We start from the raw sequence: 115,343 nt of genomic DNA on the forward strand, positions 1-115,343 counted from the left end.
TGAAGGCTGGCAGGATGCGACTCTGCCGCTGATGGAGCAGGTGTATCAGGCTTCAACGCTGGATCCAGTTCTTGAACGTGAACGACTCACCGGCGCACTGGAAGAAGCCGCGAATGAATTCCGCCGTTACAGTAAGCGTTTCACCGCCGGGGCGCAGAAAGAAACGGCGGCAATCTTCGATCTTTACTCGCACCTGCTTTCCGATACCCGCCTGCGCCGTGAGCTGTTTGCCGAAGTGGATAACGGCTCGGTGGCCGAGTGGGCGGTTAAAACGATCATCGAGAAGTTTGCCGAACAGTTTGCCGCGCTGAGCGATAACTATCTCAAAGAGCGGGCCGGGGATTTACGTGCGCTCGGCCAGCGTCTGCTGTTCCATCTTGATGACTCTGTTCAGGGGCCGAATGCATGGCCGGAACGCTTCGTGCTGGTAGCGGATGAGCTTTCCGCGACAACTCTGGCCGAACTTCCACAGGATAGACTGGTTGGCGTGGTGGTCAGAGACGGTGCCGCCAACTCCCATGCGGCGATTATGGTGCGCGCGCTGGGCATTCCAACCGTGATGGGCGCCGATATTCAGCCGTCGATATTACACCGTCGCACGCTGGTGGTGGACGGTTATCGCGGCGAGGTACTGGTCGATCCTGAACCGGTATTGATCCAGGAATATCAGCGTCTCATCAGTGAAGAGATTGAACTGAGCCGTCTGGCGGAAGATGACGTCAACCAGCCTGCTCAGTTGAAAAGCGGCGAGCGCGTGAAGGTGATGCTCAACGCTGGGCTGAGTCCAGAACATGAAGAGAAACTGGGGAGCCGCATCGACGGCATCGGTCTGTACCGCACCGAAATCCCGTTTATGCTGCAAAGCGGCTTTCCGTCGGAAGAAGAACAGGTTGCCCAGTATCAGGGCATGCTGCAGATGTTTAACGACAAGCCGGTAACCCTGCGTACGCTTGATGTCGGGGCTGATAAACAACTGCCTTACATGCCAATCAGCGAAGAGAATCCGTGTCTTGGCTGGCGTGGGATCCGCATTACGCTCGATCAGCCGGAGATCTTTTTGATCCAGGTTCGCGCGATGCTGCGTGCCAATGCGGCGACCGGCAACCTGAGCATTTTGCTGCCGATGGTCACCAGTATTGATGAAGTGGACGAAGCGCGACGCTTAATTGAGCGCGCCGGACGCGAAGTGGAAGAGATGATCGGCTACGCGATCCCGAAACCGCGCATCGGTATCATGCTAGAAGTCCCGTCGATGGTGTTTATGCTGCCGCATCTGGCGAACAGGGTTGATTTTATCTCGGTCGGGACCAACGACCTGACCCAGTATATTCTGGCGGTCGATCGTAACAACACGCGGGTAGCCAGCATCTATGACAGCCTGCATCCGGGGATGTTACGCGCGTTGGCGATGATTGCCCAGGAAGCCGAGAGAAGCGGCATCGATTTACGCTTGTGCGGCGAAATGGCGGGCGACCCAATGTGTGTGACCATTTTAATTGGCCTGGGTTTTCGCCATTTGTCGATGAACGGTCGTTCCGTCGCGCGGGTGAAATACCTGCTGCGCCACATCGATTTTGACGAAGCGCAAACGCTGGCGCAGCGCAGCCTGGAAGCACAACTGGCGACAGAAGTGCGCCATCAGGTGGCGGCGTTTATGGAACGACGCGGTATGGGCGGTTTGATTCGAGGGGGATTGTAGATCTGTATCGACTGATAAGCATCGCGCCATCAGGCATGCCTGGGGATGTCATGGCTTACCTATACAGATCTTTTACATCTTCCCGGCATCCGCTGTGATCCCCTTGTGCTATCATTCGCACCTTCGGAGCGCCTGTATTATACAGGCGCGCTTATCAATTGCTGTCTGACTTCAGCGAAATAACAAGAACTTGTGGTGACAGATGACCAGTAGCTATCTGCATTTTCCGGAATTCGATCCGGTCATTTTCTCAATTGGACCCGTCGCGCTTCACTGGTACGGCCTGATGTATCTGGTGGGCTTTATTTTCGCGATGTGGCTGGCAACGCGCCGTGCTAATCGCCCGGGCAGTGGCTGGACCAAAAACGAAGTAGAGAACTTACTGTATGCAGGCTTCCTCGGGGTGTTCCTTGGCGGGCGTATTGGCTACGTACTGTTCTACAACTTCTCACTGTTCCTTGAGAACCCACTGTATCTGTTCCGCGTCTGGGATGGCGGAATGTCCTTCCACGGTGGGCTTATCGGCGTGATTCTGGTGATGATTATCTTCGCCAAACGCACCAAGCGTTCGTTCTTCCAGGTGTCGGACTTTATTGCCCCGCTGATTCCGTTTGGTCTGGGCGCTGGGCGTCTGGGCAACTTTATCAACGGTGAACTGTGGGGACGCGTGGATCCGAATTTCTCGTACTCCATGCTGTTCCCGGGCTCCCGCACCGAAGATATCTTACTGCTGCAAACCAACCCGCAGTGGCAGTCTATTTTCGATACCTACGGCTCGTTGCCCCGTCACGCATCCCAGCTTTATGAAATGGCGCTGGAAGGCGTTGTGCTGTTTATCATTCTTAACCTGTTCATTCGTAAACCGCGCCCGATGGGATCGGTCTCCGGGCTGTTCCTGATTGGCTACGGCGCGTTTCGTATCATCGTTGAATTTTTCCGCCAGCCGGATCAGCAGTTTACCGGCGAATGGGTACAGTACATCAGTATGGGGCAGATATTGTCTATCCCGATGATTGTCGCTGGTATCATTATGATGGTTTGGGCGTACCGCCGCAGCCCACAGCAACACGCTTCCTGAGGAACCATGAAACAGTATTTAGAACTGATGCAAAAAGTGCTCGATGAAGGCACACAGAAAAACGATCGTACCGGAACCGGAACGCTTTCCATTTTTGGACATCAGATGCGTTTTAATCTGCAGGAAGGGTTCCCGCTGGTTACGACTAAACGCTGCCATTTGCGCTCTATTATTCACGAACTGCTGTGGTTTTTGCAGGGCGACACTAACGTGGCCTACCTGCATGAAAATAACGTCTCTATCTGGGATGAATGGGCAGATGAAAATGGCAATCTTGGCCCGGTTTACGGTAAACAGTGGCGCGCGTGGCCAACGCCAGATGGTCGCCATATTGATCAGATAACCACGGTACTCAACCAGCTGAAAAATGACCCGGACTCTCGCCGTATCATCGTTTCCGCATGGAACGTAGGTGAGCTGGATAAGATGGCGCTGGCACCGTGCCACGCGTTCTTCCAGTTCTATGTGGCAGACGGCAAGCTCTCCTGTCAGCTGTACCAGCGTTCGTGCGATGTGTTCCTCGGCCTGCCGTTCAACATTGCCAGCTACGCCTTACTGGTACACATGATGGCACAGCAGTGCGAGCTTGAAGTCGGTGATTTTGTCTGGACCGGCGGCGACACGCACTTGTACAGTAATCATATGGATCAAACGCATCTGCAGCTCAGCCGCGAACCTCGCGCGTTGCCGAAGTTGGTCATCAAGCGTAAGCCTGACTCAATCTTCGACTATCGTTTCGACGATTTCGAGATTGAAGGCTACGATCCGCACCCAGGCATTAAAGCGCCGGTTGCTATCTAACCGTACGCTACCCTGCCATGACCGACGCCATCGCGCGTCGGTTTTTTTTGCCCAAAATTCAGTTCCTCGACGCTGATTCCTGAAATTTTGCAAGGCGCTGCAACGGCATAAATATTCCCCAAAGCTTGCCGAACAACTTGAATTTCCCACTCGTCATTCTTTTCCTCCTCGCCATACTGGTGACATGAAAAAACAACAAGGCTATACGCTCATTGAAACACTGGTGGCAATGCTCATTGTTGTCGCTCTCAGCGCATCAGGACTTTACGGCTGGCAACGTTGGCAGCAACAGCAACGGTTGTGGCAAACCGCTAGTCAGGTGCGGGACTATCTGCTGCAACTGCGTGAGGATGCCAACTGGCATAACCGCGACCATGTCATCAGCGTTATCAGAGAGGGAACCTCATGGTGTCTGGTTAGTTCTGTCGCTGCTCAGAATACGTGCAAGCCCGTTTCGCCGTTGGTGTTAACTCCGCGCTGGGACGACGTCGAGATGGCAGACATGACGCCATCGCTGACCTTTTTTGGCCTGCGCAACACCGCATGGGCCGGGCATATTGGCCTGAAAAATGCGGCGGGTGAATGGTGGGTGGTGGTATCGGGCTGGGGACGAATCCGTCTTTGCGGGCGTGATGAGGCAAATGTATGTCGGTAAATGAGCATGGTTTTTCACTACTGGAGGTGCTGATAGCGATGGTCATAAGCAGCGTTTTACTGCTGGGGGCAGCACGCTTTTTGCCGGCGCTTCAGCGTGATATTTTGCTTAACACGCGCCAGTTAGCCCTTGAGGATGAACTTTGGCAGCGGGTTTATACGGTGGCGAAACATCTCCAGCGAGCGGGGTATTGTCGCGGAAACTGTGGCGGCGAGGGGCTGGTGATATCGGGTCACGGTGATTGCGTCATTGCGCGTTGGGACGCTAACGGTAACGGCGTTTGGGAAACCACCCCGGCAAAAGACGCAGACCAGGTAGGCTTTCGTTTACAAGACAAGGTACTGGAAACCTTACGTGGTGCGACATCCTGCGGCGGAAAGGGCTGGGATAAAATGACCGATCCTGACGCTGTACTGATTGAGACATTTCAGGTTGAACGCCAGAATATAAGCGGATTTGCGCCCGTCCTGACTCTGCGTTTGCGCGGAGCCAGCAAAATTGAGCCACAAAAAGCCATTGATGCGCGCTATAGCGTCACGGGATTTAACCTGTGAACCGGGAACGCGGCATATCGTCTCTGGCGATGGTACTTTTGCTTTTGTTGCTCGGCGGCCTGTTACTCCAGGGACTGAGTCAACAGGAAGCCAGTTTTGCTTCCCGCATTGCTGCGGAAAGCCAGTCTTTGCAACGCCAGGCCGTGGTGCAATCCGTCATGGAATGGGGACGTATGCAGCCCTGGCTGCTGCAACCCACCGTGCAGTGTCGGCGAGATTCAACAGTGAATGCAGCCGTTTGCCTGCGATTGCATGACGATAATAACGTGTTGCTTATTGCACACTATGAAGGGATGTCACTATGGCGGCAGGGCGAGATTATCGACGACCATATCGTGTTTTCTGCACATGGCTGGAGCGATTTCTGCCCACTAAGGGAGGGAGCACTATGTCAGCTACCCTGAACCAGCAACGCGGTTTTAGCCTGCCTGAAGTGATGTTGGCATTGGTACTTATGATTATGATTGTGACTGCGTTGTCGGGGTATCAACGGGTGTTAATGAACAGTTTTCTCATCAGAAGTCAGTACCAGCAGCTTTGGCGACATGCGTGGATGCAAACCCAGATGACTGTATTTTCGCCGCCGTTAAACTGGCAGGTAAACCGAATGCAGACAACGCGGGCGGGATGTGTCAGCATCAACGCCAAACTTTCTTCCCCCCTGGGCAGGCAAGGTCAAATGACACGTCTGCACTGCCCGAACAGTCAGTAGTCAGGAGTCGCTATGTTAAGGGTCTACCACTCCAATCGCCTGGATGTGCTGGAAGCGTTAATGGAATATATCGTTGAGCGCGAGCGGCTGGACGATCCCTTTGAACCTGAAATGATCCTGGTCCAAAGTACCGGCATGGCGCAGTGGCTACAAATGACTCTGGCACAGAAGTTTGGTATTGCCGCCAATATTGAATTCCCGTTACCCGCGAGTTTTATCTGGGATATGTTTGTCCGCGTACTGCCTGACATCCCGAAAGAGAGCGCATTCAGCAAGCAAAGTATGAGCTGGAAGCTGATGACGCTGTTGCCGCAGTTGCTGGGCAACGAAGCGTTCACGCTGCTGCGCCACTATCTGACCGACGATACCGACAAGCGCAAGCTGTTTCAGCTCTCCTCACGTGCGGCTGACCTGTTTGACCAGTACTTAGTCTACCGTCCTGACTGGCTGACGCAGTGGGAAGCGGGGAAGCAGGTTGAAGGATTGGGTGAGTCTCAGGTCTGGCAGGCGCCGTTGTGGAAAGCGCTGGTGGAATACACCGCAGAGCTTGGGCAAGAGCGCTGGCACCGTGCCAATTTGTATCAGCGGTTTATTCAGACTCTGGAAAATGCTCCGGACTGCCCGCAAGGACTGCCCGCGCGCGTCTTTATTTGCGGTATTTCCGCGCTGCCGCCCGTATATCTTCAGGCATTGCAGGCGTTGGGTAAGCACATTGAAATTCATCTGCTGTTTACCAATCCTTGTCGTTACTACTGGGGCGATATTAAAGATCCTGCGTATCTGGCGAAGCTGCTGACGCGCCAGCGTCGGCACAGCTTTGAAGAACGCCATCTGCCGCTGTTTCGTGATAGCCAGAATGCCGAAGGCTTGTTTAACAGCGAGGGTGAGCAGGATGTCAGTAACCCCTTGCTGGCCTCGTGGGGAAAACTGGGGCGCGACTATATTTACCTGCTTTCCGAGCTGGAAAACAGCCAGGAACTGGATGCGTTTGTGGATATCACGCCCGATAATCTTTTGCATAATATTCAGTCGGATATCCTGGAGCTGGAAAGTCGGGCCGTAGCGGGCGTGACGCTGAAGGAGTATTCGCGCAGCGATAATAAACGCTTGCTTGAGCCGAATGATGCCAGCGTGACGTTTCATGTCTGCCATAGCCCGCAGCGTGAGGTGGAGATTCTTCATGACCGACTGCTGGCGATGCTTGCGGCGGACCCAACGCTGACGCCGCGCGATATCATCGTCATGGTGGCGGATATCGACAGCTACAGCCCATTCATTCAGTCGGTCTTCGGCAGTGCGCCAGCCGATCGCTACTTACCGTATGCCATTTCAGATCGTCGCGCGCGCCAGTCTCACCCCGTGTTACAAGCCTTTATTAGCCTGCTGTCGCTGCCGGACAGTCGCTTCGTCTCAGAGGATGTGCTGGCATTGCTGGATGTTCCCGTGCTGGCGGCGCGCTTCAACATCAACGAAGAAGGGCTGCGCTATCTCCGCTTGTGGGTTAATGAATCGGGAATTCGCTGGGGCATCGACGACGACAACGTGCGTGAACTGGAACTGCCGCCGACCGGCCAGCATACCTGGCAATTTGGGTTAACGCGTATGCTGCTGGGCTATGCGATGGAAAGTGCGCAGGGGGAGTGGCAATCCGTACTGCCGTATGATGAATCCAGCGGTTTGATCGCCGAACTGGTGGGACATCTGGCTTCGTTATTGATGAAACTGAACCTCTGGCGTCGTGGCCTGGCGCAGGAGCGTCCACTGGAAGAATGGCTGCCAGTTTGCAGTGACATGCTCAATGATTTCTTCTTGCCGGATGTGGATACCGAAGCGGCAATGACGCTGATTAAAGATCAGTGGCAGGCCATTATCGCTGAAGGGCTGGGGGCAAAATATGGTGAGGCTGTGCCGCTTTCGCTATTACGCGATGAGCTGGCGCAGCGGCTCGATCAGGAACGCATCAGTCAACGCTTCCTCGCGGGTCCGGTAAATATTTGTACTCTGATGCCGATGCGCTCGATTCCATTCAAGGTGGTGTGCCTGCTGGGTATGAACGATGGCGTTTATCCGCGCCAGCTTGCGCCGTTGGGTTTTGATCTGATGAGCCAAAAACCGATGCGTGGCGACCGAAGCCGCCGCGATGATGACCGCTATCTGTTTCTGGAAGCCTTAATCTCGGCGCAGCAAACGCTCTATATCAGCTACATTGGCCGCTCAATTCAGGATAACAGCGAGCGCTTTCCGTCGGTGCTGGTGCAGGAGCTGCTGGACTACATCGGGCAAAGCCACTATTTACCGGGTGATGAAGCGCTTACCTGTGATGAAAGCGAAGCCAGGGTCAAAGCACATATCACCCGTTTGCATACCCGCATGCCTTTTGACGCGCAAAACTATCTGCCGGGTGAACAGCAAAGTTATGCCCGCGAGTGGCTGCCTGCGGCGAGCCTGGCAGGAAAAGCGCACGCTGATTTTGTGCAACCACTGCCGTATGTCATGCCTGAAACCCTGACGCTGGAAACGCTGCAGCGATTTTGGGCGCACCCGGTGCGGGCTTTTTTCCAGATGCGGCTACAGGTGAACTTCCGCTCTGAAGACAGTGAGATCCCAGAAACAGAACCCTTTATCCTCGAGGGGCTAACCCGCTATCAGCTTAATCAGCAGCTGCTTAACACGCTGGTTGAAGAGAATGATGCAGAGCGTTTGTTCCGCCACTTCCGTGCGGCAGGCTCGTTACCTTATGGGGCATTTGGCGAAATCCTGTGGGATGCCCAGCGCCAGGAGATGCAGTCGCTTGCTGAGCGCATTATCGCCTGCCGCCAGCCGGGTCAGAGCATGGAAATCGATCTAAACTGCAGCGGTGTGCAAATCACCGGATGGCTACCGCAAGTTCAGCAGGACGGTTTGTTGCGCTGGCGCCCATCTCTGATAAGCGTTTCGCAAGGCGTGCAACTTTGGCTGGAACATCTTGTCTATTGTGCCAGTGGCGGAACGGGGGAGAGCCGACTGTTTCTGCGTAAAGATGCAGAGTGGCGTTTTCCTCCGCTGGATACTGAGCAGGCAATGCTCTATCTGGCGCAGCTTATTGACGGATATCGCGAGGGCATGTCATCGCCGTTGTTGGTACTGCCTGAAAGCGGCGGCGCGTGGATAAAAACCTGTTATGACGCCACAAATGATGCCATGTTAGAGGATGACGATACGCGGCAAAAAGCGCGTAGCAAGTTTTTGCAGGCATATGAAGGCAACATGATAGTACGCGGTGAGGGTGATGATATCTGGTATCAGCGCCTGTGGCGTCAACTGGAGCCGGATACGCTGGAGGCCATTATTTCGCAGTCTCAGCGCTACCTTTTACCGCTATTTCGCTTTAATCAGTCATGATGATTGTATAAAAATTGCGCAATCAGATAGCTTCCTCTATGATGCGCTTTCTGTCACGGACTGATTCTTACACATAAGATGCTGACTCGTTCAGCACAAAGTCTTGCCCTGTTCAGACCGCGCACTTATGCGTCGTTTGCTGTGAACAGGTGAATACGTTAATGATGAGGTTTGTGAATGCCCCGCAGCACCTGGTTCAGCGCAATACTGTTGTTTGTCGCCCTTTGGGCGCCCGTAAGTCAGGCAGATACCGGTTGGCAGCCCTTAGCTGAAACCATCCGTAAAAGCGATAAAGATACCCGCCAGTATCAGGCCGTGCGGCTGGATAATGGCATGGTCGTCTTGCTGGTATCCGATCCTCAGGCTGTGAAATCCCTTTCCGCACTGGTGGTGCCCGTTGGGTCTCTGGAAGATCCCGACGATCATCAGGGGCTGGCGCATTATCTCGAACACATGTGCCTGATGGGCTCGAAAAAATACCCGCAGCCGGACAGCTTGTCTGAGTTCCTGAAAATGCACGGCGGCAGTCACAATGCCAGCACGGCGCCATATCGCACGGCTTTCTATCTCGAAGTTGAAAACGACGCGCTGGTCGGGGCGGTGGATCGTCTGGCGGACGCTATTGCCGATCCATTGCTGGATAAAAAATATGCCGATCGTGAGCGTAACGCCGTTAACTCTGAGCTGACGCTGGCGCGTACCCGTGACGGTATGCGTATGGCGCAGGTGAGTGCAGAAACTATCAACCCGGCGCACCCGGGTTCGCGCTTCTCCGGCGGAAATCTGCAAACACTGAGCGACAAGCCGGGTAATCCCGTGTTGCAGGCTTTACAGACGTTTCATGAAAAGTACTACTCCGCAAACCTGATGAAGGCGGTGATTTACAGCAATAAGCCGCTGCCCGAACTGGCACGGATAGCCGCTGACACCTTTGGGCGGGTGCCGAACAAAAATATCGAAAAACCGGAAATCACCGTCCCGGTCGTCACCGATGCGCAAAAGGGTATCATTATCCATTATGTCCCGGCGATGCCGCGTAAAGTGCTGCGCATCGAGTTTCGTATTGATAACAACAGCGCACAGTTTCGTAGTAAAACCGATGAGCTGGTGACTTACCTGATTGGCAATCGCAGTCCTGGAACCTTGTCTGACTGGCTGCAAAAGCAGGGGTTGGTGGAAGGCATCCGCGCGGACTCCGACCCGGTGGTCAACGGCAACAGCGGCGTATTAGCCATTTCCGCGACCTTAACTGACAAAGGCCTGGCGAATCGCGATGAAGTGGTCGCCGCCATCTTTAGCTATCTCAACCTGTTACGCGAAAAAGGCGTCGATAAACGTTATTTCGACGAACTGGCGCACGTGCTGGATCTCGACTTCCGCTATCCTTCTATCACCCGTGATATGGACTATGTGGAATGGCTGGCTGACACCATGATCCGCGTTCCGGTGGAGCATACGCTGGATGCGGTGAATATTGCCGACCAGTACGATGCGAAAGCCGTTGGACAACGTCTGGCGATGATGACGCCGCAAAACGCGCGTATCTGGTACATCAGCCCGAAAGAGCCGCACAACAAAACCGCTTACTTTGTCGATGCGCCTTATCAGGTCGATAAAATCAGCGAAAAAACCTTCGCCGACTGGCAGCAAAAAGCGCAGGGTATCGCGCTGTCCCTGCCTGAACTGAACCCGTATATTCCGGACGATTTCACGCTGATTAAGGCGGATAAAAAATATGCGCGCCCGGATCTGATCGTCGATGAGCCGGATTTACGCGTGGTGTATGCGCCGAGCCAGTATTTTGCCAGTGAGCCAAAGGCTGACGTCAGCGTGATACTGCGTAACCCGAAGGCGATGGACAGCGCCAAAAACCAGGTGTTATTCGCACTTAACGATTACCTTGCCGGCATTGCGCTCGACCAGTTAAGTAATCAGGCTGCGGTGGGCGGCATTGGCTTCTCAACCAACGCCAACAACGGCTTGATGCTCAACGCCAATGGTTATACGCAACGTTTACCGCAGCTTTTCCAGGCACTGCTGAGCGGTTATTTCAGCTATACCTCTACGGACGAACAGCTGGAGCAGGCGAAATCCTGGTACGCGCAGATGATGGACTCCGCGGAGAAAGGCAAAGCCTACGACCAGGCGATTATGCCGGTACAGATGCTTTCTCAGGTGCCGTACTTCTCACGTGATGAACGGCGTAAACTGCTGCCTTCTATCACCCTGAAAGAGGTGATGACCTACCGTGACACGTTAAAAGCCGGGGCGCGCCCTGAATTCCTCGTGATTGGCAATATGAGTGAGGCCCAGGCGAAGACCATGGCGCGGGATATCCAGAAGCAACTGGGTGCCAACGGCTCTGAGTGGTGTCGTAATAAAGACGTGGTGGTGGACAAAAAGCAGTCCGTTATCTTTGAAAAAGCGGGCAGCAGCACGGACTCCGCGCTGGCGGCGGTATTTGTGCCAACCGGCTACGACGAATATACCAGTTCAGCCTACAGCGCCATGTTAGGGCAGATTGTGCAGCCGTGGTTCTACAATCAACTGCGTACTGAAGAGCAGTTGGGCTACGCCGTATTTGCTTTCCCGATGAGCGTGGGCCGCCAGTGGGGGATGGGCTTCCTGCTGCAAAGCAGTGACAAGCAGCCGTCTTATCTGTGGGAACGCTACAAGGCATTCTTCCCCACGGCGGAAGCGAAGCTGCGGGCGATGAAACCCGATGAGTTTGCGCAAATTCAGCAGGCCATCATTGCGCAAATGCTGCAGGCACCGCAAACGCTGGGGGCAGAGGCCTCGCAATTAAGCAAAGATTTTGATCGAGGTAATATGCGCTTCGATTCACGTGATAAAATCGTGGCTCAGATTAAACTGCTGACGCCGCAAAAGCTTGCCGACTTCTTCCATCAGGCGGTGGTTGAGCCGCAAGGCATGGCGATACTGTCACAGGTTTCCGGCAGTCAGAACGGGAAAGCAGAATATGTGCGCCCGGAAGGCTGGAAAGTGTGGCAGACCGTCAGCGCGTTGCAGCAAACCTTACCCCTGATGAGTGAAAAGAATGAATGATGCCGCTGAGTCCCTTGATCCTCTCCGCTTGCCCCTGACGGGCGAGCGCCTGATTGAAGCCTCCGCAGGCACCGGTAAAACCTTTACCATCGCCGCCCTGTATTTACGTTTACTGCTTGGACTGGGCGGCTCTGCCGCCTTTCCCCGTCCGCTGACCGTCGAAGAACTGTTAGTGGTCACCTTTACGGAGGCGGCCACTGAAGAGCTGCGCGGGCGTATTCGTAGCAACATCCATGAACTGCGTATTGCCTGCCTTCGTGAAACCACCGATAACCCGCTGTACGCCCGTCTGTTAGATGAAATTGCCGATAAAAAACAGGCCGCGCAGTGGCTGTTGCTGGCGGAAAGACAGATGGATGAAGCGGCGGTTTTTACCATTCACGGCTTTTGTCAGCGTATGCTCAGTCTCAATGCTTTTGAGTCCGGCATGCTGTTTGAACAACAGTTGATCGAAGATGAATCACTGCTGCGTTATCAGGCCTGCGCGGACTTCTGGCGTCGGCATTGCTACCCGCTGTCTCGCGACATTGCGCAGGTGATTTTTGAAACGTGGAAAGGGCCGCAGGCGCTGCTCAGGGATATCGATCGCTATCTGCAAGGGGAAGCGCCGGTCATTAAAGCACCTCCGTCGGCAGACGAAACGCTGGCCTCCCGGCACGAAAAAATCCTCGCGCGCATCAACCAGATCAAGCAGCAATGGCGTGATTCCGTTGAAGAGCTGGATGGCCTGTTTGAAGCCTCCGGGATCGACCGACGTAAATTTAACCGGGGTAATCAGGGCAAGTGGATCGAGAAGATCAGCGCCTGGGCGCAGGAAGAAACACAAAGCTATCAGCTGCCTGACGCGCTGGAGAAATTCTCCCAGCGCTTTTTAGAAGAGCGTACTAAAGCGGGCGGCATAACGCCGCAACACCCGTTATTTTCCGCCATTGATGAACTGCTTGCCGAGCCGCTGACCATTCGCGATCTGGTGATCACCCGGGCGCTGGCGGAGATCCGCGAGACAGTAGCCGAAGAAAAACGCCGACGCGGCGAGCTGGGTTTTGACGATATGCTCAGTCGTCTGGATGCGGCGTTACGCAGTGAAAGCGGCGACGCGCTGGCAACGGCCATCCGCACCCGTTTTCCGGTGGCGATGATCGATGAATTCCAGGATACCGATCCGCAGCAGTACCGCATTTTCCGCCGTATCTGGCAGCATCAGCCGGATACCGCACTACTGCTGATTGGCGACCCCAAACAGGCGATTTACGCGTTTCGCGGCGCGGATATTTTTACCTATATGAAAGCGCGCAGCGAAGTTAGCGCGCACTATACGCTCGACACTAACTGGCGCTCGGCCCCTGGCATGGTTAATGGTGTGAATACGCTGTTCAGCCAGATGAACGACGCTTTTATGTTCCGCGAAATCCCCTTTAGCCCGGTGAAGTCCGCAGAAAAAAACCAGTCGCTGCGCTTTGTCCTGCACGGTGAAACGCAGCCGGCAATCAACATGTGGCTGATGGAAGGGGAAAGTTGCGGTATAGGTGACTACCAGAGCTACATGGCCCGGGTTTGCGCGACGCAAATTCGTGACTGGCTTAAAGCCGGGCATGCGGGCGATGCTCTCCTGATGAGCGCTAACACATCGCGCCCGGTACGCGCGTCGGATATCAGCGTGCTGGTGCGCAGCCGCCAGGAGGCGGCGTTAATCCGCGATGCGCTGACGCAACTGGCGATTCCGTCAGTCTATCTTTCCAACCGTGACAGCGTCTTTGATACCCTCGAAGCGCAGGAACTGCTGTGGGTATTACAGGCGGTGATGACGCCGGAGCGTGAAAATACGCTGCGTAGCGCACTGGCAACCTCCATGATGGGGCTGAATGCGCAGGATATTGAAACACTCAATAATGATGAGCAAGCATGGGATGCGGTGGTCGAAGAGTTCGACGGTTATCGCCAACTCTGGCGCAAACGCGGCGTGATGCCGATGCTGCGCGCGCTGATGTCGGCGCGTCAGATTGCGGAAAACCTGCTGGCGACGGCGGGAGGCGAACGTCGGCTGACCGATATTTTGCACATCAGCGAGCTGTTACAGGAAGCCGGTTCGCAACTGGAAAGCGAGCATGCGCTGGTACGCTGGCTATCTCAGCATATCCTCGAGCCAGACAGCAATGCGTCCAGCCAGCAGCTCAGGCTGGAAAGTGATAAGCACCTGGTTAAAATCGTCACTATCCACAAATCGAAAGGGCTGGAATATCCGCTGGTCTGGTTGCCTTTCATCACGCATTTTCGCGTTCAGGATCAGGCTTTTTATCACGATCGCCGCTCGTTTGAAGCGGTACTGGATCTCAGCCAGGCTGATGAGAGCGTCGAGCTGGCCGAGGTTGAGCGTCTGGCGGAAGACCTGCGCCTGCTCTACGTTGCACTGACCCGTTCGGTATGGCACTGCAGCCTCGGCGTAGCGCCGCTGGTGCGTCGTCGGGGGGATAAAAAAGGCGACACCGATGTGCATCAAAGCGCGCTGGGTCGCCTGTTGCAAAAAGGCGAGCCGATGGATACTGCCGGGCTGCGTGCCGCAATTGACGCGCTTTGTGGTGACGATATTGCCTGTCGGATCCCTGATGAACCCGATACAGAACGCTGGCTTTCTGTCGAAGAGCGCCAGGAACAGCTGAGCGTGCGGACGTTGCCGCGCCTGCCTGGCGACAACTGGCGCGTCACCAGTTATTCCGGTCTGCAACAGCGCGGTCACGGTATTGCGCAGGATCTGATCCCGCGGCTGGACATTGATGCGGCAGGCGTCGGTGAAGCTATCGTGGAGTCCGGGCTCACGCCGCACCAGTTCCCGCGCGGGGCGTCGCCGGGAACATTTTTGCATAGCTTGTTTGAAGATCTTGATTTTACCCAGCCGGTAGACCCGCTTTGGGTGCAGGAGAAACTCGCACTCGGCGGCTATGACGCCCACTGGGAGCCGGTTCTGACCCAGTGGCTGGACGCCATTTTACAGGCGCCGCTCAACGAAACAGGCGTCAGCCTGAGCGCGCTTTCAGCGCATGAAAAACAGGTGGAGATGGAGTTTTATCTGCCGATTTCGCAGCCGCTGATGGCCAGTAAACTGGATGCGTTGATCCGCCAACATGATCCGCTCTCTGCGGGCTGCCCTGAGCTGGACTTTATGCAGGTGCGCGGCATGCTGAAAGGGTTTATCGATCTGGTGTTCCGTCATCAGGGGCGCTATTACCTGCTCGACTACAAGTCTAACTGGCTGGGCGAAGACAGCGCCGCTTACACCCAGCAGGCGATGGCTGCTGCGATGCAGGCGCATCGCTATGACCTGCAATATCAGCTTTATACCCTGGCGCTGCACCGCTATTTACGTCACCGCATTGCGGACTACGACTATGAGCGTCATTTTGGCGGCGTTATTTATCTCTTCCTGCGCGGCGTTGACAGCGAAAATCCACAACAGGGAATTTACGCGACCCGTCCGGATGGAGAGCTGATCGCGCTGATGGACGAGATGTTTGCCGGTGCAGCGCTGGAGGAGATGCAATGACAATCCATACGCGATTACTGGAAGCTGTAGAACAAAAGCAGCTCCGGGCACTGGATGCCCAGTTTGCGCTGGCGGTGGCCGGCAATGATAACCCTGCCGTCACGCTGGCGGCGGCGCTACTCAGCCGTGAAGCGGGTGAGGGGCACGTCTGTCTACCGCTTTCCCGTTTATCCTTACGCGAAGATGCCCACCCTTTGCTGAGCGCCTGGCTGAGTGAAGTGGGCGAGCCTGAAGACTGGGCCGAATGCCTGCTGGCTTCCGTGGCGGTGAGCCGTGGCGAGCGCCCCACACCGCTGGTCCTGTTCGGCGATCGCCTGTACCTGAACCGGATGTGGAATAACGAACGTACGGTAGCCCGCTTTTTCAGCGAGGTGAACCAGGCCCTCAACGTTGATGAGCCGCGGTTGGCCCAGACGCTGGAGGCGCTTTTTCCGCGAACAGAAGAGGGCATTAACTGGCAAAAAGTGGCGGCAGCCGTAGCGCTGACCCGCCGTATATCAGTGATCTCCGGCGGACCGGGAACCGGGAAAACCACCACGGTTGCGAGGCTGCTGGCAGCATTGATTCAGATGACAGACGGTGAGCGTTGCCGTATTCGTCTGGCAGCGCCGACGGGAAAAGCGGCGGCGCGTCTGACCGCCTCGCTGGGCGCGGCGCTGCGCGAGCTGCCGCTGACCGATGAGCAAAAGAAACGTATTCCTGATGATGCCAGTACGTTGCACCGATTGTTGGGCGCACAGCCCGGCAGCCAGCGTCTGCGTCATCATGCTGGCAACCCGCTGCATCTTGATGTGCTGGTGGTGGATGAAGCCTCGATGATTGATTTACCCATGATGTCACGCCTGATTGATGCGCTACCGCCGCACGGGCGGGTGATTTTTCTTGGCGATCGCGATCAGCTTGCTTCCGTTGAGGCGGGTGCGGTGCTGGGGGATATCTGTGCCTTTGTGAATGCCGGGTTTACCCCTGAGCGCGCAAAACAGCTGAGTCGACTGACCGGCAGCACAATTCCGGCGGGCGTCGGAACTCAGGCAGCCTCTTTGCGTGACAGTCTCTGTTTGCTGCAAAAGAGCTACCGTTTTGGCAGTGATTCCGGAATCGGCCAGCTGGCGTCGGCGATTAATCGCGGTGATAAGGTCGCGCTAAAAACAGTCTTCCAGCAGGGATTTAACGATATCGAAAAACGCACATTGCACAGCGGTGAAGACTATGCAGCCATGCTTGATGAGGCGTTAGCCGGATATGGTCGCTACCTGGATTTGCTGCGCGAAGGCGCAGAGCCGGATGCTGTCATTCAGGCATTCAATGAATACCAGCTGCTGTGCGCACTGCGCGAGGGGCCGTTCGGCGTAAGCGGACTGAATGAACGCATTGAACAGTTGATGGTGCAAAAACGTAAAATCCATCGTTCCGCGCATACCCGTTGGTACGAGGGGCGACCGGTGATGATTGCGCGTAATGACAGTTCGCTGGGATTGTTTAACGGTGATATCGGGATTGCGCTCGATCGCGGTCAGGGCCTGAGAGTCTGGTTCGCACTGCCGGATGGGGCCATCAAATCGGTGCAGCCCAGCCGTTTGCCGGAACATGAAACCACCTGGGCGATGACGGTGCATAAATCGCAAGGGTCTGAGTTCGATCATGCCGCGTTGATTTTACCCAACCAGCACTCGCCCGTTGTCACCCGCGAACTGGTTTATACCGCGATTACCCGCGCGCGTCGTCGTCTGTCGCTGTACGCCGATGAGCGGATATTAAATGCAGCAGTCGCCATTCGTACCGAACGCCGTAGCGGGTTGTCGGCGTTGTTTAATGACGGTCTGTAGGACAATGTGCCGGATAAGCGAAGCTATCCGGCAACCACTACCCCAAATCTGCCATCAGAACTTTTGACCGCCGCTGGTAGTTGTACATTTCTTTTTTGCTTTCCGGCAGCAGGTCGATGTCAACCGGGGTGAAGCCACGCTCCTGGAACCAGTGAATGCTGCGTGTGGTCAGCACGAACAGCTTACTAAGCCCCATTTGCCGGGCCTGTACGGCGATCCGTTCCAGCAACACTTCGCCACGCGATGAGCTACGATAGTCTGGGTGTACTGCCACGCAGGCCATTTCGCCAATTCTTTCTTCCGGGAAAGGGTACAGGGCGGCACAGGCGATGGTCAGGTTATCGCGCTGAATAATGGTGAACTTGTCGATCTCCATTTCCAGCTGCTCGCGGGAGCGGCGAACCAGAATGCCTTGCTGCTCCAGCGGGCGGATTAGCTCCAGAATACCGCCGATATCATTAATGGTGGCGCGACGGATCTGTTCGGCACTCTCCATCACGATTTGCGTCCCTATCCCATCACGCGAGAACAGCTCCTGCAACAGCGCACCGTCTTCCTGATAGCTAATCAGGTGGCAGCGGCGTACTCCACTGCGACAGGCTTTGACCGCGCCACGCAGGAAGCGCACGGTGCCGGAGCTGTAGTCGCCAATCTCTTCCTGGGCCTCAACGCGCGCCTGGGCCTCGTTGGGGAACAGTTCGGAAATAATATCGCCATCACCGTTGGTGACCCCCTGGGAAGAGCAAAAGCCGATCATTTTTTCCGCTTTCAGTTTGATCGCCAATTGGGTGGCGACCTCTTCTGAAGTCAGGTTAAAGCTCTCGCCTGTCACGGAAACGGCGACCGGTCCCATCAGAACAATCGCACCGCTGTCTAACTGGCGATGAATGGCATCTTCATCAATACGACGAATGCGCCCGCTGTGACAGTAATCGACGCCATCATCTACGCCCAAAGGCTGAGAGATAATAAAATTACCGCTGACCACGTTGATGTGCGCGCCCTGCAATGGTGTATTGTTCAGGCTCATCGACAGACGGGCGGTAATATCAAGCTGGAGCAAACCCGCCGCCTGCTTGACCAGTTCCAGCGTTTTGGCGTCGGTAACGCGCGTATTTTTGTGGTACACCGGCTCATGGTGATGCGCAGCCAGGTTGGCATCAATCTGTGGCCGTGCGCCATACACCACGACCAGGCGAATGCCGAGGCTATGAAGGAGCCCAATGTCATTGACGATACTGGAAAAGTTTTCATGCTCGATGGCTTCGCCGCCCAGCATAATGACAAACGTTTTTCCCCGATGGGTATTGATATAGGGAACAGAATGGCGGAATCCCTGTACCAGTTCGGTTCTACGCTCCTTCACCACGGCACACCTCTGTTGCATGATTATTCGTAATTTGTGTATTTTTATTCTGTTTTTGCATTGCACGCAAGCGTAATTTTTACTCCTGTTAAAGATTTTTCTCAGTAATGCCGTGAATATAAAAAGAATGTTTACCCTTTTGTAGATGACAGATTATGCGTCATTCGTTAAAGTTTCCGGTCAATTCGGACGTTTTACGTATTACTCAATAAAGATTTCTTTTGCTCGGGAGAAGCATGTCGGGATCCAATTCAGCAATCAGTCGCCGCCGTTTACTGAAAGGTGCGGGTGCTATGTGGCTTTTGAGCGTCAGCCAGGTTGGTCTGGCTGCCGTCAGTCAGGTCGTTGCAGTGCGTATCTGGCCTGCGTCCAGCTACACCCGCGTCACGGTAGAATCCAACCGTCTGCTGAAATACAAACAGTTTGCCCTGAGTAATCCTGAGCGTGTAGTTGTGGATATTGAAGGCGTAAATCTAAACTCGGTACTCAAGGGTATTGGGACGCAGATCCGCCCTGACGATCCGTATATCAAGTCGGCACGAGTCGGGCAGTTTGACCCTCAGACCGTGCGGATGGTGTTTGAGTTGAAGCAAAATGTGAAGCCACAGCTTTTTGCGCTAGCGCCGGTGGCGGGCTTTAAAGAACGTCTGGTGATGGATCTCTATCCGGCCAATGCCCAGGATGTACAGGATCCTCTGCTGGCGTTGCTTGAAGATTACAACAAGGGCGATTTGGATAAACAGGTGCCGCCTGCGCAAAGTGGTCCGCAGCCGGGTAAAGCGGGGCGCGATCGTCCGATTGTCATTATGCTTGATCCTGGGCACGGAGGAGAAGACTCCGGTGCCGTGGGGAAATACAAGACGCGTGAAAAAGATGTGGTGCTACAGATTGCCCGTCGCCTGCGCGCGCTGATCGAGAAAGAAGGCAATATGAAGGTCTTTATGACGCGTAATGAAGATATCTTCATTCCGCTGAAGGTGCGCGTGGCTAAAGCCCAGAAACAGCGTGCCGACCTCTTTGTCTCTATTCACGCCGATGCGTTTACCAGCCGACAGCCCAGCGGTTCGTCGGTATTCGCACTTTCCACCAAAGGCGCAACCAGTACCGCCGCAAAATTTTTGGCGCAAACTCAGAACGCCTCGGATTTAATCGGTGGCGTCAGCAAGAGTGGTGATCGCTACGTCGATCACACCATGTTCGATATGGTGCAGTCACTGACTATCGCCGACAGCCTGAAGTTTGGTAAAGCGGTGCTGAATAAGCTCGGTAAAATCAACAATCTGCATAAGAATCAGGTAGAACAGGCAGGATTTGCGGTGCTGAAAGCGCCGGATATTCCCTCTATCCTCGTGGAAACGGCGTTTATCAGTAACGTTGAAGAAGAGCGGAAACTGAAAACGGCGACGTTCCAGCAGGAAGTGGCAGAGTCTATTCTGGCAGGGATCAAAGCGTACTTTGCTGATGGGGCGACGCTGGCGAGAAGGGGATAACAAAAAAGCGCTGAGAAGCGCTTTTTTTACGGATCGCAGAAACAAAAAAACACCCGTTAAGGTGTTTAATGTATTGGTTGCGGGGGCCGGATTTGAACCGACGACCTTCGGGTTATGAGCCCGACGAGCTACCAGGCTGCTCCACCCCGCGTCCGTCTTTACTCTTCATCGAGTAAACTTGCATCAGATTGTATTGGTTGCGGGGGCCGGATTTGAACCGACGACCTTCGGGTTATGAGCCCGACGAGCTACCAGGCTGCTCCACCCCGCGTCCGTCTTTCTGCTGTGCATTTCAAATCACATGTGCGTTGGCTTTCCTCGTTCACCTCAGTCACTTACTGATGTAAGTTCCTAAGGATTCACTGCGTCGCCGCCTTCTTGTGATCCGAACTGCTTTGCAGAAACGTTACTGCTTCTGATTTTAATTGGTTGCGGGGGCCAGATTTGAACTGACGACCTTCGGGTTATGAGCCCGACGAGCTACCAGGCTGCTCCACCCCGCGTCCGTGGATGCGCACTATACTCTGCTAACGATTTCATGCAACCCTTTTTTTACGTGGATCACTGTTTTAGGATGAAAGTGAACAAAAACAACGCATTCAGCCTATTTTTTGTTCAAAATTTGCCTTGAGGCATGTATTCGCATTTCATTAGGTTCAGGGGTTTGTTATCTTCATCTCGCATTCAGGCAACTTAAGACGAGAATAATGAAAGGACGTTGGGCAAAATATCTTCTGGCGGGGGCGGTAGTCGTGATGCTCGCCGCATGTTCTTCTAAACCCACCGATCGTGGGCAGCAGTATAAAGACGGGAAATTGACCCAGCCTTTCTCACTGGTGAATCAGCCTGATGCGGTTGGCGCACCCATCAATGCCGGTGATTTTGCCGAGCAGATAAACCAGATCCGCAGTTCCTCACCACGTTTATATGGCAATCAGAGCAACGTCTACAACGCTATCCAGGAATGGTTACGCGCGGGCGGTGATACGCGCAGCATGCGCCAGTTTGGTATTGATGCCTGGCAAATGGAGGGGGCGGATAACTATGGTAACGTCCAGTTCACTGGCTATTACACACCGGTCATCCAGGCGCGCCATACGCGTCAGGGGGAGTTTCAGTACCCTATCTATCGCATGCCGCCAAAACGAGGACGTTTACCTTCCCGCGCGGAAATCTACGCGGGTGCGCTGAGTGACAGCTATATACTGGCATACAGCAATTCCCTGATGGATAACTTTATTATGGATGTCCAGGGCAGCGGTTATATCGATTTCGGCGATGGCAGCCCGCTTAACTTCTTTAGCTATGCCGGGAAAAACGGTCATGCCTACCGCAGTATTGGTAAAGTCTTGATCGACCGTGGTGAAGTAAAGAAAGAAGATATGTCGATGCAGGCGATCCGCCACTGGGGCGAAACGCACAGCGAAGCCGAAGTGCGTGAGCTGTTGGAGCAAAACCCGTCGTTCGTCTTCTTTAAGCCGCAATCTTATGCCCCGGTTAAAGGTGCCAGCGCAGTGCCGCTGATTGGCCGCGCATCGGTTGCCTCTGACCGCAGCATTATTCCTGCTGGTACGACGTTACTGGCAGAAGTCCCGTTGTTGGATAATAACGGCAAGTTTACCGGTCAGTATGAACTGCGCCTGATGGTGGCATTGGATGTCGGTGGGGCTATCAAAGGCCAGCACTTTGATATCTATCAGGGCATTGGTGCCGACGCCGGACATCGTGCTGGTTGGTATAATCACTATGGCCGCGTGTGGGTGCTGAAAAGCGCGCCGGGTGCGGGTAACGTGTTCAGTGGTTAATTGCCTGATGGCGGCTACAAATTATCGGGTAGGCCGGATAAGCCCAGCGGCATCCGGCACTTACTGCTCTTATTGTTTCTATTCTGAGGTCGTATGTCTGTTGTGATAAGTGATGCCTGGCGTCAGCGTTTTGGCGGCACCGCTCGTCTGTATGGCGAAAATGCGCTGCAGCTGTTTGCCGAGTCGCACGTTTGCGTGGTCGGAATTGGCGGTGTGGGGTCGTGGGCGGCGGAAGCGCTGGCGCGTACCGGTATCGGCGCCATTACGCTCATCGATATGGATGATGTGTGCGTCACCAATACTAACCGTCAAATCCATGCCCTGCGAGATACCGTCGGGCTGGCAAAAGCTGACGTGATGGCTGAGCGTATTCGCCAGATTAATCCGGAGTGTCGGGTTAATGTTGTCGACGACTTTGTCACGCCGGATAACGTTGCAGAGTATATGAACGCGGGCTTTTCGTATGTCATTGATGCGATTGATAGCGTGCGCCCAAAAGCGGCGCTGATTGCTTACTGTCGGCGCAATAAAATTCCGCTGGTCACCACCGGTGGCGCGGGTGGACAGATCGACCCGACGCAGATTCAGGTCGTTGATTTGGCAAAAACCATCCAGGATCCGCTGGCGGCGAAGCTGCGTGAGCGGCTGAAAAGCGATTTTGGCGTGGTGAAGAACAGTAAAGGCAAGCTGGGCGTGGACTGCGTGTTCTCGACCGAGGCGCTGGTATATCCACAGGCAGACGGCTCCGTATGTGCCATGAAGGCGACGGCGGAAGGGCCGAAGCGTATGGATTGCGCATCCGGTTTTGGCGCAGCCACGATGGTGACTGCGACCTTTGGTTTTGTTGCTGTCTCCCACGCGCTGAAGAAGATGATGGCGAAGGCCGCGCGCCAGGCCTGAATTTATTGTGCCGGATCTGGCGAAGCCACCATCCGGCAAAAGCCTTTATCCAACCTGCCGGGCAGCCTGAAGGATCGCCTCGTTAAGCGCATTCAGCCCCTGGCTGCGGGAAGCGCTAAGCTGCGCACGTAAACCCAATTCATCAAAAAACGCCATTGGCGAACGTGTCTGTAATTCGGCGGCAGTTTTGCCTTCGACGGCGGTGAGCAATACCGCCAGCAGCCCACGCACTATGCGACCTTCGCTGTCGCCGAAGAAATGCAGAGTGCCATTTTCATGTCGCGTATACCCCAACCAGACGCGGTTTTCGCATCCGGCTATTTCTTTTGCCTGCGCCTTCAGCACATCCGGCAGGGCCGGGAGCTGCTTACCCAGCAATATCAGCTGGCGATATTTATCTTCCCACTGTCTGAGCGGGATAAAGGTATTGCGTAACGTCTCTTCGGTTACGGTTGTACCAAACGGGTGTCCGGCGAGCAGAGGAGTTGTCATTAATCCACCAATATTTCCAGCGCGCGGTCAACGGCCGTGACCAACGCATCCACATCACTTTGGCTATTATAAGGTGCAAATGAGGCGCGCAGCGTGCCTGATACGCCAAGTTCTGCCAACAGCGGCTGTGCGCAGTGCTGCCCTGCGCGCAATGCGATGCCATATTCAGCCAGCAACGTGACCATATCGCTGTGATGCACCCCGGCGAAGTCAAAGGCTAACAGGCTGGAGTCCTGGCAGCGGAAGGAACGGAATCCCGGTCGCTTTGCCAGCGCATCTTCAGCCAGCGTTGCCAGGCCACGGCTCCAGCTTTCGGCCTGTACGATGTCGATATCCGCCAGCCATTCCAGCGCCGCACTCAGGCCGATGACCCCAGCGACGTTAGGCGTTCCCGCTTCCAGCTTCCAGGGTGCTGGCTGCGTGGTGAACCCCTCAAAACTGACTTCGCTAATCATCTTGCCGCCGCCGAGCCACGGCGACATGGCTTCCAGCAGTTCTGGTTTGCCATACAGCACGCCAATACCGGTTGGGCCGTACAGCTTGTGGCCTGAGAAGGCGTAGAAATCAATATCTAACTGCTGCACGTCGGCGGGGAAATGCACCACGCCCTGGGCGCCATCCACCATCACGACCATACCTGCCGCGTGGGCAAGCGTAATGGCGCGTGCTAAATCCGGGCAGCCGCCGGTGACGTTGGACATTTGCCCCAACGCCAGTACGCGACTGCGCGGGGTGATGAGTTCGGGTAAACGCTCAACGTCAGGAAGTAACTGGGCATTGAGTGGCAGCCTGACGACCTTCGCACCCGTTTGCTCCGCCACCATCAGCCAGGGAACGAGGTTAGCATGATGTTCTGCCACGCTAACGATAATCTCATCGCCCGGCTGTAAGCGCGGACGCGCGTAGCTTTGCGCCACCATGTTGATTGCTTCCGTCGTGCCGCGGGTCCAGACGATGGTTTTGTCATCCGGGGCGTTGATCAAACGGGCGGCCTTTTCCCGCGCCGCTTCATAGCGGGCGGTCAGGCGTTGGGCTTCAGCAAACTGGCTGCGATGGACGTTCCCGGCGCTCAGGCTATAAAACTGATGGGTGGCCTCTATAACCGCCTGCGGCTTTAGCGCCGTGGCGGCACTGTCGAGATAGACGCCAGCATCATTGAGTGCAGGAAACTGTGCGCGAAACTGCGCGGGGTTAAAAGCGTTCATGGTATTCCTCGGTTCAATAAGCCGATCGTGGCGCAAAAAGGGCGCGGACACAAGGCTTACCCTAAGCATCGGAATCCTCTGGATATGCTGGTGAAATCATACCAGTGTCTTATGCTAAATAATGTTAGGCGACTGTTTTTGCCTGTTATGGAACTCGTTTTATTTAGCATAAATCGCTTTTAGGAGAAGAATATGAAAAAGACTGCCACCATTATCTCTGCCTGTATGCTGGCTTTTGCCCTGAGCGCCTGTTCTGGTCCGAACTATGTAATGCACACCAACGATGGTCGGACGATCGTGTCTGATGGTAAGCCAAAGACCGATGATGAAACGGGAATGATTTCGTACAAGGACGCTAACGGCAACAAACAGCAGATTAACCGTACCGATGTGAAAGAGATGGTAGAACTGGAGAAATAGCCGGTCGGCCATTGATAGCACGGAGACAAAAAAAAGCACCGCAAGTTGGCGGTGCTACATTAATCACTATGGACAGACAGGGTAAATGTACAGGAAGTGAAAAAGGGTAGCTTTGCTACCATGGTCTGAATCGCAGACCAATTGCAAACACAACAACACAACATCACAACCGTAAGCCAAAAGCCCACCAGAACACGCATTCCGATAAAACTTTTCGTTCCGGCTTCAGGAAGTGCCGCCACTATAGGTATTTGCTGGTAGAACCTCAACGGACAATTTATAATGGCTCAGATTAAAAAAACTAATAGGTTACAGCCTGTTAGATAACTGTTAAATTCATTTAACATCAAAGCCTAAAAAGTCATGTCAAAACGATTACCACCCTTAAATGCGTTACGTGTTTTTGATGCCGCAGCGCGTCATTTGAGCTTTACTCGCGCAGCAGAAGAGCTTTTTGTGACGCAGGCCGCAGTAAGTCACCAAATCAAGTCACTCGAGGATTTCCTTGGGCTGAAGCTGTTCCGTCGACGCAATCGATCTCTTTTGCTGACGGAAGAAGGCCAAAGCTACTTCCTCGACATCAAAGAGATTTTTTCGCAATTAACCGATGCGACGCGTAAACTTCAGGCACGCAGTGCAAAAGGCGCGCTTACCGTCAGTTTATTGCCCAGTTTTGCCATTCAATGGCTGGTGCCCAGACTCTCTAGCTTTAACTCAGCTTATCCGGGAATCGATGTCAGGATCCAGGCGGTAGACCGTCAGGAAGATAAACTGGCTGACGATGTTGACGTGGCTATTTTTTATGGGCGTGGCAACTGGCCTGGCCTGCGCGTAGAAAAATTGTACGCTGAATATCTGTTGCCGGTCTGCTCTCCTCTATTACTCACCGGTGATAAACCGCTGAAGACGCCAGAGGATCTGGCAAAGCACACGTTATTGCACGATGCTTCTCGCCGTGACTGGCAGGCCTATACGCGCCAGCTTGGCCTGAATCATATTAACGTTCAGCAGGGACCTATCTTTAGCCATAGCGCCATGGTGCTACAGGCTGCCATCCATGGACAGGGTGTTGCGCTGGCCAATAACGTTATGGCGCAATCGGAAATTGAAGCGGGCCGTCTGGTCTGCCCTTTTAATGATGTGCTGGTCAGCAAGAACGCGTTTTATCTGGTTTGTCATGACAGTCAGGCAGAACTGGGTAAAATAGCCGCCTTCCGTCAGTGGATTCTGGCGAAAGCGGCCACTGAACAAGAAAAATTCCGCTTTCGTTATGAACAATAATTTACGTAGGGTATTAACATGACCAGCCGTTTTATGCTGATTTTTGCCGCCATAAGTGGCTTTATCTTTGTCGCTCTGGGCGCGTTTGGGGCTCATGTTCTGAGCAAAACTCTCGGCGTTGTTGAAATGGGTTGGATCCAGACCGGTCTTGAGTATCAGGCGTTTCATACGCTGGCTATTTTTGGTCTGGCCGTCGCTATGCAGCGACGCATCAGCATTTGGTTTTACTGGAGTAGCGTGTTCCTGGCATTAGGCACCGTGCTGTTTAGCGGCAGCCTGTATTGCCTCGCGCTGTCTCATTTACGCCTGTGGGCGTTTGTTACCCCTGTCGGTGGTTTCAGCTTCCTGGTAGGTTGGGCGCTGATGTTAGTGGGTGCTATTCGATTGAAACGTAAGGGCGTTAGCCATGAATAAGGTTGTATTGTTGTGTCGCCCGGGCTTTGAAAAAGAGTGCGCCGCAGAAATTACGGATAAAGCAACGCGTCGGGAAATCTTTGGTTTTGCCCGCGTGAAAGACAATGCGGGATATGTGACGTATGAGTGCTATCAGCAGGGTGATGCTGAAAAGCTGGTAAAAGAGCTACCGTTCAGTTCGCTGATTTTTGCCCGCCAGATGTTTGTCGTCGGCGAGTTGTTGCAATATTTACCGCCGGAAGACCGCATTACGCCGATTGTTGGCATGTTGCAGGGCGTGGTGGAGAAGGGCGGCGACCTGCGCGTAGAAGTGGCCGATACCAACGAGAGCAAAGAGCTGGTGAAGTTTTGCCGTAAATTTACCGTACCGCTGCGCGCGGCGCTGCGCGAAGCAGGCGTGCTGGCAAAGTATGAAACGCCAAAGCGTCCGGTCGTCCATGTCTTCTTTATTGCCCCTGGCTGCTGTTACACCGGCTATTCCTGGCCTGATAACAACTCGCCATTTTACATGGGCATTCCGCGTCTGAAGTTCCCGGCCGATGCGCCGAGCCGCTCAACGCTGAAGCTGGAAGAAGCACTGCATGTATTTATTCCGGCCGACGAGTGGGATGAGCGCCTGGCAAACGGTATGTATGCGGTGGATTTAGGTGCATGTCCTGGCGGCTGGACGTATCAGCTAGTCAAACGCAACATGTGGGTTTATTCCGTGGACAATGGTCCGATGGCGCAAAGTCTGATGGATACCGGACAGGTCACCTGGCTGCGTGAAGATGGGTTTAAGTACCGCCCGAATCGCAACAACATCTCGTGGATGGTCTGCGATATGGTGGAGAAACCGGCGAAGGTTGCCGCGCTGATGGCGCAGTGGCTGGTCAATGGCTGGTGTCGCGAGACGATTTTCAATCTCAAACTGCCTATGAAAAAGCGCTACGAAGAAGTGTCGCAAAACCTGGCCTATATTCAGGCGCAGCTGGATGAACATAACATCAATGCGCAGATTCAGGCGCGCCAGCTGTATCATGATCGCGAAGAAGTCACCGTGCACGTGCGCCGTCTGTGGGCTGCCGTCGGCGGTCGTCGCGACGAGCGATGACGTACTCAGGCCGGATGACGTATACGGTTATCCGGCCTGAATGATCGCACCATTAGCCTGTTGTTCACCCGATATAATATGCGTCACCTCATCCAGATGCCCGATCCGGACCTCGCCAGAACGATCTAACTTACTTTTATCGAAAAGCAACAACGACTGTGATGCGCGTTTGAGCAGAATAGATTTGAACTCCGCATTGTGGCTGTTGGAATCCCAAAGCGTGCCGCTGCTGTCGATCCCGGCGCAGGAAAAAATAAACAGGTCGATGTCGAGGGGTTTCAACTGAGAAATGAGCGACGGATTAACGTAGCAACCGTCTTTACGTGCCAGTCGCCCGCCAGAGCAAATGAGTTGAATATGTTCGCGTTTGCCAAGCTCCTGGCAAATGGGCTGACTGTTGGTAAATACCTGAATGTTGATATCCGGTAGCTGTCGGACCAGATACCAGCAGGTCGAACTGGCGTCTAAGGCGATCGCCATGCCTTCTTCTATCCATGTCAGCGCTTCCCGGGCAACATCGGCTTTATGCACATGATGACTATTACGGCGAATGTGAAACGGGTCGCCGCTGTTCTGATTTTCCCGCTGAATCACCCTGGCGTATCCGTGGCTGCGCAGCACCTTGCCCTGTGTTTGGAGTTCACTGAGATCGCGGCGTACTGTCTCTCTGCTGACGTTAAGCTGCAAAGACAAGGCTTCGGTGGTCAGGCTTTGATGGTGAATGAGCAAGTCTACTATCGTCTGCTGGCGCGCCGCTTTCATGGTCCGATCCTCATCTTATGATGAACGCCCGTACCGGACGGGCATTCCGATCAGAGATTACGGTGTTACGCCTTTTTTCAAAAGAATATTTCCGTACTTTGCCCGTTCCCCGGTGATAACGACAGCGAACGCTTTTTGCGCCCGCTCGTAGAACGCATAGCGATCGATGCGCGTGATATCAGGGCCGCCAGCCTGCAAAGAGAGCGCATCGCGATAACGCGCTTCGACGGTTGGGTCGAGTGAATCCCCAGCAACGGGGGCCATCATCACCAGCGGCGGGGCGTAGCTGTCCAGTTCAAACAACGGAATAATTGCCTGTAGCAGGTCGCTGACCTGCAGGCCGTCGGCGCGGATCACCTGCGGCCCCATGCTGTGCGCGGGAAAATGGGCATCGGAAAAGATAATTTCATCGCCGTGACCCATTTCAGCCAGCACCTTCAGCAGGTCGGGGGATATTAAAGGTGAAATCGTTTTTAGCATGTCACTCAACTCCTGTGAGTTCGGGTTCGGTTTGCGGATAGAAGTAGCGATACTGGTAGTGCACCTGTGCGCGAGCCTGTTCCGGTGAGGTAAATTCCCCGATGCCTGACCAGGCAAACATCGCCGCTCCGGCAACGGTGGTTTCAGCGTCATCCAGCACCTTGACCGGTATCCCCAAAACATTCGCTTTAATCTGATTCCATAGCGCGTTACGACTTCCCCCGCCAACCAGCAGCAACTCTGTTGCCTGGAAGTGACCGATGGTTTCCAGCATCTGTAGATTTTGCTGCAGCTGTAGGGTTAATCCCTCCAGCGCCGCACGGTAAAAATGCCCGCGGGAACTGTTCAGCGTGACACCTTGCCAGCCCGCGTTCGCACCGGTGAGCAGATCGCACTGCATTTTTACCCCATCAGCTCCTGCCGGAACGGCCTGCGCTTCATCGATAAGCGTTTGCCAGGGTGTATCGGCAGTCCACAGCAGTTTACGTACCCATTCGAGGACGCCGGAAGCCAGCCACTGCATACCAGGGGTGTACAGCCCGGCCTGGCTGTCCAGCTCGCAGGTGGAACCCGGGTAATGGCTCAGCAGTGAGGTATTCACCCGTGCGCTACGCACCATCAAAATTTCCCATGTGCCGGAGGAGAGCACCGGTTCGTCCGGCTGAGCGCCTGCGCCAAAGAGAGCGAACTGAGTATCGTGCCCGGCAGAAATCACCGGAATGCCCACGGGTAGCCCGAGCTGTTTTGCTGCGGCGTTTTGCAACGTCCCAATCTGCTCGCCTGCTTCGACGAGGCGTGGAAACAGGCGGCGTGGTATGCCGACTGCCTGCAAAATATCGGGGCTGAACTCCCGCTGATGGATATCCAGCAACTGACTGGTACCCGCCATAGTGATATCCGTCGTGAATTCGCCGGTTAAGCGGTGGTTGAGAAGTGACGAGATAAACAGCCAGGCGTGTGCCTGCTCCAGCAATTGCGGATGGTTTTCTTTCAGCCATACCAGTTTGTACAACGTGTTAAAGCTAAACGCGCCGACGCCGGAGATATTCTGTAACTGCTGTGGCGACATGTAGCGGCTGATATCGGCCATCACGGCGGCGGTGCGCGGGCATTTCCAACTGATCACCGGATAAAGCAGCGTGCCGCGTTCATCAACCAGCGCGCCGTCCACGCCAAACGTAGTGACAGTAATTCCGCGAATATGGCAGGTGGCCAGTTCAGATGAGAGGCGTTGGCAGCAGTCGGCAAAGCGTTGCAGAATGGCCTCCAGCGACCACTGATGCCAGGCACTGTTTTCTGCGGCGATGTCACTGGCGTTCGGGGTCGCCGCACGAGCGATAATCTTTCCCTGTCGGTCAACGGCGATAGCCCGCACGTTGGTCGCGCCACAGTCAAGGACCAGGATAACGTCTTGTTTCATAATCGCTCCCCAAACGTAGCCGGATGGCGCAGCGCTTATCCGGCCTACGAAATTCACAGCTGTAGGCCCGGTAAGCTTGCACCACCGGGCAACGTCGCATTAACGCTTATACAGCGGGCCATAGTTCTGGCAGGCGCGATAATCCTGACCTTCGCTGTCCATACCGTGCGCGGCCCAGGCGGAAGGACGATAGATTTTCTCATCGATCACGTTGTGCATACACACCGGGATACGCAGCATGGCGGCGAGGGTAATAAAATCTGCGCCAACATGACCAATCGTCAACACGCCGTGGTTCGCACCCCAGTTAGCCATCACAGAATAGACATCGCTGAACGGGCCTTTACCGGTTAAGCGCGGGGCAAACCAGGTCGTCGGCCAGGTGGAATTGGTACGCGCATCAAGCTGAGCATGTACCTCTTTTGGTAATTCCACGCTCCAGCCTTCGGCTATTTGCAGCACCGGTCCGAGGCCTTTGATGATATTGATGCGAGTCATGGTGAACGGCACGCCACCTTCGGTCAGGAAGCGAGAGGAGTAACCGCCGCCGCGGAAGTATTCATGAATAGCCGGGCACCATTCGGTTGCCGCCAGGCAATCATCCGCTTCTTGCTGCGAGATCTCCCAGTGGGGTTTCATGGTCGGCTTACCTTCACTGTCACGCTGTTTGCAGGAACCGTCCAGCGCCGCAGATCCGGAGTTGATCAAGTGGATAATTCCGTGCTCAGCCAGGCCGGTCAGCGGTTGGCCCGTGACGCGTTGCACCGCTTCCGGCGACCAGTAGGTGCGCACATCGGCAAAGACTTGCGCTGTGCCGGTAAGCTGGCGGCCAAACAGCATTGCCACGCCGTTCAGACTGTCGTTTTCGGTGGCGACCACATACGGCTCGCGCACACCATTCCAGTCAAATGAACTGTTGAGCAGCGCTTCGGCGGTGTCGCCATTCGGGTATTGATCGGTCCAGTGACGCTGGCCCTGGAAACCTGCGGCTATCGCGTTGTAACCGAGAGACTCTTCAACCCGACCTTTTTCTGCCAGCTTCTGATTACCCTGCATCATGTCGCGGATGCACATCGCCATCAGCAGGCTCTCTTTCAGCACGGCACGGCTTTGCTCTTCGTTGCGCTTGTACTGCGGCGCGTTCTGATCTTCGCCGTAGCGGAAGTTTTTGTCCGCCCATGCCAGCGCAATCTCCAGCTCGGCTTCGTCATAGATTTTTTGGTCAATGCGGCGACGCAGTTCGGTCATATCAACAGGCTGAACCTTCATTCCCAGCCAGGATTCAAAGAAATTATGATCGACGCTGGATCCCGCGATCCCCATGGAAACACCGCCCACGGACAGATAGCTTTTGCCTTTCATGCTGGCAACGGCTAAACCCGCCCGGCTAAAGCGCAGCAGTTTTTCTTCGACATCGGCAGGGATGGCGGTATCGCCAGCATCCTGAACGTCATGACCGTAAATCGAGAAGGCGGGAAGCCCTTTTTGGTTATGCGCAGCCAGCGCAGCGGCCAGATAAACGGCGCCTGGACGTTCCGTGCCGTTGAAGCCCCAAATGGCTTTCGGTCGCATAGGGTCCATGTCGATAGTTTCGCTGCCGTAACACCAGCACGGGGTTACGGTGATCGTCACGCCCACGTTCTGGCTACTAAATTTTTCGTCGCAGGCAGCGGATTCAGCCATCCCGGCAATGCAGGTGTCTGCGATCACACATTCAATCTGTGCACCGCAGGCATGGCGAAGTTTCTCGGTGATAAGCGCGGCAGTGGCTTTCGCCATATTCATGGTTTGTTCTTCGAGCGACTCGCGTACACCCATGCGACGCCCATCAATCACCGGACGAATACCGATTTTCGGTAAACTGATTTTTTTCATTCGAGGTTCCTCATCTCACTTTATGCCGTGCTGCTGAAGCGGATGTAGGACACCACTGCTGCAGTTGGCTGAATTTCTCATTTTTGCTAACTCGAGTTAGCTTAGGTATCAGAGAGTTTTTTGCACAACTTTTTTGTTGTGGAACTGTGAGAGGCCTCACGAGAAGTGGTTAAAATTCGATCTGCGTCAAATAAATAAATTCAACTATTTAAGTTAATATTCTTATTAATTAATGAGATACAATAAATTGTCTGTTCATCGTCACAGTTTTAAACCAAATGATTTGGTTATTTTTTGCAGCTAAAATAGCTTTAAAAGGCAATCGCTAACTCGAGTTAGCAAAATTGATAAAACGTATCTACGCTTTTAGGCAGTATTCGCATTAACGGTGACGATGGCTCTCTGGCAACGCTGTTTTCGCCTGATTTACCGACTGTAGTTTCCGTATATTGAGGAAAGCAGCAATGTCCGAAACATTTTTACAGATGAGCCATATTACGAAACGGTTTCCCGGCGTATTAGCGCTGAGTAATGTGGATTTTGCTTTACGTAAAGGGGAGGTTCACGCGCTGCTTGGTGAAAATGGCGCGGGAAAGTCCACATTGATGAAAATTTTATCCGGTGTCTATCAGCCGGATGAAGGCAATATTATTTTTGAAGATCAATCAGTTTCATTCGCGAACCCATTAAGTGCGCAAAAAGCCGGGATCACGATTATTCACCAGGAATTTAACCTGTTTCCTGAGTTAACGGTTGAAGACAATATCTTTATTGGCAGGGAATTTTGCAAAAATAGTCGCTGGCGCCTCGATGAGAAACAACAACGCCAGGCTGCTATCGATATTTTGCAAAAATTGAACCTGAATATCGCCCCAGACACGCTGGTTGCCGATCTTACCGTCGCTCAACAACAAATGGTTGAGATTGCCAAAGCGATATCGGTGAATGCCAAAATTCTTATTATGGATGAACCGACGGCGGCGTTGACGGAAACGGAGATCGACAGTTTATTTCAGGTTACCCGTTTACTCAAAGAGCAGGGCACCGGCATTGTCTATATCTCGCACCGTCTGGAAGAGCTGGCGCTGATCGCCGATCGCGCTACCGTTATGCGAGATGGTCAGTTTATTGCTACCGTCGATTATGACGCGGTGAAAATCAGCGATCTGATCGCGATGATGGTCGGGCGTGACCTCGGCAATATCTATCCGCGTCGTGAACCTCTGTCTCAGCACAAACCGGTGCTGGAAGTGAGTAGCCTGACGCGCAAAGGCGTACTGAACAATATCGACTTCACCCTGCATCAAGGGGAGATTTTAGGTTTTGCCGGCCTGATGGGTGCAGGACGCACCGAACTGGCGCGTGCCATTTTCGGCGCAGACCCCATCGATAGCGGTACCATTAAGCTTAACGGCAACGTCACGGTGATTAAAGATATCCCTGACGCAATCAAACAAGGGATCAGCTATTTAACTGAGGACAGAAAAAAAGAAGGCCTGGCATTAGGACTGTCCGTCGAGCGTAATATTATGCTGGGAAATTACCCGGAGTATTCCGATCGCTACGGCAATGTTGACAGTAAACGCTGTCAGCAAACCAGTCAGGAGCAGGTGAAAGCTCTGCGAATTAAAACGCCACACCTTGAGCAGGCAGCGTTGAATTTAAGTGGTGGTAATCAACAGAAAATTATTATTGCCAGATGGGTGTGCAAAGACACCGATATTCTTATCTTTGATGAGCCCACGCGCGGTATTGACGTGGGGGCCAAACTTGAAATTTATGAATTGATGAATCGACTGGTGGCAAAAGGGAAATCAATCATCATGATTTCTTCTGAATTACCGGAAGTGCTGGGTATGTGCGATCGCATTTTAGTGATGCGTAATGGGCGTATTACCGGTGAGTTAGCTTCTGATGACGCCACACAAGAAAAAATCATGCAATACGCGACGTTAGAGGACTAATTTATGACTATCTCTGTAACCTCTTCAGACAGCAATAATAAGAAAATTAAAATTAACAAAGAACTTTTAATGCGCCTCGCGCCGCTTTTCAGTCTGATTATTCTGGTGATCTTTTTTAGTTTTGGATCGCCGTTTTTCTTTAATACTGAAAACATTATGACCATCGCCCTGCAAACGTCGGTCATTGGCATCATGGCGATTGGCGTCACCTTCGTCATTATCACTTCGGGAATCGATCTTTCTCTCGGTTCCGTGGTGGCGTTTTCCGGCGTCGCGGTCGGTATCTGCGCCACGCTTGGTCTGCCGCTGCCAATTTGCATCCTGGCTGGCGTGTTAGCCGGTGGGCTGTGCGGTTATGTCAACGGGCTGTTGGTCACCAAAATGACCATCCCGCCCTTTATCGCCACGCTGGGCCTGATGATGTCCGTCAGGGGCATCAATATGGTAATGACCGACGGTCGCGCGATTTACTTTGCTGATTATCCTGGCTTCAAAATGCTGGCTCAGGGTCGCCTGTTCGACGTGCTGCCTTATCCGGTCTTTTATCTGGTGGTGGTGGCCCTGATCGCCGGGTACATCCTGAAGAAAACGGTGATTGGCCGCTATGTTTATGCCGTGGGTAGCAATGAGGTCGCGGCGCACCTGTCCGGGATTAAAGTCCAGCGCGTCAAAATCTTTGTCTACGCCTTCTGCGGTCTGCTGACCGGCATTGCCGGGGTCATCCTGGCTTCGCGTCTCAACTCAGGTCAGCCAACGGTCGGCGTAGGTTATGAGCTGGAAGCGATTGCCGCGGTAGTGATTGGTGGTACGAGCCTGATGGGCGGGATCGGGACCATTGGCGGCACCATTATCGGCGCATTCATCATGAGCGTGCTGAAAAATGGCCTCAACCTGATGGGCGTCTCCCAGTTCTGGCAGATGGTGGCAATGGGTGTGGTGGTCATTGCGGCAGTTTATCTCGACACATTACGCAAAAAAATTCGTTGATTTACGCTCCCGGAAGTCACGGGGCATCATAACCCTGACGTTTAGGGTGACTCACTCAGAACGGAGTACAACAATGAAAACCAGGCATTTTGTCTATGCGTTATCCCTGCTGGCCTGCATGACAACCAGCGCATTGGCTAAAGATATGAACCTCCCCGTTGTCAGTAAAGGCTTCCAGCATGAATTTTGGCAAACCGTAAAAATGGGAACTGAAGCGGCGGCGAAAGAGCTGGGGGATAAAACCAGCTATGTCGGCCCGGCGGATGAAACACAGATTGCTGAGCAGATTCAGTTGGTTGAAAACGCAATGGCGCAAAAACCTAACGGGCTGCTGCTGGCTGCGTTAGACGCCAATGCCCTCGCACCACTGGTGGAAACGGCTAATTCACGCGGCATTAAGGTCGTCACCTTTGACTCTGGCGTGAACTCCGACATCCCGGTCAGCTTTGTGGCAACCAATAACCGCAAAGCCGGTGCAGAAGCCGCTGATGCGCTCGCCGCTGAAGTGGGCAGCAAAGGAAAAGTCGGCATTATTGCGCACGTGGCCGGTACTTCTTCCGCGATTGAACGTTCGGAAGGGTTCATTGCCCGCATGAAGGAAAAATATCCGGACATCAAGGTTCTGCCAGTCCAGTACAGCGACGGGGATCCGCAAAAAGCGATGGATAAAACTATCGATATGATTCAGGCGAACCCTGACATTGCCGGAATCTATGGTACCAACGAAGGCTCAACGCTGGGCGTGGCGAATGCAATTGATAGTCAAAACCTGAAGGGCAAAGTGAAGGTGATTGGTTTTGACAGCACCGAAGCGATTATTGCCTTCCTGAAGTCCGGCGTCATCCAGGGCTTTGTGGTGCAGGATGCTTACCAGATTGGTTATCAGGGTATCAAAACATTGAACGCCGCCGTGTCGGGTCAGGCTGTTCCGAAAGAGATTGATATCCCGGTTAAATTTGTTAATGCGAAGAATATTGATACGCCGGAAATCGACAAGTTATTACATCCATTCGGTAAAAAATAAGACCGTTGGGGCGACATCGCTCGCCCCATTTTTAGCCAGCGTCAGGGAGTGGTTATGAGCAGCGGATATTTCCTCGGTGTGGATGTCGGTTCCGCCAGCGTCAGGGCGGGTGTATTTGATGCCAGCGGCACGCGGCTGGCCTTTGCGACATTTCCCATCTCGCAGTTTCGACCCGGCCCGGAGCGGGTCGAACAATCATCCACCGAGATCTGGCAGCAGGTTTGTCATGCGGTGAAAGGCGCGGTGTCATCAGCGGGGATCCCTGTCGAGGAGATTCGATCGCTGGGATTCGATGCCACCTGTTCCCTGGTTGCCCTCGATGAACAGGGGCAGGGGCTGGCGGTTTCACCTGGCGAATCGCCAGACCATAACATCATCATGTGGATGGATCATCGTGCGGGAGATGAGACCAAACGCATTAACGCCACGCAAGATCCGGCCCTGCGCTATGTGGGCGGTGAAGTCAGCGTCGAAATGGAACTTCCCAAAGTGCTGTGGCTGAAAAATCATTTTCCCGCAACGTGGCAGCGTGCGTATCGATTCTACGATCTGGCGGATTTTCTGGTCTGGAAGGCGACCGATAGAGATGTGGCGGGCCTATGTACCCTGACCTGTAAATGGAACTATCTGGCGCACGAACAACGTTTTAGTCACTCCCTGCTCGATGCCGTTGAATTAACGGATTTGCTCAATAAAATCCCGTCGCGCATTCTGCCGCCGGGGGCCGCTGTTGGCACGCTCAGCCCTGGTGCGGCGCAGGCGTTGGGACTGACCACTCGTGTTGTGGTCGCCAGCGGGATGATTGATGCGCACGCGGGCGGTGTGGCGCTTGCCGGTGCTCAGCCCGCAGGAACGCTGGCGTTGATCAGCGGCACGTCAAACTGCCATATGTTGTGCAGCGAGCAGGAAATCCATACACCTGGCGTATGGGGACCGTACTGGTCGGCGATGCTACCCGGATACTGGCTGACCGAAGGTGGGCAAAGTGCTGCCGGGGCGTTAGTCGACTGGACGCTTCAGGAGTCAGGTGCCAGCGCGGACCTGTTTGGTAAAGCAGAAGCGCGGGGCTGTCATCCGATTGTGCTGGTTAACGAATGGGTGGCGGCACTGGAAGAACAAGAATCCGAGCCGGGACGCGAACTGCATGTGTTGGCCGATCATCATGGAAACCGCTCACCGCGTGCGCGACCGGATGCCCGTGGCAGCGTATGTGGCTTGACTCTTGAACGCGGCGAGCGGCAGGTTGCCCGCTTGTATCTGGCAACATTGCAGGCGATTGCCTGCGGAACGCGGCACATCATGGAAGTGATGCGCGAAAATGGACACACCATTTCGCGACTGACGCTGTGCGGGGGGGCTACGCACAATCCGCTGTGGCTACGCGAGTATGCTGATGCGACAGGTTGCGATATTCATCTGATGCAGGAAGAAGATGCTGTGACGCTGGGCGCGGCGATTACCGGCGCGGTCGCCTGCGGGGCGTGGGCGAATTTTCCAGCGGCCTGTCAGGCGATGGTGCGGCCTGGTGATGTGATCAAAGCAAATCCTAAGCGTCAGGACTATTATGCGCGTAAATATCAGGTTCATCTGACCATGTGGGGTCAGCAGCAGGTGCTTAACCAACTGATGCAGTAAGACAAATGTTTAAAATACTTTTATTATTGTGACTGGACGTTTTGGATGTGAACTGGGGCATAGAATGGCTAAAACAGTAGAACAGATAGCCAGCGATCTGAATTTATCGGTGACGACTGTGCGATTGGTGCTGAATGGGAAAGCTGAGCAATATCGTATCAGTGTTAAAACCCAAACGCGCATTAATGAATACGTTGAGCGTTATGGTTATGTCATAAACCATTCGGCGCGTAGCCTTAAACTGAATAAAACGGATACGCTGGGGCTGATTGTGCCCAATATTTCCAACGTCTTCTTTGCTACGCTCGCTGAAAAACTTGAGCAACGCTGCCGTCGTTCTGGATATCAGTTAACGATTAGCTGTACTTATGATGATGTTGATTACGAGAACAAATTAACCAAAGCGTTAATTGCGCGTAATGTTGATGGACTTTTTATTGTTCCTTCAACACTCGAAAATCAGCAACATCATTTACGTCAGGTCAGAAAACCGATGGTATTACTTGACCGTGATTTTAAGTACACCGATAACGCACTGGTAGAAAGCCATAATATTTTAGGCGGTGAAAAGCTCACGCAAAGTTTGTTTGACGCTGGAAAATCGCCGATCTGGTTTTTAGTCGGCGATACCGGACTGCCCAGTATTGGCGATCGTTTGCAGGGTTATCTTAATGCATTGAGTAATAATGGTATTTCGCATCGTGACTGGGTGCGTGAAGGTCCGGATAACACGCCAGATGGCGGCTACCGATTGATGGAAAAACTGATCGGCGAGCAGGGATGTCCGCAGGCATTTATCGCCTCGTCATTACCTGTGCTGGAAGGCGCCGTTGTCGCTATCCGTAATCGTTTCGGCGTTATTCCTCCTGATATTAATATCGGGACATTCGATGAACATCCGATGCTGGGATTCCTCGCCAATAATGTCTGGTCAATGCAGCAGGATGAAAACGTCTGGGCCGATAAAGCCTTCGATATGATGATGAGTGCCATTGAAGATCAGCCGATTAAAGAAACGGTAAAAGTTCCGATGAAGTTAATTAAGCGTGTAAGACAACAATAATATCGCTTTAAAAATAAATCAGCTAACTGAATCTGAATAACAATTCAGTGGCTGCTCATATCTGAAACCTGACCCGTCTTACTCTGCGGCTGCATTTTCGCAATCAAGACGAGGGGAAACTGTACCCGGAGAATCATTATGGAAAGAATGCGTTTATCGCGAGAAATCATTGAAACCTGTCTCGAAATGACCAGCCTGGGGCTGAATCAGGGAACGGCAGGAAATGTGAGTGCACGTTATGAAAATGGAATGCTGATCACACCCAGCGGAATTCCTTACGAAAGACTTACTGAAAATATGATCGTGTATGTGGATAACGACGGTAATTATGATAAAGAACAATTACCTTCCAGTGAATGGCGTTTTCACCTCGCAGCCTACCAGACACGACCAGAGGCCAATGCGGTGGTCCATAATCATGCGATTCATTGTACCGCGGTATCGATTCTCAACCGTCCTATCCCGGCGATCCATTACATGATTGCGGCGGCGGGTGGAAATTCTATTCCGTGCGCGCCGTATGCGACGTTCGGTACGCGTGAACTGTCAGAGCACGTGATCGTGGCGCTGAAAGACCGTAAAGCAACGCTGTTGCAGCATCACGGGCTGATTGCCTGCGAGGCAAATCTGGAAAAAGCACTGTGGCTGGCGCATGAAGTGGAAGTCCTGGCCCGTCTTTATCTGAGCACGCTGGCGATCGTCGATCCTGTTCCGGTGCTGGATGATGACGAGATAGCCATAGTGCTGGAGAAATTCAAATCCTATGGATTACGTATTGAAGAGTAATTTCGCATAGCGAAAAGGAGAAATACGATGGCGAACAGAATGATTCTGAATGAAACGGCATGGTTTGGCCGGGGAGCTGTTGGGGCGTTAACCGATGAAGTGATTCGTCGGGGGTATCGCAAGGCGCTGATTGTGACCGATGCAAACCTGGTGCAGTGCGGTATTGTCGATAAGGTGACATCAAGGATGGACGCGGCGGGTCTGGCGTGGGAAATTTTTTCCGGCGTTATCCCCAATCCTACTATTGCGGTGGTACAGGAAGGGTTAAATGTCTTTGAGCAAAGTGGTGCCGATTATCTGATTGCCATTGGCGGCGGCTCCCCGCAGGACACGTGCAAAGCAATTGGCATTATCCACAATAACCCTGAGTTTTCTGATGTGCGTAGTCTTGAGGGCTTATCGCCAACGCGCAGCCCAAGCGTGCCGGTGATGGCTATCCCGACAACGGCAGGGACGGCGGCGGAAGTGACCATTAACTACGTGATCACTGATGAGGAAAACCGGCGCAAGTTTGTCTGTGTTGATCCACATGATATCCCGCAGGTGGCGTTTATCGATGCTGACATGATGGACGGTATGCCCGCGGCGTTAAAGGCGGCCACCGGTGTGGATGCGTTGACCCATGCCATTGAAGGTTACATTACTCGTGCGGCCTGGGCGCTGACGGATGCGTTGCACATTAAAGCCATTGAGATCATTGCCGGGTCGTTGCGCGGATCTGTCGCCGGTGATAGCCAGGCCGGTGAAGCCATGGCGCTGGGTCAGTATGTTGCCGGAATGGGGTTTTCCAACGTCGGCCTGGGATTGGTGCATGGCATGGCGCACCCGCTGGGGGCGTTTTATAACACGCCACACGGCGTCGCCAACGCCATTCTGCTCCCGCATGTGATGCAGTACAACGCCGACTTTACCGGGGATAAATTCCGCGATATCGCCCGTGCAATGGGCGTGAAGGTGGAAGCGTTGACGCTGGATGAAGCGCGTAAAGCCGCTGTGGATGCAGTATTTGCCCTTAATCGTGATGTGGGGATCCCACTGCATTTACGCGATGTTGGCGTGCGCAAAGAGGATATCCCGGCGCTGGCGCAGGCGGCATTTGACGACGTATGCACCGGTGGTAATCCGCGTGAAGCGAGCCTGGGCGATATCGTCGAGCTGTACCACACCGCCTGGTAATCACCTGGCGTTTATCTGGCCTACAGGGTTGTACGATAAGTAGGCCGGATAAGCGCAGCGCCGTCCGGCAATAAGACTACCGCGCCAGCCGTAGCTGCTGTAGGTTCCCATCGATATGTAAATTCGTTTGTAGCCGCGCGATATCGCGACATAAAAACGCCATCTCTTTGTGCGCTTCAAGCTTTTTGCGCCACTTTTCCGGCACCTCATCAAGATGCGCGTAAATCCCTTCCAGATGCTGAAACTGAACGAGTAGCTGGGTCGCACTTTTCGGACCAATGCCTGCGACGCCGGGAACTTTTGAGCTGCTTATCCCGGCCAGCCCCCAATAATCCGGCAGCTGCTGAGGCTGTACGCCAAACTCTTTCTCGATGAACGGCGCATCAAGCCAGCGCTTCTGGAAATAGTCGCGAATTCGCAGGGCAGGCGAGAGCAGCTGGCAGTAGCCTTTATCGGTCGAGACAATGGTAGCCTGATGCCCGGCCTGGGTGACTTTAACCGCCAGCGTTGCGGCTAAATCGTCGGCTTCATTCCCACTGGAAACCCAGCAGCAGACGCCGCGTTGTTCAAAAGCAGCGCGTAAGGCCGGCATTTCGTGATGGAGTTCGTCAGGCATCGGCGGGCGACCTGCTTTGTAGTCGGGTAGTCGCTGGTGACGCCATCCGCTGTTACGCGCTTCGTCATCAAATACCGCCACGGCGTGCGTGGGCTGGCTGTGGACAATCAATAAATCGAGCGCGTGCTGGCATGTCTCCACGCAGGGCGATCCCTGAACGGCGTGTATGCGGCGGATAAGGTTCAGTGCATCGACAATGAGCAGATGGACGGCCACGGTGTTCTCCCTTGCAAATCAGGCTGTAGGGTAACATTCACGGCGGGGTGAGGCGAATAGTTGGATGCAAAATGGGAAGAGGCCTCGCAAAAGAGGCCTCTTCAGAGACGGTTAATCGCAGGTGACAATCTTCATCGCCAGGCCGCCGCGAGAGGTTTCACGGTACTTGGCATTCATGTCTTTACCGGTCTCGTACATGGTTTCGATAACTTTATCGAGACACACGCGCGGCTCGCTGGTACGGCGCAGCGCCATACGTGCTGCGTTAACCGCTTTAACCGAGGCAATGGCGTTACGCTCAATGCACGGGACCTGAACCTGGCCCGCAACCGGGTCGCATGTCAGACCCAGGTTGTGTTCCATACCGATTTCCGCCGCGATGCACACCTGCATTGGGCTACCGCCCAGCAGTTCAGCCAGACCCGCCGCTGCCATTGAGCAGGCCACGCCAACCTCACCCTGGCAGCCCACTTCGGCACCCGAGATAGAGGCGTTCATCTTGTACAGTGAACCAATAGCGCTCGCGACCAGCATGTAACGAGCCAGCGAGTTAGCGTTCACTTCGCGGATAAACTTGTCATAGTACGCCAGCACCGCAGGGACGATCCCACACGCGCCGTTGGTCGGGGCGGTAACCACACGTCCACCGGCCGCATTCTCTTCGTTAACTGCCAGCGCGAACATGTTGATCCAGTCCACAACCGCCATCGGATCGGTGGTGGTTTTGTCCTGGCTGACCAGCATACGACGCAACGCCGCCGCACGACGTGGCACGCGCAGTTTACCCGGCAATACGCCTTCGGTAGTGATACCACGCTCAATCCCGCTACGCATCACTTCCCAGACGTTAGCAAAATGCTGTTCCAGCTCTTCTTTGCTGTGCAGGGCCAGTTCGTTTTGCATCATCAGACCGGAAAGCGACAGGCCGGTTTCCTGGCAATGTCGTTGCAGATCGGCTGCGGATTTGTACGGATATGGCACGTTTACCGGCGAGCTGCTCGGCAGGCCGAAATGTTCTTCATCAACGATGAAACCACCGCCAATGGAATAGTAAGTCTGGCTATAAATAGCTTTTTCGCCGGCCAGTGCGGTAATGCGCATGCCGTTTTCGTGCAGGGACAGATTGCCCGCATGGAAATTCATGCACTTATCGACCGGAAACTCAACTTCATGCTGACCGTCTGCCAGCAGCAAGCGTCCGTGAGTATTCACATCCTGGATAAAGGCCGGGATGGCATCGATGTCTACGGTATCAGGCAGATTACCCGCCAGGCCCATAATAATTGCGATGTCAGTGTGGTGGCCTTTCCCCGTCAGAGACAGAGAGCCGTAAACATCAACCACTACGCGGGTTACGTCAGTGAGTATTCCGCGTGCAATCAGGTCGTCCGTGAATTGTTTGCCTGCTTTCATCGGGCCGACAGTGTGGGAACTGGAGGGGCCAATGCCGATTTTGAAGATATCGAATACGCTAATCATGAGGCGTCCATTGTGTATCGAGGTGCGCCGCCCCGGGGAGCGGCGCAGGGTAATTAACTGAACAGAGAGTAGAAAATAGCGGAGATAGCGATCAGGCCCATAATCACAACGAAGACGTTGCTGATATGGCCACTGTACTTACGCATTGCCGGTACTTTCTGAATTGCATACATCGGCATCAGGAACAGAATCATCGCGATGATCGGGCCACCCAGGGTCTCAATCATACCGAGGATGCTCGGGTTCAGCGTAGCCACGATCCAGGTGGTGACCAGCATGAACAGCGCAGTGATTTTGTTCAGTTTGTTGATTTCGATGGATTTGCCTTTGCCGCGCAGAGACTTAATCACCATACCGTTGAAACCTTCACGCGCGCCCAGGTAGTGGCCGAGGAAGGATTTGGTGATAGCGATAATCGCGATGATCGGTGCCATCCAGGCAATGACCGGCGCGTTAAAGTGGTTCGCCAGATAAGACAGGATGGAGATGTTCTGCTCTTTTGCCGCAGCCAGATCCGCCGGGGACAGGCTAAACACGCAGCTGAAGACGAAGAACATAACGGTCAGCACCATCATGATGTGAGCAAATGCCAGGATCTTAGAGCATTTCTTCTCAGCTTCATCACCGTACTCTTCACGCTTCGCCACGGCGAAGGAGGAGATGATTGGTGAGTGGTTGAAGGAGAACACCATGACCGGAATTGCCAGCCACAGAGTCAACAACAGGCCATTGCCGGTGGTTGCTGCAGAGTCAAAAGACAGGGTTTCCAGAATCGCACCGCTCCACTGTGGGATCAGGTACAGCGCCAGCAACATCAGAGCCGCAACGAACGGGAATACCAGGATGCTCATCGCCTTCACGATCATCTGCTCACCGAAGCGCACGATGGTCATCATGCCGACAATCAGGATCAGCGACAGGATTGCGCGCGGTGGCGGCGTAATCGCCAACTGGTGGGTCAGGAAGCTCTCAACGGTATTGGTGATAGCCACGCTGTAAACTAACAGAATGGGGTAGATAGCGAAGAAGTAGAGCAGTGTAATCAGTTTACCTGCGCCAACGCCAAAGTGTTCTTCTACAACTTCGGTAATATCTTCACCCGGATTTTTACCGGACAACACGAAGCGAGTCAGGCCACGGTGTGCAAAGAAGGTCATTGGGAAGGCAAGAATAGCCATGATGATCAGCGGGATCAGACCGCCAACGCCTGCGTTAATTGGCAGGAACAATACGCCCGCGCCAATCGCCGTGCCGTAAAGGCCCAACATCCACATGGTGTCAGTCTTGCGCCATGCGCTGCGGGTCTGGCCCGTGACGATAGTGCTGGTTTGCGTGTTTTCCATCTATTTCTCCTGGAGGAAGCTTAAAAAGTCAGGTTTGGGTTCAATCCAATGAAAAAAGGCCTGACTGTAAAACGAATTCCGATTAGCGATTTTTTATATAATTTTTCGCCGTAATAATTTTCGGGCGGAAAGATACATTTTAGTTATGAATGTATCAGTGATCGCGATCCCAAATGCAATAATCCACTTTTTATGTGGATAAATTTGGACCATTAATCTATTAAAAAATAACCAAAGCGGATTTACGGGCGCGAAGGCTAGCATTAACGACATATGGCGTGAAAGACAAAGCGAGAAGATACGAGTGTTGCGCTGCAAAAACTGTCGTTTTCAGTGGATTCTGGTGACTAATGATAATTTGTGGAGATAAATCACGGTCGGGCTTGGAAGGTAAACGTTTGCGTATTGAGGGTTTTCTGGTGAAATATCATTGATGTTTATGTTATTGAATGAGCTATGTGACTGGTATCACTAAAAAAGCCGGCTGGCAGCAAGGCCAAATCCGGCTTGTATATGGACAAATCTGTCACCGCGGTAGCCGTGGCCACCGGGTGTAAAACGTCAGGCGCAGATTTCGTAGCAAGGGATGTAAGCCGAGCCTGGCAACTTCATGCGGTGCTGTGCAACAAAGCCCTGCAGCAGGTCGTCCATGCGGCGCATCATCTCGCGGTCACCGTGGATTTTGTACGGGCCAAACTCTTCAATGGCGCGAATGCCGACTTCCTTGACGTTACCCGCGACGATGCCGGAGAACGCGCGACGCAGGTCTGCCGCCAGCACTTCAACCGGTTGGTCGGGGTACAGCTTCAGGTTAGCCATATTTTCATGGGACGGCTCAAACGGCATCTGCAAATCAGGCGCAATACGAATCGACCAGTTAAAGCTGTAGGCATCGCCGGTGTCGCGGCGGTTCTCTTTCACCAGCGGCATCGCTTTTTTCATCAGACGGGCAACTTCTGAAGCATCGTCAATGATAATGCGGTAGTGGCGACGTGCCTCTTCTCCCAGCGTGTGTACGATAAACTCATCCAGCACGCGGAAGTAGTCTGCACTCTCTTTTGGCCCGGTCAGGATCAGCGGCAGCACCTGCTCTTTGTTCGCCGGGTTCATCAGGATCCCCAACAGATACAGCAACTCTTCCGCCGTCCCTACGCCGCCCGGGAAAATAATAATGCCGTGGGCGATACGTACAAACGCTTCCAGACGTTTTTCAATGTCCGGCATGATGATCAGTTCGTTGACCAGCGGGTTAGGTGGCTCAGCGGCGATAATAGACGGCTCGGTCATGCCGATAAAACGGCTGTCGCGGTAACGCTGCTGGGCGTGGCCCACAGCGGCACCTTTCATGGGCGCTTCCATCGCACCTGGACCGCAGCCGGTACAAATGTTCAGTTCACGCAGGCCCAATTGGGTACCGACGCGACGAGCATACAGGTACTCATTTTCGTTAATGGAGTGACCGCCCCAGCAGACCACCATGTTCGGCGCTTCACCGACGTGCAGTGCCCGGGCGTTACGCAGGATGGAAAAGACGAGGTTGGTAATGTGAACCGAACTTTCGAGATCCAGATGCTGAAAACGACCGGCGTTATGGATCTGGCCGTTGACGAAAAGAATGTCGCGCAGTACGGCAAACAGGTTGGCCTGCAGCGCACGAATAATGCGCCCATCAACAAACGCGTCTTCAGGCGGATTAATCAGTTCCAGCTTCACGCCACGTTCGCGGCGCAGCACGTTAATGTCGAAACTTTCAAAACGAGACAGCAGCTCTTTGCTGTTGTCGGTCAAACTGCCGGAGTTCAGGACGGCAAGCGAACAGTTACGAAACAGTTGATACAAGTCGCTGCTGGCCGTGCGTTTAAGCATATCGACTTCCAGCTGCGACAACATATCCATTGAGCCAAGCGGGCTAATATGTGTAATCAAGTAAACTCCTTACGGGACGAGAGACATCATCCTCTGTTGATTACAATAGCTCTGGCTTATGACCTTTCACAACCTTGCGCACGGAATCCGGCACGCAAAATTGAGAAAAAAGGTTACTGACGTACCAGTCTGCCGATGGCAGGGACAAAATCGGTGTTGGTTCGCCACGGATTAATGTCCAGACCACCGCGACGCGTGTAGCGTGCGTAGACGCTCAGCTTTTCTGGCTGGCAGAAGCGCAGAATGTCATTGAAAATGCGCTCCACGCACTGTTCGTGAAATTCATTATGGTGACGGAAGGAGACCAGGTAACGCAGCAGCTTTTCCCTGTCGATTTTGCGCCCACGATACTGAATTTGTATGGAACCCCAGTCGGGCTGGTGGGTGATCAAACAGTTGGATTTCAGCAGATGACTGACCAGTGTCTCTTCCACCGCTTTCTCGCCGCTTACGGCGTTTTCCAGATAGTCTGTGCTGAACTGGTAGTTGTCGATGATGATGTCCTGATCGTCGATGCAGGTACCATTGAAATGGGCAATTGGCTGCCCTTCCAGTTCGTCGATACGGTATAGGGCAACGTGGACATCACCCATGGCACAGGCGCGCAGATCGTTTTCCAGCGTTTGGCGAACTGCATCCCACGAATCAAAGCGGGTTTGGTTAAAACTGTTCAGGTAAAGCTTAAAGCTTTTCGATTCAATCAAATTCACGCTGGTGTAATCTAATTCCACGTGCCCGACGGCAACCTGCGGCAAGCCGTTGGTATTCAGCCATGACAGTTCATACAGCGTCCAGATATCGGCACCGTGAAACGGCAGATTATCGGCCTTTAAATCCAGCGGGTCGCGGTTCAGGCTACGAGGAACGCCCTGCAACAAACTTGAGTCGTAATTATCCCGGTAATCCGTTGATTTACCGAGCGTCAGGCCGTTAAGCGCCTGATGGTTTTCATAAGAGGACATGTTTCACCGTCATAAACCAGATACACTATGCGACAAGTGTATCCTGGCTTTTGTGAAGAGAGAAATCAGTGGACGAATTGACTGCGCAGGCGCTAACGGCCTTTACGACACGTTATTGCGATGCATGGCATGAAAAAAACAACAGTTGGCCGCTCAGCGAAGAATTGTATGGCGTACCTTCCCCATGCATTATTTCCACTACCAGCGATGCCGTGTTCTGGCAGCCTCAGCCGTTTGTGGGCGAACCGAATGTAAACGCGGTTGAACGCGCCTTTGATATCGTGATACAACCCGCCGTTCACTCTTTTTACACCACCCAGTTTGCCGGGGATATGCACGCGCAGTTTGCGGATGAAAAGCTCACTTTGCTGCAAACCTGGAGCGAAGATGACTTCAGGCGAGTTCAGGAAAACCTGATAGGCCACCTGGTCACGCAAAAGCGGCTCAAGCTCTCGCCGACGCTTTTTATTGCGACGCAAGAAAATGAACTGGATGTCATTTCGGTGTGTAATTTGTCCGGCGAAGTGTGCAAAGAAACGCTGGGAACCCGTAAACGAACGGTGCTGGCGGTCTCCCTTGCGGAATTCCTGACTCAACTTAAGCCGGTTCTGTAATCCATTTCGCCCTAAATCTTGTGAGAGATCTCTTACAAACCCTGTAGGAGATCGCCAGGTAATAAGTAAAGACTTAATGAAGTGATAAAATATTAACTATCTATAATTCAATTGGTTAATGTTTTATCACCCACTTTCATACGAAAATATACTTAAGGATATGCCTGTAAGCACCTTGTAAGACAAAGCAAAACAGGCGATTCTATCTCCGTCGACAAGGAGTCGCACAACGAAGTGAACATCAGGATGATGACACTTCAGCAGGACACGCCAGGACGGTGTAGCAAGGACAGGCTTCAGGATGAAGCAAAGAGGAAAACGCCGGATGCGTTAAGGGACACCTCCAGGAAGGAGAATGAGAGCCGGTCAGGATGGTCGGTGGGTCAGGATGGCCAGGACACTTCAGGATGAAGTTTTCACATCGGGGTGATGTGGGCAGGATGCAAAAGTTCAGGATGAACGCGGTCGCAAGGCCACAGGAAAAGTTGTCACGGATGAGCAGGGAGCACTAAAAGTAGCTGGAATGCTGCGAAACGAACCGGGAGCACTGTTTTTACAGTGCTCCCTTTTTTTATTTCCTTTCCACAAATGCTATTCTTCGCGCCAGATTTTTCATCAACGAGGTTAATTTCATGACCACTCATGACCGTGTGCGCCAGCAGCTCCATGCGCTTGAAGCGCTGCTGCGTGAACATAATCACTGGCGGATGGATGAGCCAGAGGCGCATCTGCTTACCAGCACGCAGCCTTTTTGTATGGATACCATGGAGCCGGTTGAATGGCTGCAATGGGTGTTGATTCCCCGTATGCATGCCCTGCTGGATAACGCCCAGCCGCTTCCGGACGCGTTCGCCATTGCGCCGTATTATGAAATGGCGCTGACTGCCGATCATCCACAGCGTGAAGCGATCCTGGTTGCACTGCAGGCGCTGGATGCGCTGTTCACCAGTGATAATGCCTGATGCTGGAGATTCTCTATCAGGACGAATGGCTGGTGGCGGTGAATAAACCCTCTGGCTGGCTGGTTCACCGCAGTTGGCTCGACCGCGACGAGAAAGTGGTGGTGATGCAAACGGTACGTGACCAGATTGGTCAGCATGTTTATACCGTGCATCGCCTTGACCGACCGACATCTGGGGTGCTGCTGATGGGGCTGTCCAGCGAAGCCGGGCGTCTGCTGTCACAGCAGTTTGAACAGCATAAAATCCACAAGCGTTATCATGCAATTGTGCGTGGCTGGCTGATGGATGACGCGGTGTTGGATTACCCGCTGGTGGAAGAGTTGGACAAAATTGCCGATAAATTTGCCCGTGAAGATAAGGATCCGCAGCCTGCGGTCACCCATTATCGCGGACTGGCAACAGTGGAAATGCCGGTTGCCACTGGACGCTATCCGACCACCCGTTACGGGCTGGTGGAGCTCGATCCTAAAACCGGTCGTAAACATCAGCTCAGAAGGCATCTGTCCCATTTGCGCCATCCTATTATTGGCGACAGTAAGCACGGCGATTTGCGGCAAAACCGCAGCGCTGCGGAGCATTTCGGCTGCCAGCGTTTAATGCTGCATGCCAGCCAGCTTACGCTTACCCATCCGTTCACCGGCGAGCCATTGGTGATTCGCGCCGGGCTGGATGATGTCTGGATGCAGGCGTTATCACAGTTTGGCTGGCGCGGACTTCTCCCTGAGAATGAAAGGGTTGAGTTCAGCGAGCGGTCAGGTCAGGATGAGCAGATAGATTCTTAAGTCCCTGGAGATAAAGGTTATGGCGGAAATTGGTATTTTTGTCGGTACGATGTATGGAAACGCGTTGCTGGTAGCCGAAGAGGCTGAAGCTATCCTTACCGCACAGGGCCATAAGGCCACGGTATTTGAAGATCCAGAACTGACTGACTGGCAGGCGTATCAGGATAAATATGTCCTGGTGGTGACCTCGACGACCGGGCAGGGCGATCTCCCGGACAGCATTGTGCCGTTGTTTCAGGGGATCAAAGATAATCTCGGTTTTCAGCCAAATCTGCATTATGGCGTTATCGCACTCGGCGACAGTAGTTACGTTAACTTCTGTAACGGCGGAAAACAGTTTGACGCGTTGTTACAGGAACAAAGCGCGCAGCGCGTGGGGGAGATGTTGCTGATTGACGCCAGCGAGCACCCTGAGCCGGAAAGTGAATCTAACCCCTGGGTAGAAAACTGGGGAGCCTTGCTTAAATAATGCCTCGCCCGGCGGCGCTTCGCTTGCACGGGCCTGTAACAAATGATGGGCATGAAGAGACTAATCTGACTATCAATAAGGATAAATCGCTTTAATTTATCTGCATTATAAATACAATTATATAGTTTTATTTGTAGCCCGAATTTATATAAATTAAATTCGGGCTTTTTATTATTTATGAGATCAAAAGCACAAACAAATAATCCTGTCTCGTATTTTAATAAAAAGACAGGTCCGTAATCTATATTTTGTGAGTGAATAACTGAGATGAAAATGATAACTACGGAAAATTATTAAGCTAAGGAGATGCAATTTGTTTACTTTGTTTAATGCACGGGATTTTAGTCAAAGTGCCAGATTAGAAGACTTTGAAAAAATACTGACACCTAAAGAAGGTCTGAGGTTAGCAAAGGTATACTATGAACTCGACGATAATAAAAATCAGCGCTCAGCTATATTTTGCCTGCCACAGAGAAAATGGAATGTAAACCGATATTCTTCCAGTGCGTATGAAAGGCCCCCAGGTGGTAGATGTAATCCCATTTATGATGAGATACAACACAAATTATACGTGGGCTGGATAATAGCTAGAAACATCAGCGAAACTGATAAAAATAATGAGAACAACAGGCTATATAGGTGTTGGTCTTGATTTTGCTAGTTATACAACTAACGTTTATGAGGCTTGCGCAAAAGGACGTGAAAGCGAATGCAGAAAGGCAGCGATAACGGAGTATAGTAAATTTGGTGGTAAACAAGTAGCAAGTCTTGCTGGCGGCGCTGCCGGGGGAATTATGGGGAGAGCCGCTTGTACATGGGTTCTGGGATTGATTACATCAGAAGCTGGAGGTATTGGCGAAAGTGTATGCCTGGTAAGTGGCATTGCTTCAAGTATTACAGGAGGGAAAATTGCCGAAAAATGGGGGGGATATATGGAGGGGGAATTGGAACTACTATAAATAATAAAATGGATAGTTTAAATCCAATAATACGTGATCCAGATTCCTTTAATGAAGACACAGGGATTATTTTATATGAAAAATTATTTAATCAATAACTTTGAAGCCATTAGCATGAGTCTTTTTATAGCCCTTGTTATTGTTATGATTATATTGATTTTCATGTCTTATATAATTAATGAAGATAACTACAAAAAAACATCTCATTTATATGAAAAGCAATTTGGGAATCTCCCTTTTACAGCAAGGATGGCAAGAAACGCTAGTTTAATTGGCTCACCAGGAATTTATTTGGCAAAAGTGGATTTTATTATGTCTAGCCTTCTGCTTCCATATAATCGAGTGTTTAATCATGGCATGAGTTTTGATGAGTATTTTTTCATTCGGACTCTACCTTCAGAGCTGACTACAGGTTTCAAAGTTGAAGCCATATTATGGGTTATAGAAATTATTATACTTTTTTGCTTTATATTATTGAATGTTTTCTTTTACTAAAAAAAGCCCACTTAACGTGGGCTATATTTTTTATTTCAATATCCCATATTCCTGATCAACAATCTCACCATAAGTAGCGGCAGGTAATAACCCACTAAAAAACATTTGGGTTCACGTAGGAGCTGGTCCGCAACCTAAGAGATCAGTATCCCACTGTTAGTCGTCATAGCCGTAGCGCCTTAAACCCGGGTCGGTACCGTTGGTTATATGCAGCCGTCATATGGCAACAAATCTCCCATCAAACGCCAATTTCGTGAAGCATCTTCCATTCACTTAGGCTTATGCCATAAACAACCTCATTCATCTCCTGCAATGTTGTGTTTTTGCACGGTGAGGGTAAGAGGCACTCCTTCATATACTTTTCACGTCAGTTCCCGGAAAGGCAGCGAGTCAGAATAAAACGGCCCTGAGCTGTACCAAAACTGCCACACACTAACCTCTCATTCTGATCACCCTACAGGTGCTGTACAGAATGAACTGGCGAAAGCCAGGATTCAGGAGTGCAACAATGAGTTCATTAAGTCAGGCGGCGAGCAGCGCGGAAAAGCGCACAAACGCTCGTTACTGGATAGTGGTGATGCTGTTTATCGTCACATCCTTCAACTACGGCGACCGCGCCACGTTATCCATTGCCGGTTCGGAGATGGCCAAAGATATTGGCCTGGATGCCGTCGGTATGGGTTATGTCTTCTCCGCGTTTTCATGGGCCTATGTTATCGGTCAGATCCCTGGTGGCTGGTTGCTCGACCGCTTCGGTTCTAAACGTGTCTACTTCTGGTCGATCTTTATCTGGTCCATGTTTACTTTGCTGCAGGGCTTCGTCGATATTTTTAGTGGCTTTGGCATTATTATCGCGCTGTTTACGCTGCGCTTTCTTGTCGGCCTGGCTGAAGCCCCTTCTTTCCCCGGAAACAGTCGTATTGTGGCGGCGTGGTTTCCGGCGCAGGAGAGGGGCACGGCGGTGTCGATTTTTAATTCCGCTCAGTACTTTGCCACCGTTATCTTCGCGCCAATCATGGGCTGGCTGACTCACGAAGTGGGCTGGTCACACGTATTCTTCTTTATGGGCGGCCTCGGGATCGTTATCAGTTTTGTCTGGCTGAAGGTGATTCATGAACCTAATCAGCATCCTGGTGTGAACCAAAAAGAGCTGGATTACATTGCCGCAGGCGGCGCGCTGATCAACATGGATCAGGCGGCAGCCAAAGCCAAAGTACCGTTTAGCGTCAAGTGGGGGCAAATTAAGCAGTTGATTGGTTCACGCATGATGGTGGGGATTTACATCGGTCAGTACTGTATTAACGCCCTTACTTACTTCTTTATTACCTGGTTCCCGGTTTATCTGGTGCAGGCGCGCGGCATGTCGATTCTGAAAGCCGGGTTCGTTGCGTCGGTTCCGGCTATCTGCGGCTTCGTGGGCGGCGTGCTCGGCGGGATTATTTCTGACTGGTTGATGCGTCGTACCGGCTCGCTGAATATTGCGCGTAAAACGCCTATCGTCATGGGTATGCTGCTGTCGATGGTGATGGTGTTCTGTAACTACGTCAACGTTGAGTGGATGATCATCGGCTTTATGGCACTGGCCTTCTTCGGTAAAGGCATTGGGGCGCTGGGTTGGGCGGTGATGGCAGATACCGCGCCGAAAGAGATCAGCGGCCTCAGCGGCGGTCTGTTCAATATGTTTGGCAACATTTCCGGCATCGTGACGCCAATTGCTATCGGCTACATCGTTGGTACGACCGGCTCGTTCAATGGTGCGCTGATTTACGTTGGGGTGCATGCGTTGATTGCGGTGCTGAGCTATCTGGTGCTGGTGGGTGATATTAAACGTATCGAATTGAAACCTGTCGCAGGACAATGATGATGACAACACAATCAAGCCCCGTTATTACCGATATGAAGGTCATCCCGGTGGCCGGCCATGACAGTATGCTGCTCAACATCGGTGGCGCGCATAACGCGTATTTTACCCGCAATATCGTGGTACTTACCGACAACGCCGGCAATACCGGTGTCGGTGAAGCGCCGGGTGGTGAAGTGATTTATCAGACGCTCCTTGACGCTATTCCGATGGTGTTGGGTCAGGAAGTGGCCCGCCTGAATAAAGTGGTGCAGCAGGTGCATAAAGGCAACCAGGCCGCTGATTTTGACACCTTCGGTAAAGGCGCCTGGACTTTCGAACTGCGGGTTAACGCGGTGGCTGCGCTGGAAGCGGCGCTGTTGGACCTGTTGGGCAAGGCGCTCAACGTGCCGGTCTGCGAACTGCTAGGTCCAGGCAAACAGCGTGATGCGGTAACCGTGCTGGGCTATCTGTTCTATGTTGGCGATCGCACGAAGACCGATTTGCCATATCTGGAGACGACGCCGGGTAACCATGACTGGTATCACCTGCGTCATCAGCGCGCGATGAGCAGTGAGGCCGTGGTGCGCCTGGCGGAAGCCTCGCAGGATCGCTATGGCTTTAAAGATTTCAAACTCAAAGGCGGCGTGCTGCCCGGCGAGCAGGAAATTGAAACCGCCCGTGTGCTGAAAAAACGCTTCCCGGATGCACGAATTACGGTCGATCCCAATGGAGCCTGGCTGCTGGATGAAGCCATCTCTTTGTGCAAAGGGCTGAACGATGTGCTGACCTACGCGGAAGATCCGTGCGGTGCCGAGCAGGGCTTCTCCGGGCGCGAAGTCATGGCCGAGTTTCGCCGTGCAACCGGGCTGCCGGTTGCAACCAACATGATCGCCACCAACTGGCGCGAAATGGGTCATGCGGTGATGCTGAATTCCGTCGATATTCCGCTGGCCGATCCGCACTTCTGGACGCTTTCCGGCGCGGTGCGTGTGGCACAGTTGTGCGACGACTGGGGCCTGACCTGGGGTTGTCACTCTAACAACCACTTTGATATCTCGCTGGCGATGTTTACTCACGTGGGTGCGGCTGCGCCGGGCAATCCGACAGCCATCGACACGCACTGGATTTGGCAGGAGGGCGATTGCCGCCTGACCAAAAATCCACTGGAGATTAAGAGCGGGAAAATTGCCGTTCCGGACGTGCCTGGCCTGGGCGTGGAACTGGACTGGGATCAGGTGCTGAAGGCCCACGAAGCCTACAAGAAACTGCCCGGCGGCGCGCGTAATGATGCAGGCCCGATGCAGTACCTGATCCCCGGATGGACTTTTGACCGTAAACGTCCCGTTTTCGGCCGTCACTGATTTTGAATAAGGACACTATGATGAGCGCACAATTTACCACTCCAGTCGTTACCGCTATGCAGGTTATTCCGGTTGCGGGCCACGACAGCATGCTGATGAACCTGAGTGGCGCACATGCCCCGTTCTTCACGCGCAATATTGTGATTATCAAAGATAATTCCGGCCATACCGGTGTGGGCGAAATTCCCGGCGGCGAGAAAATCCGTAAAACCCTGGAAGATGCCGCTTCGCTGGTGGTGGGGAAGACGCTGGGCGAATATAAAAACGTGCTGAACGCAGTACGTAACCAGTTCGCCGATCGCGATGCGGGCGGTCGCGGTTTGCAGACCTTCGATCTGCGTACCACTATTCATGTGGTCACCGGCATTGAAGCCGCAATGCTTGACCTGCTGGGCCAGCATTTGGGTGTGAACGTAGCTTCTCTGTTGGGTGATGGTCAGCAGCGTAGCGAAGTCGAAATGCTCGGTTATTTGTTCTTTGTCGGCAACCGTAAAGCGACGCCGCTGCCGTATCAGAGCCAGCCGGATGAGAAGTGCGACTGGTATCGCCTGCGTCATGAAGAGGCAATGACCCCGGATGCGGTGGTGCGCCTGGCGGAAGCGGCGTATGAGAAGTATGGTTTTAACGACTTTAAACTGAAAGGCGGCGTGCTGGCAGGTGCTGAAGAGGCGGAGTCTATCGTCGCGCTGGCGAAGCGCTTCCCACAGGCGCGGGTGACGCTGGATCCTAACGGCGCATGGTCGCTGGATGAAGCGATTAGCATTGGCAAATATCTGAAAGGTTCTCTGGCTTACGCAGAAGATCCGTGCGGTGCTGAGCAGGGCTTCTCCGGGCGTGAAGTGATGGCAGAATTCCGTCGTGCGACCGGCCTGCCGACGGCGACCAATATGATAGCCACCGACTGGCGTCAGATGGGACACACGCTGTCGCTGCAATCTGTCGACATCCCTCTGGCGGATCCGCACTTCTGGACCATGCAAGGTTCGGTACGCGTGGCGCAGATGTGCCATGAGTTCGGTCTGACCTGGGGCTCACACTCTAACAACCACTTTGATATTTCGCTGGCGATGTTCACGCATGTTGCAGCGGCGGCACCGGGTAAAATTACCGCCATCGACACTCACTGGATCTGGCAGGAAGGCAACCAGCGTCTGACCAAAGAGCCGTTTGAAATTAAAGGCGGCATGGTGCAGGTTCCGGCGAAACCGGGTCTGGGCGTAGAACTCGATATGGATCAGGTGATGAAAGCGCACGAGTTGTATCAGAAACATGGTCTGGGCGCGCGTGATGACGCTATGGGGATGCAGTATTTGATCCCGAACTGGACGTTTGATAATAAGCGCCCGTGCATGGTACGCTAAGCGACATGGGACCGCTCCCATTGCGTGAGCGGTTTTTCCCCTGGTGTATGCTTAACACAATCAACATGCGTAAGGATGCTTTATGAAAATAGTGATCGCACCGGATTCCTATAAGGAAAGTTTGAGTGCGCTTGAGGTGGCAACTGCCATAGAGCAGGGCTTCCGTGAAATATGGCCTGATGCGGACTACGTAAAGATCCCGGTTGCTGATGGCGGTGAGGGAACGGTTGAAGCGATGGTTGCTGCAACGGAAGGCCACCTTGTGCATGTTGATGTTACCGGTCCTCTGGGGACCAATGTTCAGGCGTTTTATGGTTTATCGGGCGATGAGCGCTCTGCGTTTATCGAGATGGCGGCTGCCAGCGGACTGGAACGGGTGCCTCCGGGTTCACGCGATCCGCTGAAAACCACCTCCTGGGGAACCGGAGAGCTGATCCGTCATGCGCTGGACGCGGGCGTTGAGCATATCATCATCGGGATTGGCGGTAGCGCCACCAACGATGGCGGCGCCGGTATGGTACAGGCGCTGGGGGCAAGATTACTGGATGCGCAGGGTAACGATATTGCGCACGGTGGGATTGGCCTGGAAGCGCTTGCCCGGATTGATATCTCGCAGTTAGACACGCGTCTTGCCGCGTGTCGTATCGAAGTAGCCTGTGACGTGACTAACCCGCTAACGGGTAAAGAGGGGGCGTCTGCGGTTTTCGGCCCGCAAAAAGGGGCAACGCCGGAGATGATTCCTCGCCTTGATCGGGCGCTCACGCACTATGCTCAACTGATAGCCCGCGATCTGGATGTTCACGTACTGGAACTGGCTGGCGGGGGGGCCGCCGGGGGCATGGGGGCCGCGCTGTATGCATTTTGCGGCGCGCAGCTGCGCAGCGGCATTGAGATCGTGACCGATGCGTTACACCTTGATACCTGGGTCGCGGATGCGGATTTAGTCGTGACCGGTGAAGGGCGCATCGACAGCCAGACCATCCATGGCAAAGTCCCCGTTGGCGTGGCAAACGTCGCGAAGCGTTACAACAAGCCGGTCATTGGTATTGCTGGCAGTCTGACCCCGGACGTGGGCATTGTGCATAAACATGGTATTGATGCTGTTTTTAGCGTGATTTATACCATTTGTACGCTGGATGAAGCGCTGGATAAAGCGGGTGAAAATGTCCGCATGACGGCACGAAACGTGGCTGCAACCCTCAAAGCAGGACAGCAGTTACGTTGAATGATGATTACGCGTTGGCCGGATAAGACGCCCGAGCGTCGTCATCCGGCAACCAGACCTTTACCCCAATAGCTTCTTTGCTTCACGTGCTACGTTGTCCATCTCATCAAGCAGCTCTAAAAACTCAGGCTCCAGATCTTCTTCTCGGGTGCCGCTGCGTAGCTGCTGTTCGATGAGCTGGCACAGGTTTTTCATACGCGGAACCCCGCTGTAGCCGCAGCTGCCGTGCAGTTTGTGAATCAAATCTACCAGCCCTTCAGGGTTTTCACCGACCAGCTGTTCTTCGATTTTGTTGCGCACTTCCGGCAGAAAATCGATCAGCATCTGCAGCATATCGCGCGCCAGATTGTTTTTCCCGGCGGCTTGCCTTAACGCCAACGGCCAGTCGAGTGTCGTATTCGGGTTGACGACCGGTTCAAGGGGCTCGGCGACAATCGCCCGGATGGCAGTGCCTGCGCCGGGTTTATAACGCAGTAGCAGATTATGCAACTTCTCCTCTTCAATGGGTTTCGCCAGATAGTCGTTCATCCCGGCGCTGAGGAGCTTCTCTTTTTGCCCGGCCATCGCGTGCGCGGTAACCGCAATAACCGGCGTTTGCTGCTGGTGGGGTAGCTGATGGATGAGTTCGCAGGCGCGAATACCGTCCATATCCGGCATCTGAATATCCATCAAAATCAAATCAAACTGCATCTGTTTGGCGCGATCCACCGCCTGATGCCCGCTGTCGCAAAGCTCGACGTGCCGTACCATATCATCCAGCAATGCGCCGATCAGTTTGAGATTCGCCGGGTTGTCATCCACCGCCATGACGGTCATGGCAATTTTACTCTCATCCATCAGTAGCGGTTCGGTGCTTTGATTCAGATGGCAATACTCCGTCAGGGCGGGCAGTAAACGGGTTGAGGTCAGCGGTTTTAACAGGCACGCCGCCGCGCCGCCTTGTTTTAATTTCTCGGCGTTAATCTGTGCGTGGCAAGGTAGCGCCAGCAACAGGAAGTCGGTCATTGCCCGGGCGCTTGCCAGCCGCTCATGCTGCATGGTCAGTGGTTCGCGGAGAGTGACGGGTACGCCAAGTAACAGAATATCGTAATGTTCTGCCGGCAGCCCGGAGAATGAAGGGCTATAAATCACCTCCAGCGGCGTTTCACTCAATATATCCAGCGTACACTGCGCTGCAGTGGCGTTGGGTTCAACGTAGGCCAGTCGTTTGCCAGCCAGGCAACGGGTGGGTGAGCGCTCACTGAGTACGTTAGGGTTGAGATCGAGGCTGATATGGAACCAGAAGGTTGAACCACGATTTGGCTGGCTGTGGAACGAGATATCCCCGCCCATTTCGTTAACCAGTTTTTGCGTAATCACCAGGCCCAGCCCGGTGCCGCCGTGGCGTCGTGAAATACTGGCATCCGCCTGACGGAATGCCTGGAACAGACGCGACTGATCGCGTTCCGGAATGCCGATGCCGGTATCGCGGATTTGGACTTCGATCTGCACTTTGGTGTTACTGAGGGCACGTTTCTCCACCAGAATGTCGATATTGCCGCTCTCGGTAAATTTGATGGCATTGCCGACCAGATTGGTGATGACCTGCTGCAAACGCAGCGGATCGCCTATCACATTGTCCGGCACGTCGTTTTTAATATTAAGTGTGAGCTCCAGCCCTTTATCATGGGATGAGTGCGCCAGCAGCGTCACGACATCGTCCAGCGTGCTACGTAGCGGGAACGGGATACTTTCCAGAATCAACTTACCTGCTTCCAGTTTGGAAAAGTCGAGCACATCATTGATGATGGCCAGCAGATTGTTGGCGGAACGCTCAATTGTATTCAGGTGATCGCGTTGGGTGGTGTTTAGCTCGGTTTTTAGCGTCAGGCGAGTAAAGCCAATGACGCCATTGAGCGGTGTGCGCAGCTCATGCGACATGTTTGCCAGAAACTCGGATTTGATACGCGCCGCTTCCTGGGCGCGTTTCTTCGCCAGATCCAGCTCAACGTTCTGGATCTCCATCTGTTCCAGCGTTTCGCGCAGGTCAGACGTGGCCTGATCGATATTGTGCTGCATCTCTTCATGGTAGGCCGCCAACGACATTGCCATTGAGTTGATGCCATTCTTCAGCACATCCAGTTCGCCCAGCATGAAGCCTTCTACCCGGCTATCGAGCTGCCCTCGTCGTATCCGGTCAACGGTGTTCACCATATTACGGATAGGACCGGTCACGTCGCGCATCAGGCGCCAGCCAAAAATTAACGCAATACCGATGCAAAACAACATCATCACACTGGAGATAAAGATCTCTTTGTATTGCTGTAGCCGCACCGATTTGAGGTCTAACTCAAGCGCCACGTACCCCAGCATATTTTTCGTGTTTTTCGCGTCGCTGACGGCAGACTCATCCGGAGAATAACTTTCCGATATAATAGGGGTGCGCAGGATCATGATATCCCCCTGGCGGGTGACGCTCAGCTTACGGGGAAACGGCGAACCGGCAGGCAACTGCATTTCTGACGGATCGAGATGGAAATTGGAGGTCACGAACAGCCGGTTATTTTCGTCGTAGACCGAAATTGCCCGCACAATATCGGAATGGCGACGGTGCAGTACGCTGATAAGCTGACCGATGGACTCCCTGTTTTGCAGGTTCATGCCATATTCGCTGGAGACCGCGAGTGGCTCAATGATGCTGGCACCAGCATCTTCCAGTTGACGCTGCAAGTCGTTATAGCGGTGCACAACAAAAAAGATACTGAGCAGCAAACCAATCAAGACGGTCGGTGCCAGGATCAGAATCATCATGCGAGCGCGCAGGCTGTAGTTGGTCATGGAGTTCCGTTATGGGACAATTAGGGTCACACTGTTAAATAGAGAAATATCTCGTCGATGGCGCAATTCTACTCTGCAAAACGACGCGTGACGACGCGTCAGATCATAACCGTTACCGTCAATGACCTCGATCCTTTTGGTCAGGGCGTTGCTCGCCATAACGGGAAGGCCCTGTTTATACCGGGATTGCTGCCCCAGGAAAGCGCAGAGGTGACAATCACCGAAGATAAAAAACAGTTTGCCCGCGCGCAAGTCAAACGTCGTTTAAACGACAGTCCGGAACGTGAAGTGCCACGTTGCCCACATTTTGGCAGGTGTGGTGGCTGCCAGCAGCAGCACGCCAGCATTCCTTTGCAGCAGCGTAGCAAAAGCGCAGCGCTGTCACGCTTAATGAAATGCGAAGTGTCGGAGGTTATCGCCGATACGCCGTGGGGTTATCGCCGTCGCGCACGTTTAAGCCTGAACTATCGGGCGAAAGAAAAGCTGCTGCAGATGGGATTTCGTCAATCCGGCTCCAGCGACATCATCGACGTGAAGCAATGCCCTGTTTTGGTGCCCCAACTTGAGGCGCTGTTGCCTGATATCAGGGCATGTCTGGAAAGTCTGCAAGGGCTTCGCCATCTTGGGCATATCGAGTTGGTGCAGGCGGGTAACGGCACATTGATGATTTTGCGTCATACGGCACCATTAAGTTCGGCCGATAAAGAAAAACTGGAATGCTTTTCGCATTCTCAGGGACTGTCTTTGTTTCTGGCCCCGCAAAGCGAGATACTTGAACCTGTTTCAGGAGAATCGCCCTGGTATGACTCAAATGGGCTACGTTTAACCTTCAGCCCGCGAGATTTTATCCAGGTTAATGCCGGGGTAAACCAGCAAATGGTTGCCCGTGCGCTGGAATGGCTGGATGTTCAGCCTGAAGATCGCGTACTCGATCTGTTCTGCGGCATGGGGAATTTCACACTACCGCTGGCAACTCGTGCGGCAAGCGTGGTGGGCGTTGAAGGTGTGCCCGCACTGGTCGAAAAAGGTCGGGAAAACGCGCTGAATAACGGATTACACAATGTGACATTCTTTCATGAGAACCTTGAGGAGGATGTCACCAGGCAGCCGTGGGCAAAGAACGGATTTGATAAAGTATTGCTCGATCCCGCGCGTGCAGGTGCTGCAGGCGTGATGCAACATATTATAAAATTAAAACCTGGTCGCGTTGTTTATGTATCCTGTAACCCTGCTACGCTGGCTCGTGACAGCGAAGCGTTACTCAATGCGGGATACACCATTCAGCGACTGGCGATGCTCGATATGTTCCCGCACACCGGGCACCTGGAGTCAATGGTCCTGTTTGAGCATATGTAATGAATCTTATACCCACTGGATTTCGGGTTGTACTACAGCCAGAAAGACAATGGGTACGGCTTGTCGACTTCGACAGGCCAGGCCCCTTAAGGAGAGGACGATGGTTGCGGTAAGAAGTGCACATATCAATAAAGCTGGCGAATTTGATCCCAAAAAATGGATCGCGAGCCTGGGGATCACCAGCCAGCAGTCGTGTGAACGCTTAGCCGAAACCTGGGCGTATTGCCTGCAGCAGACACAGGGGCATCCGGATGCGGAACTGCTGCTGTGGCGCGGTGTGGAAATGGTGGAAATCCTCTCCATGTTGAGTATGGATATCGACACGCTGCGGGCAGCTATGCTCTTCCCTCTGGCAGATGCCAATGTGGTCAGCGAAGAGATCCTGAGTGAGAGTGTGGGGACGTCAATCGTCACTCTGATCCACGGCGTGCGCGATATGGCGGCGATACGCCAGCTTAAAGCCACGCACACCGACTCGGTCTCCTCAGAGCAGGTTGATAACGTCCGACGCATGCTGCTGGCGATGGTCGACGACTTCCGCTGTGTGGTCATTAAACTGGCGGAGCGTATCGCGCACCTGCGCGAAGTGAAGGACGCGCCGGAAGATGAACGCGTACTGGCGGCAAAAGAGTGCACCAATATCTACGCGCCGCTGGCTAACCGTCTAGGTATCGGGCAGTTAAAATGGGAGTTGGAAGATTACTGCTTCCGCTACCTGCACCCGGAAGAATACAAGCGCATTGCCAAACTGTTGCATGAGCGTCGTATCGACAGAGAACACTATATTGATGAGTTTGTTGGCCACCTGCGTTCAGAGATGAAAATCGAGGGCGTTAAAGCCGAAGTGTACGGTCGCCCGAAACACATCTACAGCATCTGGCGCAAAATGCAGAAAAAGCAGCTGGCCTTTGATGAGCTGTTCGATGTGCGCGCCGTGCGTATCGTGGCCGAACGGCTGCAAGACTGCTACGCCGCGTTAGGGATAGTACATACTCACTATCGCCATCTGCCGGATGAGTTCGATGATTACGTGGCGAATCCAAAACCCAATGGTTATCAGTCAATCCATACGGTTGTGCTGGGGCCGGGCGGTAAAACTATTGAAATCCAGATCCGCACCAAACAGATGCACGAAGATGCCGAACTGGGCGTTGCGGCGCACTGGAAGTACAAAGAAGGTACCGCTTCCGGTGCTGCGCGTTCCGGTCATGAAGACCGCATAGCCTGGCTGCGTAAGCTGATCGCCTGGCAGGAAGAGATGGCGGATTCTGGCGAAATGCTCGATGAAGTGCGTAGCCAGGTCTTTGACGACAGAGTTTACGTCTTTACGCCAAAGGGCGATGTAGTGGACTTACCGGCGGGCTCGACGCCGCTCGATTTTGCTTACCATATTCACAGCGATGTGGGCCATCGTTGTATTGGCGCCAAAATTGGTGGGCGCATCGTACCGTTTACCTACCAGCTACAGATGGGCGATCAAATTGAAATCATCACCCAAAAGCAGCCAAACCCGAGTCGGGACTGGCTGAACCCTAACCTGGGGTACGTGACGACCAGCCGTGGGCGCTCGAAGATCCACGCCTGGTTCCGTAAGCAGGATCGCGACAAGAATATCCTCGCGGGCAGACAAATCCTTGATGATGAACTGGCGCATTTAGGCATTAGTCTGAAAGAAGCAGAAAAACATCTGCTGCCGCGTTACAACTTCAATGAGCTGGAAGAGCTGCTGGCGGCGATTGGCGGCGGGGACATCCGTCTGAACCAGATGGTCAACTTCCTGCAAGCGCAGTTTAATAAGCCGAGCGCCGCCGAGCAGGATGCTGCCGCGCTGAAACAGTTGCAGCAGAAAACACATGCGCCGCAAAACCGCCGTAAAGATGACGGGCGCGTGGTGGTTGAAGGGGTAGGTAACCTGATGCACCATATCGCACGCTGCTGCCAGCCGATCCCTGGCGATGAGATCGTTGGGTTCATCACCCAGGGTCGCGGTATTTCCGTGCACCGGGCGGATTGCGAACAGCTGGTAGAACTGCGTTCACATGCGCCGGAGCGTATTGTCGATGCGGTTTGGGGCGAGAGTTATTCTGCCGGGTATTCGCTGGTTGTCCGCGTCCAGGCGAATGATCGCAGTGGTTTATTGCGTGATATCACCACCATTCTCGCCAACGAGAAGGTAAACGTGCTGGGGGTCGCCAGCCGTAGTGATACCAAACAGCAGCTTGCCACCATTGATATGACCATCGAAATCTATAACTTACAGGTGCTCGGGCGCGTGCTCGGCAAGCTCAACCAGGTACCGGATGTGATCGACGCGCGTCGTTTGCACGGGAATTAATACGAACGTAGGCCGGATGGCGGCTTCGCCTTATCCGGCCTACAGTTATTCAAATCTCCAGGATTGTCACATGAATCAAATTGACCGACTGCTCGGTATTATGCAGCGCCTGCGTGACCCGGAAAACGGCTGTCCGTGGGATAAAGAGCAGACTTTCGCCACCATCGCCCCCTATACCCTTGAAGAAACCTACGAAGTGCTCGACGCCATTTCGCGTGAAGACTTCGACGACCTGCGCGGAGAGTTGGGGGATCTACTGTTCCAGGTGGTGTTTTACGCACAGATGGCGCAGGAAGAAGGGCGCTTTAATTTCAATGATATCTGCGCTGCCATCAGCGATAAGCTCGAGCGTCGCCATCCGCATGTTTTTGCTGATGTTTCTGCCAGCAACAGCACCGAGGTGTTAACCCGCTGGGAAAAAATAAAAACTGAAGAACGCGCCCAGAAGGCGCAGCATTCCGCGCTGGACGATATTCCTCGCAGTTTACCGGCGCTCATGCGCGCCCAAAAAATCCAGAAACGCTGCTCAAATGTTGGTTTTGACTGGAAGACGTTAGGGCCGGTGGTGGACAAGGTTTACGAAGAGATCGACGAAGTGATGTTCGAAGCGAAGCAGGCTGTTGTCGACCAGGCTAAACTGGAGGAGGAAATGGGCGATCTGCTGTTTGCCACGGTCAACATGGCCCGCCATTTAGGCACAAAAGCAGAGACCGCATTACAGAAAGCGAACGAAAAATTTGAGCGACGATTTCGTGAAGTCGAACGAATAGTTGCTGAGCGCGGTCTGGAAATGACTGGTGTTGATCTGGAAACCATGGAAGAAGTCTGGCAACAGGTAAAACGCCAGGAAATTGATCTCTAAGGGGTTTCGGCGGTCAAGGGCGATTTGTGTGATTTTTTAAATAACAAGCGATTGATTTACGTCAAAAACATTTACCCCAAAGGGGCTATTTTCTCACTCCCGATGTTAATGTGAGCCTGGTGAAGAGGAGGAATAATGAAAGTTTGTGGCGCTCGCCATGTTCGGGTATACTACTTTCCCGTCTTGGTAATTCCATCGTTTCACCCTAACTTCTCAGGTCCAGCATGACAACGAACTATATTTTTGTGACCGGCGGGGTCGTATCCTCTCTGGGAAAAGGCATTGCCGCAGCCTCCCTGGCAGCCATTCTTGAAGCCCGTGGCCTCAACGTAACCATGATGAAACTGGATCCGTACATCAACGTCGATCCAGGTACTATGAGTCCAATCCAACACGGGGAAGTGTTCGTTACCGAAGACGGCGCTGAAACCGATCTGGACCTGGGGCACTACGAGCGTTTCATCCGCACCAAAATGAGCCGTCGCAACAACTTCACCACGGGTCGTATCTACTCTGACGTTCTGCGCAAAGAACGCCGTGGCGACTATCTGGGCGCAACCGTTCAGGTTATCCCGCACATCACGAATGCGATTAAAGAGCGTGTTCTGGAAGGCGGCGAAGGTCATGATGTTGTTTTGGTCGAAATCGGCGGAACCGTTGGGGATATCGAATCTCTGCCGTTCCTTGAAGCGATTCGTCAGCTGGCGGTGGATATCGGTCGTGAAAACGCGCTGTTTATGCATTTGACCCTGGTGCCGTACCTGGCCGCAGCGGGTGAAGTCAAAACCAAACCAACCCAGCACTCCGTTAAAGAGTTGCTCTCCATCGGTATTCAGCCTGACATTCTGGTCTGCCGCTCCGATCGCGCGATTCCGGCCAACGAACGTGCAAAAATTGCATTGTTCTGCAATGTGCCGGAAAAAGCGGTGATTTCGATGAAAGATGTCGATTCCATTTATAAAATTCCGGGCCTGTTGAAATCTCAGGGCCTTGACGATTATATTTGTAAACGATTCAGCTTGAACTGTCCGGAAGCAAATCTGTCAGAATGGGAACAGGTTATCTACGAAGAAGCCAATCCGGCAGGCGAAGTGACTATCGGTATGGTCGGCAAGTACATTGAACTGCCGGATGCCTATAAGTCAGTTATCGAAGCGCTGAAGCACGGTGGTCTGAAGAATCGTGTCACCGTTAACATCAAGCTGATTGATTCGCAGGATGTTGAAACGCGCGGTGTTGAGATCCTGAAAGGTCTTGACGCTATCCTGATCCCTGGCGGCTTCGGCTACCGTGGTGTTGAAGGTAAAATCGCGACAGCACGCTTTGCGCGTGAGAACAATATTCCTTATCTGGGCATTTGCCTGGGTATGCAGGTTGCGTTGATTGAATTTGCTCGTAACGTCGTGGGTATGGACAACGCCAACTCCACGGAATTTGTGCCAGACTGTAAGTACCCGGTGGTGGCCCTGATTACCGAATGGCGTGATGAAGACGGTAACGTTGAAGTCCGTACCGAGAAGAGCGATCTGGGCGGCACAATGCGCCTTGGTGCGCAGCAGTGTCAGTTGGACGATGAGAGTCTGGTGCGTAAGCTGTACGGCACGCCGACAATTGTTGAGCGCCATCGCCACCGCTACGAAGTCAACAATATGCTGTTGAAACAAATTGAAGCTGCGGGTCTGCGTGTTGCAGGCCGCTCCGGTGATGATCAGTTGGTCGAGATCATTGAGGTACCGAATCATCCGTGGTTCGTGGCCTGTCAGTTCCACCCGGAATTTACTTCCACGCCACGTGATGGGCACCCGCTGTTTGCCGGCTTTGTGAAAGCCGCCAGTGAACATCAGAAGCGTCAGGCGAAGTAAGAAGTAAAAAATTAGAACGGCAATGCACCCATCCGGGTGCATTGTTTGTCTGGAGTTTTAGTTTAACTTGTACTGAGGAAAACCTAATGTCCAAAATCGTTAAAATCATCGGTCGTGAAATCATCGACTCCCGTGGTAACCCGACTGTTGAAGCCGAAGTACACCTGGAAGGTGGTTTCGTTGGTATGGCAGCAGCTCCGTCAGGTGCTTCTACAGGTTCCCGCGAAGCACTGGAACTGCGCGATGGCGACAAATCCCGTTTCATGGGTAAAGGCGTACTGAAAGCAGTTGGCGCGGTAAACGGCCCAATTGCTCAGGCTCTGCTGGGTAAAGATGCTAAAGATCAGGCTGGCATCGACAAGATAATGATCGATCTGGACGGTACTGAAAACAAATCCAACTTCGGTGCAAACGCCATCCTGGCTGTATCCCTGGCGAACGCCAAAGCAGCAGCTGCTGCTAAAGGCCTGCCGCTGTACGCACACATCGCTGAGCTGAACGGTACCCCGGGCAAATTCTCTATGCCGGTTCCGATGATGAACATCATCAACGGTGGTGAGCACGCTGACAACAACGTCGACATCCAGGAATTTATGATTCAGCCAGTTGGCGCTAAATCCCTGAAAGAAGCTGTACGTATGGGTTCTGAAGTGTTCCATAACCTGGCTAAAGTTCTGAAAGCTAAAGGTATGAACACTGCAGTGGGTGACGAAGGTGGCTACGCGCCGAACCTGGGTTCCAACGCAGAAGCACTGGCTGTTATTGCTGAAGCGGTTAAAGCAGCAGGTTACGAGCTGGGCAAAGACATCACTCTGGCGATGGACTGTGCAGCATCTGAATTCTACAAAGACGGTAAATACGTTCTGGCTGGCGAAGGCAACAAAGCATTCACCTCCGAAGAGTTCACTCACTTCCTGGAAGAACTGACCAAACAGTATCCGATCGTGTCTATCGAAGACGGTCTGGACGAATCTGACTGGGATGGTTTCGCATACCAGACTAAAGTACTGGGCGACAAAATCCAGCTGGTTGGTGACGATCTGTTCGTAACCAACACCAAGATCCTGAAAGAAGGCATCGACAAAGGCATCGTTAACTCCATCCTGATCAAATTCAACCAGATCGGTTCTCTGACCGAAACTCTGGCTGCGATCAAAATGGCGAAAGACGCTGGCTACACTGCTGTCATCTCTCACCGTTCTGGCGAAACTGAAGACGCTACCATTGCTGACCTGGCTGTGGGTACCGCTGCAGGCCAGATCAAAACCGGTTCTATGAGCCGTTCTGACCGCGTTGCTAAGTACAACCAGCTGATTCGTATCGAAGAAGCTCTGGGTGAACAAGCGCCGTACAACGGTCGTAAAGAGATCAAAGGCCAGGCATAATCGCCCCGCTTTTTAACTCTTGATAAAAACCCGCTTCGGCGGGTTTTTTTTGCCTACCATTTTATTCTTATTTGATAACCGATTTGATCTCTGTCACTTTGTTATTATTTAACTGGGAGTAATTTAATAGGATAGAATATACATTAATATATGTATTTTATATTTATAATAATCAAACAATAGAAATATTGAATGGGTAATGAATTGGAAGACCTACTGACGAACGCTGGCATGAAAAAAAAGGATGCGGCTATCCTGATTAAGTTGGCAAAATTGAAAAAAATTAGCTTAAGCCGGGCATTTTTTCTCTATGCCTGGAAATATTACGCCTGGAGTATGGCTTTACTATTAGCAGTAATTTTCGCATCCCTTACCGAGGGGATAGAGTATTTTATAGTAAACGTTCTTGTCTGTATTGCTGTTGCTCTCGTTTCGCTCTTTTATACACCGTTTGTCATAAATTTAATTTGGAGTATTAAGATTCAATATAAATTGCTTGGGAAATAACAGGAGGTTATTTTGAGTAGTTATGGATTAATGAATTTGCAACGAGAAAAAGAAAATATTGACCGACTTGTCTATGATATCAGTTTTCAATATCTTCATGATCCGGCTATACGTTCAAAATATATGATCGAAGAACGTAGGGTTACATCATATTTTCTTGATGAATATCGTTATGGGAGATTAGATTTTGGCAGGGCGATGGATAAATTACGTGAATATCATATGTCTTTAACTAACCATCATATGAACTTAAGAATGGGGAGTATTAAATTATATGCAATAGCTGAGCGTGAAAGAGCAAAACATTCTATGCTAACAATTGCATTAAAACAAGTTGGATTCGTTAGTGGGGCAATGCAAGTTATCGGTGGCTTTGGTTTATGTAAAGCAAGCCTTGGTGCTGCATGTAAAAATTATGGAGTTCCTTTAATGATGCAGGGAAACGAGAATGTTTGGGAAAATGGTTATTATTTATTATATCATGAAGATCCTAAGAGAATGCCTTTGCGGTATGCCTATCGTCAGGTAGCTAAACTTTTAGGTGGCGATGAAAAGGATGGTGATATTGCTTTTTCCACAGGAGATCTTGTTCTTTCATTTGGTTAAGCCTCAACGCTGACGTTGAGAACAGATTCGTGGAAATTATTTCGCTATATACAGGAAGATTATATTCGCAGTTGGAGAACCTTGGGGGCAGTCGGGGGCGCTAGTGAGTTAACTGGTGATGCAGTTAGTGGATTCACTATTTATCAACTTCTTGGTGGAGAAAGTACTAACTGGGCCGAATTGAGAGAATAAGGATATGATCTTCAAAACATATGATCAGAATGATAAGTCTTTAACTGAAAGTATTAAACTTGCGGGTTTGAGTGAGTATAAAGCACAGAAACTTATTCGCTTTGCTAATGAAAACAAAGTAAATATACAAAAAGCCTATTTATTAACAGATGCAAGTGTCATTAAAGTTGATATTATCATGGCTTTTGTTATGTCATTTTTTATATTTTCAATTGGAAAAGAAGATTACAGTGAGTTATTGGTGCTATTTTTAATATTCGGGTTGTTGTTTTTTGTTATTGAGTTAACTTGTCGGCTTCATAAAAATTATCTTAAGGTTTGGAAAGTTTATATCAAGTTACGAGGAATTTAAATGAGAACAGGGGAATCTTACCTTAAACAAGCGCAGCGTATGATCCGTTTCCGGAATCTGTGAAAATTATTGCTTATCTTGATACTGAGAATGCTAACAGCCCCCATTCACGAGATGTTCCAGACCCTGCTAGAAGAGAGGGGGGCCGGTGTCCCCATCATTTTTATTCGTCATCTTGTTCTTTAACTCTTAACGTAAAAAACCCGCTGTGGCGGGTTTTTTATGCCTTTAAAGCAGTAGCGGCAGTGTTGCACTGGCGGTTTGCTGACTCACATCGCTGTACTTTTCATCCAGCGAAATGAGTGATGTGGTGAGCAATTCAACTAATAGCATCACGCCCACTTTTGCATTTAGCGCCCCGGCGCTCAGCGGGCCTTCGGGCTTGGCTGCAACCAGTTGAATATCACTCAGCGAAGCCAACGGACTGCGTGGCGTATTACTCAACGCCAGTATGCGCACGCCTTGCTTACGTGCAAGTTTAACCACATGTAGCAGATCCCGCGTGGAGCCTGAACTGGAAATAGCTACCACTAGTGAGTCTTTGGAAAGCGTAGTGGCATTCATGGCGGCACGATGCATGTCGCTGAACAGTTGTGCGGGTTTTCCCAGGCGCAAAAGTTTGTAATGGAGATATTCCCCCAGAATCGCACTGGCCGCCACGCCATAAATCTGTACCGACTGCGCCTGATGCAGCGCAAGAGCGGCTGCTTCCAGTAATGTCCTGTCGAGTAGTTTTGCCGTGTCCTGCAGCGCTTGCACGGATTCATTGACCACATTGTCAATCTCATCGCCGCTGTGTTCCACCGGCTGTCCGTGCTGGAGATCAAGTGCCAGCGCCATCTTAAATTCGTTATAACCTTTACATCCTAGCGTGCGGCACAGACGCGTGACGCTTGCCTCGCTGGTGTCGCTTTCGCGAGCCAGTTCGGTAATCGTCAGGTAGACAACTTTTGCTGGATCGCTCAGCACATATTCACCTAGCTTCTGTTGTGTTCGGCTATATCCGTTTACGCTCTGGCGCAATCTCAGCAGCAGGTTTTCATTATCTGACATGCAAAATCCTTAATGCGTTTCTCTGTCGATAGTGTGGCGGAAAGCAGGGGAGAGATGCCAGTCATTTTAAAAAAGTATGATCTGCTTCCTGAATTTTGATGATAATTTTCATTTATAAAAATAAATGTGGTAAAAATTTTCATCAAAAATCGGGGAGATGAAAAAATGATGCAAATGTTTAGCGGTGCTTCCTCAGGGGCATGGTTTGAAAAGGCGCAGCGGTTCGGTAAATCGTTCATGCTGCCGATTGCGGTATTGCCTGCTGCGGGGCTGCTGTTGGGCATTGGTGGTGCACTATCGAACCCCAACACGCTGACGGCTTATCCGTTTTTAGATATTGACTGGTTGCAGGCTATTTTCACTATCATGACCAGCGCAGGCTCCATTGTATTTGCCAACCTGTCGGTGCTCTTTGCTGTTGGAGTGGCGGTGGGCCTGGCGAAAACGGATAAAGGTACGGCGGGTCTTGCAGCGCTGCTGGCGTTTCTGGTGATGAATGCCACCATCAATGCTCTGCTGATCCTGAACGGGACGCTGGCACAAGAAAACCCGGGGGCTGTAGGTCAGGGGATGACGCTGGGTATCCAGACGCTGGAAACGGGTGTATTTGGTGGCGTGGTGATTGGTCTTGTCACCTGTGCGCTGCACAGTCGCTTTAATAAAGTCTCTCTGCCGCAGTTTCTTGGTTTCTTTAGCGGCTCGCGCTTTGTACCGATCATTAGCTCGCTTGCGGCAATTGCAGTGGGTGCCGCGATGACGGTGGTCTGGCCTCATTTCCAGAAACTTATTTTTGGACTGGGTGGCCTTGTTGACGCAACGGGTTATCTGGGGACGCTGCTGTACGGCTTTATCCTGCGTATGCTTGGCCCACTGGGCTTACATCATATCTTTTATCTGCCGTTCTGGACGACGGCGCTCGGCGGGAGCGAAATCGTTAACGGTCAACTGGTTGAAGGCACTCAGCGTATTTTCTTTGCTCAGCTTGCCGATCCCAACACCCAGCAGTTCTATGTCGGTACCTCGCGCTTTATGTCCGGGCGCTTCATCACCATGATGTTCGGCCTGCTTGGGGCATGTCTGGCGATGTACCACACCGCTAAGTCAGAGAACAAAAAAGTTGTCGCCGGTCTGCTGTTGTCAGCTGCTTTGACCTCTTTCCTGACGGGCATCACTGAGCCGATTGAGTTCTCTTTCCTGTTCGTGGCCCCCGTCTTATATGTCATTCACGCCTTCTTCGATGGTCTGGCGTTTATGATTGCCCATATTTTACATATCACCATCGGGCAAACCTTCTCGGGTGGACTTATCGATTTTATCCTCTTTGGCGTACTGCAGGGCGAAGCGAAAACCAACTGGATGTACGTGCCTATGGTGGGCGTACCATGGTTCTTCCTGTACTACTTCACCTTCCGTTATTTGATAAATCGCTTTGACTGGCTGACGCCGGGCCGTGGGAACGCAACATCGGTAGAAACCGCCTTGCCTCAAAGCGAACGGGCCGCGGCAGTGGTCGCCGGGCTTGGGGGCAAAGAGAATCTGGAAGAGGTGGATTGCTGCGCCACGCGTTTACGTGTGACGGTGAAAGATGGCAGTAAAGTTGATGAGGCGGCGCTAAAGGCAACCGGGGCGCGTGGTGTGATTATTCGTGGCAACGGTGTCCAGGTTATTTATGGTCCGCACGTCACTATTATCAAAAATGAAGTTGAAGAGATTTTATCGTGATGAAAACTGTACTGGATTCGCTGAAAGGTAAGTTAATTGTCTCCTGCCAGGCGCTGGAAAATGAGCCTCTGCACAGCCCATTTATCATGTCGCGTATGGCACTGGCGGCAGCGCAGGGCGGTGCGGCAGGTATTCGTGCGAACAGTGTTGCGGACATTAGTGCCATTAAAGAGAGCGTGGCTCTGCCGATCATTGGGATCATCAAACGTGATTACCCGGGTAGCGAAGTGTTTATCACCGCCACCCTGCAGGAAGTGGATGAGCTGATGACCGTTGAGCCGGAGATTATTGCTCTGGATGCTACAGCGCGTCCGCGCCCCGGGGGACAAACGCTGGAAGCATTGGTTGTGCAGATCCGCGCACGCTACCCGTCCGTATTGTTGATGGCTGATATTTCCAGCGTAGACGAGGCCGTCACCGCTGAACGACTGGGTTTTGACTGCGTGGGCACCACACTCTACGGTTATACCGCAGAAACCGCCGGGCATGTGCTGGCGGAAAACGACTGCGGGTTTTTACGTGAGGTGCTGGCAGCGGTCAGCGTGCCGGTGGTGGCGGAAGGGAACGTCGATACCCCGGAACGCGCCGCGCGTTGTCTGGCATTGGGCGCACACACCGTGGTGGTGGGAGGTGCTATCACCCGTCCGCAGCAGATAACGGCGCGCTTTGTCACGGCGATCGCCTCGTAAAGCATCGATGGGGCATGATACTTTAGCGGGGATCTGCGATAATTATCGTTTATCCCCACATTGAGATGACTATGCAGTACCCGATTAACGAGATGTTCCAGACCCTGCAAGGTGAGGGCTACTTTACCGGCGTCCCCGCCATTTTTATTCGTTTACAGGGATGCCCGGTTGGCTGTGCCTGGTGCGATACCAAACACACCTGGGATAAGCTTGAGGATCGGGAAGTCTCCCTGTACAGCATCCTGGCCAAGACCAAAGAGAGTGATAAATGGGGCGCGGCGAGCAGCGAAGATCTGCTGGCTGTGATTCAGCGTCAGGGCTATACCGCCCGCCATGTGGTGATAACCGGTGGTGAACCCTGCATTCATGACCTGATGCCGCTGACCGAACTGCTGGAAAAGAACGGTTTTAGTTGCCAGATTGAAACCAGCGGTACGCACGAAGTCCGCTGTACGCCGAATACCTGGGTGACAGTATCACCAAAGGTAAATATGCGCGGCGGCTATGACGTGCTGTCACAGGCGCTGGAGCGCGCCAATGAAATCAAGCATCCGGTGGGGCGTGTTCGCGACATCGAAGCGCTGGATGAACTGCTGGCGACGTTGACCGATGATAAACCGCGTATCATCGCCTTACAGCCTATCAGCCAGAAAGAAGATGCTACGCGTCTGTGTATTGATACCTGTATTGCACGCAACTGGCGTTTGTCGATGCAAACGCATAAGTATCTGAATATTGCCTGATAGTACAGTCTTTATCCGGCACTACATAGTGCGCATTCGTAGGCCGGATAAGACGATTCGCGCCGCTATCCGGCAGCTGTCATGAATCATTCCCCGCGATACACGCAGCCCGCCGTGCAGGTCTCTTTTACCATCACCGCACTCAGCAGAGGGACAACAGGTTTCACCTGATCCCAAATCCATTTTGCCAGTACTTCGCTGGTTGGATTCTCAAGACCGGGGATATCGTTCAGGTAATAGTGATCAAGCCTGTCGTAAGTGGGTTTAAACGCCGCTTTTAACTCAGCAAAATCCATGATCCAACCAGTATGCGGATCGACTTCACCGGTAATTTCAAGACGCACCATAAATGAGTGACCATGCAGACGGCCACACTTATGCCCTTCCGGTACGTGCGGCAGGTGGTGAGCGGCTTCGAAGGTGAAATCTTTAAACAAGGTGGTGGACATTATTTATTCTCAAGAAGGCAAAAAACCGCCGTAGGGTACCGTAAAGAGCAAAATTTATCATTAGTTAAAAGGGCGCTAAGCATCAGAATGCCATATTTACGCTGTTAATGTTTAATAACGATTTATATATCATATAGTTATTAAATCGATTTTGCCGTTAATAACTATAACTAAAACAGGTTAGTTCATTTGGTTATTTGTTATTTCCATCCCTTCTTTAATTGTTACTATCCTCGCCGTTAACCTTATCTTCAGTTTGGGTTTTATTGCTGAAATCCGCTTTGCTTACTGGAACATGACAACGCATGACGACACAGGCCCCACCTTCCGCTTTGCTCCCGTTAAATCCGGAGCAGCTGGCACGCCTTCAGGCGGCCACGACCGATCTTACGCCCTCGCAGCTTGCGTGGGTTTCAGGCTATTTCTGGGGCGTGCTGAATCAGCAGCCGGGCGCAAATGCAGTGGCTCCTGCATCTGTAGCCGAAATGCCGGGGATTACGCTTATCTCCGCCTCGCAAACGGGTAATGCGCGTCGCGTGGCGGAAGCCCTGCGTGACGATCTCATTGCGACGAAGCTCAATGTCACTCTGATCAATGCTGGCGACTATAAATTCAAAAACATTGCCAATGAAAAACTGCTGGTTGTGGTGGCCTCGACGCAGGGAGAAGGTGAGCCAGCGGAAGAAGCGGTGGCGCTGCATAAGTTCTTGTCCTCTAAAAAAGCGCCGAAACTCGATAACACCGCTTTCGCCGTCTTTGGTCTCGGTGATACGTCCTACGAATTTTTCTGTCAGTCTGGAAAAGATTTCGACAGCAAACTGGCGGAACTTGGCGGTGAACGACTGCTCGATCGCGTGGATGCCGATGTTGAATATCAGGCGGCAGCCGCGCAGTGGCGCGCCCGTCTGGTTGAGGTGCTAAAAGCACGAACGCCTGCCGCATCTTCAGTAGACGTTGTGGCGAGCGGTGCGGTAAATGAAGTACACACCAGCCCATACACCAAAGAAGCCCCGTTATCCGCAACGCTTGCGGTGAACCAGAAAATCACCGGTCGTGATTCCGAAAAAGACGTGCGTCATATTGAAATTGATCTCGGTGATTCCGGCCTGCGCTACCAGCCAGGTGACGCGTTGGGCGTCTGGTATCAGAACGATCCCGCACTGGTCAAAGAAATTGTTGAGCTGCTATGGCTGAAAGGTGATGAGCCAGTCGCAGTTGATGGGAAATTATTGCCGCTTACCGAAGCGCTGCAGTGGCACTTCGAGCTGACGGTGAACACCGCCAATATCGTGGAGAACTACGCCATCTTAACGCGCAGTGAAACGTTGCTGCCGCTGGTAGGTGATAAAGCGCAGTTGCAACACTATGCTGCCACGACGCCCATCGTCGATATGCTGCGTTTTTCTCCGGCACAGCTGGACGCAGAGGCGTTAATCGGTCTGCTGCGCCCGCTGACACCGCGCCTGTACTCGATTGCGTCCTCGCAGGCGGAAGTAGAAAGCGAAGTACACGTGACAGTCGGCGCCGTGCGCTTTGAGGTTGAAGGCCGCGCGCGTGCCGGTGGTGCGTCCAGCTTCCTTGCTGACCGCGTGGAAGAAGAAGGCGAAGTGCGCGTGTTTATCGAGCACAACGACAACTTCCGTCTGCCAGCCAACCCGGAAACACCGGTGATTATGATTGGCCCGGGCACCGGCATCGCGCCGTTCCGCGCCTTTATGCAGCAGCGCGCGGCGGACGGGGCGGAAGGCAAAAACTGGCTGTTCTTTGGCAATCCGCACTTTACTGAAGATTTCCTGTATCAGGTGGAATGGCAGCGCTACGTCAAAGAGGGCGTACTGAGCCGTATCGATCTCGCCTGGTCACGTGACCAAAAAGAAAAAGTCTACGTACAAGACAAACTGCGCCAACAGGGTGCAGAGCTGTGGCGCTGGATCAATGACGGTGCGCACATTTATGTCTGCGGCGACGCCAATCGCATGGCGAAAGACGTTGAGCAGGCTTTACTGGAAGTGATTGCCGAATTCGGCGGTATGGACGTCGAAACGGCGGACGAATTTTTAAGTGAGCTGCGCGTAGAGCGCCGTTATCAGCGAGATGTCTACTAATGAGCGAAAAACATCCTGGCCCACTGGTGGTCGAAGGTAAACTGACGGACGCCGAGCGCATGAAGGTAGAGAGCAACTACCTGCGCGGCACCATTGCCGAAGATTTAAATGATGGCCTCACCGGCGGCTTTAAAGGTGATAACTTCCTGCTGATCCGTTTTCACGGTATGTACCAGCAGGATGACCGCGATATTCGTGCCGAGCGAGCTGAACAGAAGCTAGAGCCGCGTCATGCAATGCTGCTGCGCTGCCGTCTGCCGGGTGGGGTCATCACCACCAAACAGTGGCAGGCGATCGACAAGTTCGCCCATGACAATACTATTTACGGCAGCATTCGTCTGACCAACCGTCAGACCTTCCAGTTCCACGGTATTCTGAAGAAGAACGTCAAGCCGGTGCATCAGATGCTGCATTCCGTTGGTCTTGACGCGCTGGCGACCGCCAACGATATGAACCGTAACGTGTTGTGCACCTCCAATCCGTACGAATCCGAGCTGCATGCGGAAGCCTACGAGTGGGCGAAAAAGATCTCTGAGCATTTACTGCCGCGTACCCGTGCCTATGCGGAGATCTGGCTCGATCAGAAAAAGGTCGCCACCACAGATGAAGAGCCAATTCTTGGTCAAACCTATCTGCCGCGTAAGTTTAAAACCACGGTGGTGATCCCACCGCAGAACGATATCGATCTGCATGCCAATGACATGAACTTCGTCGCGGTGGCAGAAAACGGCAAACTGGTGGGCTTCAACCTGCTGGTGGGTGGTGGTTTGTCTATCGAACACGGTAACAAGAAAACCTACGCGCGTACGGCGAGTGAATTTGGCTATCTGCCGCTGGAGCATACGCTGGCCGTCGCGGAAGCGGTAGTCACCACCCAGCGTGACTGGGGTAACCGTACCGATCGTAAAAACGCTAAAACCAAATACACGCTGGAACGCGTTGGCGTTGAGACCTTCAAAGCGGAAGTCGAGCGCCGTGCAGGGATCAAATTTGAGCCGATTCGTCCGTATGAATTTACCGGTCGCGGCGATCGTATCGGCTGGGTGAAAGGGATCGATAATAAATGGCACCTGACGCTGTTTATTGAGAACGGACGTATTCTGGATTATCCGGGGCGTCCGCTGAAAACGGGTCTGCTGGAGATCTCGAAGATCCACAAAGGCGAATTCCGCATTACCGCCAACCAGAACCTGATCATTGCCGGTGTGCCGGAAAGTGATAAGGCGAAGATCGAGAAGATTGCGCAGAAGAGCGGCTTAATGAATGCCGTTACTCCGCAGCGCGAAAACTCGATGGCCTGCGTGTCGTTCCCGACCTGTCCGCTGGCGATGGCGGAGGCCGAACGCTTCCTGCCAACGTTTATCGATAGCATCGATGTGCTGATGGCGAAATACGCGTTGAGCGACGAAAACATTGTGCTGCGCGTTACGGGTTGCCCGAACGGCTGCGGTCGCGCCATGCTGGCAGAAGTCGGTCTGGTTGGCAAAGCGCCAGGACGTTACAACCTGCACCTGGGCGGCAACCGTATTGGGACGCGCATTCCACGGATGTTCAAAGAGAATATCACCGAGCCGGAAATTTTGGCCACCCTGGATGAAATGATTGGGCGCTGGGCGAAAGAGCGCGAAGCGGGTGAAGGCTTCGGCGACTTTACGGTGCGTGCGGGCATTATTCGCCCGGTGCTCGATCCCGCCCGGGATTTGTGGGAATAAACGAGGTAACTATGTCCGTACTCGATCTAAACGCGCTGAATGAACTGCCAAAAGTTGAGCGCGTCATGGCACTGGCACAAACCAATAGCCAACTGGAAAAGCTGAGCGCGCAAGATCGCGTGGCATGGGCGCTGGAAAATCTTCCCGGCGACTATGTGCTTTCCTCAAGCTTTGGTATTCAGGCTGCGGTCAGCCTGCATCTGGTGAATCAGGCTCGCCCGGATATTCCGGTGATCCTCACCGATACTGGCTACCTGTTCCCGGAAACCTACCAGTTTATTGACGAGTTAACGGACAAACTCAAGCTCAACCTGCAGGTCTACCGGGCAAAAGAGAGTGCTGCCTGGCAGGAAGCACGCTACGGTAAGCTGTGGGAGCAGGGCGTTGAAGGCATTGAGAAATACAATGACATCAACAAAGTCGAACCGATGAACCGGGCGCTGAAAGAACTCAATGCGCAAACCTGGTTTGCCGGTCTGCGCCGCGAGCAGTCGGGTAGCCGTGCGCATTTGCCGGTGCTGGCCATCCAGCGCGGCGTGTTTAAAGTGCTGCCGATCATCGACTGGGACAACCGCACGGTGTACCAGTATCTGCAACAACACGGCCTGAAGTACCATCCGTTGTGGGATCAGGGCTATCTGTCGGTAGGCGATACCCACACCACCCGTAAATGGGAGCCGGGTATGGCGGAAGAAGAGACGCGGTTCTTTGGGCTTAAACGCGAGTGCGGGTTGCACGAAGGGTAACAGCTAAAAGCCCGGTAAGGTTTACGTATTACCGGGCTTCTTCTTCAGGATTTATCGGCCTTCGCCAGCTCTTTTACCAGCGGCAGCATAATGCGTACCACGTCACGGCTACGGTGTTCTATCCGGCCGGGTAAGGCTTTATCGATATGCTGCTGGTTATCCAGTCGCACATCGTGCCAGCTGTTGCCTGCCGGGAACGAGGCGCTTTTGGCGCGCTGTTGATAGCCGTCTTTTTTGCCCAGGCTCCAGTTGGTCGCTTCAACGGAGAGCACGGAGATTCCCGCTTTGTCGAAAACTTCCGCATCGTTACAACATCCTGTTCCTTTCGGATAGTCCTTATTCAGGCCCGGATTCGTGCTGGCAACAATACCGCGACTGTGCGCGATAGCCAGTGCCCGGTCGCGCGTGAGTTTGCGTACCGCTTCAGGTGTTCTTTGCCCGCTGTTGAAATAGAGCTTATCGCCGACGATCAGGTTATCGAGATTAATCACCAACAGCGTATTTTTCTTCTCTGCGGCGCTCATGCGTTTAAGAACGTTCTCTGCGCCGAGCTTGCCTTCTTCCTCACCGCTGGTGGCGATAAAGCGAATGCCGTACTCGGTCGGGACATTTTTGAGTTTTTCTGCCAGTTCCAGCATCACGCCGAGACCCGCCGCGTTGTCGTCGATCCCTTGCAGGGTTAATCCACCCAGATTGGCATCTGAATCGGCATCGCTTTGTGCGGCGTAGGTGTCGAGGTGCGCCATGATAATAATCTGCTGTGGCGCTTTACCTTCATGTGCTGCAATTACGGTACTTCCCGTTACGTTATGCCAGTTTTTACGATTATCTTTGGCGGTATAAACATAACGGCTCTTAAACGTCCGAATATCACTGCTGTAGCCCATCTGCTGAAATTGTTGACGTAAATAATCGGCAGATAACATTTCTGCCGGAGAACCCGTCACGCGGCCTGGGAAAAACGTTGCAATATATCGAGCCTGGGTATTTGCGACATCTCCGGGCTTCGAAGATGTTGCCTGTGCGGGGAGGATAAAGCACGCGCCGAGCGCCAGGGCAGCAGTAATGTGGCGCGATGCGGAAAACATAGTGAGTCCTTAATACCAAGCATAAATTTTTACCCGCTAGTATGAAACCGTGATCGAGGTAAAACAATTTCATTTGCTCCTAAATGCCCGAAATTCGGTAGCTTAAGCACTTTTTGATATTTGCTTTTCCAGGTCGTTATTCCTTTGAGGAACTACTCATTCCAATTCGTAATTTCATTCGCTCTCTTGCCCTCCCTATAGTCGAGTTATCTGAGCATCGTTAGAACAATAACGGCATTACATAGGAACGGTTATGGATCAAAAACGACTTACCCACCTGCGGCAACTGGAAGCGGAAAGCATCCATATTATTCGTGAGGTGGCCGCCGAGTTTTCTAATCCGGTGATGATGTATTCCATCGGTAAAGACTCCAGCGTAATGCTGCATCTGGCGCGCAAAGCGTTTTATCCTGGCACGCTGCCGTTTCCGTTGCTGCATGTGGATACCGGCTGGAAATTCAGCGAGATGTATGAGTTCCGTGACCGTACGGCGAAAGCCTACGGCTGCGAGCTGCTGGTGCATAAAAACCCGGAAGGGGTGGCGATGGGGATTAACCCGTTTGTCCACGGCAGCGCCAAACATACCGACATCATGAAAACGGAAGGGCTGAAGCAGGCGCTGAACAAATACGGTTTTGACGCCGCGTTCGGCGGCGCTCGCCGTGACGAAGAGAAATCGCGTGCCAAAGAGCGCATTTACTCTTTCCGTGACCGTTTTCATCGCTGGGACCCGAAAAACCAGCGTCCAGAACTGTGGCACAACTACAACGGACAAATTAACAAAGGCGAAAGTATTCGCGTATTCCCGCTGTCGAACTGGACTGAGCAGGATATTTGGCAGTACATCTGGCTGGAAAATATAGACATTGTGCCGCTGTACCTGGCGGCGGAGCGTCCGGTGCTTGAACGCGACGGCATGCTGATGATGATTGATGACGACAGGATCGATCTGCAGCCTGGTGAAGTGATCAAAAAACGCATGGTGCGTTTCCGCACGCTCGGTTGCTGGCCGCTTACCGGTGCGGTGGAATCAAACGCGCAAACGCTGCCTTCAATCATCGAAGAGATGCTGGTCTCAACCACCAGTGAACGTCAGGGCCGCGTGATTGACCGCGACCAGGCGGGCTCCATGGAGCTGAAGAAACGTCAGGGGTATTTCTAAGGAGCCGCCATGAACACGACACTTGCACAACAAATTGCTAATGAAGGCGGCGTTGAAGCCTGGATGGTTGCCCAGCAACACAAAAGCCTGCTGCGTTTTTTAACCTGCGGTAGCGTGGATGACGGGAAAAGCACCCTGATTGGTCGCCTGCTGCACGACACGCGCCAGATTTATGAAGATCAGCTCTCATCGCTGCACAACGACAGTAAACGTCATGGTACCCAGGGCGAAAAGCTCGATCTGGCTCTGTTGGTTGACGGGCTGCAGGCCGAGCGTGAACAGGGCATTACCATTGATGTAGCTTACCGTTATTTCTCCACCGAGAAGCGCAAATTTATTATTGCCGATACGCCCGGGCACGAGCAGTACACCCGCAACATGGCGACCGGTGCATCGACCTGCGATCTGGCGATCCTGCTGATCGATGCGCGCAAAGGCGTGCTGGATCAGACTCGTCGTCACAGCTTTATCTCCACGTTGCTGGGGATCAAGCACCTGGTGGTGGCGATCAACAAAATGGATCTGGTGAACTTCCGTGAGGAGACATTCACCCGAATTCGTGAAGATTATCTGACCTTTGCTGAACAATTGCCGGGCAATCTGGACATTCGCTTTGTGCCGCTGTCTGCGCTGGAAGGCGACAACGTGGCCTCTCAAAGTGTAACGATGCCATGGTATAGCGGCCCGACGCTGCTGGAGGTACTGGAGACGGTAGAGATCCAGCGTGCTGTTGAGACTCAGCCGATGCGCTTCCCGGTGCAATATGTGAACCGCCCGAATCTGGATTTTCGCGGCTATGCCGGAACGCTGGCTTCCGGTAGCGTGAAGGTAGGGCAACGCGTCAAAGTGCTGCCGTCCGGCGTTGAGTCAAGCGTCGCGCGGATCGTCACCTTTGATGGTGACTTGCCGGAAGCGCATGCGGGTGAAGCAATTACCCTGGTGCTGAAAGATGAAATCGACATCAGCCGTGGCGACCTGCTGCTGGATGCGCGTGAAGCATTGCCTGCGGTACAACATGCCGCCGTTGATGTGGTGTGGATGGCGGAACAACCGCTTTCGGAAGGCCAAAGCTATGACATCAAAGTGGCGGGCAAGAAAACGCGTGCGAGTGTGGATAGCGTGCAGTATCAGGTCGATATTAACAACCTGACCCAGCGTGACGTTGACGCGTTGCCGCTGAACGGTATTGGCCTGGTCAATTTGACCTTTGATGAACCGCTGGTGCTGGATACCTATCAGCATAACCCGGTAACGGGCGGGCTGATTCTCATTGACCGCCTGACCAACGTTACCGTTGGCGCGGGACTGGTGCGTGAGCCGATCGTTCAGGAGCATGCAGCAGCTTCTCAGTTCAGCACGTTTGAACTGGAACTCAATGCGCTGGTGCGTCGCCACTTCCCGCACTGGAACGCTCGTGATTTGCACGGAGGAAAGTGATGGCGCTGCATGACGAAAACGTCGTCTGGCATGCTCATCCTGTTACGCCGCAGCAGCGGGAGCAACGCCACGGTCACCGTGGTGTTGTGCTGTGGTTTACCGGGCTGTCTGGCTCCGGTAAATCGACGGTGGCGGGGGCGCTGGAAGAAGCTCTGTACCATTTGGGTGTCAGTACCTATTTGCTGGACGGTGATAACGTGCGCCACGGCCTGTGCAGCGATCTGGGTTTTAGCGACGCCGATCGCAAGGAGAACATTCGTCGGGTGGGGGAAGTGGCTAACCTGATGGTAGATGCCGGTCTGGTAGTGCTGACGGCATTTATTTCCCCACATCGTGCGGAGCGGCAAATGGTTCGCGAACGCGTGGGCGAGGGGCGATTTATTGAGGTGTTTGTTGATACACCGCTGGCAACATGCGAAGCCCGCGATCCGAAAGGGTTGTATAAAAAAGCGCGAGCGGGTGAACTGCGAAACTTTACCGGAATTGATGCGGTGTACGAAGCGCCTGAATCGCCAGAGATTCACCTGGATGGTGAACAATTGGTAACAAATTTGATCCCTCAATTATTAGACCTGCTGAGACAGGACGATATTATCAGATCCTGAGACACCCCCGAGCTTTTATGCCCGGTCAGTCAAGGTCACAGGATTAGATATGCGTAACAGCCATAACATTACTATTACAGAGTCAGACACCTTCAAAACCGACGACGAAACCACCTGGTCACTACCGGGTGCTGTGGTCGGTTTTGTTGCGTGGTTGCTGGCTCTGGGAATTCCATGTTTGATGTATGGCCCTAACACGCTGTTTTTCTTCATCTATACCTGGCCGTTTTTCCTGGCGTTGCTGCCTGTTGCGATTGTGGCGGGTATTGCCCTGCACTCGTTAATGAATGGGCGCCTGTTCCTGAGCATTATGTTTACCCTGCTGACGGTGGGGCTGATGTTCGGGGCATTGTTTATGTGGCTGCTGGGCTAGGCTATCTCCCTTCTCTTTACATGACTACTGATGCTGAATTCGGGCTGGTCATAATTCAAACCGTAACCAACAATGAGATTATGTTCTCCTTACACGGGGTATACGTAACAACGGGCAAATGTGGTACATTTGCCCGCGTTGTCGCGGTATTCCCGCCTGCAGACGGAGAGTCGTCTGCGGAAGTTATGGGATGATGATGCCGTTTTTCAGGGGGCAGGATGGGTAAACTAACGCTGCTGTTGCTGGCTTTATTGGTCTGGCTCCAGTATTCGCTGTGGTTCGGTAAGAACGGCATACATGACTATAGCCGCGTCAACGATGATGTGGCTGCGCAGCAAGCTACAAATGCGAAACTTAAAGCGCGTAACGATCAGCTGTTTGCTGAAATTGACGATCTCAATGGCGGTCAGGAAGCGATCGAAGAGCGTGCTCGCAACGAACTCAGCATGACTAAGCCGGGCGAAACATTTTATCGTCTGGTGCCTGACGCGTCTAAACGCGCTCAGACTGCAGGGCAAAACAATCGATAAACCAGCCAAGGATTAACATGGCAGCCACTTTATTGGACGTTTGCGCCGTGGTACCGGCTGCCGGATTTGGCCGCCGAATGCAATCGGAGTGTCCTAAGCAGTATCTCTCCATCGGCAATAAAACCATTCTTGAACACTCGGTTGCTGCGCTACTGGCGCATCCCCGGGTGACGCATGTCGTTATTGCTATTAGCCCAGGCGACAGCCGCTTTGCTCAACTTCCACTTGCTGCGCACCCGCAAATCACCGTAGTGGATGGCGGTAATGAACGCGCCGATTCGGTACTGGCCGGTTTGCAAGCCGCCGGGAATGCTCGCTGGGTGCTGGTGCATGACGCCGCCCGGCCATGCCTGCATCAGGATGATTTATCCCGATTGCTGGCGATAAGCGAAACCAGCCGTATTGGTGGGATCCTCGCCGCACCGGTGCGCGACACGATGAAACGTGCGGAGCCGGGCAAGACAGACATTGCCCATACGGTCGAACGCACCGATTTATGGCACGCGTTGACGCCGCAGTTTTTCCCCCGCGAGCTGTTACACGACTGCCTGAGCCGGGCGCTCAACGAAGGGGCAACCATTACCGATGAGGCCTCGGCGCTGGAATATTGCGGTTTTCACCCGCAGCTTGTCGAAGGACGCGCTGATAATATTAAAGTTACCCGTCCGGAAGATCTGGCGCTGGCGGAATTTTATCTGACCCGAAATCAGGAGAATGCATAATGCGAATTGGACACGGTTTTGATGTACACGCCTTTGGTGGCGTAGGCCCAATTATCATTGGTGGCGTGCGCATCCCGTACGAAAAGGGACTGCTGGCGCATTCTGATGGTGATGTCGCGTTACATGCGCTGACTGACGCGCTGCTGGGCGCGGCTGCGCTGGGCGATATCGGTAAACTGTTCCCGGACACCGACCCGGCCTTTAAAGGGGCCGACAGCCGCGAGTTATTACGTGAAGCCTGGCGGCGTATTCAGGCTAAAGGCTATACGCTTGGAAATGTGGATGTCACTATTATTGCTCAGGCACCTAAGATGCTGCCGCACATTCCACAAATGCGCGTGTTTATTGCCGAAGATCTCGGCTGTCATATGGATGATGTTAACGTGAAAGCCACCACCACGGAGAAACTCGGTTTTACCGGGCGTGGGGAAGGGATCGCCTGTGAAGCGGTGGCGTTACTCATAAAGGCAGCAAAATGACAGAGTTTGACAACCTGACGTATCTCCACGGCAAACCGCAGGGCCGCGGGGTATTGAAAGCGAATCCAGAAGATTTTGTGGTGATCGAAGATTTAGGCTTCGAGCCGGACGGCGAAGGCGAGCACGTTCTGGTACGCATCCTGAAGAACGGGTGTAACACCCGTTTTGTGGCGGATGCGTTGGCAAAATTTCTGAAAATTCATGCCCGTGAAGTCAGCTTCGCCGGGCAAAAAGATAAGCATGCGGTCACGGAACAGTGGCTGTGCGCGCGCGTACCGGGCAATGTCATGCCTGATTTAAGCAAATTTGAGCTTGAAGGCTGTAAAGTGCTGGAGTACGCCCGTCACAAGCGTAAGCTGCGTTTAGGTGCCCTGAAAGGTAACGACTTTACGCTGGTGCTGCGCGAAGTCAGCGCGCGCGATGATGTTGAAGCGCGTTTGCAGGCTATTAGCGAGCGCGGCGTGCCGAACTATTTTGGCGCTCAACGTTTTGGCATCGGCGGCAGCAACCTGCAAGGCGCGCTGCGCTGGGCACAGAGCGATGCGCCGGTGCGCGATCGCAATAAACGCAGTTTTTGGTTGTCGGCAGCCCGCAGCGCGTTGTTTAATCAGATAGTCAGTGAACGCGTGAAAAAAACAGACTTTAATCAAGTTGTTGACGGCGATGCGCTACAATTGTCTGGACGCGGAAGCTGGTTTGTTGCCACGGTGGACGAACAGGCTGAATTACAGCGTCGCGTTGATGATAAAGAACTGATGATTACAGCGGCATTACCCGGCTGCGGTGAGTGGGGAACTCAGCGCGAAGCGCTGGCGTTTGAACAGACCGCCATTGCCGAAGAAAGCGTGCTGCAGTCTTTATTACTGCGTGAGAAAGTAGACGCGTCGCGTCGCGCTATGTTGCTGTATCCACAACAATTAAGCTGGAACTGGTGGGATGACGTAACCGTTGAGTTACGCTTCTGGCTACCGGCAGGTAGCTTTGCCACCAGTGTAGTAAGGGAACTTATTAACACAATGGGTGATTATGCGTATATTGCTGAGTAACGATGATGGGGTCCACGCACCCGGTATACAAACGCTGGCGAAAGCGCTGCGTGAGTTTGCTGACGTACAGGTGGTTGCCCCGGATCGTAACCGCAGTGGCGCGTCTAACTCGCTGACGCTGGAGTCCTCGCTTCGCACTTTTACCTATGAAAATGGCGATATCGCCGTGCAAATGGGCACGCCTACCGATTGCGTCTACCTGGGCGTAAACGCATTAATGCGTCCGCGTCCGGACATTGTCGTTTCCGGGATTAACGCAGGTCCTAATCTGGGTGATGATGTCATCTATTCCGGAACCGTTGCGGCGGCGATGGAAGGCCGACATCTCGGCTTCCCTGCGCTGGCGGTCTCACTGGATGGGCATAAACACTACGATACCGCTGCTGCGATCACCTGCCGTATTTTACGCGCGCTGAGCCGTGAACCGCTGCGCACCGGGCGTATTCTGAATATCAACGTACCGGACTTGCCGCTGGATCAGATTAAAGGTATTCGCGTCACCCGCTGCGGCAGCCGTCATCCGGCGGATCAGGTCATTCCACAGCAGGACCCGCGCGGGAATACGCTGTACTGGATTGGGCCGCCGGGCGAAAAATGCGATGCCGGGCCGGATACAGACTTTGCTGCCGTTGATGAAGGCTATGTTTCTGTCACGCCGCTGCATGTCGATTTAACCGCATATGGCGCGCATCAAGTGGTTTCTGACTGGTTAGACAGCGTGGGAGTCGACACGCAATGGTAAGCAGGCGCGTACACACTCTTCTTGAACAATTACGTGTGCAGGGCATCAGAGATGAGCTTGTCCTTGATGCGCTCGCCGCCGTGCCGCGTGAAAAATTTATTGATGAGGCGTTTGAACATAAGGCCTGGGAAAACATTGCCCTGCCAATTGGTCAGGGGCAGACGATTTCGCAGCCTTATATGGTCGCGCGTATGACCGAGTTGCTTGAATTGACGCCGCAATCACGCGTGCTGGAGATCGGCACCGGCTCGGGCTACCAGACGGCGATTCTGGCGCACCTGGTGCAGCACGTGTGCTCCGTTGAGCGCATTAAAGGCCTGCAATGGCAGGCGCGTCGCCGCCTGAAGCAGCTTGATTTGCATAATGTTTCAACCCGTCATGGTGACGGATGGCAAGGCTGGCAGGCGCGAGCCCCATTTGACGCTATCATTGTGACGGCAGCGCCACCTGAGATCCCAACGGCATTGATGATGCAGTTGGATGAAGGCGGCATTCTCGTCTTACCCGTGGGCGATGAGCACCAGTATTTGAAACGGGTGCGTCGTCGGGGAGGCGAATTTATTATCGATACCGTGGAGGCTGTACGCTTCGTTCCTTTAGTGAAAGGAGAGTTAGCGTAGATACGGGTTCCGAATACCTGGAGTTTTCCTGGATATTCTGGAACAGGTAAGCGTATTGTGACGATGCCTTGCACGGTGATTACGTCATGGGTTTTAACCAATTTTTTCCTGGGGGATAAATGAGCGCGGGAAGCCACAAATTTACCGTTCGCCGCATGGCGGCATTGTCACTGGTTTCGTTATGGCTGGCAGGCTGTTCTAACACCTCGAATCCGCCAGCGCCGGTCAACTCTGTTGACGGCGGCGCGTCAACGAACACCAATTCTGGCATGCTAATCACGCCTCCACCAAAAATGGGTTCGACGGCGACAGCACAGCAAACGCCGCAGATCCAACCGGTGCAACAGCCTTCGGCTACTCAACCCACACAGATCCAGCCTGTTGCGCAGCAGCCCGTTCAGACGGAAAACGGGCGTATTGTGTACAATCGTAAGTATGGGAACATTCCGAAAGGTAGCTATACCGGCGGCAGCACCTATACGGTTAAGAAAGGCGACACCCTTTTCTATATTGCCTGGATCACCGGGAACGATTTCCGTGACCTCGCACAACGCAATAACGTTCCGGCCCCGTATGGCTTGAATGTCGGCCAAACTCTGCAAGTGGGCAATGCATCGGGTACACCGATTACCGGTGGTAATGCCATCACCCAGGCGGATGCAGCACAGCAAGGAGTTGTGACCAACCCTGCACAAAATTCCACCGTTGCTGTTGCTTCGAAACCCACAATTACGTATTCTGAGGATTCAGGTGAACAAAGTGCTAATAAAATGTTGCCGAACAACAAGCCTGCTGGGACAGTTGTCACAGCGCCAGTAACGGCACCAGCAGTTAGCGCAACCGAATCGACTGCAAGCTCAACGTCTACCAGCTCGCCAATCTCTACCTGGCGTTGGCCGACTGACGGCAAAGTGATTGAAAACTTTGCGGCTACCGAGGGTGGCAATAAAGGGATCGACATTGCAGGCAGTAAGGGACAGGCTATTGTCGCGACCGCAGATGGGCGCGTCGTCTATGCCGGTAACGCGCTGCGTGGTTACGGTAATCTTATTATCATCAAACACAACGATGATTACCTGAGTGCCTACGCCCATAACGATACAATGCTGGTCCGGGAGCAACAAGAAATCAAGGCGGGGCAGAAAATAGCTACCATGGGTAGCACCGGAACCAGTTCTACACGCTTGCATTTTGAAATTCGTTACAAGGGGAAATCCGTAAACCCGCTGCGCTATTTACCGCAGCGATAATTCGGCGGAACCAGGCTTTCACGTGCTAGTTCCGTTTAGGGATCACGGGTAGGAGCCACCTTATGAGTCAGAATACGCTGAAAGTTCATGATTTAAATGAAGACGCGGAATTTGATGAGAACGGAGTAGAGGCTTTTGATGAAAAAGCCTTGAGTGAAGAGGAACCCAGTGATAACGACCTGGCTGAAGAGGAGCTGTTATCGCAAGGGGCCACACAGCGTGTGTTGGACGCGACTCAGCTTTACCTTGGTGAGATTGGTTATTCACCACTGTTAACAGCCGAAGAAGAAGTTTATTTCGCGCGTCGCGCACTGCGTGGAGACGTTGCCTCTCGCCGTCGCATGATTGAAAGTAACCTGCGTCTGGTGGTTAAAATTGCCCGTCGTTATGGCAATCGTGGTCTGGCTTTGCTGGATCTGATTGAAGAGGGCAATCTGGGGCTTATCCGTGCCGTCGAGAAGTTTGACCCGGAGCGCGGGTTCCGCTTCTCAACATACGCAACCTGGTGGATCCGCCAGACGATCGAACGGGCGATTATGAACCAAACCCGTACGATCCGACTGCCGATCCACATTGTAAAAGAGCTGAACGTCTATCTGCGTACTGCACGTGAGTTATCGCATAAACTGGATCACGAACCGAGCGCAGAAGAGATTGCTGAACAACTGGATAAACCAGTTGATGACGTCAGCCGTATGCTCCGACTCAACGAGCGCATTACCTCGGTAGACACCCCGCTGGGTGGCGATTCCGAAAAAGCGTTGCTGGATATTCTGGCCGATGAAAAGGAAAACGGTCCGGAAGACACCACGCAAGACGATGATATGAAACAGAGCATCGTCAAATGGCTGTTCGAACTGAACGCCAAACAGCGTGAAGTGCTGGCACGTCGTTTCGGTCTGCTGGGGTACGAAGCTGCGACACTGGAAGATGTGGGCCGTGAAATTGGTCTCACCCGTGAACGTGTTCGCCAGATTCAGGTTGAAGGTCTGCGTCGTCTGCGTGAAATCCTGCAGACACAAGGGCTGAATATCGAAGCGCTGTTCCGCGAGTAAGCACAAGTTCTATCAAGAAAGGCCAGTCTCAGTGAGGCTGGCCTTTTTCTTTGTTCATCACTGGATAAGCGTAGCGCCATCCATCAGAATTACCCCATCATCTTACGCACCAGCTGCGTAAACTGTTCGCGTTCCTCCTCGCTAAGTCGGCCCAGAAACTCATTATCGACGCTATCTCCCAGCGGCGCCGCACTTGCCAGTAGCGCTTCACCCTGCGCAGTCAAATAGACAAACCGCCGGCGCTTATCCGATGGATCGTGCTCACGCCTGACCAGCTCTCGTTTTTCCATGCGGCTCAGCAATTCCGCAAGCGTGGCTTTGGTGCAAACCGCAGCCTCGGTCAGGGCGATCTGTTCAATGCCGGGTTGCTCCGCAATGGCGCGCATCACCGCATACTGTGGTTTGGTGAGTTCCGGTAATTCGTGCTGCCAGCGTGACGTATGCTGCTGAAAAAGCTGACGTAACAGATGAAAGGCTTTATTTCGTAACTGCATAGGAACTCCAGGATCGCTGCTGGCCTCTATCATAGCGGGTAACGCGCCATTTTTTAACGATTGTATCTTTAGCTATCTGTGCGAGTCACCCTTGCCCGAAATGTGCCACGAGAGTATTTTAATTAAAATGTTCGTATGCGAACGAATTTTGAGGGGCGGAATGAGACTGATCGTAGGAATGACCGGCGCAACGGGAGCACCGCTTGGCGTATCGCTGCTACAGGCGCTGCGGGAAATACCTGAAGTGGAAACGCATCTGGTGCTGTCGAAGTGGGCGAAAACCACCATTGAACTGGAAACGCCTTATCGCGTCCGCGAGGTGTCTGCGCTGGCTGATTATTGCCACAACCCGGCGGACCAGGCGGCGACGATCTCCTCCGGCTCATTTCGCACCGACGGCATGATTATTATCCCCTGCAGCATGAAAACGCTGGCCGGTATTCGTGCGGGTTACGCCGAAGGGCTGGTGGGACGCGCTGCCGACGTGGTGCTGAAAGAAGGGCGCAAACTGGTGCTGGTGCCGCGTGAAATGCCGCTTAGTACCATCCATCTGGAAAACATGCTCTCACTTTCCCGCATGGGCGTCGCGATGGTGCCGCCCATGCCTGCGTATTACAACCATCCAGAAACGGTCGATGACATTACGCAGCACATTGTCGCACGCGTGCTCGATCAGTTTGGTCTGGAACACCCTAATGCTCGTCGTTGGCAGGGTTTACGATCGGCGCAGAATTTTTCACAGGAGAATGAATAATGGCATTTGATGATTTACGCGGCTTCTTGCAGGCGCTGGACGACCAGGGGCAATTGCTGAAAATCAGTGAAGAGGTGAACGCGGAGCCGGATTTGGCCGCAGCCGCCAATGCGACCGGCCGTATCGGCGATGGCGCTCCCGCGCTGTGGTTCGACAATATTCGCGGCTTTACCGACGCCCGCGTGGCAATGAACACCATAGGCTCCTGGCAAAACCACGCTATCTCTTTGGGCCTGCCGCCTAACACGCCGGTGAAAAAACAGATCGATGAGTTTATCCGCCGCTGGGATAAATTTCCGGTTACGCCAGAACGTCGCGCCAATCCGGCCTGGGCGGAGAACACCGTTGATGGAGACGACATCAACCTGTTTGATATTCTGCCGCTGTTTCGCCTGAACGACGGTGACGGTGGCTTCTATCTCGACAAAGCGTGCGTGGTGTCGCGCGATCCGCTGGATCCAGATAACTTCGGCAAGCAGAACGTCGGCATTTATCGCATGGAAGTGAAGGGCAAACGCAAGCTTGGCCTGCAGCCGGTGCCGATGCACGACATCGCATTGCACCTGCATAAAGCAGAAGAGCGCGGTGAAGATCTGCCGATTGCTATTACGCTTGGCAACGATCCGATCATCACCCTGATGGGTGCTACGCCGCTGAAGTACGATCAGTCTGAATATGAAATGGCGGGCGCGCTGCGTGAAAGCCCATACCCGATCGCCACCGCGCCGTTAACCGGTTTTGATGTTCCGTGGGGCTCCGAAGTGATCCTTGAAGGCGTCATTGAAAGCCGTAAACGTGAAATCGAAGGTCCGTTTGGCGAGTTTACCGGTCACTATTCCGGGGGGCGCAATATGACCGTCGTGCGTATCGATAAAGTCTCTTATCGCACCAAACCGATTTTTGAATCGCTGTATCTGGGTATGCCGTGGACTGAAATCGACTACCTGATGGGCCCCGCGACCTGTGTGCCGCTGTACCAGCAACTGAAAGCGGAATTCCCGGAGGTGCAGGCGGTGAACGCCATGTACACCCACGGTTTGCTGGCGATTATCTCTACCAAAAAACGTTACGGTGGCTTTGCCCGCGCGGTGGGTCTGCGCGCAATGACCACGCCGCATGGTTTGGGCTACGTGAAGATGGTGATTATGGTCGATGAAGACGTTGATCCGTTTAACCTGCCGCAGGTGATGTGGGCGCTGTCGTCGAAAGTTAATCCGGCGGGAGACCTGGTGCAGTTGCCGAATATGTCGGTACTGGAGCTTGATCCGGGTTCCAGCCCGGCGGGGATCACCGACAAGCTAATTATTGATGCCACCACGCCGGTTGCACCGGATAACCGTGGGCACTACAGCCAGCCGGTATGCGACTTACCGGAAACCAAAGCCTGGGCTGAAAAGCTGACCGCCATGCTGGCCAAACGTAAATAAGGAGTTGCAGATGATTTGTCCCCGTTGTGCCGATGAACATATTGAAGTGATGGCAAACTCGCCGGTGAAAGGCGTCTGGACGGTATATCAGTGCCAGCATTGTCTGTACACCTGGCGTAATACCGAACCGCTACGCCGCACCAGCCGCGAGCACTACCCGCAAGCGTTTCGCATGACGCAAAAAGATATTGATGATGCGCCGATGGTGCCGAGTATCCCGCCGCTGCTGGCGGAAGATAAGCGCTAATCAACATAGCCGGGTGCGGCTTCGCCTTACCCGGTATACAATTGCTTAAGTTCTTTTTTGCAGCATGACAACAAGGATGTTTTCAGAAATATGTCACTCTATCGGCGAGTCGTTTTATTATCTTTACTGGGAATGAATTCTGGCGCGCAAAGCGCATCACATGAACAAATCATGCAAATCTATAATAGCGGGTCCGTTGGCTCTGTTATTAAATGTCAGGCCCACATGGACGTTAAGAGTGGGGATGGCACAATTTCAGTACAGATTATGTCCGTAATGACGATAACGGGTCGGCAATTTCATCATCTCTATTATGATAGTGCGATAACCTATTCAATCGTTAATGCAGAAAAGCCCTATATGTATGTGTCTGTTTCGGCGGAAGAAAATATCCAAGAAGAGCAGCGAAAAATACGTAGTGAGCTCGATCTTTCAACCCTGCAGGTCGATTTTCCTGGAAATCCTGAAATGGCGAATACAGTGCGTGAACTTTTTCGGGAACAACGTGTTACGTACGCTAATTATACAGATATTACCGTTAGTGAACCGCCGAGCTATACGGTCAGGCAATATAGCAAAGATTCTATTTCTGGCGTCATTCTTCAGACTTGTACGCCGATGGCGCAACGCTGAGGGGCCTGGAAATGGTAGTTCATGTCGGCCCGATAAGCGCAGCGTCACAACGCACTAATATTAAGCCTCGGAATATCCGGGGTTCGTTATTTTGCGAGCAGGCTCGTAGCAAATGGCTTAAATTGTTCGAGGAGATGACGCCTGGAATAGAATAGCGGCGGGTGCTTGAGGCTTTCTGAGCTTTGAGCATTTGCAAGGTCCCGGAAAGACAAAAGCCCCAGGAGATAGTTCTATCAACCTGAGGCTAACGTACAAACCTAGACCATTTGGATGTTAGTCTCTTCTTTGCAGGGAGGCAAGACATGCTGACAAAATATGCCCTGGTGGCGATTGTAGTGCTGTGTTTCACGGTGCTGGGATTTACGTTAATGGTACGAGATTCGCTGTGCGAGTTAAGTATCAAAGAGCGTAATATGGAGTTTAAAGCTGTTCTCGCTTACGAACCGAAGAAGTAGCAACAACGCGGGGGAAACCCCGCGTCCTGATGGCCTGGTTTTGTCCTCTCGCACCCATTCCCGAAGTGCGCGCCAGTTGTTGTAGGCCCGATAAGCCAGGCGCCATCGGGCATTACAACGTTACACCAGACTCTTCAGTCGGTAGATCCACTCCAGCGCCTGGCGGGGCGTTAGCGAATCCGGATCGAGATTTTCCAGCGCTTCAACGGCGGGTGATGTTTCTTCCGGAACCGATAGCAGCGACATTTGCGTACCATCTACCTGAGTTGCAGCGGCATTTGGCGTAATGCTTTCCAACTCGCGCAATTTTTGCCGCGCACGTTTGATAACGTCTTTCGGTACGCCTGCCAGCGCCGCCACCGCCAGACCATAGCTCTTGCTCGCCGCGCCATCCTGGACGCTATGCATAAAGGCGATGGTATCGCCATGCTCTAGCGCATCCAGGTGCACATTGGCAACGCCTTCCATCTTCTCTGCTAACTGAGTCAGCTCGAAGTAGTGGGTGGCGAATAGCGTCAACGATTTGATTTTATTGGCAAGGTTTTCTGCACACGCCCAGGCCAGCGACAGGCCATCATAGGTGGAAGTACCGCGTCCAATCTCATCCATCAATACCAGGCTGTTTTCGGTGGCGTTATGCAAAATATTGGCGGTTTCGGTCATCTCAACCATAAAGGTGGAACGACCGGACGCCAGGTCATCCGCCGCGCCCACGCGGGTAAAGATGCGATCGATAGGACCTATCTCAACCTTTTGCGCCGGAACATAGCTGCCGATGTAAGCCAGCAATGCAATCAGCGCGGTCTGGCGCATATAGGTGCTTTTACCGCCCATATTCGGACCGGTGATGATCAACATCCGGCGCTGAGGCGAAAGGCTGAGCGGGTTGGCAATAAACGGCTCGCTCAGCACCTGCTCGACCACCGGATGACGACCTTCCGTAATGCGAATGCCGGGTTTATCGGTGAAGGTTGGACAGGTGTAATTCAGCGTATAAGCCCGTTCGGCCAGGTTGACCAGCACGTCTAGCTCCGCCAGCGCGCTGGCGCTCTGCTGCAAATCCGCCAGGTGTGGCAACAGGATGTCAAACAGTTCGTCGTACAGCTGTTTTTCCAGCGCCAGCGCCTTGCCCTTCGAGGTCAGGACTTTATCTTCGTACTCTTTGAGCTCAGGAATAATGTAGCGCTCGGCATTTTTCAGCGTCTGGCGGCGCACGTAATTAATCGGTGCCAGATGGCTTTGTCCGCGGCTGATCTGAATGTAGTAGCCGTGTACGGCGTTAAAACCTACCTTCAGGGTGTCAAGACCGGTACGCTCGCGTTCTCGGATCTCCAGCCGGTCCAGATAGTCGGTCGCGCCATCGGCCAGCGCTCGCCACTCGTCCAGCTCGTCGTTATAGCCAGGGGCAATGACGCCACCGTCGCGCACCAGTACTGGCGGGGCCTCGACGATGGCGCGTTCCAGCAGCTCACGCAGTTCGGTGAACTCGCCCATTTTTTCGCGCAGCATCTGTACCGGCGTGCTTTCTACACTTTCCAGTTGCGCACGCAGCTCGGGCAATTGCTGAAAAGCATGACGCATGCGGGCCAGATCGCGTGGACGCGCGGTACGCAGTGCCAGACGGGCCAGAATACGCTCCAAATCACCGACCTGACGCAACACCGGCTGTAACTCGTCGGTAGCATCCTGTAGTGCGCCGATGGTCTGTTGGCGCTCAGTGAGGATTTTAGTATCGCGAACCGGCATATGCAGCCAGCGCTTGAGCATACGGCTACCCATCGGGGTGACGGTGCAGTCGAGCACGGAAGCCAGCGTGTTCTCGATGCCACCGGCCAGATTCTGGGTGATCTCCAGATTGCGACGCGTGGCGGCATCCATAATGATGCTGTCCTGCTGGCGCTCCATCGTGATGGAGCGAATATGCGGCAGCGAGGTACGCTGGGTATCTTTCACATATTGCAGCAGACAGCCTGCGGCGCATAATCCGCGTGGAGCGTTTTCGACGCCAAAGCCAATCAAATCCCGCGTGCCAAACTGTAAGTTAAGCTGCTGGCGGGCGGTATCGATTTCAAATTCCCACAGCGGACGGCGGCGCAACCCACGGCGACCTTCGATCAGCGATGTCTCGGCGAAGTCTTCGGCATACAGCAGTTCTGCCGGGTTGGTGCGCTGCAATTCAGCCGCCATGGTCTCGCGGTCGGCCGGCTCACTGACGCGAAAGCGCCCGGAGCTGATGTCCAGCGTGGCGTAGCCGTAGCCTTTGCTATCCTGCCAGATGGCGGCCAGCAGGTTGTCCTGACGCTCCTGCAATAGCGCTTCATCGCTGATAGTACCAGGCGTGACGATGCGAACAACTTTGCGCTCAACCGGCCCTTTGCTGGTGGCCGGGTCGCCAATTTGTTCGCAAATGGCAACCGACTCACCTTGATTGACCAACTTGGCGAGGTAGTTTTCTACCGCATGATGAGGAATACCCGCCATCGGGATCGGTTCGCCTGCGGATGCACCGCGTTTAGTCAGCGAGATATCAAGCAGTTGCGACGCACGTTTCGCATCGTCATAAAACATTTCGTAAAAGTCGCCCATGCGGTAAAACAGCAGGATCTCCGGGTGCTGTGCTTTCAGCTTGAGATACTGCTGCATCATGGGGGTGTGGTCTGATAGATCCTTGTCAATAGACTCTTTCATATTGTTTTTGCTCGTTTTTTTAAGCCTTTTGGATACGTGTATGGCTCCACGTGAAGCCACTTTAAATCCATATACATCAATGAAGGTGACTCCCAATCAGTCGATTGTAATCAATACGTTATCTATCGACGTCAAACCAAGTCTCGATCAGCAGGGGGAGGGGGCGACTCACCCAATCCAGCATGAAAACGCTATCTTATCACTGATAATCATCAGGATTCATCCGTTGGTTTTCAAGGACATCATTTATAATATCTGTAAATCTTTTTGTTTATTATTTTTAATTCCGCTCACTTTTTTGGTGGTGTATTTACTCTTCATTACATAAGTAATGATTAATTTAAATATAAGCGTGTGGGTCTTATTTTAATGGCACGCTATGGCATGTCACATTTTTAAATATTCCTGAACAATGTACGCATTTGTGATGATTTAAATCACTTTATTTATTCTTTGTTTATTCAGAATAGCCAGGTGATTCTCCACGTTAACAAGGAAATGGATATGAGTTTACCTACCCAGGATAATAATAAGGTTGGGCCGGGGGCTTATTTTGCTCTGGCATTCGCCGCAGTATTTTTCTCTGGATTACTCGGCGGAAAAGAATGGTACGGCGTATTTGATTTCACCACCCTGAACGGTGCTTTTGGCAAAGTTGTCAGTAAAGCGAGCCTTGAGGGCGATACGCTGACGACGGCGACCAGCGCGTTTCGTGGCACCGGCGGCCACGGTGCAATGGACGGCTTCCTCTTCGCTCTGGGATTAATTCCTGCCGTCATGTTTGCATTGGGCATGATCAACGTGCTGGAACACTACGGCGCTTTGCGCGCGGCGCGTCGTCTGTTAACGCCGTTGCTGCGTCCGTTGATGGGGATCCCAGGAAATACCGGTCTGGCGCTGATTGGCAGCCTGCAGAGTACGGATGTTGGCGCATCGCTGACGCGTAACCTGGCTGATGAAGGCGAAATCACGGAAAACGAAAAAGATATTTTTGCCATGTTCCAGTTTTCCGCTGGGGCGATGATCACCAACTTTTTCTCCTCTGGTGCAATCCTGTTCACCCTGATGGCAGTGGATGGCACACCGGCTGTGCCTGCGTCCATTGGTGCGTGCATTGCCGTGATGTTCATTATGAAAGTTGTTGGCGCCAACATGATGCGCCTGGTCCTCACTTTCACCAATAAAAAAGCCGAATCAACTGTACCGGGAGAAGCATCATGAGTGCGCCAACTTCTAATCCTGTTATCACCGACGTATTTGTAGAAGGGGCCCGTAAAGGCTGGAACATTGCGACAACCAGCACGCTGCCGAACGTAGTGATGGCCTTTATCATCATCAAAGCACTGGAGATTACCGGTGCGCTGAAAGGGCTTGGCATGGTGTTCGCACCGCTGATGGGGCTGTTTGGTCTGCCCGGTGAGGCCGCCGCGGTATTGATTGGTGGCTGGATGTCGATGGGCGGAGGGATCGGCGTTGCGATTGGCCTGTTTGATAAAGGGATCCTGACCGGCGAGCATCTGGCTATCCTGGCCCCGGCAATTTATCTGATGGGCTCTCAGGTGCAGTATTTGGGCCGCATTCTTGGCGTTATTGGCACCAGTGCTAAACGTATTCCCCTGATGATTGTTATCTCCGTTCTGAACGCTTTTTTAGCGATGCTGCTGATGCGCATTATTCTCTGATAAGGAATGACCATGGATTTGGAAAAGTATATTGATGAACTGCAAACGCTGGTCAACGTCGACTGCGGAACGCAAACGGTAGCAGGCGTAGCCCAGGTCGCCGCGGTGATGCGTGAGCTTTGGCGGCAGGAAGGCTGGCATACGGAGCAGATTGATTTAGGCAGTGCGGTTGGTCCGGCGCTGCTGGCCACTAACAAGCCTCATGCAGCGCAATACGATGTCCTGCTGATTGGTCACCTGGACACTGTTTTCCCTGCGGGAACGGTAGCTGAACGCCCGATGAGCCGTGATGAAAGCCGCCTGTATGGGCCCGGCGTCTCCGACATGAAAAGCGGTTTGTTGAATATTGTCTGGGCCATGCGCACATTGCCTGCGGAGCATCTGGAACGTTTATCTATCGCGGTGGCAATGAACCCGGATGAAGAGACCGGCAGCGTTCACTCCAGCGAATGGATTGGTGAACTGGCGAAGCGCGCGCGCTGCGTACTGGTCTGCGAAGCCGCCCGGGCAGACGGTTCGCTGGTAAAAGCGCGGAAAGGGGTTGGCGGTTATCAACTGACGTTTGACGGTGTAGCGGCACACGCCGGAAATGAGCCTGAAAAAGGACGTTCTGCGATCACTGCTTTTGCCAACAGTGTATTGGCGATTAACGCATTGACCGACACGGCGCGCGGAACCACGCTTAACGTGGGCGTAGTACACGGCGGAAGTGCGGCGAACGTGGTGGCGGCGAAGCTACAGGCGGAACTGGATGTACGCTTCTGGGAAAATGAAGAGTATGACCGCGTTCATCAGGCGCTGCAGTCGCTCTGCCAGCAAGGTTTTCTTGATGGCGTGACTACCACGCTCACTCGTGTAAGCCATAAGCCCGCAATGGCGGCGAGCGAAGAGACGCAACGACTGATGGCGCTGGTTGAACGGGCCGGTCAGGAAGAGGGGATCGCCGTGACATGGCTGGCCGTTGGAGGTGGTAGCGACGCCAACCTCACGGCTGCGCTAGGCATTCCGACGCTGGACGGGCTGGGGCCGATCGGTGCGGGTTTTCACGGCGTTGATGAGTGGCTGGATATTGCCTCAATTGAACCGCGGATCCGTTTATTAAAACGTATTATTATGATGCTGTAACCTGCCGATAATATAGCCTCCGGTTGGAGGCTATATTCATATCAAATAATATTAGCGGGCATATTGTTAAATATTATTTATATATCGTGTGACTGAAGTTGGTTCTCTAAACGGCGATCGCGCAGGGTGGAGTAAATAAAAGCAAGAACAAACAGCAGGGAGAATAAGACGACAATGGTGGGGGCCGGTGCGCTGTCGATGAAAAATGACAAATATACACCCATAAATGACGTCACTATCGAGATGGCGACGGCCAGTAACAGGGCGTGAGAAAATTGGCGTGTGATTAAAATTGCAATGGCACCCGGCGCAATTAACAGCGAGATCGACAGAATGATGCCCACCGACTTCAGCGTGGCGACGATGGTGAGCGCAATCATACACAGCAGACCATAATGCAGCAGCGAGGTATTCAGTCCGCTGGCTTTTGCCTGATGCGGATCGAACGCGTGCAGCAGCAGATCTTTCCACTTTAAGCTGATGAACAGCGCGATCCCCAGCGCAATGGTTGCCGTTTGCGCGATATCACCCAGCGATACGCCCAGCATGTCGCCGAACAGAATATGATCAAGATGAATTTCAGACTGGATCGAGACGTACAGCACCAGCCCGGCGCCAAACATTCCGGAGAAGACAATCCCCATTAGCGTGTCGCGCTTAATACGGCTGTTATCGTCGAGGTAGCCGGTCGCCACTGCGCAAAACAACCCGGCGACAAACGCGCCAATTGCCAGCGGAATCCCCGCGATGTAAGCCAGAACGATCCCCGGAAACACAGCATGGCTCATGGCATCACCCATCAATGCCCAGCCTTTCAGCACCAAAAATACCGACAGCAGCGCGCAGGGCACGGCAACGATAACGGAGATGGTCAGCGCGTTCACCATAAAGCTGAACTGGAAGGGTTCCAACAGGAGGGTTAAGAGCATGTTGACTCCTTATTCACCTGGCGGGCGCGGCGACGGTTGGCTAACAGGCCGTGTTTTGGCGCGAAGACAAATGCCAGAAGAAACAGCAGCGTTTGCAGTACGACGATAATTCCGCCGGTTGCACCGTCCAGCCAGTAGCTCAGCCAGGCGCCAAAAAAGCTGGTCAGGCTACCGATGGCGACGGCGATAGTGAGCAAACGGGGAAAGCGATCGGTCAACAGCCAGGCCGTTGCGCCGGGTGTTACCACCAGGCAAATCACCAGAAATGCGCCGACGGTTTGCAGCGCCGCCACCGTGGAAACTGAGAGCAGCGTAAAAAAGAGTAGCTTCAGGCGGCCGGGATTCAGCCCGATAGAGCGCGCGTGGTTTTCGTCGAAAAACACCACCATCAGATCTTTCCACTTCAACAGCAAAATGGTCAGCGAAATAACGCCGATAATCGCCAGTTGCAGAATATCTTCCGGGGCAATCGCCAGCACGTTACCGAGAATAATGGTCTGAATGTTCACTGACATCGGATTGAGTGACACCATAAACAGCCCGATGCCGAAGAAAGAGGAAAAAATCAGCCCAATGATCGCATCTTCCTTCAGGCGCGAACGCTGGTTAAGAAACAGCATACTGCCCGCCGCCAGGCCACCGGAAAGAAAAGCGCCAAGTGCGAAGGGAAGCCCTAACATATAAGCCCCGGCAACGCCCGGTACGATGGAGTGCGACAGCGCATCGCCAATTAACGACCAGCCTTTGAGCATTAAATAGCAGGAGAGGAACGCGCACAGGCCGCCGACCATCGCCGAGACCCACATGGCGTTGAGCATGTACTGGTAACCAAACGGTTCTGTCAGCCAGTTCATGGTTATTCCCCCTCGTTCTGCGTGCGTCGCGCAATAAATGGTCGTTCATCATCGGTAATCACGTGCTGCTCACCGCCACTCAGTTTCACATGACGCAGGACGCCGCTGAACGCCAGTTCGAGGTTTTCGGTGGTAAAGGTGGTGTCGGTCGGGCCGCTTGCCAGCACCGTGCCTTTAATCATTACCGTGTAATCACAAAACTCGGTTACCGAACCCAGATTATGGGTAGAGACCAGCATCGTTCGCCCCTCATCGCGCAGTTCGCGCAGCAGGTCGATAATGCGGGCCTCGGTTTTCACGTCCACACCGGTGAAGGGTTCATCCAGCAAAATAACCTGTCCGTCCTGGGCGATGGCGCGTGCCAGAAAAACGCGCTTTTTCTGCCCGCCGGACAGTTCGCCGATTTGTCGATGGCGATAGTCCAGCATATCAACCCGCGCCAGCGCCGCATTCACGCATTCGTGATCGCGCGCCTTTGGTCGACGCAGCCAGCCCATATGGCCGAAGCGCCCCATCATCACCACATCTTCCACCAGCACCGGAAACGACCAGTCCACCTCTTCCGACTGGGGAACGTAAGAAATCAGATTCTGTTTTAGCGCGTTGCTGACCGGTTGCGACAGAATTGATATTTCGCCCTGTGCCAGGCGGACAAACCCCATCAGCGCTTTAAACAGGGTTGATTTCCCGGAGCCGTTGACGCCGACCAGCGCGGCAATTGAGCCGCCCGGAATCTGGAAGCTCGCATCGCGCAGCGCGGTGTGGCCGTTGCGATACGTCACCGTAACCTGATTTACGGAAATCGCAGATTGACTCATGGTTGGCCCCTCAAACCCTGGTTAATGCCGCTGACAATGGTTTCTGTCGTCACGCGCAATAAATCCAGATAGGTCGGCACGGGGCCATCGGCAGCGCTCAGCGAATCGACATACAGCACGCCGCCGTAATGTGCGCCGGACTCACGCGCCACCTGACGCGCGGGCTTGTCGGACACGGTGCTTTCGCTAAATATTGCCGGGATCTGATGCGCTCTGATCGCATCGATCACTTTGCGTACCTGTTTTGGCGTGCCTTGCTGATCGGCGTTGATCGGCCACAGGTACAACTCCTTCAGATCGTTATCGCGCGCTAGATAGGAGAATGCGCCTTCACTGGTGACCAGCCAGCGTTTATCAGCCGGGATTTTTGCCAGCGCTGCATGCAGGGGATCGAGCGTCTGACGAATTTTCGTTTTATAGTTCTCTGCATTTTTCTGGTAGGTGGCGGCGTTATCCGGATCGTACTTCACCAGCGCATCACGGATGTTATCGACGTAAATAAGCGCATTCTCGGCCGACATCCAGGCATGCGGGTTGGGTTTGCCGTTGTAGGGACCTTCGCTGATGCCCATCGGCTTCACGCCGTCTGAGACCATTACCTCCGGCACGCCGGATAAATGCTGATAGAAGCGGGCAAACCACAGCTCCAGATTGAGGCCATTGGAGAGAATAAGCTGCGCACCCTGCGCCCGTTTAATATCCCCTGGCGTGGGCTGATATTCGTGAATCTCGGCACCCGGTTTGGTGATTGAGCTGACTTCTGCTGCATCGCCCGCCACGTTGCTCGCCATATCGGCAATCACCGTAAAGGTGGTTACTACCTTAAATTTTTCTTTCGCCCAGGCAGGTGACAGCGTCAGCGCCGTGAGTACGCTGGCAAGGAGAAACGATTTCAGACGGGGCAGATGCAGCATAGTATCCCTCACAAGAAAGTGGTTAATTTATCGGCGAATATAGCCTTTGCTATGTTATATAGCACAAGGCATGATAAATGAAAATAATTCTTATTTGCGTAGGGCGCTAAGGATGTATCACTTTCAGGTAATAGTCCCGTGAGTTTTTAAAGTGTATTATTTATGCAACTTAAATATGGAGGCATCATGTCCGGTAAACGTATCGCTCGTGAAAAACTGACGATCCAGAAAATGATCTCCCTGTACGAGAGTCAGTGTCCTCAGGCTTCAGACGAGCCGGGGCATTACGGTGCGCTGTTTGCCTATGCGCAAAAGCGTCTGGACAAGTGCGTGTTTGGTGAGGAAAAACCGGCCTGCAAACAGTGTCCGGTACACTGTTATCAACCTGCCAAACGTGAAGAGATGAAACAAATTATGCGCTGGGCAGGGCCGAGAATGCTCTGGCGTCACCCGATCCTGACCGTGCGTCACCTGATTGATGACAAACGCCCGGTCCCGGAATTGCCCGAAAAATACCAGCGCAAAAAATAGCGCCCTCAAGCAGAAGACGCTGTCTGGATATTACGCTTTGGTGGCAATCAGAATGGCTGAGGCTTTGATCAGCGCAACAACGCGGCTGCCTTGGCTCAGTTTCATCTCTTGCTGACTTTCGTTGGTGACTACGGCAACAATCTCAAAACCCGCGTCGGTTTTGATGTGTACCGTCGCGTTGACCGCACCTTCAGTGACTTGCGAAACGCTGCCAGCAAACTGGTTGCGGGCGGAGAACTTCAGACCGCAGTCTTCGGTCGCCAGCGTAACCCACGGCGCTTTGATCAGGGCAATGGCTTCTTTTCCCTTCGCCAGACCCAGCGCCTGTTGGCTGCTGTGAGTCACAATCGCGACCAGTTTTGCGCCGCCGGCCAGCGTCAGTTCAACTTCATCATTCACTGCACCGGTTGCAACCGTACTCACCGTGCCGGTTAATTGATTACGTGCTGATACCGCCATACTGCCTCCTTTCGTTGAGATATCACCCAGTATAGCCATAATTGTTAAACCAGCGCATCCTTATCAATACCCAGTCGCTTCATGCGCGAGAGCAGCGTCGTGCGTTTCAGTCCCAGCCGCTGCGCTGCGCCTTTTGGACCGGCGACCACGCCGTTCGTCTCTTTCAGTACACGCATAATCAACTGATATTCATCTTCGCCATCCTGGGCAACTTCGGTCGCGACTTGTGGTGGGCACGGTGTCTGCGTGGTGATGTCCGGCAAAGACAGTTGCAGCACGTTGCCCCGGGTGAGCAGAACCGCGCGTTCTACCACGTTTTCCAGTTCGCGCACGTTACCCGGCCACTCCATGCTGCTTAGCGTGCGCAGTGCTTCGGCGGGAATGCTGTCGATATTACGCCCCATCCGACGGGCGATTTTAAAGGTGAAGGCTTTTACCAGGAGCGGGATGTCTTCCGGGCGTTCGCGCAGCGGCGGTAGATGGATCGGGAAGACGTTCAGTCGATAGTAGAGATCGTTACGGAATTCGCGATCGGCAACCATCTTTTTCAGATCGCGGTTGGTGGCAGCGATCAACCGCACGTCGGTCTGGATCAGCTTATTGCTGCCCAGACGTTCAAATTCCTGCTCCTGCAAAACGCGCAGTAGCTTAGGCTGTAGCTCCAGCGGCATGTCGCCAACTTCGTCGAGGAACAGCGAGCTTTTATCGGCCAGTTCGAAACGACCAATGCGCTGCGTGCTGGCACCGGTAAATGCGCCGCGCTCATGACCAAACAGGTCGCTTTCCAGCAGCCCGGCAGGCATTGCCGCGCAGTTCATCTTCACCATCCGGCGGGCATTACGTCCGCTCAGGTTGTGGATAGCCCTGGCAATCAGCTCTTTGCCCGTTCCGGTTTCACCCAGAATCAGCACGGTGCTGTCGCTTTGCGCCACCATCTCGACCTGTTTGAGCACGCTGTACATGGCTTCGCTGCGGCCAATGATTTCGCCAAACTCACTGTCCACGTTATTGAGTTGCTCGGTCAGCGCCAGGTTCTCATCGACCAGCCGTTCTTTCAGACGGTGGATCTCCTGGTAGGCGAGAGCGTTATCGACAGCAATGGCCACGCGCTCGGCAATCTGGCGCAGTAGCTTGAGATTGGCAGTGGTGAACACCTTTTCTTCGCACTGTGCCAGTTTAAGGACGCCAAGCATGGTATTGCCGGACATCAGCGGCAGCAGGCATAAGGTTTGTAACTGGTTGCCCCAGGTCTCGAACAGCATGCGCTCGTAAGGGGCGAGCGTGTCGCGTTCGCTGAGGTTAATCAGTAGCATCTCTTTGCTTTTGAACACGCGTTCAGAGAGCGTGCCCGCTTCGTCGACTTCGCTCTGCTCGTGCGCCGGATGATGTTCATCCAGATAGTGGGTGGAATAGATGCTCAGCTTATGTTTGCGATCGCTACGTAATACGATGCTGATGGCATCGATGTCGAAGTAGTGATGGATCTCTTTGGCGACTTCGCTAACCAGTTCGTCAATGTCCAGGCGGGAGAGCACCGCATTGGTGATGGCGACCAGGATGCGAAAGTTGTCACGCTCACGACACAGCAGGTCGTAGTCGACGTTGTTGCTGACCCGGTTCTGGATCTGTTCGGCAACGACGCCGACGATCTGGGTGAAGGTCTGCAGGCGGTTGTACTCTTTTTCACTCCACGGGCGGTCTTCGTTACGGATGAATTCACAGCCGCCAAAGATGCGCCCATCGGCCGCCAGCGGCAGCAGACAGTAATGGCCAAATTGAGAGTACAACCCGCCGGAAGCCAGCTGCGGCCAGGTTTCAGTAAACTCATGATAGTTGCAGTGCAGCGCATCGGGACGAGACAGAATGCGGCGCACCGGGCCGTGCGCCAGCACCGTTTCGTCTTCATAGTCGATGGGGTTACCATTTTCGCGCGTCGCGAAGTAACGCGCACGCTGCGTCTGCGCCTGCCATAACACAATAGCCGCACAGTCGGCCAGCGCCGAACGCTTGACCAACTGTGAAAGCGCCTCGCTGAGAGACTGAAGATCGGGCTGCTGTAATAATGTACGAGTAATATCGAACAAGCCTTGCTGTCCGAGGTCACTCATCGGTGTATACGACATATTGCTTTTCCAGGAAGCACCAACGGTGCAAAAACGGTAAATGAATTATAGGTATAAGTTGTAAATTATTGCCGGATAGCGACGCTCAGACGCCTTATCCGGCCTACAGAATGCTGTCAAACGGCTGCTAGCATATACGAGGGAGTGGTTCGGCGTGTGGTAAATCAAGAGTGCGCTTCACGCCGTAAAGCCCGGCCAGGCGAACACCTTTACGTTCGACCACTTCACCAATCAGCGCCGCGTCGCGCCCCAACGGATGCGCGCGCAGTGTGGCAAGCACGCTTTCTGCGGCCTGACGTTCTACGGCAATCACCAGTTTTCCTTCGTTGGCAAAGTTGAGCGCATCCAGACCCAGCAGTTCGCAGACGCCGCGTACCGAGGGTTTTACCGGCAAGGCTGATTCGGACAATTCAATGCCGAAGCCGCAGGCCGCCGCAAACTCGTGCGTGACCGCATTCACGCCGCCGCGAGTGGCGTCGCGCAGCGCCTTCACGCCGGGAATGTCGCGCAGCGTCTGAATCAGCGGGGTTAACACCGCACAGTCGCTGACCAGTTCACCGTCCAGCCCCAGCTGCTCGCGCAGGTTGAGGATAGTCGCACCGTGGTCGCCGAGTGTACCGCTAACCAGCAGCACATCGCCCACGCTCAGGGTTTGTGCACCCCAGCGGATATTGGCGGGGATCGCGCCCATTCCGGCGGTGTTGATAAACAGTTTGTCCGCCGCGCCGCGCTGTACAACCTTGGTGTCACCGGTGACGATGGCAATACCCGCTTCGCGCGCGGTGGCCGCCATGCTGTTGACCACGGTTTTCAGCGTGTCCATCGGCAGGCCTTCTTCGAGGATAAACCCGCAGGAGAGATAGCGAGGGATAGCGCCGCTGACGGCGACGTCGTTTGCCGTACCGCAGATCGCCAGCTTGCCGATATTACCGCCGGGGAAGAACAGCGGATCAATCACGTAGCTGTCGGTCGAAAATGCCAGACGGTCGCCTTCAGCCACCAGTTGTGCCAGATCCAGACGCGCCTGATCTTCCTGCTCCGCCAGCCACGGATTCGCAAAGGCTTCCATAAACAGGCTATTGATCAACTGTTGCATAGCCTGACCGCCGCTACCGTGGGCGAGTTGTACGCTGTTCATGCTTCACACTCCTGCTGACGATACTGATACCAGGCGGCACATGCGCCTTCTGAGGAGACCATCAGTGCACCAAACGCGGTCTCCGGATTACAGGTTTTACCAAATAACGGGCACTGATGCGGTTTACATCTGCCGGTCAGCACCTCGCCGCAGCGCGCGCGCGGATCGTCATACACCTGCTGTGGAGCCGGTTTGAAATGCGCTTCGGCATCAAAACGCTGATAGTCAGGCGTCAGATGAACGCCGGAGGATTCGATAACGCCCAGACCGCGCCATTCGCTGTCGCCATCGACGCAGAACACCTCGGCGATAGCCTGCTGGGCTAAGGCGTTACCGGCATCCGGCACCACGCGACGGTACTGGTTCTCAACCTGGCTGTGATCCGCGATTTTCTGCTCAATCAGCATCACCACGCCCTGCAATAAATCGAGCGGTTCGAAACCGGCGACGACCAGCGGGCGATGGAAATCGGAGGCGATGAAATTATAGGCATCGGTGCCAATGACCATGCTGACGTGACCCGGTGCTAAAAAGGCGTCGATGCCGTTATCCGGCTGTTCCAGCAGGCTACGCAGTGTGGGAATAAGCGTAATGTGCTGACAGAAAAAGTAAAAGTTCTGCACGTCACGCTGTTTTGCCTGCTGAAGCGTGATGGCGGTGGTTGGCATGGTGGTTTCAAAACCCAGACCAAAGAACACGACTTTGCGGGTTGGGTTTTCTTGCGCCAACTTCAGCGCATCCATCGGAGAATAGACGATACGGATATCTGCGCCGCGCGCTTTGGCCTGCAGCAGCGAACCCTGTTTTCCCGGGACGCGCATCGCGTCACCAAAGGTGCAGAAAATCACTTCCGGATGGCTGGCGATTTCTACGCAACTGTCGATTCTGCCCATCGGTAGCACGCAAACCGGGCAGCCTGGGCCGTGGATAAACTCGACGTTTTCGGGCAGCAACTGGTCAAGACCGAATTTAAAGATAGCGTGGGTATGACCACCGCACACTTCCATAATGCGCAGCGGACGTTGTGCGGTGTAGGGGAGGTGAGCGGCACGTTCACACAGATGATCTATCAACTGCATCACCTGTTCTGGTGCGCGGTATTCGTCAACAAAACGCATTATTTTTCCTCGCCATACAGCAACGCGCCGACATCCGGCTCAACGTCAAACATGTTTTGCAGCGCCTCGAGCGTGTCGCGCGCTTCTGCTTCATTAATGATGCTCATGGCAAAACCGACGTGCACCAGCACCCACTGGCCCAGACGCGGTTGACCATTTTCATCACAGCTACCGACCAGCGTCAGGTCGACGTCGCGCTGAATACCGCAAACGTCGACCCTGGCCTGGTTGCCATCAATGGTGCGGATTTGACCCGGAACACCTATGCACATCGCTGCGTCTCCAGCCAGGAGAGCCATTGATCCATGCCTTCACCGCTGGTGGCGGAAATCAGGATGATTTCAATTTCCGGGTTTACTTCCCGGGCGCTGGCGATGCACTTTTCAACGTCAAAATTGAGGTACGGCAGCAGGTCGATTTTGTTGAGCAGCATCAGCGATGCTGCGGCAAACATATGCGGATATTTCAGCGGCTTGTCTTCGCCTTCGGTGACCGAAAGCACAGCCACTTTGTGACGTTCACCGAGGTCGAAACTCGCCGGGCACACCAGGTTGCCGACGTTCTCGATAAACAAAATACCGTTGTCATCAAGCGGTAAACGCGGCGCGGCATCGGCAATCATTTGTGCATCAAGATGGCAGCCTTTACCCGTGTTCACCTGGATGGCGGGGGTGCCGGTAGCGCGAATACGGGCGGCATCGTTAACCGTCTGCTGGTCGCCTTCGATTACCGCACACGGTACGCTGTCTTTCAGCTTCATTAGCGTTTCGGTCAGCAGCGTCGTTTTACCGGAGCCAGGGCTTGAGACAAGGTTTAATACCAGATGCTGACGGGCGGCAAAGCGGGCGCGGTTACGCTCGGCCAGACGGTTGTTTTTGTCCAGCACGTCAATTTCCACCTCCAGCATACGGCGCTGGCTCATGCCTGGCGCATGGGTACCTGCTTCACCATGGCCGTAGTGTAAATCGCCTTCTTCAGTTTGGCTCGGGGTGAAACTGGAGGTCTTCACACCGGTAATATTCAACGCCGGACGAGCGGCCGGGGCAAATGGCGCGCTGCGAAACGCCGAGTGGGGGTTATGTTCATCACCCTCTATATAAAGGTTGCCTTCAGCGCAACCACATGTCGTACACATCGCTCACTCCTGATCTTTTTACTTACAGTAAATCTGTTGCCGGATGGCGAAGCCGCCATCCGGCATCTATTAATCTTCAGCATCGCCTATTTCAATTCTTCGAATCTGTAAACCGTCATCGGCCACGATCCTCAGCATGTCGCTATGACATTGCGGACAACGGCGCACACGCTGTGTCAGCAATGTGACGTACTGCTGGCAAGTTTCACACCAACATTCGGCTTCTTGTTCTTCGAGGTGGAGTTTACAACCTTCTGCAAGGGTGCCACGGCATACCAGATCAAAACAAAAGGCGAGAGCGCTGGTTTCTACGCAAGAAAATGCGCCAATTTTGAGCCAGACCGCAGTTACCCGATTTGCACCGTGTTGCGTGGCCTGTTGTTCAATCAATTCCAGTGCCCGTTGGCAGAGGGTTATTTCGTGCATATCGCCTCCCATGTTATTGCCGTTATAAAAGCAAAAAACATGCCAGATTGAATTTTTTCTCCCGTGACAATGACGACGATGACGAAATGACATGTCGTCACGACCGTTTGATTTTGTATATCAATGAAATTAAAGAGATTTAATGTTGGCATGAAACGTGCTTAAAGCTGACAGTCTCTGCTAAACGGGTAACCTGACATGACTATTTGGGAAATAAGCGAAAAAGCCGATTACATCGCTGAACGGCATCGTCGCCTACAGGACCAGTGGCGTATTTATTGCAACTCGCTGGTACAGGGAATCACCCTGTCGAAAGCGCGTTTACATCATGCGATGAGCTGCGCGCCGGACAAGGATCTGTGCTTTGTCCTGTTTGAACACTTCGTTATCTACGTCACGCTGGCGGACGGCTTTAACAGCCATACCATCGAGTACTACGTTGAAACGAAAGACGCTGATGATAAGCAGTTGATTGCACAGGCACAACTGTCCCTCGACGGCAAAGTCGATGAGCGTATCAGCAACCGCGATCGTGAACAGGTGCTGGAGCACTATCTCGAAAAAATCGCCAGCGTTTACGACAGCCTGTACACCGCGGTTGAAAACAATATGCCAGTGAATTTAAGCCAACTGGTAGAAGGACATAGCCCGGTTTAAGCCTCGGGTGTGCCCACTTGAGTCATGATGTGGTGTGTATGCTGCGTCACGACGGTTTAGGGAATGGGCATGTCGAAAAATGTCGAAAATGACATTTGATAGACATGTTTTCGTCAAAAATGACAATCACCTGAGGAATGCCTGGTGAATCGTTTTGTAATTGCTGACTCCACTCTTTGTATCGGCTGCCACACGTGTGAAGCCGCCTGCTCAGAGACACATCGCCAGCATGGCCTGCAGTCAATGCCGCGCCTGAAAGTGATGCTAAATGAAAAAGAATCCGCGCCGCAGCTTTGCCACCAGTGTGAAGATGCGCCTTGTGCCACAGTTTGCCCGGTCAATGCCATTAACCGTGTCGACGGCGCCGTACAACTGAATGAAAGCCTGTGCGTGAGCTGCAAACTGTGTGGGATCGCCTGTCCGTTTGGGGCCATTGAGTTTTCCGGCAGCCGTCCACTGCATATCCCGGCGAACGCCAATACGTCAAAAGCGCCTCCGGCTCCGCCAGCGCCAGCTCGCGTCAGCACGCTGCTGGACTGGGTTCCGGGTATTCGTGCCATTGCGGTGAAATGCGATCTGTGTAGCTTTGATGAACAAGGTCCGGCCTGCGTGCGCATGTGCCCAACGAAAGCCCTGCATCTGGTGAGCAATATGGACATCGCCCGCGCCAGCAAACGTAAGCGTGAGCTGACGTTCAATACCGACTTCGGCGATCTCACCTTGTTTCAGCAGGCTCAGAGTGGGGATGCAAAATGAGCGCAATTTCACTGATTAACAGCGGCGTGGCCTGGTTTACGGCGGCGGCGATTCTGGCATTTCTGTTTTCGTTTCATAAACCGTTAAGCGGCTGGATCGCCGGTGTTGGCGGTGCGGTGGGCAGTCTGTGTACGGCGGCTGCCGGTTTTAGCGTGCTCATTAATGGGTTGGCGGTCAGCGGCGTGATGCCGTTTATTGGTCACAGTCTGCAAATGACGCCGCTGAACGCTATCTGGCTTATCACGCTGGGTCTGTGCGGCCTGTTTGTCAGCCTGTACAACATCGACTGGCACCGGCATCCGCAGGTCAAAGCTAACGGCCTGTTGGTGAACCTGCTGATGGCGGCGGCGGTATGCGCGGTGGTTGCCAGCAACCTCGGCACGCTGGTGGTGATGGCAGAAATCATGGCGCTGAGTGCGGTATTCCTGACGGGTTGCAGCAAAGAAGGCAAGCTGTGGTTTGCGCTGGGCCGTACCGGTACGCTGCTGCTGGCGATCGCCTGCTACCTGGTGTGGCAGCGCTACGGTACGCTGGAACTGCGCCTGCTCGATCTGCGTACTCAGCAATTGCCGCTCGGCGCTGACATCTGGCTGCTGGGCGTGGCGGGCTTTGGTCTGCTGGCCGGGATTATCCCGCTGCACGGTTGGGTGCCACAGGCACACGCCAACGCCAGTGCACCGGCTGCGGCGCTGTTCTCTACCGTGGTGATGAAGGTCGGTCTGCTGGGCATTCTGTCTCTGTCGCTGCTGGGCGGTAATGCGCCGCTGTGGTGGGGCGTTACGCTGCTGGTGCTGGGGATGATCACCGCGTTTGTCGGTGGCTTGTATGCGCTGATGGAACACAACATCCAGCGTCTGCTGGCGTACCACACGCTGGAAAACATCGGCATTATCCTGCTGGGTCTGGGCGCTGGCGTGACCGGTATTTCCCTGAATCAACCGGCGCTGATAGCGCTGGGTCTGACCGGTGGTTTGTATCATCTGGTCAACCACAGCCTGTTCAAAAGCGTCCTGTTTTTAGGGGCTGGCAGCATCTGGTTCCGTACCGGTCACCGTGACATCGAGAAACTGGGCGGCATCGGTAAACGTATGCCGGTGATTTCCATTGCGATGCTGGTTGGTCTGATGGCGATGGCCGCGCTGCCGCCGCTGAACGGCTTTGCCGGTGAGTGGGTTATCTATCAATCCTTCTTCAAGCTGGGTAACAGTGGCGCGTTTATCGGTCGTCTGTTAGGACCGTTGCTGGCGGTAGGACTGGCGATTACCGGCGCGCTGGCGGTGATGTGCATGGCGAAAGTCTACGGCGTTACGTTCCTCGGCGCACCGCGCACGAAGGAAGCGGAAAACGCCTGCTGCGCACCAATCCTGATGAGCGTGAGCGTGGTTGCGTTGGCAATCTGCTGCGTGATTGGCGGCGTAGCTGCCCCGTGGCTGCTACCGCTTCTTGCCTCTGCCGTTCCGCTGCCGCTGGAAACCGCAAACACCACCGTTTCTCAGCCGATGATCACGCTGCTGCTGATCGCGTGCCCGCTGCTGCCGTTCATCATCATGGCGATTTTTAAAGGTAACCGCCTGCCGTCACGTTCACGTGGTCCGGCATGGGTGTGTGGTTACGATCACGAGCAGTCAATGGTGATCACCGCGCACGGTTTTGCCATGCCGGTGAAAGAAGCGTTTGCCCCGGTACTCAAACTGCGTAAATGGCTGAACCCGGTATCACGGGTTCCGGGCTGGCAGAATGCGGCTGCGCCGGTACTGTTCCGCCGTCTGGCGCTGATTGAGCTGGCGGTGCTGGTGGTGATTGTGGTTTCACGAGGAGCCTGAGAATGAGTGTTTTATATCCGTTAATTCAGGCGCTGGTGCTGTTTGCCGCTGCGCCGCTGCTGTCCGGTATTACCCGCGTGGCGCGTGCACGTTTGCATAACCGCCGTGGTCCGGGCGTGTTGCAGGAATACCGCGACATTATCAAACTGTTGGGCCGTCAGAGCATTGCGCCTGCGGATTCCAGCTGGGTTTTCCGCCTGACGCCGTTTGTGATGGTCGGCGTGATGCTGACGATCGCCACCGCGCTGCCAGTCGTGACCGTGGGCTCGCCGCTGCCGCAGTTGGGTGATTTGATTACCTTGATTTACCTGTTCGCTATTGCCCGCTTCTTCTTTTCTATCGCTGGTCTGGATACCGGTAGCCCGTTCACCGCCATCGGCGCGAGCCGTGAAGCAATGCTCGGCGTGTTGGTAGAGCCGATTCTGCTGCTGGGTCTGTGGGTGGCGGCGCAGGTTGCCGGTTCGACCCATATCAGCAACATCGCTGATACCGTTTATCACTGGCCTGCCGCGCGCAGCATCCCGCTGATTCTGGCGCTGTGCGCCTGTGCTTTCGCCACTTTTATCGAAATGGGCAAACTGCCGTTCGATCTGGCAGAAGCGGAGCAGGAGCTGCAGGAAGGTCCGTTGACCGAATACAGCGGCAGCGGTTTTGCGGTGCTCAAGTGGGGCATCAGCCTCAAACAGCTGGTCGTTTTGCAAATGTTTGTCGGCGTGTTTCTGCCGTGGGGACAGATGGAAACCTTTAGCGCAGGTGGACTGCTGCTGGCGCTGGTGATTGCCGTCGTCAAACTGGTCCTCGGCGTGCTGGTCATCGCCCTGTTCGAAAACAGCATGGCGCGTCTGCGTTTTTGCGCCACTTCACGCGTGACCTGGGCCGGTTTTGGGTTTGCGTTTTTAGCATTCGTCTCCTTGCTGGTGGCGTGAATTAAGAGAGTTTGAGCATGTCTGAAGAAAAAGTAGGTCAACACTATCTCGCTGCGCTGCATCAGGCCTTCCCGGGCGTGGTGCTGGATGAAGCCTGGCAGACCAAAGATCAGCTGACTATTACCGTGAAGGTAAACTACCTGCCGGAAGTGGTGGAGTTCCTCTACTACAAACAGGGCGGCTGGTTGTCGGTGCTGTTTGGTAACGACGAACGCCAGCTGTGCGGCCATTACGCCGTTTACTACGTGATGTCGATGGAGCAGGGCACCAAATGCTGGATTACCGTCCGCGTTGAAGTCGATGCCAATAAACTGGAATTCCCGTCCGTCACGCCACGCGTACCGGCCGCCGTTTGGGGCGAACGTGAAGTACGCGACATGTACGGTTTGATCCCGGTTGGTTTGCCGGATGAACGTCGACTGGTACTGCCGGATGACTGGCCGGACGAACTCTATCCGCTGCGTAAAGACAGCATGGATTACCGTCAGCGCCCGGCGCCGACCACCGATGCAGAAACCTACGAGTTCATCAACGAACTGGGCGACAAGAAAAACAACGTGGTGCCGATTGGCCCGCTGCACGTCACCTCCGATGAACCGGGCCACTTCCGTCTGTTTGTTGATGGCGAAAACATCATCGATGCCGATTACCGTCTGTTCTATGTCCACCGCGGCATGGAGAAACTGGCGGAAACCCGTATGGGTTACAACGAAGTCACCTTCCTGTCGGATCGCGTGTGCGGCATTTGTGGCTTTGCCCACAGCACCGCGTATACCACCTCCGTTGAAAATGCGATGGGGATTGTGGTGCCGGAACGTGCGCAGATGATCCGTGCCATTTTGCTGGAAGTGGAACGTCTGCACTCACACCTGCTGAACCTCGGCCTGGCATGCCACTTCACCGGCTTCGACTCCGGCTTTATGCAGTTCTTCCGCGTGCGTGAAACGTCGATGAAAATGGCGGAGATCCTCACCGGAGCGCGTAAAACCTACGGCCTGAATCTGATCGGCGGCATCCGTCGTGACCTGCTGAAAGAGGATATGGTCCAGACCCGTCAGCTGGCGCAGC

The 115,343-nt window shown here is 53.4% G+C and carries 104 protein-coding genes, 3 tRNA genes and 1 pseudogene (2 of these 108 running past the window's edge); 75 read left to right on the forward strand and 33 right to left on the reverse strand.

Annotated elements, in window-relative coordinates; genetic code table 11:
- From ptsP to recD, 11 genes are all read left to right on the forward strand, one after another.
- Nucleotides 1–1,699: the 3' portion of a phosphoenolpyruvate--protein phosphotransferase gene (ptsP, locus tag JQ822_RS09860; RefSeq protein ID WP_213133314.1), read on the forward strand. 548 nt of this gene lie to the left of the window's left edge; only the last 1,699 of its 2,247 coding nucleotides appear in the window; its start codon lies off the left edge, out of view; the stop codon is at nucleotides 1,697–1,699.
- 202 nt (nucleotides 1,700–1,901) lie between these two features.
- Entirely contained in the window at nucleotides 1,902–2,777 is an 876-nt protein-coding gene (lgt, locus tag JQ822_RS09865) for a prolipoprotein diacylglyceryl transferase (RefSeq protein ID WP_213133315.1), read from the forward strand.
- Between the two features lie 6 nt (nucleotides 2,778–2,783).
- A complete protein-coding gene (thyA, locus tag JQ822_RS09870) occupies nucleotides 2,784–3,578 on the forward strand; it encodes a thymidylate synthase (protein WP_213133316.1) in 795 nt (264 codons plus the stop codon).
- Between the two features lie 184 nt (nucleotides 3,579–3,762).
- Nucleotides 3,763–4,233: a prepilin peptidase-dependent protein gene (locus tag JQ822_RS09875; RefSeq protein ID WP_213133317.1), complete on the forward strand. Its 471-nt coding sequence runs from the start codon at nucleotides 3,763–3,765 to the stop codon at nucleotides 4,231–4,233.
- A complete protein-coding gene (locus JQ822_RS09880) occupies nucleotides 4,224–4,787 on the forward strand; it encodes a prepilin peptidase-dependent protein (protein ID WP_213133318.1) in 564 nt (187 codons plus the stop codon). Before JQ822_RS09875 ends, JQ822_RS09880 begins: the two co-directional genes overlap by 10 nt.
- Complete coding sequence (locus JQ822_RS09885; protein WP_213133319.1) at nucleotides 4,784–5,191, forward strand: DUF2509 family protein; 408 nt, start codon at nucleotides 4,784–4,786, stop codon at nucleotides 5,189–5,191. Before JQ822_RS09880 ends, JQ822_RS09885 begins: the two co-directional genes overlap by 4 nt.
- On the forward strand, nucleotides 5,176–5,499 hold the full coding sequence (locus JQ822_RS09890; RefSeq protein WP_213133320.1) for a prepilin-type N-terminal cleavage/methylation domain-containing protein: 324 nt from the start codon (nucleotides 5,176–5,178) through the stop codon (nucleotides 5,497–5,499). Before JQ822_RS09885 ends, JQ822_RS09890 begins: the two co-directional genes overlap by 16 nt.
- A 12-nt stretch (nucleotides 5,500–5,511) precedes the next feature.
- Nucleotides 5,512–8,880 carry an exodeoxyribonuclease V subunit gamma gene (gene recC, locus JQ822_RS09895; protein ID WP_213133321.1) on the forward strand — a complete coding sequence of 1,123 codons (3,369 nt, stop codon included), beginning with the start codon at nucleotides 5,512–5,514 and terminating at the stop codon, nucleotides 8,878–8,880.
- Nucleotides 8,881–9,057: 177 nt separating this feature from the next.
- On the forward strand, nucleotides 9,058–11,946 hold the full coding sequence (gene ptrA / locus JQ822_RS09900; protein WP_213133322.1) for a pitrilysin: 2,889 nt from the start codon (nucleotides 9,058–9,060) through the stop codon (nucleotides 11,944–11,946).
- Complete coding sequence (recB, locus tag JQ822_RS09905; protein WP_213133323.1) at nucleotides 11,939–15,484, forward strand: exodeoxyribonuclease V subunit beta; 3,546 nt, start codon at nucleotides 11,939–11,941, stop codon at nucleotides 15,482–15,484. Before ptrA ends, recB begins: the two co-directional genes overlap by 8 nt.
- On the forward strand, nucleotides 15,481–17,310 hold the full coding sequence (recD, locus tag JQ822_RS09910; RefSeq protein ID WP_213133324.1) for an exodeoxyribonuclease V subunit alpha: 1,830 nt from the start codon (nucleotides 15,481–15,483) through the stop codon (nucleotides 17,308–17,310). The genes recB and recD overlap by 4 nt, the downstream gene beginning before the upstream one ends.
- A gap of 37 nt (nucleotides 17,311–17,347) precedes the next feature.
- Here the strand turns inward: recD and argA are convergent, their stop codons facing one another.
- Entirely contained in the window at nucleotides 17,348–18,679 is a 1,332-nt protein-coding gene (argA, locus tag JQ822_RS09915; RefSeq protein WP_213133547.1) for an amino-acid N-acetyltransferase, read from the reverse strand.
- Between the two features lie 233 nt (nucleotides 18,680–18,912).
- On the opposite strand from argA, the gene amiC reads away from it, so the two are divergent.
- Nucleotides 18,913–20,166 (forward strand): N-acetylmuramoyl-L-alanine amidase AmiC, encoded by a 1,254-nt coding sequence (gene amiC / locus JQ822_RS09920; protein ID WP_213133325.1) that lies wholly within the window; start codon nucleotides 18,913–18,915, stop codon nucleotides 20,164–20,166.
- A gap of 74 nt (nucleotides 20,167–20,240) precedes the next feature.
- Here the strand turns inward: amiC and JQ822_RS09925 are convergent.
- The 3 genes from JQ822_RS09925 to JQ822_RS09935 form a co-directional block, all read right to left on the reverse strand.
- A tRNA-Met gene (locus JQ822_RS09925) sits at nucleotides 20,241–20,317 on the reverse strand.
- A 43-nt stretch (nucleotides 20,318–20,360) separates the two neighbouring features.
- A tRNA-Met gene (locus JQ822_RS09930) sits at nucleotides 20,361–20,437 on the reverse strand.
- A gap of 155 nt (nucleotides 20,438–20,592) precedes the next feature.
- Nucleotides 20,593–20,669: transfer RNA gene (locus JQ822_RS09935), tRNA-Met, on the reverse strand.
- Between the two features lie 204 nt (nucleotides 20,670–20,873).
- Here JQ822_RS09935 and mltA point away from each other — a divergent pair.
- Complete coding sequence (gene mltA / locus JQ822_RS09940; RefSeq protein ID WP_213133326.1) at nucleotides 20,874–21,971, forward strand: murein transglycosylase A; 1,098 nt, start codon at nucleotides 20,874–20,876, stop codon at nucleotides 21,969–21,971.
- A 93-nt stretch (nucleotides 21,972–22,064) separates the two neighbouring features.
- The gene (gene tcdA / locus JQ822_RS09945; protein WP_213133327.1) at nucleotides 22,065–22,871 is read left to right on the forward strand and encodes a tRNA cyclic N6-threonylcarbamoyladenosine(37) synthase TcdA; all 807 of its coding nucleotides are present in this window, start codon (nucleotides 22,065–22,067) and stop codon (nucleotides 22,869–22,871) included.
- Between the two features lie 45 nt (nucleotides 22,872–22,916).
- Here tcdA and csdE read toward each other — a convergent pair whose 3' ends face one another.
- On the reverse strand, nucleotides 22,917–23,363 hold the full coding sequence (gene csdE, locus JQ822_RS09950) for a cysteine desulfurase sulfur acceptor subunit CsdE (protein ID WP_213133328.1): 447 nt from the start codon (nucleotides 23,361–23,363) through the stop codon (nucleotides 22,917–22,919).
- Nucleotides 23,363–24,568, reverse strand: a complete 1,206-nt coding sequence (gene csdA, locus JQ822_RS09955) for a cysteine desulfurase CsdA (protein ID WP_213133329.1) — start codon at nucleotides 24,566–24,568, stop codon at nucleotides 23,363–23,365. The genes csdE and csdA overlap by 1 nt, the downstream gene beginning before the upstream one ends.
- Nucleotides 24,569–24,760: 192 nt before the next feature.
- Here csdA and JQ822_RS09960 point away from each other — a divergent pair, with 192 nt between their 5' ends.
- The 4 genes from JQ822_RS09960 to rlmM all read left to right on the forward strand — a co-directional run bounded on the left by JQ822_RS09960 (nucleotide 24,761) and on the right by rlmM (nucleotide 27,776).
- A complete protein-coding gene (locus JQ822_RS09960) occupies nucleotides 24,761–24,988 on the forward strand; it encodes a YgdI/YgdR family lipoprotein (RefSeq protein ID WP_213133330.1) in 228 nt (75 codons plus the stop codon).
- 363 nt (nucleotides 24,989–25,351) lie between these two features.
- A complete protein-coding gene (gcvA, locus tag JQ822_RS09965; protein ID WP_005130970.1) occupies nucleotides 25,352–26,269 on the forward strand; it encodes a glycine cleavage system transcriptional regulator GcvA in 918 nt (305 codons plus the stop codon).
- An 18-nt stretch (nucleotides 26,270–26,287) separates the two neighbouring features.
- Nucleotides 26,288–26,683 carry a DUF423 domain-containing protein gene (locus JQ822_RS09970; protein WP_005130969.1) on the forward strand — a complete coding sequence of 132 codons (396 nt, stop codon included), beginning with the start codon at nucleotides 26,288–26,290 and terminating at the stop codon, nucleotides 26,681–26,683.
- A complete protein-coding gene (gene rlmM, locus JQ822_RS09975; RefSeq protein WP_135324471.1) occupies nucleotides 26,676–27,776 on the forward strand; it encodes a 23S rRNA (cytidine(2498)-2'-O)-methyltransferase RlmM in 1,101 nt (366 codons plus the stop codon). The genes JQ822_RS09970 and rlmM overlap by 8 nt, the downstream gene beginning before the upstream one ends.
- Before the next feature lie 27 nt (nucleotides 27,777–27,803).
- Here rlmM and fucR read toward each other — a convergent pair whose 3' ends face one another.
- From fucR to fucI, 4 genes are all read right to left on the reverse strand, one after another.
- Nucleotides 27,804–28,538, reverse strand: coding sequence for an L-fucose operon activator (fucR, locus tag JQ822_RS09980; RefSeq protein ID WP_213133331.1), 735 nt, complete (start codon nucleotides 28,536–28,538; stop codon nucleotides 27,804–27,806).
- A gap of 57 nt (nucleotides 28,539–28,595) precedes the next feature.
- Nucleotides 28,596–29,018 (reverse strand): L-fucose mutarotase, encoded by a 423-nt coding sequence (fucU, locus tag JQ822_RS09985; RefSeq protein WP_213133332.1) that lies wholly within the window; start codon nucleotides 29,016–29,018, stop codon nucleotides 28,596–28,598.
- A 1-nt stretch (nucleotide 29,019) separates the two neighbouring features.
- Complete coding sequence (gene fucK, locus JQ822_RS09990) at nucleotides 29,020–30,438, reverse strand: L-fuculokinase (RefSeq protein WP_213133333.1); 1,419 nt, start codon at nucleotides 30,436–30,438, stop codon at nucleotides 29,020–29,022.
- 99 nt (nucleotides 30,439–30,537) lie between these two features.
- Nucleotides 30,538–32,313 carry an L-fucose isomerase gene (gene fucI / locus JQ822_RS09995; RefSeq protein WP_213133334.1) on the reverse strand — a complete coding sequence of 592 codons (1,776 nt, stop codon included), beginning with the start codon at nucleotides 32,311–32,313 and terminating at the stop codon, nucleotides 30,538–30,540.
- Nucleotides 32,314–32,777: 464 nt separating this feature from the next.
- Between fucI and JQ822_RS10000 the strand changes: the two genes are divergently transcribed.
- The 7 genes from JQ822_RS10000 (at nucleotide 32,778) to fucO (ending at nucleotide 40,948) form a co-directional block, all read left to right on the forward strand.
- Complete coding sequence (locus JQ822_RS10000) at nucleotides 32,778–34,277, forward strand: sugar ABC transporter ATP-binding protein (RefSeq protein WP_213133335.1); 1,500 nt, start codon at nucleotides 32,778–32,780, stop codon at nucleotides 34,275–34,277.
- Between the two features lie 3 nt (nucleotides 34,278–34,280).
- Complete coding sequence (locus JQ822_RS10005; protein ID WP_213133336.1) at nucleotides 34,281–35,264, forward strand: ABC transporter permease; 984 nt, start codon at nucleotides 34,281–34,283, stop codon at nucleotides 35,262–35,264.
- Nucleotides 35,265–35,337: 73 nt separating this feature from the next.
- Complete coding sequence (locus tag JQ822_RS10010; RefSeq protein ID WP_213133337.1) at nucleotides 35,338–36,288, forward strand: ABC transporter substrate-binding protein; 951 nt, start codon at nucleotides 35,338–35,340, stop codon at nucleotides 36,286–36,288.
- Nucleotides 36,289–36,342: 54 nt separating this feature from the next.
- Nucleotides 36,343–37,923 carry an FGGY-family carbohydrate kinase gene (locus JQ822_RS10015; protein WP_213133338.1) on the forward strand — a complete coding sequence of 527 codons (1,581 nt, stop codon included), beginning with the start codon at nucleotides 36,343–36,345 and terminating at the stop codon, nucleotides 37,921–37,923.
- A 64-nt stretch (nucleotides 37,924–37,987) separates the two neighbouring features.
- Nucleotides 37,988–38,986 (forward strand): LacI family DNA-binding transcriptional regulator, encoded by a 999-nt coding sequence (locus JQ822_RS10020; RefSeq protein ID WP_213133339.1) that lies wholly within the window; start codon nucleotides 37,988–37,990, stop codon nucleotides 38,984–38,986.
- Nucleotides 38,987–39,124: 138 nt separating this feature from the next.
- Nucleotides 39,125–39,772, forward strand: a complete 648-nt coding sequence (gene fucA, locus JQ822_RS10025; RefSeq protein ID WP_213133340.1) for an L-fuculose-phosphate aldolase — start codon at nucleotides 39,125–39,127, stop codon at nucleotides 39,770–39,772.
- 27 nt (nucleotides 39,773–39,799) lie between these two features.
- On the forward strand, nucleotides 39,800–40,948 hold the full coding sequence (fucO, locus tag JQ822_RS10030) for a lactaldehyde reductase (RefSeq protein WP_213133341.1): 1,149 nt from the start codon (nucleotides 39,800–39,802) through the stop codon (nucleotides 40,946–40,948).
- A gap of 76 nt (nucleotides 40,949–41,024) precedes the next feature.
- Here fucO and xni read toward each other — a convergent pair whose 3' ends face one another.
- The 5 genes from xni to queF form a co-directional block, all read right to left on the reverse strand.
- Nucleotides 41,025–41,780 carry a flap endonuclease Xni gene (xni, locus tag JQ822_RS10035; RefSeq protein ID WP_213133342.1) on the reverse strand — a complete coding sequence of 252 codons (756 nt, stop codon included), beginning with the start codon at nucleotides 41,778–41,780 and terminating at the stop codon, nucleotides 41,025–41,027.
- Nucleotides 41,781–41,891: 111 nt separating this feature from the next.
- Entirely contained in the window at nucleotides 41,892–43,259 is a 1,368-nt protein-coding gene (locus tag JQ822_RS10040) for an L-serine ammonia-lyase (RefSeq protein WP_213133343.1), read from the reverse strand.
- A gap of 53 nt (nucleotides 43,260–43,312) precedes the next feature.
- Nucleotides 43,313–44,602 carry an HAAAP family serine/threonine permease gene (locus tag JQ822_RS10045; RefSeq protein WP_213133344.1) on the reverse strand — a complete coding sequence of 430 codons (1,290 nt, stop codon included), beginning with the start codon at nucleotides 44,600–44,602 and terminating at the stop codon, nucleotides 43,313–43,315.
- Between the two features lie 561 nt (nucleotides 44,603–45,163).
- The gene (ppnN, locus tag JQ822_RS10050; protein ID WP_213133345.1) at nucleotides 45,164–46,528 is read right to left on the reverse strand and encodes a nucleotide 5'-monophosphate nucleosidase PpnN; all 1,365 of its coding nucleotides are present in this window, start codon (nucleotides 46,526–46,528) and stop codon (nucleotides 45,164–45,166) included.
- A 113-nt stretch (nucleotides 46,529–46,641) separates the two neighbouring features.
- On the reverse strand, nucleotides 46,642–47,490 hold the full coding sequence (gene queF, locus JQ822_RS10055) for an NADPH-dependent 7-cyano-7-deazaguanine reductase QueF (RefSeq protein WP_213133346.1): 849 nt from the start codon (nucleotides 47,488–47,490) through the stop codon (nucleotides 46,642–46,644).
- 68 nt (nucleotides 47,491–47,558) lie between these two features.
- Here queF and syd point away from each other — a divergent pair, with 68 nt between their 5' ends.
- From syd to JQ822_RS10085, 6 genes are all read left to right on the forward strand, one after another.
- Nucleotides 47,559–48,104, forward strand: coding sequence for a SecY-interacting protein (syd, locus tag JQ822_RS10060; RefSeq protein ID WP_213133347.1), 546 nt, complete (start codon nucleotides 47,559–47,561; stop codon nucleotides 48,102–48,104).
- Nucleotides 48,105–48,736: 632 nt separating this feature from the next.
- The gene (locus JQ822_RS10065) at nucleotides 48,737–49,066 is read left to right on the forward strand and encodes a YqcC family protein (protein ID WP_213133348.1); all 330 of its coding nucleotides are present in this window, start codon (nucleotides 48,737–48,739) and stop codon (nucleotides 49,064–49,066) included.
- Nucleotides 49,066–49,848 (forward strand): tRNA pseudouridine(65) synthase TruC, encoded by a 783-nt coding sequence (gene truC, locus JQ822_RS10070; RefSeq protein WP_213133349.1) that lies wholly within the window; start codon nucleotides 49,066–49,068, stop codon nucleotides 49,846–49,848. The genes JQ822_RS10065 and truC overlap by 1 nt, the downstream gene beginning before the upstream one ends.
- A gap of 19 nt (nucleotides 49,849–49,867) precedes the next feature.
- On the forward strand, nucleotides 49,868–50,317 hold the full coding sequence (locus JQ822_RS10075) for a flavodoxin (RefSeq protein WP_213133350.1): 450 nt from the start codon (nucleotides 49,868–49,870) through the stop codon (nucleotides 50,315–50,317).
- A gap of 617 nt (nucleotides 50,318–50,934) precedes the next feature.
- A complete protein-coding gene (locus JQ822_RS24365) occupies nucleotides 50,935–51,276 on the forward strand; it encodes a hypothetical protein (RefSeq protein ID WP_244848835.1) in 342 nt (113 codons plus the stop codon).
- A gap of 75 nt (nucleotides 51,277–51,351) precedes the next feature.
- Nucleotides 51,352–51,771 (forward strand): hypothetical protein, encoded by a 420-nt coding sequence (locus tag JQ822_RS10085; protein WP_213133351.1) that lies wholly within the window; start codon nucleotides 51,352–51,354, stop codon nucleotides 51,769–51,771.
- Nucleotides 51,772–51,801: 30 nt separating this feature from the next.
- On the opposite strand, the pseudogene JQ822_RS24640 reads toward JQ822_RS10085, so the two are convergent.
- Nucleotides 51,802–51,886 (reverse strand): annotated as a pseudogene (locus tag JQ822_RS24640) (hypothetical protein); the annotation flags it as partial.
- 393 nt (nucleotides 51,887–52,279) lie between these two features.
- Between JQ822_RS24640 and gudP the strand changes: the two are divergent.
- From gudP to JQ822_RS10105, 4 genes are all read left to right on the forward strand, one after another.
- Nucleotides 52,280–53,632 (forward strand): galactarate/glucarate/glycerate transporter GudP, encoded by a 1,353-nt coding sequence (gene gudP / locus JQ822_RS10090; RefSeq protein ID WP_213133352.1) that lies wholly within the window; start codon nucleotides 52,280–52,282, stop codon nucleotides 53,630–53,632.
- Between the two features lie 2 nt (nucleotides 53,633–53,634).
- Nucleotides 53,635–54,975 carry an enolase C-terminal domain-like protein gene (locus JQ822_RS10095; protein WP_213133353.1) on the forward strand — a complete coding sequence of 447 codons (1,341 nt, stop codon included), beginning with the start codon at nucleotides 53,635–53,637 and terminating at the stop codon, nucleotides 54,973–54,975.
- A gap of 20 nt (nucleotides 54,976–54,995) precedes the next feature.
- Nucleotides 54,996–56,336, forward strand: a complete 1,341-nt coding sequence (gene gudD / locus JQ822_RS10100; protein WP_213133354.1) for a glucarate dehydratase — start codon at nucleotides 54,996–54,998, stop codon at nucleotides 56,334–56,336.
- An 82-nt stretch (nucleotides 56,337–56,418) separates the two neighbouring features.
- Nucleotides 56,419–57,561 carry a glycerate kinase gene (locus JQ822_RS10105; protein ID WP_213133355.1) on the forward strand — a complete coding sequence of 381 codons (1,143 nt, stop codon included), beginning with the start codon at nucleotides 56,419–56,421 and terminating at the stop codon, nucleotides 57,559–57,561.
- Between the two features lie 60 nt (nucleotides 57,562–57,621).
- On the opposite strand, the gene barA is transcribed toward JQ822_RS10105, so the two are convergent.
- On the reverse strand, nucleotides 57,622–60,378 hold the full coding sequence (gene barA, locus JQ822_RS10110; RefSeq protein ID WP_213133356.1) for a two-component sensor histidine kinase BarA: 2,757 nt from the start codon (nucleotides 60,376–60,378) through the stop codon (nucleotides 57,622–57,624).
- 57 nt (nucleotides 60,379–60,435) lie between these two features.
- Here barA and rlmD point away from each other — a divergent pair, with 57 nt between their 5' ends.
- The 8 genes from rlmD (at nucleotide 60,436) to JQ822_RS10150 (ending at nucleotide 69,835) form a co-directional block, all read left to right on the forward strand.
- Nucleotides 60,436–61,734, forward strand: coding sequence for a 23S rRNA (uracil(1939)-C(5))-methyltransferase RlmD (rlmD, locus tag JQ822_RS10115; RefSeq protein WP_213133357.1), 1,299 nt, complete (start codon nucleotides 60,436–60,438; stop codon nucleotides 61,732–61,734).
- A gap of 100 nt (nucleotides 61,735–61,834) precedes the next feature.
- Nucleotides 61,835–64,069, forward strand: coding sequence for a GTP diphosphokinase (relA, locus tag JQ822_RS10120; protein WP_213133358.1), 2,235 nt, complete (start codon nucleotides 61,835–61,837; stop codon nucleotides 64,067–64,069).
- Between the two features lie 70 nt (nucleotides 64,070–64,139).
- A complete protein-coding gene (mazG, locus tag JQ822_RS10125; RefSeq protein ID WP_213133359.1) occupies nucleotides 64,140–64,931 on the forward strand; it encodes a nucleoside triphosphate pyrophosphohydrolase in 792 nt (263 codons plus the stop codon).
- A 224-nt stretch (nucleotides 64,932–65,155) separates the two neighbouring features.
- The gene (gene pyrG, locus JQ822_RS10130) at nucleotides 65,156–66,793 is read left to right on the forward strand and encodes a glutamine hydrolyzing CTP synthase (RefSeq protein WP_213133360.1); all 1,638 of its coding nucleotides are present in this window, start codon (nucleotides 65,156–65,158) and stop codon (nucleotides 66,791–66,793) included.
- Between the two features lie 86 nt (nucleotides 66,794–66,879).
- The gene (gene eno / locus JQ822_RS10135; RefSeq protein WP_115257599.1) at nucleotides 66,880–68,178 is read left to right on the forward strand and encodes a phosphopyruvate hydratase; all 1,299 of its coding nucleotides are present in this window, start codon (nucleotides 66,880–66,882) and stop codon (nucleotides 68,176–68,178) included.
- A 192-nt stretch (nucleotides 68,179–68,370) separates the two neighbouring features.
- Nucleotides 68,371–68,685 (forward strand): hypothetical protein, encoded by a 315-nt coding sequence (locus JQ822_RS10140; RefSeq protein ID WP_213133361.1) that lies wholly within the window; start codon nucleotides 68,371–68,373, stop codon nucleotides 68,683–68,685.
- Nucleotides 68,686–68,697: 12 nt separating this feature from the next.
- Entirely contained in the window at nucleotides 68,698–69,291 is a 594-nt protein-coding gene (locus JQ822_RS10145) for a DUF4225 domain-containing protein (protein ID WP_244848836.1), read from the forward strand.
- 196 nt (nucleotides 69,292–69,487) lie between these two features.
- Nucleotides 69,488–69,835 (forward strand): hypothetical protein, encoded by a 348-nt coding sequence (locus JQ822_RS10150; protein ID WP_213133362.1) that lies wholly within the window; start codon nucleotides 69,488–69,490, stop codon nucleotides 69,833–69,835.
- Nucleotides 69,836–70,063: 228 nt separating this feature from the next.
- On the opposite strand, the gene JQ822_RS10155 is transcribed toward JQ822_RS10150, so the two are convergent.
- Nucleotides 70,064–70,888 (reverse strand): MurR/RpiR family transcriptional regulator, encoded by an 825-nt coding sequence (locus JQ822_RS10155; protein WP_213133363.1) that lies wholly within the window; start codon nucleotides 70,886–70,888, stop codon nucleotides 70,064–70,066.
- A gap of 165 nt (nucleotides 70,889–71,053) precedes the next feature.
- On the opposite strand from JQ822_RS10155, the gene JQ822_RS10160 reads away from it, so the two are divergent.
- The 3 genes from JQ822_RS10160 to queE all read left to right on the forward strand — a co-directional run bounded on the left by JQ822_RS10160 (nucleotide 71,054) and on the right by queE (nucleotide 74,042).
- Nucleotides 71,054–72,610, forward strand: a complete 1,557-nt coding sequence (locus JQ822_RS10160; protein ID WP_213133364.1) for a PTS transporter subunit EIIC — start codon at nucleotides 71,054–71,056, stop codon at nucleotides 72,608–72,610.
- On the forward strand, nucleotides 72,610–73,299 hold the full coding sequence (locus tag JQ822_RS10165) for an N-acetylmannosamine-6-phosphate 2-epimerase (protein ID WP_213133548.1): 690 nt from the start codon (nucleotides 72,610–72,612) through the stop codon (nucleotides 73,297–73,299). Before JQ822_RS10160 ends, JQ822_RS10165 begins: the two co-directional genes overlap by 1 nt.
- Nucleotides 73,300–73,370: 71 nt before the next feature.
- Nucleotides 73,371–74,042: a 7-carboxy-7-deazaguanine synthase QueE gene (gene queE / locus JQ822_RS10170; protein ID WP_135324503.1), complete on the forward strand. Its 672-nt coding sequence runs from the start codon at nucleotides 73,371–73,373 to the stop codon at nucleotides 74,040–74,042.
- A gap of 86 nt (nucleotides 74,043–74,128) precedes the next feature.
- Here the strand turns inward: queE and queD are convergent, their stop codons facing one another.
- Nucleotides 74,129–74,491 (reverse strand): 6-carboxytetrahydropterin synthase QueD, encoded by a 363-nt coding sequence (gene queD / locus JQ822_RS10175; RefSeq protein ID WP_003825707.1) that lies wholly within the window; start codon nucleotides 74,489–74,491, stop codon nucleotides 74,129–74,131.
- A 305-nt stretch (nucleotides 74,492–74,796) separates the two neighbouring features.
- On the opposite strand from queD, the gene cysJ reads away from it, so the two are divergent.
- From cysJ to cysH, 3 genes are read left to right on the forward strand one after another with little or no spacing between them, the layout of a single operon-like run.
- A complete protein-coding gene (gene cysJ, locus JQ822_RS10180) occupies nucleotides 74,797–76,596 on the forward strand; it encodes an NADPH-dependent assimilatory sulfite reductase flavoprotein subunit (protein ID WP_213133365.1) in 1,800 nt (599 codons plus the stop codon).
- Nucleotides 76,596–78,308: an assimilatory sulfite reductase (NADPH) hemoprotein subunit gene (cysI, locus tag JQ822_RS10185; RefSeq protein WP_213133366.1), complete on the forward strand. Its 1,713-nt coding sequence runs from the start codon at nucleotides 76,596–76,598 to the stop codon at nucleotides 78,306–78,308. The genes cysJ and cysI overlap by 1 nt, the downstream gene beginning before the upstream one ends.
- A gap of 11 nt (nucleotides 78,309–78,319) precedes the next feature.
- Nucleotides 78,320–79,054: a phosphoadenosine phosphosulfate reductase gene (gene cysH / locus JQ822_RS10190; RefSeq protein WP_213133367.1), complete on the forward strand. Its 735-nt coding sequence runs from the start codon at nucleotides 78,320–78,322 to the stop codon at nucleotides 79,052–79,054.
- A gap of 44 nt (nucleotides 79,055–79,098) precedes the next feature.
- Here the strand turns inward: cysH and JQ822_RS10195 are convergent, their stop codons facing one another.
- Entirely contained in the window at nucleotides 79,099–80,142 is a 1,044-nt protein-coding gene (locus tag JQ822_RS10195; protein WP_213133368.1) for an aminopeptidase, read from the reverse strand.
- 253 nt (nucleotides 80,143–80,395) lie between these two features.
- On the opposite strand from JQ822_RS10195, the gene cysD reads away from it, so the two are divergent.
- From cysD to rpoS, 12 genes are all read left to right on the forward strand, one after another.
- Nucleotides 80,396–81,304, forward strand: a complete 909-nt coding sequence (gene cysD, locus JQ822_RS10200) for a sulfate adenylyltransferase subunit CysD (RefSeq protein WP_213133369.1) — start codon at nucleotides 80,396–80,398, stop codon at nucleotides 81,302–81,304.
- Nucleotides 81,305–81,313: 9 nt separating this feature from the next.
- The gene (gene cysN / locus JQ822_RS10205; RefSeq protein WP_213133370.1) at nucleotides 81,314–82,741 is read left to right on the forward strand and encodes a sulfate adenylyltransferase subunit CysN; all 1,428 of its coding nucleotides are present in this window, start codon (nucleotides 81,314–81,316) and stop codon (nucleotides 82,739–82,741) included.
- Nucleotides 82,741–83,346, forward strand: coding sequence for an adenylyl-sulfate kinase (gene cysC / locus JQ822_RS10210; protein WP_213133371.1), 606 nt, complete (start codon nucleotides 82,741–82,743; stop codon nucleotides 83,344–83,346). The genes cysN and cysC overlap by 1 nt, the downstream gene beginning before the upstream one ends.
- Nucleotides 83,347–83,395: 49 nt before the next feature.
- Nucleotides 83,396–83,719 (forward strand): DUF3561 family protein, encoded by a 324-nt coding sequence (locus tag JQ822_RS10215; RefSeq protein WP_135324521.1) that lies wholly within the window; start codon nucleotides 83,396–83,398, stop codon nucleotides 83,717–83,719.
- A 218-nt stretch (nucleotides 83,720–83,937) separates the two neighbouring features.
- Nucleotides 83,938–84,249, forward strand: coding sequence for a cell division protein FtsB (ftsB, locus tag JQ822_RS10220; RefSeq protein WP_003034163.1), 312 nt, complete (start codon nucleotides 83,938–83,940; stop codon nucleotides 84,247–84,249).
- A 17-nt stretch (nucleotides 84,250–84,266) separates the two neighbouring features.
- Entirely contained in the window at nucleotides 84,267–84,971 is a 705-nt protein-coding gene (gene ispD, locus JQ822_RS10225; protein WP_213133372.1) for a 2-C-methyl-D-erythritol 4-phosphate cytidylyltransferase, read from the forward strand.
- Nucleotides 84,971–85,450 (forward strand): 2-C-methyl-D-erythritol 2,4-cyclodiphosphate synthase, encoded by a 480-nt coding sequence (ispF, locus tag JQ822_RS10230; RefSeq protein WP_096755920.1) that lies wholly within the window; start codon nucleotides 84,971–84,973, stop codon nucleotides 85,448–85,450. Before ispD ends, ispF begins: the two co-directional genes overlap by 1 nt.
- Entirely contained in the window at nucleotides 85,447–86,496 is a 1,050-nt protein-coding gene (gene truD, locus JQ822_RS10235) for a tRNA pseudouridine(13) synthase TruD (protein ID WP_213133373.1), read from the forward strand. The genes ispF and truD overlap by 4 nt, the downstream gene beginning before the upstream one ends.
- Nucleotides 86,477–87,238 carry a 5'/3'-nucleotidase SurE gene (gene surE / locus JQ822_RS10240; RefSeq protein ID WP_115257613.1) on the forward strand — a complete coding sequence of 254 codons (762 nt, stop codon included), beginning with the start codon at nucleotides 86,477–86,479 and terminating at the stop codon, nucleotides 87,236–87,238. The genes truD and surE overlap by 20 nt, the downstream gene beginning before the upstream one ends.
- Nucleotides 87,232–87,858 carry a protein-L-isoaspartate O-methyltransferase gene (gene pcm / locus JQ822_RS10245; protein ID WP_213133374.1) on the forward strand — a complete coding sequence of 209 codons (627 nt, stop codon included), beginning with the start codon at nucleotides 87,232–87,234 and terminating at the stop codon, nucleotides 87,856–87,858. Before surE ends, pcm begins: the two co-directional genes overlap by 7 nt.
- 164 nt (nucleotides 87,859–88,022) lie before the next feature.
- Complete coding sequence (gene nlpD, locus JQ822_RS10250; RefSeq protein ID WP_244848837.1) at nucleotides 88,023–89,108, forward strand: murein hydrolase activator NlpD; 1,086 nt, start codon at nucleotides 88,023–88,025, stop codon at nucleotides 89,106–89,108.
- A gap of 62 nt (nucleotides 89,109–89,170) precedes the next feature.
- Complete coding sequence (gene rpoS, locus JQ822_RS10255) at nucleotides 89,171–90,163, forward strand: RNA polymerase sigma factor RpoS (protein WP_000081498.1); 993 nt, start codon at nucleotides 89,171–89,173, stop codon at nucleotides 90,161–90,163.
- An 89-nt stretch (nucleotides 90,164–90,252) separates the two neighbouring features.
- Here the strand turns inward: rpoS and JQ822_RS10260 are convergent, their stop codons facing one another.
- Complete coding sequence (locus tag JQ822_RS10260) at nucleotides 90,253–90,657, reverse strand: MarR family winged helix-turn-helix transcriptional regulator (protein WP_213133376.1); 405 nt, start codon at nucleotides 90,655–90,657, stop codon at nucleotides 90,253–90,255.
- A gap of 160 nt (nucleotides 90,658–90,817) precedes the next feature.
- Here JQ822_RS10260 and JQ822_RS10265 point away from each other — a divergent pair, with 160 nt between their 5' ends.
- The 5 genes from JQ822_RS10265 to JQ822_RS10285 all read left to right on the forward strand — a co-directional run bounded on the left by JQ822_RS10265 (nucleotide 90,818) and on the right by JQ822_RS10285 (nucleotide 94,173).
- Nucleotides 90,818–91,411 (forward strand): non-oxidative hydroxyarylic acid decarboxylases subunit B, encoded by a 594-nt coding sequence (locus tag JQ822_RS10265; protein ID WP_213133377.1) that lies wholly within the window; start codon nucleotides 90,818–90,820, stop codon nucleotides 91,409–91,411.
- Entirely contained in the window at nucleotides 91,411–92,838 is a 1,428-nt protein-coding gene (locus tag JQ822_RS10270; protein WP_213133378.1) for a non-oxidative hydroxyarylic acid decarboxylases subunit C, read from the forward strand. The genes JQ822_RS10265 and JQ822_RS10270 overlap by 1 nt, the downstream gene beginning before the upstream one ends.
- Nucleotides 92,839–92,848: 10 nt before the next feature.
- A complete protein-coding gene (locus JQ822_RS10275) occupies nucleotides 92,849–93,085 on the forward strand; it encodes a non-oxidative hydroxyarylic acid decarboxylases subunit D (RefSeq protein WP_038633131.1) in 237 nt (78 codons plus the stop codon).
- Between the two features lie 90 nt (nucleotides 93,086–93,175).
- Nucleotides 93,176–93,718 carry a hypothetical protein gene (locus JQ822_RS10280; protein WP_213133379.1) on the forward strand — a complete coding sequence of 181 codons (543 nt, stop codon included), beginning with the start codon at nucleotides 93,176–93,178 and terminating at the stop codon, nucleotides 93,716–93,718.
- Nucleotides 93,719–94,020: 302 nt separating this feature from the next.
- A complete protein-coding gene (locus JQ822_RS10285; RefSeq protein WP_043017378.1) occupies nucleotides 94,021–94,173 on the forward strand; it encodes a Hok/Gef family protein in 153 nt (50 codons plus the stop codon).
- 120 nt (nucleotides 94,174–94,293) lie between these two features.
- On the opposite strand, the gene mutS is transcribed toward JQ822_RS10285, so the two are convergent.
- On the reverse strand, nucleotides 94,294–96,861 hold the full coding sequence (gene mutS / locus JQ822_RS10290; protein ID WP_213133380.1) for a DNA mismatch repair protein MutS: 2,568 nt from the start codon (nucleotides 96,859–96,861) through the stop codon (nucleotides 94,294–94,296).
- Between the two features lie 498 nt (nucleotides 96,862–97,359).
- Here mutS and JQ822_RS10295 point away from each other — a divergent pair, with 498 nt between their 5' ends.
- The 3 genes from JQ822_RS10295 to JQ822_RS10305 are packed head-to-tail and all read left to right on the forward strand — an operon-like array spanning nucleotide 97,360 to nucleotide 99,668.
- Nucleotides 97,360–98,082: a nucleoside recognition domain-containing protein gene (locus tag JQ822_RS10295; protein WP_213133381.1), complete on the forward strand. Its 723-nt coding sequence runs from the start codon at nucleotides 97,360–97,362 to the stop codon at nucleotides 98,080–98,082.
- Nucleotides 98,079–98,543, forward strand: a complete 465-nt coding sequence (locus tag JQ822_RS10300; RefSeq protein ID WP_135324532.1) for a YjiG family protein — start codon at nucleotides 98,079–98,081, stop codon at nucleotides 98,541–98,543. Before JQ822_RS10295 ends, JQ822_RS10300 begins: the two co-directional genes overlap by 4 nt.
- A gap of 12 nt (nucleotides 98,544–98,555) precedes the next feature.
- Complete coding sequence (locus tag JQ822_RS10305) at nucleotides 98,556–99,668, forward strand: M20 family metallopeptidase (RefSeq protein WP_213133382.1); 1,113 nt, start codon at nucleotides 98,556–98,558, stop codon at nucleotides 99,666–99,668.
- A gap of 77 nt (nucleotides 99,669–99,745) precedes the next feature.
- On the opposite strand, the gene sitD is transcribed toward JQ822_RS10305, so the two are convergent.
- Genes sitD through sitA form a run of 4 tightly spaced genes read right to left on the reverse strand, consistent with a single transcriptional unit; the run spans nucleotide 99,746 to nucleotide 103,183 of the window.
- On the reverse strand, nucleotides 99,746–100,597 hold the full coding sequence (gene sitD, locus JQ822_RS10310) for an iron/manganese ABC transporter permease subunit SitD (RefSeq protein ID WP_213133383.1): 852 nt from the start codon (nucleotides 100,595–100,597) through the stop codon (nucleotides 99,746–99,748).
- A complete protein-coding gene (sitC, locus tag JQ822_RS10315; RefSeq protein WP_213133384.1) occupies nucleotides 100,588–101,451 on the reverse strand; it encodes an iron/manganese ABC transporter permease subunit SitC in 864 nt (287 codons plus the stop codon). The genes sitD and sitC overlap by 10 nt, the downstream gene beginning before the upstream one ends.
- Nucleotides 101,452–101,453: 2 nt before the next feature.
- The gene (sitB, locus tag JQ822_RS10320; protein WP_213133385.1) at nucleotides 101,454–102,269 is read right to left on the reverse strand and encodes an iron/manganese ABC transporter ATP-binding protein SitB; all 816 of its coding nucleotides are present in this window, start codon (nucleotides 102,267–102,269) and stop codon (nucleotides 101,454–101,456) included.
- Nucleotides 102,266–103,183: an iron/manganese ABC transporter substrate-binding protein SitA gene (gene sitA / locus JQ822_RS10325; RefSeq protein WP_213133386.1), complete on the reverse strand. Its 918-nt coding sequence runs from the start codon at nucleotides 103,181–103,183 to the stop codon at nucleotides 102,266–102,268. Before sitA ends, sitB begins: the two co-directional genes overlap by 4 nt.
- Before the next feature lie 186 nt (nucleotides 103,184–103,369).
- On the opposite strand from sitA, the gene JQ822_RS10330 reads away from it, so the two are divergent.
- Complete coding sequence (locus tag JQ822_RS10330) at nucleotides 103,370–103,714, forward strand: nitrous oxide-stimulated promoter family protein (RefSeq protein ID WP_213133387.1); 345 nt, start codon at nucleotides 103,370–103,372, stop codon at nucleotides 103,712–103,714.
- Between the two features lie 30 nt (nucleotides 103,715–103,744).
- On the opposite strand, the gene JQ822_RS10335 is transcribed toward JQ822_RS10330, so the two are convergent.
- The 7 genes from JQ822_RS10335 to hypA form a co-directional block, all read right to left on the reverse strand.
- Complete coding sequence (locus JQ822_RS10335; protein ID WP_213133388.1) at nucleotides 103,745–104,173, reverse strand: TOBE domain-containing protein; 429 nt, start codon at nucleotides 104,171–104,173, stop codon at nucleotides 103,745–103,747.
- A gap of 44 nt (nucleotides 104,174–104,217) precedes the next feature.
- A complete protein-coding gene (gene flhA / locus JQ822_RS10340) occupies nucleotides 104,218–106,296 on the reverse strand; it encodes a formate hydrogenlyase transcriptional activator FlhA (protein ID WP_213133389.1) in 2,079 nt (692 codons plus the stop codon).
- A gap of 127 nt (nucleotides 106,297–106,423) precedes the next feature.
- Nucleotides 106,424–107,434 (reverse strand): hydrogenase expression/formation protein HypE, encoded by a 1,011-nt coding sequence (gene hypE, locus JQ822_RS10345; RefSeq protein ID WP_213133390.1) that lies wholly within the window; start codon nucleotides 107,432–107,434, stop codon nucleotides 106,424–106,426.
- Nucleotides 107,431–108,552: a hydrogenase formation protein HypD gene (gene hypD / locus JQ822_RS10350; RefSeq protein ID WP_213133391.1), complete on the reverse strand. Its 1,122-nt coding sequence runs from the start codon at nucleotides 108,550–108,552 to the stop codon at nucleotides 107,431–107,433. Before hypD ends, hypE begins: the two co-directional genes overlap by 4 nt.
- Nucleotides 108,552–108,824: a hydrogenase 3 maturation protein HypC gene (gene hypC, locus JQ822_RS10355; protein ID WP_213133392.1), complete on the reverse strand. Its 273-nt coding sequence runs from the start codon at nucleotides 108,822–108,824 to the stop codon at nucleotides 108,552–108,554. Before hypC ends, hypD begins: the two co-directional genes overlap by 1 nt.
- Complete coding sequence (hypB, locus tag JQ822_RS10360; RefSeq protein WP_213133393.1) at nucleotides 108,815–109,687, reverse strand: hydrogenase nickel incorporation protein HypB; 873 nt, start codon at nucleotides 109,685–109,687, stop codon at nucleotides 108,815–108,817. The genes hypC and hypB overlap by 10 nt, the downstream gene beginning before the upstream one ends.
- A 69-nt stretch (nucleotides 109,688–109,756) precedes the next feature.
- Nucleotides 109,757–110,113, reverse strand: a complete 357-nt coding sequence (hypA, locus tag JQ822_RS10365) for a hydrogenase maturation nickel metallochaperone HypA (protein ID WP_196210102.1) — start codon at nucleotides 110,111–110,113, stop codon at nucleotides 109,757–109,759.
- A 198-nt stretch (nucleotides 110,114–110,311) separates the two neighbouring features.
- On the opposite strand from hypA, the gene hycA reads away from it, so the two are divergent.
- The 5 genes from hycA to hycE form a co-directional block, all read left to right on the forward strand.
- On the forward strand, nucleotides 110,312–110,770 hold the full coding sequence (hycA, locus tag JQ822_RS10370; RefSeq protein WP_213133394.1) for a formate hydrogenlyase regulator HycA: 459 nt from the start codon (nucleotides 110,312–110,314) through the stop codon (nucleotides 110,768–110,770).
- Between the two features lie 144 nt (nucleotides 110,771–110,914).
- Nucleotides 110,915–111,526: a formate hydrogenlyase subunit HycB gene (gene hycB, locus JQ822_RS10375; protein ID WP_038633091.1), complete on the forward strand. Its 612-nt coding sequence runs from the start codon at nucleotides 110,915–110,917 to the stop codon at nucleotides 111,524–111,526.
- A complete protein-coding gene (gene hycC / locus JQ822_RS10380; RefSeq protein WP_213133395.1) occupies nucleotides 111,523–113,349 on the forward strand; it encodes a formate hydrogenlyase subunit 3 in 1,827 nt (608 codons plus the stop codon). Before hycB ends, hycC begins: the two co-directional genes overlap by 4 nt.
- A 2-nt stretch (nucleotides 113,350–113,351) precedes the next feature.
- On the forward strand, nucleotides 113,352–114,275 hold the full coding sequence (locus JQ822_RS10385; RefSeq protein ID WP_213133396.1) for a respiratory chain complex I subunit 1 family protein: 924 nt from the start codon (nucleotides 113,352–113,354) through the stop codon (nucleotides 114,273–114,275).
- Between the two features lie 17 nt (nucleotides 114,276–114,292).
- Nucleotides 114,293–115,343: the 5' portion of a formate hydrogenlyase subunit HycE gene (gene hycE, locus JQ822_RS10390; RefSeq protein WP_213133397.1), read on the forward strand. The gene runs 659 nt beyond the window's last position; 1,051 of the gene's 1,710 nt are visible here — the first part of the coding sequence; it begins with the start codon at nucleotides 114,293–114,295; its stop codon lies beyond the right edge, outside the window.

The organism is Citrobacter sp. FP75 (assembly GCF_018342065.1).
Taxonomy (GTDB): Bacteria; Pseudomonadota; Gammaproteobacteria; order Enterobacterales; family Enterobacteriaceae; genus Citrobacter.

Bases quoted from the DNA above. Each gene is read 5' to 3' on its own strand.
- cysN (WP_213133370.1), top strand. From the start codon at position 81,314: ATGAACACGACACTTGCACAACAAATTGCTAATGAAGGCGGCGTTGAA.
- eno (WP_115257599.1), top strand. From the start codon at position 66,880: ATGTCCAAAATCGTTAAAATCATCGGTCGTGAAATCATCGACTCCCGT.
- JQ822_RS10010 (WP_213133337.1), top strand. From the start codon at position 35,338: ATGAAAACCAGGCATTTTGTCTATGCGTTATCCCTGCTGGCCTGCATG.
- JQ822_RS09890 (WP_213133320.1), top strand. From the start codon at position 5,176: ATGTCAGCTACCCTGAACCAGCAACGCGGTTTTAGCCTGCCTGAAGTG.
- JQ822_RS10015 (WP_213133338.1), top strand. From the start codon at position 36,343: ATGAGCAGCGGATATTTCCTCGGTGTGGATGTCGGTTCCGCCAGCGTC.
- JQ822_RS09970 (WP_005130969.1), top strand. From the start codon at position 26,288: ATGACCAGCCGTTTTATGCTGATTTTTGCCGCCATAAGTGGCTTTATC.
- JQ822_RS10275 (WP_038633131.1), top strand. From the start codon at position 92,849: ATGATTTGTCCCCGTTGTGCCGATGAACATATTGAAGTGATGGCAAAC.
- queE (WP_135324503.1), top strand. From the start codon at position 73,371: ATGCAGTACCCGATTAACGAGATGTTCCAGACCCTGCAAGGTGAGGGC.
- fucR (WP_213133331.1), bottom strand. From the start codon at position 28,538: ATGAAAGCGGCGCGCCAGCAGACGATAGTAGACTTGCTCATTCACCAT.
- JQ822_RS10155 (WP_213133363.1), bottom strand. From the start codon at position 70,888: ATGTCAGATAATGAAAACCTGCTGCTGAGATTGCGCCAGAGCGTAAAC.
- rlmM (WP_135324471.1), top strand. From the start codon at position 26,676: ATGAATAAGGTTGTATTGTTGTGTCGCCCGGGCTTTGAAAAAGAGTGC.
- JQ822_RS10045 (WP_213133344.1), bottom strand. From the start codon at position 44,602: ATGGAAAACACGCAAACCAGCACTATCGTCACGGGCCAGACCCGCAGC.
- JQ822_RS10165 (WP_213133548.1), top strand. From the start codon at position 72,610: ATGAAAACTGTACTGGATTCGCTGAAAGGTAAGTTAATTGTCTCCTGC.
- queF (WP_213133346.1), bottom strand. From the start codon at position 47,490: ATGTCCTCTTATGAAAACCATCAGGCGCTTAACGGCCTGACGCTCGGT.
- fucK (WP_213133333.1), bottom strand. From the start codon at position 30,438: ATGAAACAAGACGTTATCCTGGTCCTTGACTGTGGCGCGACCAACGTG.
- gudD (WP_213133354.1), top strand. From the start codon at position 54,996: ATGAGCGCACAATTTACCACTCCAGTCGTTACCGCTATGCAGGTTATT.
- JQ822_RS09960 (WP_213133330.1), top strand. From the start codon at position 24,761: ATGAAAAAGACTGCCACCATTATCTCTGCCTGTATGCTGGCTTTTGCC.
- ftsB (WP_003034163.1), top strand. From the start codon at position 83,938: ATGGGTAAACTAACGCTGCTGTTGCTGGCTTTATTGGTCTGGCTCCAG.
- JQ822_RS10195 (WP_213133368.1), bottom strand. From the start codon at position 80,142: ATGTTTTCCGCATCGCGCCACATTACTGCTGCCCTGGCGCTCGGCGCG.
- JQ822_RS10065 (WP_213133348.1), top strand. From the start codon at position 48,737: ATGACCACTCATGACCGTGTGCGCCAGCAGCTCCATGCGCTTGAAGCG.
- JQ822_RS10270 (WP_213133378.1), top strand. From the start codon at position 91,411: ATGGCATTTGATGATTTACGCGGCTTCTTGCAGGCGCTGGACGACCAG.
- JQ822_RS10280 (WP_213133379.1), top strand. From the start codon at position 93,176: ATGTCACTCTATCGGCGAGTCGTTTTATTATCTTTACTGGGAATGAAT.
- sitC (WP_213133384.1), bottom strand. From the start codon at position 101,451: ATGAACTGGCTGACAGAACCGTTTGGTTACCAGTACATGCTCAACGCC.
- surE (WP_115257613.1), top strand. From the start codon at position 86,477: ATGCGTATATTGCTGAGTAACGATGATGGGGTCCACGCACCCGGTATA.
- cysD (WP_213133369.1), top strand. From the start codon at position 80,396: ATGGATCAAAAACGACTTACCCACCTGCGGCAACTGGAAGCGGAAAGC.
- hypC (WP_213133392.1), bottom strand. From the start codon at position 108,824: ATGTGCATAGGTGTTCCGGGTCAAATCCGCACCATTGATGGCAACCAG.
- JQ822_RS09880 (WP_213133318.1), top strand. From the start codon at position 4,224: ATGTCGGTAAATGAGCATGGTTTTTCACTACTGGAGGTGCTGATAGCG.
- JQ822_RS10295 (WP_213133381.1), top strand. From the start codon at position 97,360: ATGGATATGAGTTTACCTACCCAGGATAATAATAAGGTTGGGCCGGGG.
- tcdA (WP_213133327.1), top strand. From the start codon at position 22,065: ATGTCTGTTGTGATAAGTGATGCCTGGCGTCAGCGTTTTGGCGGCACC.
- JQ822_RS10000 (WP_213133335.1), top strand. From the start codon at position 32,778: ATGTCCGAAACATTTTTACAGATGAGCCATATTACGAAACGGTTTCCC.
- rpoS (WP_000081498.1), top strand. From the start codon at position 89,171: ATGAGTCAGAATACGCTGAAAGTTCATGATTTAAATGAAGACGCGGAA.
- JQ822_RS10160 (WP_213133364.1), top strand. From the start codon at position 71,054: ATGATGCAAATGTTTAGCGGTGCTTCCTCAGGGGCATGGTTTGAAAAG.
- fucO (WP_213133341.1), top strand. From the start codon at position 39,800: ATGGCGAACAGAATGATTCTGAATGAAACGGCATGGTTTGGCCGGGGA.
- cysC (WP_213133371.1), top strand. From the start codon at position 82,741: ATGGCGCTGCATGACGAAAACGTCGTCTGGCATGCTCATCCTGTTACG.
- ispD (WP_213133372.1), top strand. From the start codon at position 84,267: ATGGCAGCCACTTTATTGGACGTTTGCGCCGTGGTACCGGCTGCCGGA.
- ispF (WP_096755920.1), top strand. From the start codon at position 84,971: ATGCGAATTGGACACGGTTTTGATGTACACGCCTTTGGTGGCGTAGGC.
- hypA (WP_196210102.1), bottom strand. From the start codon at position 110,113: ATGCACGAAATAACCCTCTGCCAACGGGCACTGGAATTGATTGAACAA.
- sitD (WP_213133383.1), bottom strand. From the start codon at position 100,597: ATGCTCTTAACCCTCCTGTTGGAACCCTTCCAGTTCAGCTTTATGGTG.
- JQ822_RS10140 (WP_213133361.1), top strand. From the start codon at position 68,371: ATGGGTAATGAATTGGAAGACCTACTGACGAACGCTGGCATGAAAAAA.
- recC (WP_213133321.1), top strand. From the start codon at position 5,512: ATGTTAAGGGTCTACCACTCCAATCGCCTGGATGTGCTGGAAGCGTTA.
- JQ822_RS10335 (WP_213133388.1), bottom strand. From the start codon at position 104,173: ATGGCGGTATCAGCACGTAATCAATTAACCGGCACGGTGAGTACGGTT.
- cysJ (WP_213133365.1), top strand. From the start codon at position 74,797: ATGACGACACAGGCCCCACCTTCCGCTTTGCTCCCGTTAAATCCGGAG.
- fucU (WP_213133332.1), bottom strand. From the start codon at position 29,018: ATGCTAAAAACGATTTCACCTTTAATATCCCCCGACCTGCTGAAGGTG.
- JQ822_RS10040 (WP_213133343.1), bottom strand. From the start codon at position 43,259: ATGATTAGCGTATTCGATATCTTCAAAATCGGCATTGGCCCCTCCAGT.
- thyA (WP_213133316.1), top strand. From the start codon at position 2,784: ATGAAACAGTATTTAGAACTGATGCAAAAAGTGCTCGATGAAGGCACA.
- JQ822_RS10095 (WP_213133353.1), top strand. From the start codon at position 53,635: ATGACAACACAATCAAGCCCCGTTATTACCGATATGAAGGTCATCCCG.
- csdE (WP_213133328.1), bottom strand. From the start codon at position 23,363: ATGACAACTCCTCTGCTCGCCGGACACCCGTTTGGTACAACCGTAACC.
- JQ822_RS10020 (WP_213133339.1), top strand. From the start codon at position 37,988: ATGGCTAAAACAGTAGAACAGATAGCCAGCGATCTGAATTTATCGGTG.
- pcm (WP_213133374.1), top strand. From the start codon at position 87,232: ATGGTAAGCAGGCGCGTACACACTCTTCTTGAACAATTACGTGTGCAG.
- gudP (WP_213133352.1), top strand. From the start codon at position 52,280: ATGAGTTCATTAAGTCAGGCGGCGAGCAGCGCGGAAAAGCGCACAAAC.
- queD (WP_003825707.1), bottom strand. From the start codon at position 74,491: ATGTCCACCACCTTGTTTAAAGATTTCACCTTCGAAGCCGCTCACCAC.
- truC (WP_213133349.1), top strand. From the start codon at position 49,066: ATGCTGGAGATTCTCTATCAGGACGAATGGCTGGTGGCGGTGAATAAA.
- recD (WP_213133324.1), top strand. From the start codon at position 15,481: ATGACAATCCATACGCGATTACTGGAAGCTGTAGAACAAAAGCAGCTC.
- JQ822_RS10305 (WP_213133382.1), top strand. From the start codon at position 98,556: ATGGATTTGGAAAAGTATATTGATGAACTGCAAACGCTGGTCAACGTC.
- JQ822_RS10085 (WP_213133351.1), top strand. From the start codon at position 51,352: ATGAAAAATTATTTAATCAATAACTTTGAAGCCATTAGCATGAGTCTT.
- JQ822_RS10300 (WP_135324532.1), top strand. From the start codon at position 98,079: ATGAGTGCGCCAACTTCTAATCCTGTTATCACCGACGTATTTGTAGAA.
- hycC (WP_213133395.1), top strand. From the start codon at position 111,523: ATGAGCGCAATTTCACTGATTAACAGCGGCGTGGCCTGGTTTACGGCG.
- JQ822_RS24365 (WP_244848835.1), top strand. From the start codon at position 50,935: ATGAGAACAACAGGCTATATAGGTGTTGGTCTTGATTTTGCTAGTTAT.
- cysH (WP_213133367.1), top strand. From the start codon at position 78,320: ATGTCCGTACTCGATCTAAACGCGCTGAATGAACTGCCAAAAGTTGAG.
- pyrG (WP_213133360.1), top strand. From the start codon at position 65,156: ATGACAACGAACTATATTTTTGTGACCGGCGGGGTCGTATCCTCTCTG.
- JQ822_RS10330 (WP_213133387.1), top strand. From the start codon at position 103,370: ATGTCCGGTAAACGTATCGCTCGTGAAAAACTGACGATCCAGAAAATG.
- JQ822_RS10265 (WP_213133377.1), top strand. From the start codon at position 90,818: ATGAGACTGATCGTAGGAATGACCGGCGCAACGGGAGCACCGCTTGGC.
- JQ822_RS10075 (WP_213133350.1), top strand. From the start codon at position 49,868: ATGGCGGAAATTGGTATTTTTGTCGGTACGATGTATGGAAACGCGTTG.
- recB (WP_213133323.1), top strand. From the start codon at position 11,939: ATGAATGATGCCGCTGAGTCCCTTGATCCTCTCCGCTTGCCCCTGACG.
- hycA (WP_213133394.1), top strand. From the start codon at position 110,312: ATGACTATTTGGGAAATAAGCGAAAAAGCCGATTACATCGCTGAACGG.
- JQ822_RS10150 (WP_213133362.1), top strand. From the start codon at position 69,488: ATGATCTTCAAAACATATGATCAGAATGATAAGTCTTTAACTGAAAGT.
- sitB (WP_213133385.1), bottom strand. From the start codon at position 102,269: ATGAGTCAATCTGCGATTTCCGTAAATCAGGTTACGGTGACGTATCGC.
- truD (WP_213133373.1), top strand. From the start codon at position 85,447: ATGACAGAGTTTGACAACCTGACGTATCTCCACGGCAAACCGCAGGGC.
- barA (WP_213133356.1), bottom strand. From the start codon at position 60,378: ATGACCAACTACAGCCTGCGCGCTCGCATGATGATTCTGATCCTGGCA.
- gcvA (WP_005130970.1), top strand. From the start codon at position 25,352: ATGTCAAAACGATTACCACCCTTAAATGCGTTACGTGTTTTTGATGCC.
- ptrA (WP_213133322.1), top strand. From the start codon at position 9,058: ATGCCCCGCAGCACCTGGTTCAGCGCAATACTGTTGTTTGTCGCCCTT.
- hypD (WP_213133391.1), bottom strand. From the start codon at position 108,552: ATGCGTTTTGTTGACGAATACCGCGCACCAGAACAGGTGATGCAGTTG.
- JQ822_RS10005 (WP_213133336.1), top strand. From the start codon at position 34,281: ATGACTATCTCTGTAACCTCTTCAGACAGCAATAATAAGAAAATTAAA.
- mazG (WP_213133359.1), top strand. From the start codon at position 64,140: ATGAATCAAATTGACCGACTGCTCGGTATTATGCAGCGCCTGCGTGAC.
- rlmD (WP_213133357.1), top strand. From the start codon at position 60,436: ATGGCGCAATTCTACTCTGCAAAACGACGCGTGACGACGCGTCAGATC.
- JQ822_RS10105 (WP_213133355.1), top strand. From the start codon at position 56,419: ATGAAAATAGTGATCGCACCGGATTCCTATAAGGAAAGTTTGAGTGCG.
- fucA (WP_213133340.1), top strand. From the start codon at position 39,125: ATGGAAAGAATGCGTTTATCGCGAGAAATCATTGAAACCTGTCTCGAA.
- fucI (WP_213133334.1), bottom strand. From the start codon at position 32,313: ATGAAAAAAATCAGTTTACCGAAAATCGGTATTCGTCCGGTGATTGAT.
- amiC (WP_213133325.1), top strand. From the start codon at position 18,913: ATGTCGGGATCCAATTCAGCAATCAGTCGCCGCCGTTTACTGAAAGGT.
- flhA (WP_213133389.1), bottom strand. From the start codon at position 106,296: ATGTCGTATACACCGATGAGTGACCTCGGACAGCAAGGCTTGTTCGAT.
- hypE (WP_213133390.1), bottom strand. From the start codon at position 107,434: ATGAACAGCGTACAACTCGCCCACGGTAGCGGCGGTCAGGCTATGCAA.
- mutS (WP_213133380.1), bottom strand. From the start codon at position 96,861: ATGAAAGAGTCTATTGACAAGGATCTATCAGACCACACCCCCATGATG.
- csdA (WP_213133329.1), bottom strand. From the start codon at position 24,568: ATGAACGCTTTTAACCCCGCGCAGTTTCGCGCACAGTTTCCTGCACTC.
- JQ822_RS09875 (WP_213133317.1), top strand. From the start codon at position 3,763: ATGAAAAAACAACAAGGCTATACGCTCATTGAAACACTGGTGGCAATG.
- lgt (WP_213133315.1), top strand. From the start codon at position 1,902: ATGACCAGTAGCTATCTGCATTTTCCGGAATTCGATCCGGTCATTTTC.
- JQ822_RS10285 (WP_043017378.1), top strand. From the start codon at position 94,021: ATGCTGACAAAATATGCCCTGGTGGCGATTGTAGTGCTGTGTTTCACG.
- relA (WP_213133358.1), top strand. From the start codon at position 61,835: ATGGTTGCGGTAAGAAGTGCACATATCAATAAAGCTGGCGAATTTGAT.
- cysI (WP_213133366.1), top strand. From the start codon at position 76,596: ATGAGCGAAAAACATCCTGGCCCACTGGTGGTCGAAGGTAAACTGACG.
- mltA (WP_213133326.1), top strand. From the start codon at position 20,874: ATGAAAGGACGTTGGGCAAAATATCTTCTGGCGGGGGCGGTAGTCGTG.
- JQ822_RS10260 (WP_213133376.1), bottom strand. From the start codon at position 90,657: ATGCAGTTACGAAATAAAGCCTTTCATCTGTTACGTCAGCTTTTTCAG.
- hypB (WP_213133393.1), bottom strand. From the start codon at position 109,687: ATGTGTACGACATGTGGTTGCGCTGAAGGCAACCTTTATATAGAGGGT.
- JQ822_RS10385 (WP_213133396.1), top strand. From the start codon at position 113,352: ATGAGTGTTTTATATCCGTTAATTCAGGCGCTGGTGCTGTTTGCCGCT.
- sitA (WP_213133386.1), bottom strand. From the start codon at position 103,183: ATGCTGCATCTGCCCCGTCTGAAATCGTTTCTCCTTGCCAGCGTACTC.
- JQ822_RS10215 (WP_135324521.1), top strand. From the start codon at position 83,396: ATGCGTAACAGCCATAACATTACTATTACAGAGTCAGACACCTTCAAA.